Here is a 115,343-nt window from a genome sequence, read left to right as displayed (position 1 = left end):
CTTAGCATCGGTACTAAAACCCGCCGGCCCCTCCAATCCCAACGTTGCCGCGAGTCGCACAGCCTTCGCATTGAGCTCAGCAAGCTCGCCCGCGTTGCCTGTTTGGTATTCCACAAGCAACGCCGCATGGTGTGCAACCTTAAGATCCCGCACAACTGCGGGTACTTGACTCAGTCCCTGCCCCACCCGCAGCGACAGCGCATCCATGAGCTCAACCGTGGCTGCTCCGCTGTGCACCAACGCCGGCAGCGCGGTGTTGGCCGCCTCGAGATCCTTAAAGACCAGCAGCCCGGACGTGGCGTGAGCCAGCCGTGAAACAGTCCTAAAGACGGCCTCAGCCACGAACCCAAGCGTCCCTTCACTACCAACAACAAGGTGCGCCAGGATATCAACGGGATCGGAGAAATCAAGGAGTGAGTTAAGTCCGTAACCCATGGTATTTTTCATGGCGAATTGTCGTTCCACGGTGGCACGCGACTGCGGATTCCTGCGCACCCGTTCCGCCAACTCGCCAAGACCCTTGTAGAGTTTCGGCTCCAGAGACCGGAGCCGGGCAGGTGCGTCGGCGGCGCCCGTGTCGATAACGGTTCCGCTGGGGAGCACCAGTGTCATTGATTCAAGAGTCTGGTAGGCATTATCCGTGGTGCCACAGGCCATCCCCGAGGAGTTATTGGCAATCACTCCCCCCACGGTGCAAGCAACCTCGCTTGCGGGATCAGGTCCAAACTTCCGTCCATAGCGCAACAGCCGGGCATTTAAATCCCGTACCGTAACTCCCGGCTGCACGCGCACACGGGCACCGTCGTCGAGCACTTCAATATCTCTAAAGTTCTTCCGCACATCTACCAGCAGACCGGCGCTGACCGCCTGACCGCTCAGGCTTGTCCCGCCGGAACGCAAGGTTAATGGCAGTCCACGAGCGGCGCTGACCATCATCAGTTTGGCCACTTCAGTAGCATTTTCCGGGACGGCCACTGCCTGTGGGATCAGCAGAAAGTGTGAGGCGTCATGGGCGTTTGCGTGGCGGTCAAGGGCACGTGTGCGAGTTTGCTCCGGCGCCGCCATCGCCGCCGTGACTTCCTTTAGCAGCGGCCCACTTAACGCCGCGTTACCCCCGTTAACCGCACTTCTATGCCCCGGCATGCCTGCCCTTTCCGTCTTCTGTTTCTGTTTCTGTTTCTGTTTCTGTCGATTTCAGAGCTTCACATTCAAAACACAAAGCGGCAGCAACCAATTGGCCCTCTAGCTAGTCTTGTGCGGGGTCTGCCGCAAAGCAAGCAGCTCGCATGAACCGGCTGTCATGAACTAATAGTGGGCCCTCATGCCCCCTATGCTGTTGCTAGCAGCTAACAACCTTTATTTTTGGGAGCCCCATGACCATCTCTACAGCAGATCTTTATGACGAGCGCGGTTCAGAGTTAACCTCGGTGTCACTCCAATTTCGGGATTTCGGTGCTGTCGCCGCGTTTAGCGGCCCGGCCCGCACCGTCAAGTGCTTAGAAGACAATTCCTTGGCGAAGGCAACTTTGGCAACTCCCGGCGAGGGCGCCATTTTGGTTATCGACGGCGGCGGCTCACTGCGTACTGCCCTGATGGGAGACATGATCGCCCAACTCGCTGTGGACAACGGCTGGGCCGGAGTCATTATCCATGGCTGCGTCCGTGACAGCGTGGTGCTTGGAACCATCAATCTAGGCATCAAAGCCCTGGGCACAAATCCTGCCAAGAGCAGTAAAAACGGTATAGGCCGCGTTGATGTCCCAGTCAGCTTGGGTGATGTCATCATTGTTCCCGGAGCGATGCTCTACGCCGACCCCGACGGAATCCTTGTGGCCCCGCCTCTTACATAGCTGAGAGACTCAGGGTTTGAAGTTAGCTGGTCCGCGTAGGGGCTCCAGTTGGTTCTTCTTCTCCGCTGGAAGTCGCACCAAGGTATTGCTAGGTTCATGGAAGAACGCCAGCACAGTTTCAGCTATGACGCATTTACTTTCAGTGACCGGATCAAAAATGGCATAAGCCACTGTGAAACTTGCCCCCTTTATGGCACTGATCCACAACTGCACGCTCGCCGCAACGTTGCGGTAATTCAACTGGGCCAGATATCTAACCCTGTGCTCCACCACTAGTGCCTGCACACCGGCGGCCAGTTCGGAAAAGATGGGCATCTCCACATCAGTTCCAGGGAGCCCGGTTCCCGATGGAGGGCCAAAGGCATGCACCCTGGCCTCCTCGAGGATGCGCAGAACTTCTACGTTGTTGATGTGCCCATAGGCGTCCATGTCTCCCCAGCGCATGGGCACCGCCAGCGTGAGCCGCTGGCCGTCGTCGAACTTTTCCTGCACAACTTTCATTTCAATCCGCCTCTTTCTCCTGGCACATCTTTACTTCGGGCACGATAGCCAGTCATCACGCTGCCGTGCGGCCTCAGTCTGGTTCATGGAAAGGCCATTCACGGCTCAAGATGGCGTAGTGGCGGAGGGTAATCCATTCGCCTTTGCTCCAGTCAGCTTCCACAAATGTGGCCTCCAAGCGCATCCCCAGCCGGGTCATCAGGGATGCTGACTTTTCATTCCTGTCATCGCAAATCCCCTCTACCCGGTGCCATCCAAAGTGGTTGAAGGCAAGGTCCAACGCTGCGGTACATGCAGCGAAGGCCACACCGCGACCTTGGACTGTGGGGCTGAAAACGAAACCGATTTCTCCCCGCCGCCAATTATCGCCATCCCACTTCAGCAGTACCTCTCCCACGATTTCAGGGGAAGATCCCAGCTCAACGGCCAGATCCAACCACTGTCCGGGGGTGGCAAAATCACGTTGGGCAACCATTGCATCAACCGTCAATTCGGTGTCGACCAAGGACTGCGGAGGGTGCGGGAGATATCTTGCCACTTCTGCCAGCGACCTATATGCGTTCACGGCCGGCGCATCCGCCACCGCGATGGGGCGGAGGCGGATGTCTTCCGCCCCGCAGTCTGCTGGCGCCTTGGCAGAGGATTTGGCAGGCGCTTTGGCAGGGACTTGAGCATGGACTTGAGTATGGAACGGATAGATCGGCTGTGCGGGGATGGGGACCTTTGAAGTCTCACAAGACATGTTCAGATCCTAATGGAATTCCCCCGCGTCAGGCCCGAACAGCATCTGCCAATAGATATATTGCGCTCCCCACCCGCGTCCTGCTAGGTGTTCGAGCCGGCTGAACCGTTGGTCAGAGGCCGGTTCAGGCGCTGGTTCAGGCCCTAGTTCAGGCCCTAGTTCAGGAGCCGCCTCAGGCGCTATCTCTCGCGGCAAACAGTCAGACTCGTTCGATAACATGGCTTCATGCCTGCCGCTCCAACAACTCGCCGACGCGTGGAACTCATTCTGGTTCCACTCGTTTCCGCTTTTTGTATGGCCTTCATCATCGGCGCAATAGTACTGGACCGCGACAGCGCCCCGTGCCCCTCTCCCACATGGGATAACAACCTCTCACTGTCATTGGGAAACAGCGGCAGCGTCAAGGCTGCAGCAGTCACTGCTTGTCCGGACGCGGATTGTGTCCCGACCTCTCCCACGTTCGCCAAGAGCTCTCTCGGAGACTCGCGCATCCTCACCCAGCAAAGGGACGGATCGTGGCTGCTGGTCTTGGGTGCGCCACCTCCCACAGCTGTTAGTTTCAGGGTCTACGACCAAGACGGCAAGCTCTTGGCTACCCAATCCACGGCACTGAACTGGACACGCGTGTCAGGCAACGAGCGCTGCGGCGGCAGGATGGCGAACATCAACGTGGCATTCGACGTCCCCTAGAGTTGGCTTTCCCCAGGCGGCTCACTAGCGCGCTTCACCCAGTTGCGCGGCCCGTAAAGACTGTGGCGCACATCTTTTAGCTCACACCTTCTGGCTCACCAATTGTGTGGAGCCGGGTTGCGGGCGCTGGGCAGCGCATTGTTTGCCTGCCATTGGTGCACCCATGCTGGAAGCTGGAGACCCTGCGGCGGCAGCCCAAAGACCTCAAGCAGCTGTTCCATGGGGATGGGTCGTCCCTTACCTACAAAGCGCATCCACACGATGGACTGAGCGTAAATCTCGCCAGTTACCACCATTCGTTGCTCAAAATAGAAGCCCCGCTCATCGGTGCCGATAATCCGCGTCTCCATGGAGTATTTTTGCCACAGTTGCAGCGACTTTCTAAAAGATATAGTTTCCGCCCCTGATACGGGACTCCAGCCCCGGCGCAGCATTTTCTTCCATGCCCCGCTGCGGACTATCAGATCCATACGGCCCAAATCCATCAGGGAGAAGTACATACCGTTGTTCAGGTGACGCGCTACATCTATGTCGCTTGGCCATACACGCATGGGCACGCTCGAGTTGCCCCACAGTGTCGCGGGAGGTCTGCGCCATGAACAGAAAATATGAAAGAGAGTACGCAATAAGAGGTGCATGACTACATGTTACTTGCTAGTAACATAATGCAGCTTGAGCATGTCTACCTGTTTACAAAGTAAATCAAAACCCCTGTGACCCACGTGCCTGCGGCCATGGCCGCAAAGCCAAATTCTGCCAGTATCCCCAGCCCCATGGCCCTCAAAGCTGCAAGCGATGAAGAGATAGCGGGTCCCACTTCTTTCTTTCGAGCAAATTCCGAGAGAAACAGGCCCAGAACAAAGCCCACCAGTAAGCCCACCACTGGAATTACAAAGAAACCTACAACGCCCAAAACCACGCCGATCAACACAGACCGCCCAGGTATGGAGCGTTCCTTCATGACGCGGCCCGTCAGCACAGCACTCGAGACCATGCCCGCCGCAACAAACAGTAAGCCGATACCGAAAATAACCCACCCCAGCGGAGACCCCAACACCAGCGCCCAAACGAACAGGCTGACGGCGATCAATATGCTGCCAGGAAGCACGGGAATGATAATGCCCGCGGCCCCAACCGCTATTGCCAATCCGCAAATAATTGTCCAAATAATCTGAGCGTCCATCCTGCAATGATCCCATTTATTTTCTGCGGCTTACTGCTTTTGTGAAGGTGGCTCCCCCTGCGCCAAATCCCTTTGCGCGCTTTTCCTGCGGACTTCCAATGCTTGGTGCTGTTGGTTGGGGGACGACGGCGGTTCTTGCGTTGTGGGGGTGGGTACGGCTCGGGTTTCGGCTTGTGTAGCTGAGGCGTGGTGGGGTCTGAGTAGATATTGCTTAGAATGTTTCTTCTAGGAACTATAGCGTTTCGGTCACGACGGGCGTAGACTTGTGGTATGAGTATTCCGGTGATGGCCCCCGGGGAACGGGGCGAGGAAGCCACACAGGATGTGGCCGCACTCCTTGGTGCGATAGCCGCTCTTCCTTCTATTGAACCCTTCGGCACTGACAATCCATCCTTGGCAGGATTACCGCCACTGATTGGCTTTCCCCCGCCACAGCCGGAGCCGCCCTCTCAGTTAGGTGTGGTGCGTGGTGTTCATGATGGTGCTATCGCCGCTTTGGCGGTAGTGAAGCGTTTAGAAGACGCTACCGCGGCGTGTAAAGCGGCCCTGTTGGGACGATTAATGGGTGCGGTAGAAGTAGAACGAGTTTTAGTTGATCTAGACCGGAACCAATCATCACTAGCGCAAAGTAGTGCCGTGTTGGAAGCAGCTTTGGTCTTAGGGATCCCTGAACGAACAGCTGCCGCACTCACGCATCACTGCGTGGAGGTTCTAAAACACCCAGTCACGTTCAAGGCTTTACAAGCAGGGGTTTTATCTTGGCGGCACGCATGCACGATCGCTGATGAGATCACCACTGTCAAAGAGAGCAGTGGCATCAGTGCCCCTGAAGTCGCCGCTTTCCAGACCCGATTGCTGGTGCTAGCACCCGGGGCTACCGCATCAGTGTTTGCCTCCAAAGCCCGCCGGGCCCGTGAGTCAACATTCCCAGATACCCTCACCACCGCCACCAAGGAAGCCTTCACACGGCGTAAAATGTTCTGCGAAGAAGGCCGCGACGGGATGTCCTGGCTAAGCCTGCATCTACCCACCCTGGCCGCAGCAGGAATCATGACGCACTGCACCCGCACAGCACGAGCCATCAAAAACCACACCAACACCCACCCCACACCACACCCTAACCCCGGCCCCGACCCCAGCTCCGGTCATGGTTCCGGTTCTGGGAATGGGGTTGGGGGAGATCGTGGGGAATACAGAACTCTGGATCAACTTCGTGTTGACGTTGCTGCACTACTACTGATGGGCCAAGAACTACCCGCCAACAACTACACCAAGACCGGCAGTAACAACACCAGCAAGACCAGCACCAGCACCAACGCTCCTGAGCGCAACAACGACGATCGGAACAACAACGATCGCAGCAACGCTCCTGACAGCAGTTCCAGGCCCGGCACCAGCAAGACCAGCACCAGCAGCAACGCTCCTGACTGGGGTCACCGCGGTGGCAGTGCTGGTACTTCCGGGCACTGTACTAGCGAGAGTAGTTCCGGGGGATTTAGCTCGGGCTTTGGGGTGAGGTTGGTTGATCCGGAGCCTATCTGGACACACACAGATCCTGACCCCAACACTCACGTAACCACAGACCCTGACCCCAAAGACCGTGATGCCACAGGCGGTGGTGCCATAGGTGGTGGTGCCATAGGTGGTGACGTGCGTGAATCCTGCCTTGGACGTGAGGCTGACTCCCTGCATAATCCAGGTAACCCGATTCAGGGGTACCTCCCTGTTCAAGAGCGCCCCGCGGCTGAGAAGGGGGCTGGGAGGGGATTAGGTGGTGAGGGCAGTGCGGTGGATGATGCGCACCCTGCCCTTGCCCAGGACGTCGCTGGCGATAGTGGTGTAGATGCTGGTGTAGATGTTGGGGTGGATGTTCTGGTGGTGGGGGAGTTAGTGGGGGATGGGTCAGGTTTCGTCAATGGGGTCATTGACGGGATCGTGGAAGATCAGCAACAAGAATACTTAGACCAGCTTCACGCACTGGCTCAGGGGAAAGTCATTACGGATCCGCCGCTACCAAAGGCATTGATTCTCCTGAAGGTTCCTTTCCTGGGCTTGTTAGGGATAACTGATGAGCCCGCGGAGCTTGTGGGTATCGGCACCGGTCCGGTACCAGAAGAAATCGCAAGGAAACTCATGGCAGCCTCACACACGTTCCTGCGCGTGCTCACCGATCCGATCAGTGGGGAAGCGTTAGCGTTGAACCCTGACCGGTACACACTTAGCAACGCTGAAAAAGCTGTGCTGCAAGCCCTGACTGGGGGTTGTTACATCCCTAATTGTCCTTATCCAGTAATGGACACTGAGCTGGATCACCTGAACGCGTGGGAACACGGGGGGACCACGGCCATGACTAATCTTCGCCCTGCCTGCGCACGTCACCACCGCCTCAAGCACTTCAAGGACGATAAAGACCGCCACGGTAACTACCGCCGCTATCAAGAACCACACCGGCAAAACATTCGTCTTCGTGGCTGGACCCCTCAACCCACCCCCGACGGACGCATCGGCTGGATCACCCCATCAGGGAACTACCAAAAACCCCAACATCAAGAACCCCAACGCACCCAATACCCCACCTGGCTCAAAAAACACATCAACCACACCCTCAACCCACCAAAAGAAAACACCACCAAACACCACAAAAAACGCCACAAGTAGCCACGTCGGCGTTAACAATGCACGGGAGTGAAGTACCTGCGGCCTAGACTTTCTGTGTGACCACACTGCAAAAGAACATCCCCCCAGCAGGTGCCCGCTCTGCCTCAGCCTTTCTGCGGCGACCTACAGCTTTTGCCCGCTCGGCCACGCACCCCATCATCCTTTCCAGTTTGGTGGGCATACTCTCTCTCACCGTGTATTCAATATTCTCCTGGCTGCAATGGCGGAGCTTCACCATCCGCTCGTGGGATCTGGGTATCTTCACTCAATTGGCCAAGTCCTACGCGAACTTCAGTCCGCCCATCGTGAGCCTCAAGGGCGAGGGTTACAACCTATTAGGCGATCACTTCCACCCCCTCCTCGTCCTTCTCGCACCCGTTTATCGCCTATTCCCCAGCGCCTATACATTGCTCGTGATACAAAACGTATTGCTGGCCCTCTCCGTCCTGATTGTGTGCCACTACGCAATTAAGCGGCTAGGAAAACTCCCCGGCGTGTGCATCGGGATCGGCTACGCGCTGAGCTGGGGACTGGCATCAGCGGTCGATTCCCAGTTCCACGAGGTTGCTTTCGCGGTCCCGTTGCTGGCACTCTCACTAGTTGCCCTACTTGACGAGCGGTGGCGATCTGTATGGATCTGGGCGTCCCTGCTTGTGTTTGTCAAAGAAGATCTGGGTCTGACAGTGTTTGTTATCGGCCTTGTCATGGCATGGCGCGCCCGGACCGCAGCAGGCCTATGGCTCTCCCTCTGGGGTGTTGCTTGGTTTGTGCTCGCAACCAAAGTCATCTTGCCGGCCATGAACCCCGGGGACCAGTGGGCGTATCAAAGCCAGCTGAATATCAATGGGCTACTCCGCGACCCGGGCTCACTTTTCCACCCGGACAAGGTCACAACAGTTCTGCTGCTTCTGCTCATCACAGCCGGACTCGCCCTACTATCTCCCTTGATATTGATCGTCTTACCCACCCTGGCATGGCGCTTCCTCTCGGATCTGCCCGTTTATTGGGGCCAGGAATGGCAGTACAGTGCGGTGCTCATGCCGATTGTTTTCTGCGCTGCCATTGATGCGCTCTCGCGCCGAAAACTACTCAATTCTATTCGGCTAAGACAACTTGCAGGCATAAGTATTCTGCTGGTTTCCATTGTACTGACGAGCCAATACGCGTTTGGGAAACTGGCTCATCCAGATAAGAACTTCCCGCTCACCACAGCGGCATCTTCACAGAGGGCCTTGGCGGCAGTGCCCGACGGCGTGAGCGTCGAGACAGATATCTCACTGATGAGTTACCTGACCGACCGAACCGAAGTTTATTGGATCGGCAATAAGAATCCGGCTCCAGATTACGTACTGATTGATGTCTCCGGGCGCTCCGACATTACTCCTACAACCGCGGCCACTGAGGCCGAACAGCGCTTCCCTGGCACCCGTTTCACCACCGTCTTTGCAGACGCACGTTATCAAGTGGCTCAACGCCAGTAGAGCAGAGCTACCACCTTCGTGGCAGCACCGCTGATTCTCAGATAGTGGCTAGCGTCTTCCGTGCGGTATCAATAAGCTCACCGCAGGAGCGCTTGTAGGTCCCAGGCTCGTAGGTTCCAGCTTCTAGGCCTTGGGGTTGAGAATCTGCTCGAACGAGTGGAAATTCTCTCACTCATCCGCAATTCCGTGCATAGTGCCGTGCCCCTAAGAACCCCATAGACCCCGTCCCAATTTGGAATAGAAACAGCCTCAAACTGAGGGCGGTCCGAATAGGCACTGACCGTCGTTTCCGGGGCCGCAGAGCCCAAAGTTCCACCAACTGGATCGGCGAGGAGCCAGTGCCCTAATCGACGCTCTTTATCTTCACCACGAAAACAGCACCCAAAAGTCCGATGACAGCTGCTACAACATAGAGCGTCACGTAGCCACCGAAAATTGTGACAAGCGGCCAAGCAATAATCGGCGCAATGACCTGTGGCAGAGAATTCGCCACGTTAATCACTCCCATATCTTTGCCCCGACTGGTTGCCGACGGCAGAACTTGCGTAAGAAGTGCGAAGTCAACAGCCAAGTAAACTCCGTAACCAATCCCTAGGACAGCAGCTCCCACGAGCGCACCGGCCCACGTTGGGAAGAACGCCAAGATCAGCGCAGCTAAGGCGATGATGGCTGACGATGCGATGACGAATGGTTTACGTTTGCCCACCCTGTCTGTCCACCGTCCACCAATGACTGCAGTGATTAACGTCAGCACGGCGTAGACACCGGTGAGTATCAAAACACCGAATTCCGGGTTCTCAAAACCCACAGCATCGGTCAGGAAGAAGAGTAAATACAAAGTCACCAAATGATTGCCCACATTGACCAGGAATCTGGTGATCCACGCCCACGCAAAATCAGGGTACCGCTGCGGGGAGATCCAAAAGCCCTTGACAAAATTCGGCCACGTGAAGGGTGGTTTGTCCCGCGCATCAAGCACTTGGTCGTTTGCCAAGAACAAGTAAGGAACCATGCCAACCAACAGGGCCACAGCGCAAATAATGAATCCAAGCGAGAAATTCCCTGCCACTCCTGCAGCAATAGCGGCGCCCACAAGGATTCCCACCACGGTGCCCATCGAAGCGAGCCCGCCAATGGTGCCGCGCTGTCGCACCGGAACTTGGTCTGGAATGGCGGCCGTCGTGGCCGCGAGCGCACCGTTTGCACCCAATTGAACAACGCACCAAAGTAATGTCATGGCGGCAATGCTCGGTGCCCCAGCCAGACCTAACAATCCAATGATTCCCAACAGGGCTCCGATGAACACCCATGGAACCCGCCGGCCAAACCGTGAGGTTGTTCTGTCGCTGAACGTACCAAAAAGTGGGTTGGCAACAAGTGACACAGCAGCCCCGGCACCTGTCACCAGCGCTAGAATGCCTTCCTTGTCAGCTTCGCTGAAATCTGCAGCCTGTTGTCCAAGCAATACCTGGATAGGACCAAAGAATGCTGCATTGATGCCTACATTGACCAGCACTATGGAGGCAGTCCACCGGTGTTTTACATTGCTAGTTGGCTCAGCCAAGGCCGTATTACCGGGCCCCTGTTGAGGGAGACCCTCGGTATGTTTGTACTTCACGGTGACTTCAGCCTTCCCCGCCTGGTGCCTTGTCACACTAGTATCCGCCTCAGCTTACCCGTCAACACGTCCTTGATCGCTGGTGTTTCGAATTTGTTCAATGATGCGCAACGACGCCACGGAATCTGCTGGGTCCACCGGAACATCTCCACCGGAGAGGACGGCCGCAGAAAGTAGCTCATAGAATAAGGCGAAATTACCGCGCACAGTTGGCACGGGCATCGCGACTCCGTCATGGCCAAGCAGGCCCCAACATTCCTGCGGGTCTACTCCATACTCAGGATTTCCTGGCAGGATGCCCGCCATCACTTGATTTTCCTGAATATCGGCAGTCACTTTTACGTACGCAGATTCCGAACCCAGAACACGGAACCTCGGTCCTTTTTGCGCAACATTGAGATTCATCCAGAGGTGTGAAATCACGCCGCTAACGTGCCGAAGTGCCACGAAAACGTCGTCGTCGGCTAATTCCGCTGGTCGCCGCGCAGCAAGTTCTCCATAGACAGCTGCCACGGGGCCAAACAGCTCAAGTGCCTGATCTATGAGGTGTGTGCCGAGATCAAAAAGCAACCCTCCGCCGTCGGCCGCACTCGCCTGCGCTTTCCACGCTTTGGTGATATCCGGTTGCCACCGCTCAAGCCGGGATTCAAATCTGCGCACTTCTCCCAGAGCACCTTCGCCGAGTAGTTTTTGCAGTGTTAAGAACTCCCCGTCCCAGCGACGGTTTTGATAGGTCGTCAAAAGCTGCCCACGCTCCTTGGCCAGCGCAATCAACGCCTCACCTTCTACACTTGTCAGCGTAAAAGGCTTGTCAACAACAACGGCACACCCGGATTCAAGTGCCATGGTGGCAAGAGCAACATGTGTGGCGGGCGGGGTTGCCACCACCACCAAGTCGATGTTCTCCTGGCTTCCCGTGCGATCCCACTCCAGCCGGGTGAGGATTGCAGCATTCGGATACGCGGCCTTGGCAGCCGCCTGGCGTTCCGGATCCGAGGTCACAATCACATCGAGGCTGAACTGCTCCAGTGAGGCCAGCGACGGCGCGTGAAAAACACTGCCTGCCAGCCCAAATCCTAGGAGTGCAGTGCGGATTTTTGGCGTCATGGCTCTTACCTTAGCTCGGGCTACTATTTGTTCCATGACATTACATGCCCCTAAAGTCAGTCCGGCACTGGAACCATCTGAGCAGGCCGCGCTAGCACGGACCCTTACCGGCGAGGGAGACGTGACAGTGTTTGTGGACGGAACTGCACACCGTCTCGGCGGCAACTCTAGGGATGCCGTAGTGGATCTGCTGTCCCGCCTCTCCCGTGGAGATACTGTCAGCGTGGCCAGTATTGCCGACCTACTCACCACCTCACAGGCTGCGGAGTTGGCGGGAATTTCACACACATTCCTGCGCAACCTCACGGATCGAGGGGAAGTAGGCGTGCAATACCGTGGCTCGCACAGGCGCATTCACCGGCAAGACATCATGGCTTGGTTATCCACACAAAAGGGTGTGCCACCAAAAGATCCCTCACAAGATCCGTCACAAACAGCTAACGAGTAGCCTGCCTGGTCCGCGCAGGAGTCCACCCTGCTAGTGTCAGCCCATGGACGCTACCGTGGGGAAATTCATCGCTGACTTCGCTGCCCTTGTGGCGTTGGCTCAAAAAGAATCAACGGCCTTGCCCGATGGCGGACGGTTCCTAGAGGAGCTGAACGATCATCTGGGCATCCCACCTGTCCAGCTCAGCGTTGTCGTGGAAGAAATCCCCTCTCACCGTTTGGTCGATGCTGACATCCTCTTGGCTGAAATGGCTGCTGCCGATCCGAACAGCCAGCTCTTGGGCATAGCCAACGACCAGCGAAACCACTTGTCACTCAGCGACATGATCCAGCACGCAGTTTCTTACAACAACTTTCCACTCTCTCAGCCGGACTACACGAACGTGGCTGTGGGCCCGGTCGAGCAGCGTCAAGTAGTGGCCATGGGACTGTGGCTCTTTAACTATGCAGGCTCTCCTGTGGCCGTGCTTCAGCGTGCAGCCAATCCACAATTTGGCCGCCAATTCGCTTCCCTTGAGGTCCTGGCACTGCACCCTTCAACAGCAGCTGCGTTGTTGGCTGGGGTACGTACTGGCATGGAGAAGCGCAGCGTCTTCAAGGGCCAAGTAATCTCCCTGGTGGGAAGTGACTACGGATCAAGTATTGCTGGCGTAACGTTTAATGTTCGCCCCGACCTGAGCAGCGCAGAGGTAATTTTGCCCGACGGCGTGCTCAACCGGGTGGAGGAACACACGTTGGGAATTGGGCGGGCCGCCGCAGCACTCAACGTCCACAGCCAGCATCTCAAGCGCGGGTTGTTACTTTATGGCCCGCCTGGCACCGGGAAAACCCACACTGTGCGTTATTTGCTCAGCCGCAGTGAGGGGGTCACGGCGGTCCTTTTATCCGGTGGTTCGCTGGCTCGTATCACCGAGGCCACCACGATGGCCCGGGCCCTTGCCCCGTCAATAGTTGTTCTAGAAGATTGTGACCTCATTGCCGAGGACAGGAGCTTTGGCCACGGTCCGCAGCCACTTCTCTTTGAAGTCCTTGACGCCATGGATGGGCTCGACAGCGACTGCGACGTGGCCTTTGTATTGACTACCAACCGTGTAGACATGCTCGAACGTGCTCTTGTGCAACGCCCGGGGCGCGTCGATCTGGCAGTGGAAATACCACTGCCTTCCGAACACGAACGCAAGGCGCTCTTGCAGCTGTATGCTCACGGAATCGGTTTCTCACTGGGATCTTTGCTGGCGGCAGCGGCGCAGTCCGCAGGGACAACGGCGTCGTTCGCAAAAGAACTCATCCGACGCGCGGTCGTGGCCGCATCCTTGGCCGGAGAAGACCCCGCAGATTCTCATCTTAGACAGGCCGTGGCCCAACTAATGGCAGACGACCAGGCCCTCACCCGCAACCTACTGGGCAGCACCGAGTTGGGCAGTCACCCATCTAGCGGCACCAGAAACCCCACCAGCAAGGAAGAGCAATCATGATCATAGGCGTTCCCGAAGAGGTAAAAAATAACGAGTTCCGTGTGGCCCTGACCAATTCAGGGGTCCATGAACTTACCCGGAGCGGTCACACCGTGCTGGTGCAAAATGGCGCAGGAGAGGGTTCTGGTATTACCGACGCCGAATATGCTGATGCGGGTGCGCAGTTGGTGGCATCTGCCGAAGAGTTGTGGGCGCGTTCGGACATGGTGGTGAAGGTCAAGGAGCCCATCAGTAGTGAGTATGCGTATTTCCGCAAAGGCCTGGTGTTGTTTACCTATTTGCATTTGGCCGCGGAGCCGGCATTGACGCGCTCACTGGTGGCCGCCGGAGTTACTGCCATTGCCTACGAGACAGTTCAAATTGGGCGCACCCTGCCTCTGCTGGCACCCATGTCTGCTGTGGCGGGACGGCTTTCAGTCCAGGTGGGCGCCCAATGCCTAACAGCCCCTGCTGGTGGGAAGGGGATGCTCCTAGGCGGAGTACCGGGAGTCCGTCCGGCGAATGTCACAATTTTGGGTGCAGGGGTTTCCGGCACCCACGCCGCTGCCATGGCTATTGGTGCCGGTGCTGACGTGACAATTTTGGACATCAACATTGACCGGCTGCAGGAACTTGACGCTCATTACCGTGGCCGGCTAAAAACTGTGGCCTCAAATTCGCTGGAGATCGAGCGGTCCCTCTTGCAGGCCGATTTGGTGATTGGATCGGTGCTCATTCCCGGTGCCAGGGCACCCAAGCTTGTGAGTAATGACTTGGTTTCGAGAATGAAGCCGGGATCGGTTTTGGTTGACATCGCCGTTGATCAGGGCGGCTGTTTTGCCGACACCCGGCCCACAACCCATGCAGATCCCACCTTCATGGTGCACAACTCAGTCTTTTATTGCGTAGCGAACATGCCAGGCGCAGTGCCGAACACCTCCACCTACGCTCTCACCAACGTGACCCTGCCCTACACCTTGGCGCTGGCCAACCTTGGTGTGGTGCCCGCCCTCACGGCTGATCCGGCCCTACTGGCGGGCCTGAACGTAGCAGGCGGCTCTGTCACCCACCATTCGGTTTCAAGCGCACACGGTCTTGCACTTGAGGAAAACTGGCGAGCGCTGTTGTAGACGCCGGGCACCGGCTCCACGCCAAGGGAGGGCACGTGACCCCAGCGTAACCAGATTGCATTTGAACCTCCTTTCTCTTTGTTGCCTGTTCACTACGAGAAATTCCCTCTAATTTAGGAGCAGGGGATATTGCGGATCTTACGAATCCAACGGGAGGCCGTCATGCGTCGCAGAACAATGTGTTCAGCTTTGGCACTGCTGGCCGGTGCTGCTCTGATTTTGGTTGGCTGCACGGGAACTGTGCCTTCCGACGTAGCATCGGGCAGTTCGCTCTCGTCTTCGGCCGTGGCACCCGGCACACCACTGGCAACTGCCACCGATGGGGCAAGTGCCACGCTTTCAGCGAATCCCCCGGAACCCACTTCGCCGAGCAGTAAACCGGCGCCCTCACCCACCAGCGCCTCACTGACACTGTTTTATATTGCCCAAGACGACGGCGGGACCTCGGGCCCGGTAGTTGGCTGTGGTGACAGTGCCGTTGCCACGACGAGCCCATCAGTGACTTTCTCTGACCCCGTCGAGGGAGCATTGCGGACGCTGTTAGAGAACCATTCAGAGGAGGTGGGACAGTCTGGACTGCACAATGCACTGTGGAACTCGGAGCTCTCAGTGAGTGCGATTGAGCGTTCGGGCGGAACTGTTACGGCACAGTTACGTGGCACTCTAATCCTGGGCGGAGAGTGCGACATCCCTAGGGTTGAGCAGCAGCTTTTGCTGACGGCAGGACAGGCGGAGGGAGCTCCTGTGGCCATTACCATCAACGGGAAAACGTTGAGTGAGGCCCTGAGTTTGAAATAGCCCACGTCTGCGAAAACTTTTGATGCCTATTTAGCAACAAAGGCTATATCCTGAGCTGGTGAACACTCCAAACTCCGGCGCCAATGCAGCCGCCGAAACCCTGTCAGAAGAAACCGTCGACGCTTTGGCCCGGGCTCAAAACGAAGCGGCGTCCACGCCCTCCACCACACCGGCCGCAGCCACTCACAGACATGACGCCCTGTTGTCCGCTCGAGCGGCAAACATCAAGCAGTCGGCGGTGCGTGATGTATTTGAAATTTCAATGCAGCCAGGCCTGGTTTCTCTTGCCGGCGGCAACCCTTACTTGCAGTCTCTGCCGCTGGATCGCCTAGCCGCCACGGCCGCAAACATCATCTCTGAGCATGGCTTGGAAGCACTGCAGTACGGCGGGGGCCAGGGAACCCTTGAATTGCGCACCCAAATTTGTGAAGTTATGGCTGCCGAAGGCATTCTCGACGCCGATCCTGAGAACGTTGTTATCACTTCCGGATCCCAGTCTGCCCAAGATGTTGCCGCCAAGGTCTTTTGCGATCCAGGTGATGTGATCCTGCTTGAGGACCCTACATATGTTGGCGCACTCAACACCTTTGAAGCGTACCAAGTTGATGTTCGCCCGGTGGCTGGGGACGAACAGGGACTCATCCCCGACGCATTGCGCAGCACAATCGCCGCTGTGCAGGCCGAAGGCAAACGCATCAAGCTGCTGTACACGATCCCCAATTTTAACAACCCCTCGGGCGTCATGTTGGCCCCGGAACGTCGGCAGGAAATCGTAGACCTATGCCGTGAGGCGAATATTTTAGTGCTGGAGGACAACCCTTACGGATTGTTGAAGTTCGACGGCGTTCTGCCGCAGCCCATGCGCGCGGCCAACCCCGACGACGTGCTGTATTTGGGCTCATTCTCGAAGATCTTTGCACCAGGGCTACGCATCGGCTGGGCGCTTGTCCCGGCGCACCTGAAACAGCGCTACTACTTGGCAAGCGAAGCTGTCACTCTGTGCCCCCCAGCATTTAACCAACTCTTAGTCAGTGAATACCTGCGCAGCTACGACTGGCAGGGCCAGATCAGCACCTACCGTGCACTGTACTCGGAACGCTGCGCAGCATTGCTGGCGGCCCTGGACGACTTCATGCCAGCGGGTGTCACGTGGACCCGCCCTGAAGGCGGCTTCTTCGTCTGGCTCACGTTGCCCGAGGGAATCGACACGTACCCCTTGCTGTACACGGGGATCGATGCCGGTGTGGTTTTTGTACCTGGCGCGGCATTTTCAACAACGGCGGGTCCCAGCAACAATCTCCGGCTAGCGTTCAGCGCTGTTCCGGCTGAGGCGCTGCGGGAAGGCGTGAAGCGTCTGGCCCCGGTTTTGGCACACGCCCTCGAGAACTACAACCACCCTGAAAGCTGATCGCTGAGACCCAAGTCAGGGCCTGGTAGTAGCCGGAGTTCGGTTACTGCCGGACCCTGACTAGTGCTGCACAGGACAAAGTAAGAACACGCTTAATCAAGGAGCAGTGCGGGCTCTTCCATGATCGCAGCCACGTCGGCCATGAACCGGGCCGAAAGGTCGCCATCAACCACCCTGTGGTCGAACGAGCCTCCCAGGGTTGTGATCCAGCGCGGGATCACTTCCCCATCAACAACCCAAGGCTTTTGTTTGATCGTGCCAAAGGCAACGATCGCCACTTCCCCCGGGTTGATGATGGGAGTTCCTGTGTCTATACCCAGTGCACCAATGTTGGTCACTGTGAGTGAGCCGCCCTGCATGTCCGCCGGCTGAGTCTTGCCGGCCCTGGCAGTTATTGCCAGAGAGTTTAGGGCAATCGCCAACTCTTTCAGTGAGAGATCCTGCGCGTCCTTGATATTTGGCACCATAAGACCTCGCGGAGTGGCCGCGGCAATACCCAAGTTCATGAAGTGTTTAATGATGATCTGCTCCCCGGCCCAGGTTGCATTGACTGACGGGTTCCGAGCGGCTGCCCAAATCACCGCCTTGGCCAGAATCAACAACGGCGAGACTTTTATGCCTTCAAAGTCTCGTGACACTTTCAAGCGCTTCACAAACTCCATTGTGCGCGAGGCATCAACGTCAACAAAAATGCTGACATGCGGTGCAGAAAATGCACTCTCCACCATGGCCTTGGCAGTCGCCTTGCGCACGCCTTTGACCTTGATGCGTTCAACACGCGGATCATCAGCCAATGCGGATCCTGCGGTAGACGCCCAAAACGAACCAGTGACACCTGGATGGTTGTGGTTGTTGTGGCCGTCATGGTTGTTGGCCCCATCCCGCGCTGCGGTGCGCTGATCCTGATAGCCGAGCAGGTCCTTCTTCGTCACTTCACCCCGCAGACCAGTTGCCGGTACAACCGCCAGGTCAATCCCCAAGTCTTTCGCGGCCTTGCGAACTGGCGGCTTCGCCAACACCCGGCTGGACTTCCCAAGCGCAGGGGCTGGCACAGCGGCGGGTGGGTGCGAGATCGTAGCCGTGGCGAGTTTGACGGGTGTCGCGCCCGCCCGTGGACGGCGTTTAACGGCGTCGGCCTTGGGGCCAGATCCTACCAACGGTTTGAGCACATCACCTTCCGCATCCGCCAAAGGAGCCGCAGCAACCGGATCCGGGGGTGCAGCGGAAGTAGCGGAAGCAGGAGCAGAAATCTGGGAACCGATGGCAATAATCGCGGTACCAACGTCCACCGTTTCACCCTCAGCCACCATTAGCTCCGCCACCATCCCCGCATAGGGCGAGGGCAGTTCAACAATGGATTTGGCTGTTTCAATCTCAACCAGGACGTCGTTAATCGCAACAACATCGCCAATCTTGACCTTCCAGGAGACAATTTCAGCTTCAGTCAGGCCTTCGCCTACATCTGGGAGATTGAACAGGTTCGGGGTCGACATAGTGCGGCCTTCCTAGAATGCGAAGGCGCGGTCCAACGCCTCCAACATGCGGTCAATGTCCGGCAGGTAATGTTCTTCAACACTGGCCACCGGGTAAGGCATGTGGAAGCCGCCCACACGAATGGCGGGCGCCTCCAACGAATAAAAACAGCGTTCGCTGATGCGTGAGGCAATCTCGCCACCAATCCCGCCAAAGGTGGGGGCTTCATGAGCCACCACCAGCCGTCCGGTCTTATTCACGGAGGCTTCAACGGCATCAAAGTCGATCGGGGAGATGGAGCGCAGGTCAATCACCTCAACACTGTGCCCATCCTCGGCCGCAGCCGTAGCTGCAGCCAAAGCTACCGGGACCAACGGGCCATAAACCACTAGGGTTGCCTCACTCCCCTCACGAACTACATGGGCTTTGAACGGATCGCCGGGGGAATTCTCCGTGTCCACTTCACCCTTGAGCCAATAGCGGCGCTTGGGTTCAAAATAAATCACTGGATCTTGGCACTGAACGGCCTGTTGAATCATCCAGTAGGCATCATTCGCATTTGACGGGGTGATGATGCGCAGCCCCGCCGTGTGGGCAAATAACGCCTCAGGGGACTCGGAGTGGTGCTCAATGGAACCGATACCGCCACCGTACGGGATACGAATAACCACCGGCGCGCTTAGCTGGCCGTCTGAACGGGTGTGGATTTTTGCCAGCTGCGTGGTGATTTGGTTGAACGCTGGAAACACAAAGCCATCAAACTGGATTTCACAGATCGGGCGGTACCCGCGCAGAGCCATCCCAAGAGCAGTTCCGACAATGCCGGATTCGGCAAGTGGCGTGTCCATAACCCGGTGGGCCCCAAATTCCTTTTTCAGCCCCTCGGTGACACGGTACACACCTCCAAGGGCGCCTATGTCCTCACCCATGAGGAAACTCTTCGGATCATTGGCCAACGTGGCACGCAGCCCCTCATTGATGGCTTTAGCCATGGTCATGGTCTTCATGCTGCACCACCCTGCGTTTCGGAAGTCTGTGTATGAGCATCAGCAAAAGACGCCTCGTAATTTTCAAACCAGGCCAGCTCTTCAGCCACCAAGGGGTGGGCTTGTGCGTAGACAGAGGCAAACTTCTGGCGGATGTCCGCTCCGTCCAGCGCCAGCGTGGCCCTGCGAACATGTGCAGCCAGCTCATCGGCGTCGCTCTTTAGCTGCTCGAAGAATCCGTCATCTGCCAACTTTTCAGCCCGCAGGTACGTCTCTAAACGCTGTAGCGGATCTTTCGTTTTCCAGAGTTCCTCTTCAGCGTTCAGACGATACTTGGTAGGATCGTCGGCAGTTGTGTGCGCACCCACGCGGTAGGTTGAGGCCTCGATCAGCACCGGGCCAAAGCCGTTCCGAGCATGTTCCAGAGCCCATTGAGTCACAGCATAAACCGCCAGAACATCGTTGCCGTCAACACGGATGCCGGGGATGTCGTACCCGCTGGCCCGGTTGACAAGCGGAATTCTTGACTGAACTTCAAACGGCACGGAAATTGCCCAGTGGTTGTTTTGGCAGAAGAACACCACAGGCGCGTCATAGGAGGAGGCAAATACCATCGATTCATGGACATCACCTTCACTGCTTGCTCCATCGCCAAAATAGGCCACTACCGCGGCCGGCTCGGTTGCAGGGTCAGCAGCCAAATCACGGGAGATGCCCATAGCGTAGCCAACAGCGTGCAGCGTCTGAGCAGCGAGGACCAGCGTGTAGAGGTGGAAATTCGTTCCACGCGGATCCCAGCCGCCATTGGAAACACCGCGGAAAAGCTTAAGCAGGTCTGCCAGATCCAACCCGCGTGTCAGCGCCACACCGTGTTCGCGGTAGGTGGGAAAGGCATAGTCAGCCTTGTTCATGGCACGGCCAGAACCAATTTGCGCGGCTTCCTGGCCAACGACCGGAACCCACAACGCCAACTCGCCTTGGCGTTGCAGGGCCGTCGCTTCCGTATCGAAACGTCGCACGAAGGCCATATCGCGATAAAATCCGCGCAGGTCATCCGGGCTCAGCTTGTCAATATAGGGGCTGAAAACCCCATCATGATGGAGCATTCCGTGCTCGTCAAGAAGCTGGACCGAGTCATCTGAACCAACAGTGTTGCTACGCAAAACCCCAGGTGATTCACCTGATTGGGGACGCCCGGCTTGCGAACGTCCTGATTGGGAGCGTGCTGATTCCGAACGTCCTGATTGGGAGCGTGCTGGCGAGTCTGCTCCGGAGGCAGCCGAACCGGCTGAAGTTGCCGGGCCGGCGTCGGCTCTAGATGATCCATTGGCAGCTTGCTGGGCGGCGCCCATGCTGTCTCCTCGTCTGTCGATTCAGGAGGCCTCATGCGACCTGTCCCGACACGTTGATCTCGACATATGCCACTACAGGAATGCATTCGCTGGGGCGCATATATATACGTTTTCGATTTACAACTGTATCGGTACAAACCTCTAAAGCACGTCTTTGTTAACCGCTAGGAACGTCGTGGCTCTTTTGTATAGGAGGTACAGATCTCAAGAAAACGAGTGTTGGCTTCAGCCTCACCGATGGTGACACGAACGCCTTCATCACCAAAGGCACGCAAGGACAATGCGTGACTTTGCGCTAGTCCCGCAAACTCCTGAGAGTTGGTGCCTAGGTTCAACCACACAAAGTTCCCTTGGGCATCCGGAATATCCCATCCCAGGTCCGTCAGACCCGCTACAACACGTGTGCGTTCATCGACAAGACTTTGTACTCTTTCTACAACCTGGTCATAGTTTTCCAGTGAGGCGACAGCGGCTTGCTCGGCAACGCCTGAGACGGCGAACGGTGTCGCCACACTTCGCAGGAATCCTGTGATTGAAGGCTGAGAAATTGAATAGCCCACACGCAATCCGGCAAGTCCATGCGCCTTGGAGAATGTCCTGAGCACCAACACATTGGGGTACTTGCGGTACAGATCAACCCCATTGAGCGCATCTTCGGCGCGGACAAACTCTTGATAAGCCTCGTCAATGACAATCACCACGTCAGAGGGGATGCTTTGGATGAAGCTCTCGCTCTCTTGTGAACCCAACACCGGCCCCGTGGGGTTGTTAGGCGTGCACAAGAGCACCACTTTGGTCTGCTTGGTGACTGCCGCTGCCATGGCATCTAGATCATGACTACCGTCCGCGCGCACAGGCACCTGCACACTCTTAGCACCAGCCAGACCCACACAGATGGGATATGCCTCAAAGGACCGCCAGGCGTACACAACTTCGTCCTGGCTGCCGTCGCTATTTTGGCCTGCGAAAGCGGCCAGAATCTGGTTCAGCGCGCCCAGGCTTCCTGCCCCCGTGACCACGTCGTCAGCGGGTACCTCAAGAAAATTTGAGAGTGCATTGCGCAAGAGCGTACAGCTTGTGTCCGGATAGCGATGAACGTCAAGTGTCCCCCGCAGTACTTCAAGGACCGCTGGCACCGGACCTAGCGGATTTTCGTTGGAGGAGAGCTTGAAACTTTCAAGCCCCGATACAGCCTCCGGTGGTTTGCCTGCAACGTATTTGGGCAGTCGACCCACAACGGGGCGCGGTTGAATGCCGGGATGGACGCCGGGTTGAACGCCGGAATGGACGGTGCCGTTTGTCTCAGTCATGCAACAAGCTTAAGCCAGGGCCCACCGCGCCGGTTCCTTCCCTGTGGAATGTGAAACTATGGACACATGTTTAGAGTCGTTATTCGAGTAGTGATCAATGCCGCCGCACTATGGGTTGCTAGCTGGGTTCTTCCCGGGATGCATATCGCATCGGACTCCATTGTTGGCACCGAAGTTGGCGGTTCTGCAGAGACTGCCAACACCATCAACACTATTTTGGCCTATTTGTTCATAGGCCTCATTTTCGGTGTGGTCAACGCGTTGGTCAAACCAATAGTGAAGATGCTTTCACTTCCCGTCACAATTTTGACCCTTGGATTGTTCACCATTGTTATCAACGCAGCCATGTTGTGGCTGACCGCCTGGGTGAGCACGTTTACACCGGTGCAGTTCTCGATCGATGATTTCTTTTGGACAGCAATTCTGGCTGCATTGATCATCAGCATAATTTCCATGGTCACGGCCAATCTGGGCAAATCTAAGTCACGCAGATAAGCCACCACTGCTGGTCATCGGATGCCGAGCCTGTAGCGGTCTTCCGATCCAGTTTTATTCGACCACACCGGAGCAGACGTAGATTTGGGCTCCGGCTTGGCTTTGGTCCCATTGTTCACGTCACGTCCTTGATAAACCCATTTGGTTCCGCCAATGGCCGCCCCAGCCACACCTACACCGAGGAGATTCCTCAGCGTCTCGCGCGAGCCGGCCACGGCTGGGTTGTTGCTTTGATCAAGCCGCGTGGCATCATTCGTGTAGTTCTTGATTGAATGTGCATCCGCCACAATGCCCGCCAAAGTGCCATCCTCTGCGGCAGCTGGACGGTGAGAGGTTACTGACACCCAGTTTTTGGATGGCGGTGGAGGCCCATAATCTAAAGCCGTGACAATATCGTTCTCGTTTTGTAGGTCCAATACTGAGACTTCATCACCCACTCCAGAGTTCTTGGCCGGAGCTCCCGCAATAACAATCATCCGCACGTTTACGTCAGCGAGGAAAGCCGGATCGGCTGCAGCGGCCGCCGCATGGATCCCGCCCCCACTATGGCCCGTCAGCACCACGTCTTCTCCCGCTACTGCCCCTGAACTTGCAAGTCCCGTTTTGATTAGTTGCTGAACCAGCACCTCCTGCTGCTCAAATTCTTTCTGACTAGCCGCTGTCAGACCCTCGATATTGCCCTCCATATCAAAAGGGTTTGAACTATCCATCGTGGACCAGTCTTCAGTTCCAGGCAGGTGAACCACCCACGCATTCGTCCCGTCCGGGCGTTTCAGCCGCACAACGCCGATAGAACCAGGCGGGTAGTCATAGGCCTCGCTGCTGCCAGCCAACATCCCTTCAATACTCACCTCAACTGTGCACGGTTCCCCGCCCGTGGCATTCGCATGCCCGGCTGGATAAAACTCTGTGCTCTTTGGATCCCATTCCTGTGCAGGTACTTCCCGTACGGCTAAATGTCCGGGCAGGGTCAAGGTTGTTGCATCAAAAAGTTTTCGCAGAAGAAAGGCCTGCCGTTCCCCGGCCGGGCCGTTTCCTTTTCGGCCCATAGCCGAGATTAGAAACATCATGGCAATACCCGGGCCTTGTGCGCCGGCGAGGTATGCACCGCTCTCTCGGAGAACTTGCTCCACAGTGTCCCGCAAGCCCTCATGTTTGGCTCTGGTGAGAACTTTAAACAGGTCGGCACCGAACTTCGCTGGAGCCAAAGCACCCCATGCCCAAACGTCCAAACCCGCACGGGTTTTCGCCACCCGTTCAGTCTCAGTCATGGCTCTGGCGTTGAGCGTTTCAGCCTGGGCATAGTTGATTCCTACTTGCGTTGTTTTCTTGGCCAAGCTCGCAATGCCACATTGCAGGCTTGTGCACTGCCACCATGCTCCTCTCATAAGATCCAGGCACTCGAACGGGTAAGGTGCCGCGCCAGCATCAGCCAACCACGACCATTCCGACCGCAGCCGATCGACCAAGGGATCCAAAAGTTGAGCAATCCTGTTCAGGACAGCCCCGGTTTCAGTTATTTCTGCGCTGGTCCAGCTGATGGAACCAGTACCGCCAGCAAAGCTAAACGTTGTCCCATCCTCTGAATAAACAGTCATGCCCGAATTCCTCCACCCTCCACCCTCGGCACTGCATATTGCCTTACCGCTGGTCCGTCTGTACTAGAACGCGGGCCGCCAACTGCCCAACCCCGAGTTCCCACTCCAGGTTGGAGCGATACCCGGGTTCAGCTGCCAGATCGCATCAGATCCTGCCGGCGAGTCAGCTACTGAACGCAGGTACATTCCGTAGCTTGCTGCCGCCGTTGCAGCAGCCTCTGTCCGTTGGCCCACCGCAACGAAGTCTGCATCCGCTTCAGCCAAAGACTTCCGGAATGCAGTAGCTGCAACCGAATTCCAGTCCACGCTGTCCAGGGCGCACAATTGCAACCGCAACCTTTGAAGTTCTGCAGCTACTCCGGACAACCGTTCGGCCAGTACTAACACCGACTCAGCGGAAGGGCCCGCGATCGCGCTAGGGCCTGCCTTGGAACCAGCAGCCGCGCCCGCACTAAAACCATGTGTCGCCCCGACGCCCCCACCACCTGCATATCTCATTAAGCCCTCCCTTGGCCTTTGGAATGAAACCCCTGCAAAACAGCCTAGAAGTCACCACGCCACTGCGCCACAGGATCCCGGCAGATTGTGAATCTAACCTCAATCAGCCCCGGCTGTGGGGGAATTGGTGGTTCATGGAAGAATTGAGCCATGTCTGAATCCGCAAATGCCTCTGCCCGCATCCCTTCCGGCCGGAAGTCCCTGGCCGCCTCCTCTGAGCACATCGCTTTGGGCCCTCTCGACGGTCGCTACTTCGGTGCAGTAGCGCCATTGGTTGACTACCTTTCCGAAGCCGCCCTGAACCGTGACCGCGTAGGAGTGGAAGTTGAGTGGTTCATCCACCTCAGCAATAGTGCTGCGCTGCCCGGCACGAAGCCGCTTTCGGTTGAGCAGCAGGAAGGCCTTCGCGCTATCGTCACCGAATTCGACACGGCCTCCGTTACAGAGCTGGCTGGTATTGAAAAAGTGACGTTCCACGACGTCAAGGCCGTGGAATATTTCATCGGTAACCGCCTAGAAGCCCTGGGTCTGGAGCGTTTGAAGCCGTTGGTGCATTTTGGTTGCACCAGTGAGGACATCAACAACCTCTCCTACGCAGTGGGTATTAAGGGCGCCGTTGAGGATGTCTGGCTTCCGGCAGCCCACGCACTCGTGGAAAAGATTGCCGCCATGGCAGAAGAAAACCGCGCCGTGCCCATGCTGTCCCGTACGCATGGCCAGCCAGCCACACCCACCACTTTAGGCAAGGAATTAGCCGTCACGGCGTTCCGCCTGACCCGCCAGCTCGATCGCATCACAAAGACCGATTTCCTGGGCAAAATCAATGGCGCCACCGGTACTTACGCCGCCCATTACGCCTCCGTCCCGGAAGCCGACTGGCAGGACATTGCCAAGACTTTCGTCGAGTCCCTCGGCTTAACGTGGAACCCGCTAACCACCCAGATCGAATCCCACGACTGGCAGGCCGAGCTGTACGCTGACATGGCCCGATTCAACCGCATCCTGCACAATCTGTGCACCGATGTGTGGAGCTACATCTCCATCGGGTACTTCGCCCAGGTCCCGGTTCCCGGCGCCACCGGCTCCTCCACCATGCCGCACAAGGTCAACCCGATTCGCTTTGAAAATGCAGAAGCCAACCTAGAGATCTCCAATGCCCTGCTGGACACCTTGGGTGCCACGCTAGTGACCAGCCGGTGGCAGCGGGACCTCACGGATTCCTCCAGTCAGCGCAACATCGGCGTTGCCTTCGGTCATTCCGTGTTGGCTATCAACAATGTTCTGGGCGGATTGGGTCGTTTGGACACCGCCGAGGCGGTGCTGGCCGATGATTTGGACCACAACTGGGAAGTCCTCGCCGAAGCCATCCAGATGGTTATGCGCGCCGAGGCCATTGCCGGCGTTGAAGGCATGCAGGACCCGTATGAACGTCTGAAGGACCTTACCCGGGGCCATCGCGTGGACGGTGCCCGCATGCGTGAGTTCGTCACGGGTCTGGGCCTGTCCGCCGATGCCCAAGGCCGTCTACTGGCGCTGACCCCCGGCAAGTACATCGGCATCGCTGATTCCCTGGTGGACCACTTGAAAAAATAGTTACAAACTAAAGTGCGACGGCGGCACCCACCTTGCGTTCTAGGCGCATCGGGGGTGCCGTTTGCGCTGCGGTGAGTGTTGCTGCCGTGCGTAGAGGTGATGTGGCTTGGCGGAGGAACCACTGTGGTGGGCCTTCATTCAGTGGTAGACCTTCATTCAGCGGTACGCCCAGCGTGACAACGGCATAACCGTGACAAAGTACATGGCTATGCTTTCATCACTTACGACCGCCACCGCAAGCCCAGCACACACCTGCAGTCAGCCGTTTAAGCAACTAGTGTTCCGCAGCGCCGTCGCGCAAGCGGGCCGCCTGGAACGTAACGATTCGCTCTAAACCGTCACGGACGGCGTCGTACCCTGCAGCAAAACTCAACCGCACCGTGCCTCGGCCATTGACGGCGTCAAAGTCTAGCCCGGGCACCACGGCCACCCCAGCAGATTCCAGCAACGCTGAGCAGTACCCGGCTGAGTCCGTGAAGCCGTCCATGGCTGCGCCCAGATCCGCGTACAGATAAAAGGCGCCATCCGCCGGGGCGGCATCCACCCAGCCAAGCCGGTCAAGGTTCTCCAGCAGGTAAGCGCGAGTCTGCGCAAATTCGGCAACAAACGTGTCTGCTTCCATGTATGAGAGCTCCGTGAACGCCGCCACGGCCGCCATTTGGGCCGGGGCTGGCGGACACAGGGCAACGTTGCCGGCCAAAGCATCCACTACTGCAATCAGGTCATCCGGAACCAGCGCCCACCCCAGCCGCCAGCCGGTCATCCCCCAATATTTTGAAAAACTGGAAATGACGACGCCGGACCGGTCAAGTTCCCAGGCGCATACGCCCTTGGGATCGGGGTCGCCGAGCGCGGGATAGGTGATGCCGTGGTAAATTTCATCGCTGACTAGCCGCACCGAATTCTCCGCACACCACACCGTCAGGGCAGCTAGTTCTGTGCGGGAGACCATGGTTCCTGTGGGGTTGGCTGGAGAAGCGAGCACCAGCCCTGTGAGCGGACCATGTTCGGCAACGGCGGCGTCCAGTAGCACCGGTGTGGGCTGGAATCGCACCTCTGGGCCAGCATCGAGTTCGATCACGTCCACGCCTAGGGCGTGCAGAATATTTTTGTAGGCCGGGTAGCCGGGGCGGGCCAGTGCCACTTTGTCGCCCGGATTAAAGGAAGCCAGAAACAAGAGCATGAAAGCACCTGAGGAGCCGGTGGTGACAGCCACGTTGCGGGCTGGCACATCCAGGCCGTACCAGCGGCGGTAGTGAGCGGAGATGGCCTCGCGGAGTTCGGCGATACCCAGTGCTGGCGTGTACGTCAGCGGCGTACCTGTGGAATGGATATCTGCTGCCGCAGCCGAGACCGCAGTGGGAGCACCACTACCGGGTTCTCCGGCACACAAGGAAATTATTGGGCGGCCTTGAGCACGGAGTTCTGCCACTCGCGCCAAGATATCCATGACTTGGAACGGCGGCACCTGGGCGCGGCTGGCTACTGTCAATGGATGGCTCATACTAACTCCCGAAAGATTCTGGCTGTGGAGGGCGGTGCAGGGCAATGGCGCCGGGCTATGGTGGCGACACTCCAGCTTGTCATATGTGCCAGACATCACGGGGGCATTCCTCCACCCGCGGGGTTACGTGGAAAATGCTCAGGTGTTGGGGAACCCCTTAGGCTGGTGAGGTGAAAGAATTTGCACAAGACACTCCCGCGGAACTAATCCAACCCATTATTTTGTTGGTGGACCGGAAGGAACCCGCTGGTGAACTATTTGGAATAGCAGCGGCCGCTCTAGCATCCGTACAAGCCTTCATGCGGGAACCGGAGAACCCGGACTGGCAGCAGTGGGCCGCCGGGGCCTTCGCCAAATCCGTCCGGCGCGCAGATGCCAAGACGTTTGCCAAAGTACTCACAGCGTTTCCCGAACATGCACTTGTCTCTGTTGGCCAGGCGAGCGCCATGGCACTGGCTCCGATGCCCTCAGCGAATCTGCCGAAGTTGCTGGCCAAACTACAGGTTTCATCCACCACGCTGCCTGCTGGGGATCCTTTGCCGCCGCAGACGCTGACGATTGTACTCAATGGATCCTTAGAAATGTCCACAGGGAAAGCTGCGGCTCAGGCTGCGCACGCGCTTTTCGCCTGGGTGCTTCAGGCAAAACCCTTCACGGTGGAGGCGTGGGCTGCCGATGGGTTCCCCCTCGGCATTCAGAAACTCCCTGCCAAGGACTTTCGCAAGGGAGCCCGGAAATCGGCGGGGCCGGTTATTCAGGACGCCGGACGCACCGAAATTGAACCCGGCTCCACCACCGCTTACGTGGCAGTCTCGACGCCCACACCGTAGCCGCAGAAAGACGAAAAGGACACCAACCCGGCTCCGCGCAGGGGGGCCGGGTTGGTGTCTTGGACGGCTTGAACGGGGGTGCGGAAGGACACTGAGCCTGTGGCTTCGCGGGATCAAGGTGGCCGGCCGTCGGCGGAACCCTCATCCAGTCTTTAGGTTTGGTGAACTTTTAGCAGGCCCCGAGGTCTTTCCAGACACCCCACGGGTCACCTCTGCCGGGCTCATCGCCCTGCGTCCACCATTGGGCAGACCAGTTGTGCTCGTTGCGGGAAACAGTGTCTCCTCCGGCGTAAATATTTCCGGGTACCCATGGGATGGACCTGCAGCCTGGCACATTGGCCGTGGGCGTCGCAGTGGCAGTGGCACTGGGCGTCGCGGTGGCAGTAGCAGTGGCAGTGGCACTGGGCGTCGCGGTGGCAGTAGCAGTGGCAGTGGCACTGGGCGTCGTTGCGCCACAGACTCGCTCATAGGCCCAAGCCCCGTTGCTGGTGATGACGCTGGGAGCTTCTCCAAGAGTCCACCATTTGGCGCGCCAGATGCTGCCGCGGTAGCTCACTTGACTACTGGAACTATATGACGAGCCAGCCTTCCATTCGGCTGCCTCGCATACCCCTGCCGGGGGATGGGTGGGCGTTTCGGTGGGTGTGGGAGTCACCGCAGGTTCGGTTGGTGCCGTGCTCGGATCCAGCGACCCATCAGTTTTTACGTTGACATCCAGGCAGCTGTAGAAAGCCATGGGCGTGTCGGCCACATTCCAGCGCGCCAAGATGGTGTGTTGGCCACGGGGTAAATTTGTGAGCCTGTGAGAGAGGACGGCGGTTGGTTTGGCACCGTGAGCATCCACTGTCTTAACCAGCGTGCCATCCAGGAAGTATTCCCAACTTTGTGTTGCGTGCAAAGCGGTTAGGTTCCACTTGATGTCGATGGTGCTAGCAATGTTCTTCCGTGGCCACGGCTTAGTTTCATCATCAAGAACGGTGTACTCCGGCGCTCCGCCACTGCATTTCAGGGAGCCCTTAGGAGCTTCAACGCTTTGGGGCTCATACTTGATTTTGCCGCAATCAAAGCTTGTCGTTCCGGCTGCGCAATTTTCTGCCCGGCTAGGTGGATCGGTCACCCAACCATGTGCAGAGGATCCGGTAGCAGTTGCAAGCGGAACCACCACTGCGGCAGCAACAACAAGCGTGAGCATGCCCCCTCGGAGTTGCATCATCAAAAATTCTCGCTTCATCTGGTGATTAATTACCCGCCCGAAGTGGCGAATACTGCCTGTGCTTCCTTGGCGGCTACGACCACGCTAGCCAGCCTTGTCTTCCAGCAACATTGGGGGAACCCCCTAGCGGGACTACGTAGAAGCACCTGAATCCCTGCCATAATCATCGAATAACCGCGGAATTTGCCAGAATCGAATCCGCAAAAAATTGTGCGGATTCCCTTGAAAGTCCCCTCCACTAGGCAGCTTCGCCCAACGTAAGGCCGCGCTTAACCCACAGAACGACGCCGGGACTCTAGGTCCCGGCGTCGTTCTGTAATGCCGTTTTCAGTAGGATAATCCAGCCGAAGCTCGGCTCCAAAAGAAGTTACTCTGCGGCGGCTAGCTGGCCACAGGCACCGTCAATTTCCTTGCCACGGGTGTCGCGCAGGGTGGTAGGCACGCCGTTTGCAATCAGCGTGTCAATGAATTCGGCCATGACTTCCGGCTCCGAGGACGTCCAGATGGAGCCGGGAGTGGGGTTCAGCGGAATCGGGTTCACATGGACCCAGCCGCGGCCGCGGGCATTGAGCTTTTTCGCCAAGAGTTCGGCTCGCCACGGGTGATCGTTCATGTCCTTGATCAGCGCGTACTCAATGGAGACGCGCCGGCCAGTGACCTTGTAGTAGTTGTAAGCAGCATCCAGCGCCGCATCTACTTTCCACTTGTCATTGACAGGAATCAGCTCATCACGCAGCTCATCATCCGGAGCGTGCAGGGACAAAGCAAAGGTGATCGCCACACCCTCTTCTGCCAGCTTGTTGATGGCCGGAACCAAGCCAACAGTGGAAACGGTGATACCGCGGGCGCTCATGCCCAACCCTTCAGGCGCCTCCGCAACCATCCTGTGGACGGCGTTCATGACCCGTTTATAGTTGGCCAGCGGCTCACCCATACCCATGAAAACAATGTTGGTGACGCGCTCGGCGTCGTGCCCGCCGTCGCGGCGAAGATTACCCAACCCACCTTCAGCAATGACCCTGTTGGCCTGGACAATTTGGTCCAGGATCTCCGCCGTAGACATGTTGCGGGTCAACCCCGCCTGTCCGGTAGCGCAGAACGGGCAGTTCATCCCGCAACCGCACTGGCTGGACACGCACAAAGTAACCCGGCCGGGGTAACGCATGAGCACCGATTCCACGAGCGAACCGTCAAAGAGACGCCACAGGAACTTCACCGTGTCACCATTATCGGTGGAGAGTCGCTTGATCTCAGTGAGCAACTTCGGGAACATTGTCTCGGTGATTTCAGCGCGGCGGTCCTTGGGAAGGTCGCTCATCAATTCAGGATCAGTGGTGTAGTGCTGGAAGTAGTGCACTGAGAGCTGCTTGGCACGGAAAGCCGGCAAGCCCATCTCCTTGAATTTCGCTTCACGCTCAGCCAAGGTCAGGTCCGCCAAATGCACCGGAGGTTGGGAAACTCGCGGGGATTTGAACTGCAGCAGTGGGCGTCCACCCGGATCCTTCGCCTGCTTCCAGCCCTCCGTGGCAGGCATGACCTGAGCCGGACGACGAGGAGCTGGCGTCGTCGAAGTGGTGGCGGTTGAGTCCTTGGGGACTGCGATCGCAGGGCTGGGGTTGCTTTTGTTCGAGGTCATCCTTTCCATTGTCTCCCACTTACCCCAAACTGTCCCGTCTTGGCCGCCAAGATCACATTTTTACTCTTCCCTGCTGTCTCAAGTCTCGGCATTGTGCCCCGCGCACGACGGCGGTTTCCATACTCCCCGGGCGCAGTTCCGCGCCGCGGAAACGACGGCGCAGCCACGACGATTTTTGTTGGACCGGCACTTAGCCGCGCGGGATATTGCGCAGGTTGGACCGGGCCATGCTGACAGCCTCACCAGCACCTTTATTTAGCACGATTTTCGACATTGCCGTGGCGAAACCCAACACCTGGCCGCCCTTGATTTTTGGCGGTATGGACAGCGCATTGGGATCGGTGATCAGTTCCACCAGAGAGGGCCCGTTGTGGGCGAAGGCGGCCTTGTACGCGTCGGCTATCTTGGCCGGGTCGGTGACGCGGATCGCATGGAAGCCAAGGGCCGCAGCAACCCCGGCGTAGTTGGCGTCAGGAACGTCCACACCAAAGTCCTGTAGGCCGTCAACCAGCATTTCCAGTTTCACCATGCCCAAAGTGGAGTTGTTGAACACCACAACATTGACGGGCAATTTATGGGCAGCAACAGTGAGCAATTCACCCAGCAGCATGGACAGCCCTCCGTCACCGGAGACGGAGATGACCTGCCGCTGTGGGTATGCGCTCTGGGCACCGATGGCTTGGGGCAAGGCATTGGCCATGGAGCCGTGCAGATATGAGCCAATCAGTCTGCGCGTGCCCAAGGGGTTGATGTAACGGGCTGTCCACACATTGCACATGCCGGTGTCGGCAGTAAAGATGGCGTCGTCGGCGGCGATTTCATCCAGTAGCGAGGCCGCGTATTCCGGGTGAATTGGCACAAGTTTCTCTGCCTTGCGGGTGTATGCACCAACCGCCTTGTTCATCAGCTTGTCGTGCTTTTTCAACATTTGATCCAAGAACTTGGAATTCTTCTTATTAGTCAAGAGCGGCATCAAGGCTTGGAGCGTGGGCAGCACGTCCCCGTGGACGGCGATGTCAACGTCTGTGCGCCTGCCCAAATGCTCAGGGGCACGGTCAACTTGTGCTGTGCGCGAATCGGGCAGGAACTGATCGTAGGGGAAGTCGGTGCCCAGCAAAATCAGCAGGTCAGCACCTTCAATACCCTCAGCTGCTGCGCCGTAACCCAGCAGGCCTGTCATGCCAATGTCGAAGGGGTTCTGGTACTGAATGAAGTCCTTCCCCCGCAGGCTGTGGGCAACTGGGGCATTGATCAGTTCAGCAAGTGCCATAACCTCCGCGTGCGCACCTTGCACACCGGCGCCAGCAAAGATGGCCACCTTTTCTGCTTGGTTGATAGCGTCCGCAAGCTCCGTGACGCTTTCGGGAGCCGGGACCATGCTTGCCGCTTTGAGCGGACGCCACTGTGGGGTTGGTGCAGTGGCAGGGAGGCTGGCAATGTCACCCGGCAAAGTCACAACGGCCACGCCTCGAAGCCCCACGGCATGTGAGATGGCGTTACGCATAACCCGTGGCGCCTGCTCTGCGGTGCTGATGAGCTCCGAATATACTGAGCATTCCCCGAAGAGTCTGTCCGGATGAGTTTCCTGGAAGAACCCGCTGCCAATTTGCACACTGGGCAGGTGTGAGGCAATGGCCAGGACGGGAGCACCCGTCCGGTTGGCGTCGTACAACCCATTCATGAGGTGCAGGTTACCTGGACCGCACGATCCGGCACACACGGCCAGCTCCCCTGTCAGCTGCGCCTCCGCACCAGCTGCAAATGCGGCTGCTTCCTCGTGCCGGACGTGGATCCAGTCAATACCTCCGTTGGCGGAGCCACCTGTCTTGCGCACGGCATCCACCAGTGGGTTCAAGCTGTCGCCCACAATCCCGTAAATGCGCCGCACTCCGGCAAGCTGCAGTTGTTCAATAAGTTGACTGGCAAGTTCCTTGGCCACGTTGTCCTCCTGCTGAAAATAGTCCTGCGTTAGATACTGGCCAATATAGTCCCCAGAAATGGCCTATGCAGCCCAACCAGTCCAACCTCACATTCCGGCGCAACAACGCGCCATGCTCATTTGAGCAAATCAAAGCGCTCATTTGATACAATGGGTGAACCTCACTTCGCCAAAGGAGCGCCACCATGGTCCAACTCAATGCGCAGAGCCTCGCCGGACTACCGGAATCTGTTGCTGTGCCCACATATGACCGCAGTGCAGTCAGCACCGGGATTGTTCACTTTGGCGTTGGTGGTTTTCATCGGGCCCACCAAGCCATGTATATCGACAGGTTGCTGAACTCCGGGAAAGCCCTTGATTGGGGTATTTGCGGAGTGGGAGTGCTCCCGCATGATGAGAAAATGGCACAGGTCATGGCGGCACAGGACTGCCTGTACACGCTGCTGTTGAAGCACCCAGACGGCCGGCGCGAGGCCCGAGTGATCGGATCAATCACCGAATATCTCTTCGCTCCGGCCAACCCCGAGGCTGTTATTGAGAAAATGGCCACCCCTGACACTCGAATCGTTTCATTGACAGTGACCGAGGGCGGCTACAACTTCCATCACGTCACCGGCGAGTTTGACGCCGAAAATCCTGACATTGTTCATGACCTTGCCCCTAACGCTGCCCCGCGCACCACCTTCGCCCTCGTCACGGAAGCCCTCTCCCGCCGTCGCGCTCGGGGCCTGGCACCATTCACCGTCATGTCTTGCGACAACATTGCTGGCAACGGCGACGTGGCAAAGAAGATGTTTACGGCGTTTGCCGAATTGCGGGACCCAGCTTTGGCGAACTGGATGCGTCAAAATGTACTGTTCCCCAACTCCATGGTGGATCGAATCACCCCTGTCACCACGGATGAGGATCGAAGCGCCATTGCCAAGGAATTCGGCATTGCGGACCAGTGGCCAGTAGTGTGCGAGTCCTTTGAGCAGTGGGTCCTGGAGGATGATTTCACGCTCGGCCGCCCCCCATATGAGGACGCTGGCGTACAGCTAGTTGATGACGTTGAACCCTATGAGCTCATGAAGCTGCGCCTACTCAACGCAAGCCATCAGGCCCTGTGCTATTTCGGCACATTGGCGGGTTACACCTACGCGCACGAGGTCTGCCAGGATCCGCTATTTGTGCAGTTCCTTCTCGATTACATGGACCTTGAGGGCACACCGGCGCTCTCCCCCCTGCCCGGGGTTGACCTGCCGTTGTACAAGCGCACACTCATTGAGCGTTTTGCCAACGAACACGTCCGGGACACCTTGACTCGCCTCTGCGCGGAGAGTTCGGACAGGATTCCCAAATGGCTCGTCCCTGTCATCAACCTCAATCTAGAGAACGACGGCGTGATTGCCCGTTCCGCCGGCATCGTTGCCTCTTGGGCTCGGTATGCCGAAGGGACGGACGAATCCGGGGCTCCCATCACAGTGGTTGACCGCCTGAAGGTGCCCTTGATGGCGGCCGCGGCGCAACAACATGAGGACAAGCTGGCGTTTCTGCGCAACCGCGACGTTTTTGGCGACCTTGTGGACAACACCCGCTTCACCGACGCCTACCTGCGCACCCTTAACACGCTGCACACCCGTGGTGCCCGGGCCGCTGTTGAAGAGCTCGTGGCGCTGGATCGGTAGCCGGCAACTTCCACCCCCTTCGCCCGCCTCCTTCGCCGAGGGCGTGCCAAACCGGTGAGGGCGTATGAAATTTCATACGCCCTCACCGGTTTGGCACGCCCTCGGATGAAACCGTCGGCTCATTGGAGGCCGTTTCGGCGCCGAGCTAACTCCCGTGAGGCCAGAATTCGGCGCTCCAACCATTCCCGTTCGGCTAAATGTTTCCACTCCACCCGCAGAAAGCTCCAGCCCTCCTCCATGAGTTCGCGCTCGCGAAGACGCTCCTCGTAGATAGCATCCTCCGTGCGCTTGTAGGCGAAGTATTTGGTTTTTCCGTCAAACTCCAAGGCTAATTTGATGTCACGCCAGGCACCGCCCACCCGGTAATTGTTTCCCGCAGCCCTCAACCACACCTGGTATTCCGGCTGGGGAACGTCCATCTCCGCCACTGCCAGCCGCAGGCGGGTCTCACCTGCAGACTCCGAACCAATGCTCAGTGCCTCAAGAACTCTCCGTGCTGCACGCACTCCCCGCCGGCCAGTCAGCATGCTCAACAGCTGGTGCATGACCTCGAGGCTGGCCCCATTGTGCAGCCCACAATCGCCGATGATCACGGCCGTGACAAATGACTCCGTACGGGCACAGTCCACAATGGTCTGCTCCAGCCTTGTCACCCTGACAGTTCCGAGCCTGGGGTGCCGGATCTGCTGGTGCGCCCCGGCCTCTAGGGCCCGGCGATGCACCCTCACCCCGGGCACTGCACTTGTTGCTGAGCACGAAGAAGGTGTTGTGACATGGATGATCGCGTCTGCGTTCCATACATAGAGCCCCAACAAACGCGCTGCACTGACGTGACTGTAGAGGGAGTTGCCCCGCGTCGCTTTGAAGTGTGCCGCGATGCGCAGAGCATCTTTTTCTGATGGAAACTTCCCTTGCCACTGTGCCATTTTGGTGTAGGCGCCATGACGGATCCGCAGCAATAACCCCGATTTCACGGCTGCCGCCAGCAAACGTGGGCTCAAACCAACACCGGCAAGCTCTGCACTAGTCACGATGATGGTGCCGGACGGCCAATCATGGTCAATTTTTATGGCAAGTTCTGAGGTTTCCATCCTGTAAGCCTTGACCTGTCATGCGCTGAATTCAATGGCACTCCAACGAACTGTGGATAAGTCCCGCGCCCTTTACCGCCGACGGCGTGCCATGCTGGCGGGGGCGTGTGTAACTTCAGGGGCCCTCGCCACGATGGCACGCCGTCGGCGCGCACCAGTTGTGGAACAGTACCACTACCGCCCGTACACAGCCTTCCGCGCGGCAACGTATCGCTCACGCACCACGGCGCCCCATTCGCCGTGGGGCATAAAGGACTCCTCGATCCGCCGGCCCCACACTGGCAATACCCCGGTTGCCGCCCACGCCGCCTGCCTAGCCGCACCCAGAGCCACGTATTCTCGCGGCTCGGGAACATCCACGGGCACACCGAATACAGTTGCTGCCGCCTCACGCAGCGCCCGGGACTTGGCCCCACCACCAATAAGGAGGACGCGCTTCACAGGAACATTGAAGGAGGCCAGCGAGTCCAGCGCATCCGCCAATGAGTTCAACACGGCCAGCACGGAAGCCCTGGCCATATTTTCGGGGGTCATATTGGCGCGGGTCAGGCCAACCATGGATCCTGTGGCATCGGGCAGATTGGGCGTCCGTTCGCCATCGAGATAGGGCAGCAGCGTCATCCCTCCCGCATCGGGTGCGGCCGCGAGCGCGAGCCGGTCAAACTCGGCCAAGTCCACGTCGAGCATGGCAGCACCTGCCACCATGACACGGGCCGCATTGATGGTCGCCTGGAGCGGCAGGTGCCGTCCCGTAGCGTCCGCAAATCCTGCAAGTTGGCCGGATATATCGCGCACTGGGTCCTCTGAGACGGTAAATACGGTTCCGGAGGTTCCGATCGAAACAACGATCTCCCCCGGCTCCAGTTCCAGACCCAGGGCCGCACCAGCATTGTCCCCCATACCGGCACCTACGACGGCGGCACCTGCCCCCCAGCGCGGCAGCAGCATTCCAGCGGTTGCGTTAGGCGCAAGCACAGTAGGGAGCAGCGGAACCCGGCCAAAGAACCTCTTCAGCAGCTCCGGGTGATATTCATTGCTCAACGCATCAAAATAAGCTGTGCCCGTGGCATCACTTCGATCCGTGCTCCATGCCCCTGACAGTTGGAGGTTCAACCAATCGTGCGGTAAGCCGACGGTTTTTAGACGCGCAGCGGCCTCTGGAGAGTTTTTTGTCAACCACGCCAGTTTGGTCAAGGTAAAGGAAGCTACGGGGAGTAAATTGACCGCCTCCATCCACTCATTGGCGCCCAGCGCAGAAACCATAGCCTCGGCTTCCTCTGCACTGCGCACATCGTTCCACAGCAAGGCATCGTGGACTGGTTCGTTGTCCTCGTCAACACCCACCATTCCGTGCTGCTGGGCGGCAACTGAGACTCCGGCAACCCGCTGTCCCAGAGCTGCAATGCCTGCCTCTTCCCAGGCGACCTCTAGTGCCGATGTCCACAGGTGTGGGTCAATGAACGTCCCATCTGGATGTGCCGCGGCGCCGGTGGCCACTTGGGACCCCGTGGCCAGATCAACTGCCACGACTTTGCAGGACTGCGTAGAGGAATCAACCCCCACCACCAGGTCCCCCACGGGGAGGGCGTCTGCGTTGGCAGCTGATTGAGCGGCGGCGCTCATGCGGACACCACATCATTATCGCCGGCAGCCTGCAGGGCATGAGCCAGTGATTCATCCACTACAAGGGTGTGGATGATCCCAGCCCCCAGACAAGCACGCACAGCCTCGGCACGCACAGCTCCCTGAGCAACGGCAATAACCTTGGGCGTACGCTGAAGCTGCTCTAATGTGACAGAGAGAACCCGGGCATCGAGTTCAGCCGCCACGGCCGTTCCGTCTGCAGCTATGAGCCGGCCGGAACATTCTGCGACCGCACCCTGATCGATCCCGTCTTGGCGCACGGCATTGTCCACACGGTCCCAGACGGTCGAAAGGTTTGGCGCCCAGGCACCGATGGCCACAACCGCAAGGTCCAATGAATCTGCCTTCCGCATGGCATCGGCAATTTCCGGTTGGCGGCGCAGACCTGATGCTGTAGCTGCGCTATCAACCACCAGCGGAGCCCACATGGGCCAGGTCTTCCCCCCACCAACTCGCCCCAAACGCTGAATGAGGTCCAAGGGATTGCCCCCACCAGGAACGGGTAGCGCCCCTGCAAGTTGGACAATGTTGCAGCGGGGTAGCTCCAGCACGTGTCTTGCCGCCAGGTCCAGGGTCCGCGACCACGAGATACCCACGCTCATTCCGGTCCGTGCCTCTCGCATCAACTCCTCAGCCACTGCATGGGCCTGCAGGTCACGCTGTTGAAATTCGTCATCAACTGTCTTAACCACCACTACCCGCCGAAGACCGAGAGTTGCTGCGAGCGCCTCCGTGTCAATTGTTACAGGCGCTCCGGGCATTCGGATTTCGATGTGAACAATCCCAGCCGCACGCGCCTCATCAAGGAAACGTGCCACCTGAAACCGCGAGATTCCGTGCTCATCGGCGATTTCAACCTTGGATTGACTTTCAAGGTAGTAGGCCCGCCCAATACGGGCGAGCAGCTCTTCATGAGAAATGTCGGGCACTGTGCGCCTTCCTGAGAATTACATTTGAGCGATTGCTATTGCTCAAATGAGTATATATGACTAGAGTCACTTAACAAATGAGCAGGATCATGTTCTCAAATGAGCAACGAGATTGAGAGTGACCAATGAAGTTCCCCCCATTCCGCGCCCCGAAGGCATCCCCACGCGTCAGTCACAGCGACAGTCACAATCACCACCGCTCGGGCCACCGGGTAGCGAAATTTTTGGCCGTTGCTGCGGCAGCCGCCCTGGCCTTAGGCGGCTGCGCGCCAAAGGGTTCCGCTCAGGACACCCTTGTTGTTGCCATTGTGGCGAACCCGCAGATGAAGGACGCTGTCTCCTTGCAGGATGACTTCAAATCCAAACATCCCAATGTCAATGTCAAGTTCGTGACCCTGCCCGAGAATGAAGCCAGGGCCAAAATTACAGCATCGGTGGCTACCGGTGGGGGCGAATTCGACGTGGTTATGATCTCCAACTATGAAACCGAAATGTGGGCCAAAAATGGCTGGATCGAGAACCTCCAGCCTCTCGCCGATGCCACCGCAGGCTACGACACTGCCGACTTCATCCCCACCATCAAGGACGCCCTGAGCTATCAGGATGACATGTACTCGGTACCCTTCTATGGGGAATCATCCTTCCTGGTCTACCGTGAGGACCTGTTCAAGGAGGCTGGCATCACCATGCCGGAACACCCCACATGGGACCAGATTGGCGCAATTGCGCGCAAACTCAATGACCCCTCTAAAGACTTCGCCGGCATCTGCCTGCGCGGATTAGCCGGCTGGGGCGAAGTCATGGCACCCCTGGGCACAGTTATCAACACCTACGGCGGCCAGTGGTTCGATAAGGACTGGAACGCCAGGCTGGATTCCCCTGAGGTCAACGCCGCCGTCACAGACTATGTAGACCTACTCCACGATGCCGGCCAGCCCGGCGCAGCAACCAGCGGTTACGGCGACTGCATCACCCGCTACAGCCAAGGCAAGGCCGCCATGTGGTACGACGCCACGGCCATGGTGTCCAGCATTGAAGACCCCGCATCGTCCCTGGTTGCCGGTAAGTCACAGTATGCCCCTGCTCCCGTGAAAAATACGGAATCGGCCGGCTGGCTTTACAGCTGGTCATTGGCTATCCCAACTACCACTAAGCATAAAGACATAGCGTGGGACTTCATCTCTTGGATGACCAACAAGGACTACATCAAGTTAGTGGGCAAGAAGATTGGGTGGGAACGCGTCCCCCCTGGCAGCCGTCAATCTACCTATGAAATCCCAGAATATGCCGCCGTGGCCAAGGCCTACGCCAAGCCCACCCTGGATGCCATGTATGGCGCCAAGCAGGATACCTCCATGGTCAATCCCGTGCCCTATCCGGGGCTGCAATTTGTGGGAATTCCCGAATTCCAAGACCTGGGCACCCGGGTCAGCCAGCAAATCTCTGCCGCCATTGCCGGGCAGAAATCAGTTGATGAAGCACTGAACCAGGCTCAGCAATATGCCCTGCCTGTTGCGCAGTCATACCAAGAAGGAGGAAAGTAGTGGCTACCACTTTGGTTGATCAACACAACCTCAAAGAACACAACCGTAAACAAAATAATCGCAAGAGCGCTAAGGACAGCTCCGGCATGTCCAAGGCGGAGGGCTGGCGCCGTCGCGGTCCACTACTACCGGCTTTGATCTTCACGATTGTCATTACCCAGCTGCCTTTCCTGGTCACCATTTGGTACTCGCTGCGCAACTGGAACCTGTTGCGCCCTGATGGCAACCAGTTCACCGGGCTGCAAAATTATGTGGACATTTTCATGGACTCCACCTTTCGCAGCTCGGCACTGAACAGCATCGTCATCACGTTGGGCTGCGTCTTCTTCGCCATGATTCTTGGGATCATCTTCGCTCTCCTCCTTGACCGCAAGTTTCGAGGCCAGGGCGTGGTACGCACCATGCTCATCACACCCTTTTTGATCATGCCCGTGGCTGGCGCCACTTTGTGGAGTATCTCCATGCTCAACCCAAGCTTCGGTTTGGTGAACTGGGCGATCTCCCTGGTGGGGATTCCGCCGGTCGATTGGACGGCGTCGCACCCCATCATTTCAATCCTGATGGCGTTGGTGTGGCAGTGGACCCCGTTCACCATGCTGCTGGTGCTGGCTGGCTTGCAGTCCCAACCCAAGGATGTACTGGAGGCCGCGCAGATCGATGGTGCCAGCTGGACCAAGACGTTCGTGTGGGTCACGTTGCCCCAACTGCGCCGCTACATTGAGCTGGGTGTGCTGTTGGGCACCATTTATGTTGTCAACACCTTTGACCAGATTTACCTCATGACGGCCGGCGGTCCGGGCACTGCCAGCGCTAACTTGCCGTTCTACATTTATCAGCGGGCATTTTTGGGCTTCGATATTGGCCAGGCAGCTGCGATGGGTGTTGTGGTTGTCATCGCCACGATCATCATCGCCACCTTCGCCCTTCGCCTGATCTTCCGCAGCTTTGACGCAAAGGACTAAGCCGTGACCACTACCCTCATTGACCCTGCCCCCAATTCCTCTAGCGAAAAGTCCGCTGAGCGAAAGTCCCGTGAAGTACGACGGCGTTTCACCGGTTCCGCTATCACTACAGTTACATGGCTGCTTGCGTTTGTTTTCTTCGCACCGGTGATCTGGCTTGTTATGACGGCTTTCAAGCCCGAATCGGCTGCCGCGTCAAACCCGCCAGTTTTCTTTTTTGTCCCCACCTTCGAGCAATTCGAGGCGGTGCTGAGCAACGGGGCGGGAGCGTACTTCCTGAATTCGTTGATCGCCACAGGTGTCTCCACAATTCTTGTTGTGTTGTTGGCCGTCCCGGCCGCCTACGCGGTGAGCATCCGTCCAGTAAAGAAGACCTCAGACGTATTGTTCTTCTTCATCTCAACCAAAATGCTTCCGGTCGTGGCAGTGATCATGCCCATCTATGTGATCGCCGGACAGCTGAAGGTCTTGGACAACATCGGCACGCTGGTGATTTTGTACACGGCTATGAACCTGCCCATCGCCGTGTGGATGATGCGATCCTTCTTCCAGGAAGTACCAGCCGAAGTCCTCGAAGCCGCTTCAATGGACGGTGCCGGGCTCATCAAGACACTGCGCACCATCTTGATCCCCATGGTCACACCAGGGCTTGCTGCCACCGCCCTAATTTGCGTTATTTTTGCGTGGAATGAATTCTTCTTCGCGCTGAACCTCACAGCGGCCAACGCCTCCACAGTGCCTGTTTTCCTTGTCTCCCAAATGACAAGTGAAGGTTTATTCTTGGCTAAACTCTCAGCCGCTTCGGTTCTGGCGTCATTGCCGGTGGTCATTGCAGGCTGGGTGGCACAAAAGCAGCTTGTCCGCGGGCTCTCCATGGGTGCAGTGAAATAAGCTATGAAAAGTCAACAGATATTAGTGGACCATGTGCCTGAAACCATGAGAGCTTGCGTACTAGTTCGCCGTGGGGAATTGCGCACCGAACAGCGCCCGGTTCCAGTTCCCGGCCCGGGTGAGGTGCTAGTGCGGATCACTTCCGTTGGCGTCTGCGGCTCGGACACTCACTACTACACGGATGGGCGGATCGGAGCGTTCGTTGTCCAGGAGCCGCTTGTTCTTGGCCACGAACCCGCTGGGGTCATTGTGGGGCTCGGTCAAGGCGTGCGCGATCTCGCTGCGGGTCAGCGTGTCTCGCTGGAGCCGGGCATTCCGGACCCTTTATCAAAGCAGTCACTTTCAGGCTGCTACAACCTGGACCCGGGGGTCCGGTTCTTTGCTACACCTCCCATTGACGGGGTGTTCTGCGAATATGTGGTACACCCGAGCGCGTTCTGCCACCCGGTACCGGATTCTCTTTCAGATGATGCAGCGGCCCTCCTTGAGCCTCTGAGTGTGGCTTTGGCAGCACGAGTCGCCGGGCAGATTCAGATTGGTGATTCGGTATTGGTGGCTGGAGCCGGCCCCATTGGCTTGCTCATTTCAAAGGTTGCCCAGTTGGCAGGGGCACGTGTCACCCTGACGGACGTGCGGGCCGAACGGCTCAGTGTAGGAGAAACATACGGGGTTCTGCATACTTTTACTGCGGGCGAGCAACCGCCCGTAGAGCCAGAGTTTGACGTTTTCATCGATGCCAGCGGTGCCGAACAGGCCATTTTGGGGGGATTGGCCCGCTTAACTCCTCGCGGACGTTGCGTATTGGTTGGTATGGGGGCGGACACTATTGCACTTCCTGTGCCGTTAGTCCAGGGCAGGGAGCTGCGCATTACGGGCACATTCCGTTATGCGAATACGTGGCCAACGGCCATTGCACTGGCAGCCTCCGGCCAGATTGATCTTGACGGGCTTGTCACCTCTTGCCATAGCCTCGATGACGTCGAGGCGGCACTCACAGCAGGCGCCAACCCCGGCGCATTGAAGGCTATGGTCCACCCCTGATCCGCACTGCTTGTTTGAGGAGGGGAAGGTTTCCTCAGCCACCGGCAACAGACTGGACCACCATGAGTTCGCTGCCCGCTGCCACGCGTGTTTTCAAGCCATCCAAGCGCCGCACCTCGTCGTGGCCAAGGTAAATATTCACGTATCTGCGCAACGCCCCGGTTTCATCTCGGAGCCTGCGGTCAAATACGGGGAACTCCACTTTGATCGCATCCAGCACTTCCTCCACCGTTGCAGACTCCCCAACCTCAAGGCGCAACTCATCAACCCCACCCACAAACGGATGCAGCAGAGTTGGTACCAGCACCTTCACTTCCCCTGTCATATCCGCGCTGTCATATCTGCGCTGTCACAGTCACCGGATCAGCGCCGAACCGAAGCCGCACGGACGCACAAAACGTCAGGCAGCCGGCTAAGTACTTCACTAAATTGGTTTCCCTCGTCAGCACTGGCGTAAACCGACCCTCCGCGGGTGCCAAAGTAAACGCCCGCCGGTTCGGAGGCATCTACGCACGCTGCGTCGCGGAGGACCACGTTGTACTCCGGTTCGTTTAAACCCACGGCTAACCGCTCCCAGGAGGAGCCGCCGTCGTCGGTCCTGTGAACGGCAAGCTGACCATCTGGGGGAATCCGTTCCCCATCAGCCTTAATCGGGATCACCCACGCTGTACCTGAGCGACTCGGGTGGGTGAAGATGGTGAAGCCAAAGTCTGCCGGCAGCCCGTCGGCGATGGAGATCCAGTTATCACCAGCGTCATCCGTGCGATAAACGCCATGATGATTTTGTGCGTAGAGAACATCCGGATTGTTGGCATCACGAGCCACTTTATGCACGCACTGGCCAAACTCTGGGAGCGGATCCGGCATGAAATAGGCGCCTATACCCTTGTTCCGTGGCTCCCAAGTCTCTCCCGCATCGGCGCTGGCATACACGCCTCCGGTACTCATGGCCACATGAATCATGGCCTCATCAGCGGGGCTGGGCAGGACTGTGTGCGCCGCCGCGCCGCCGAATCCTGCTCCCCATTCGGTGCGGTGAGGATGATCCCAGAGTCCACGATTAAGCTCAAAATGCTCTCCACCGTCGGAGGATTTCCATACCGAGATGGGCTCGCAGCCCGCCCACACCACACCCGGTTGGTCCGCGCAGTCCGGTTGAATCTGCCACACACGTTCAAGTGCGGCGTCGGTATCGGCTGGAAAGCTGATGGCACCATTGTCGGGTTCATGCCAGGTAATGCCAAAATCGTCAGAGTGAGCAATGGTGGGTCCCCAATGTTCACTGCGCAATCCCACCAAGATGCGAGTGCGCCCCTCCCTGGTATCAAGGCCGATGCTGGGAATCTCGTGCATAAGGAAATGCGGTCCAGTGAAATCGTAGCTTTTTCGATCCGCACTGGTACCAAGCCAAAGGCCCTTTTTGGTGCCCACAGCGAGTAGGGTCATTTGGCTATCTTGTGGCGTAGCTTCATTGCTCATAGTCTAAAGTCCATCATCGTCCCCGCTTGGCAACAAGGGGTGACTGATCAGTAATATACGCATTCACGGTGGAGCCACATACCCCCTAGGGGTACTTGACCCATACCCCTGCGGGGTATAAGGTGAGGGTATGGATACAGAAGATCAGACTCGGGGTTACTCCGAGGAGAAGCAGGCTTACCTGCGCCGCCTTAAGCGCGCTGAGGGTCAGGTCCGAGGCATCGCGCGCATGGTTGAAGAAGATAAGTATTGCATCGACATTCTCACCCAAATGGCAGCCGTCAACAAAGCACTGCACGCGGTAAGCATCGGGTTATTGGGAGACCACATATCCCACTGCGTAGTCAATGCCGCCAATGAATCCCAAGACACCGGCAACCCGGAGATCGTTTCCGGCAAAGTTTCTGAAGCCACCGCCGCGATTTCCCGCCTATTAAGGAGCTAACACCATGAACACCACCATCAACGTTTCCGGCATGACCTGCAACCATTGCGTCACCTCGGTCACTGAAGAACTGACTGAGCTCAATGGTGTGGAGAATGTGAGTGTTAATCTCAATCCCGGCAGTGTCTCTGAGATCACCATCACTTCAACTCTGCCGCTTGACCCGGCAGAAATCGGCGAAGCCGTGGCCGAGGCCGGCTATCAAGTCGTAGCAAATAACGCATAACAGTACCGTCTTACACACTAAGGAATGCCATGAGCCCCTCAGAAGTTTTGTCTCAAACCAGCACACCCGGTTCACGAATCCTCGAGCTGGACATCGAGGGAATGACTTGTGCGTCGTGCGTCAGCCGGCTTGAACGAAAATTGGGCAAACTCGAGGGCGTCAGCGCTTCCGTCAACCTCCCTTTGGAGTCAGCAGCGGTCACGGTGCCAGCTGGCATGACCGATCAGCGCATCATCGACACCGTCAAGGCAACCGGTTACACGGCTAGTTTGAAAAGCTCGCCAGCTACCCGCAAACCGTCCACGGAGCTCGCCGAAGCTACCCCCGGGGACGAATCGCCTTTGGAGACAGTGCCTGAGCAGACCAACCACATGGCACACGGTGGCACAGCAGCCACGTTGCGGCCCCGGTTGATTCTTGCCGCCATACTGACAGTCCCGGTGTTCCTCGTATCAATGTTCCCTGCCCTCCAGTTTCCTCAATGGGGCTGGGTGGCCGGGATCCTAGCCCTTCCGGTGGTGACGTGGTCGGCATGGCCGTTCCATCGGGCTGCAGCCATCAACGCCCGCCATTTCGCCTCAACTATGGACACGTTGGTCTCAATTGGTGTCTCCGCAGCATTTTTGTTTTCGGCGGTGGAATTGGGGCTTGATCCGCAGATGACAGCTCATGGAAGCGCCATGGGCGGGCATGCGCCTTTGTACTTTGAAGTCTCTGCCGTGGTGGTTACGTTCCTGCTCTTGGGCCGTTATCTAGAAGCAAAAGCGAAGGCGAAAGCCGGCGATGCCCTGAAGGCGCTGCTGAGCCTGGGTGCCCACGAGGCTACGGTGCTACGCAACGGCGTCGAGGTGAAAATACCGGCCGCAGACTTAGCCGTTGATGAAATCTTTGTGGTGCGCCCTGGCGAGAAAATTGCGACAGACGGAGTGGTCACGGATGGCTCCTCTGCCGTAGACACTTCGCTAATCACCGGCGAATCACTGCCAGTCGACGTCACGGTTGAAGACGTAGTTACCGGTGCAACTATCAATACTTCCGGCCGTCTACTGGTTCGCGCTACGCGCGTGGGTAGTGAAACCACGCTGGCACAAATGGGTAAGTTGGTCAGTGCGGCACAGGCGGCCAAGGCCCCCATTGCGCGGTTGGCCGATCGAATCAGTGCCGTCTTTGTACCGGTTGTGCTGGTGATAGCCGTGATTACTTTCGCCCTCTGGTTAATCCTCAGCGGAGATGTCCAAGGAGCCTTTACTTCCGCCGTGGCTGTCCTAATCATCGCCTGCCCCTGCGCCTTAGGACTAGCCACCCCTGTTGGCCTGCTCACTGGAACGGGCCGCGCGGCCCAACTAGGAATCCTGATCAAAGGTCCACAAGTGCTTGAAGATACTCGCACAGTGGACACAATCTTGCTGGATAAGACAGGCACCATTACCGAAGGCAAGTTGAGCGTGGTTGAGATCGAACCACTTTCACAGGTGCCCGCCGAGAAGATCCTGCGTCTGGCCGGTGCCGTGGAATCCCATAGCGAACATCCCATTGCCCACGCCATCACGGCGCATGCCCGCGAACACTCCAGCGAACATGGTGGCAGCGCAGGCACACTCCCCGAGGTTGCGGACTTTTCCTCGGCCCCCGGCGGCGGCGTGCGTGCTGTGATCGAGGGACACACTGTCCTGGCTGGCCGGGCCGGTTGGCTGGAGGAAAATCACGTCCCGTTGACACAGGAAGCCAGAAATGCGTTAGCTACCCAACAACGGCGCGGAACCACCGCGATTTGGGTAGCCATAGACGGTGAAGCTGCTGGACTTATTGCGCTTAAGGACACCATCAAGAGTGGGTCTGTAACCGCCATCGCCAAATTGAAAGAGCTGGGACTGCGCCCCATCCTCCTCACCGGCGACAATGCCGCGGTGGCAGCCCAGGTGGCTGAAATCGTGGGTATCGCTGATGAGGATGTGTACGCTGAGGTGCTTCCTGAGGGGAAGGTAGCTGCCGTAAAGAAACTCCAGGCCGGCGGAGCCACCGTCGCAATGGCGGGGGATGGCGTCAATGATGGCGCAGCCTTGGCCCAGGCGGATCTAGGCATCGCCATGGGGTCCGGCTCCGATGTGGCAATTGCGGCGGCCGATCTGACAGTCATGGGAAACGATTTGGGCCAAGTAGCCACAGCGATAGCCCTCTCCCGCAAGACACTAGGCACCATCAAGACGAACCTTTTTTGGGCGTTCTTCTATAATGCCGTCGGCATCCCCATTGCAGCTCTTGGACTGCTCAACCCCATGATTGCCGGGGCGGCGATGGCCGCAAGCTCTGTGCTGGTGGTAGCCAACTCCCTCCGGTTGCGGCGCTTCGGCCGGTAGCTGCCGCTGTGGCAGCTGCCGCTCCGTTAGCCGCTCGGTGGCGAACTTTTTTCGTCCAAGTCCAAGTCCAAGTCCACCGGATACCCTGGACCCCGCTGGGGGGGAGCCGCGGAGTTCATCCAGCCTGACTAGGACCACCCCGCCCATAATGGCTACCCCGCCCAGCAGCTGGATCATTCGGGGTAGCTCACCCAACAGTATCCACGCCCAGATGACAGCGAAAAGGACCTCAAATAATGCCACAAAGGAGGCCACTTTGGACCCCAGTCCGCGCGTGGAGATGATTCCCACAACGTAGGCGAAAACCGTCGTTATGAGCACCAGGCCCAATACGGGAACCAGCCAGTGCACCTGGGTTCCAGCGAATACCGGGTTGTTGAAGGTGAAAGCCATCGGCAGCACACCCACCACACCCAGAGCCACGATCATGGCAGCACCCACGGCCATTCCGCCACCAGCCATGAGAATCGGCGGCACATTATCTCCCGCTCGAGCCGACATAATGAAGTACACGGCCGAACAGACGGCGGCCGCAAGTCCCCAAAGGATGCCCTCCACACTGACTTCCTGGCTGCCTGCCAAATCCAGCACCAACACCAGTCCTGACATGGCGCAAATAGCGCCCACAATCGTCAGAACTCGTGGTCGCTGCCGGGTCATGACCCACGCCCAGGCCACCAAAAGCACCGGCGAAAGGTACTCCAGCAGCAAGGCCACACCCACAGATAGATGTTGGACTGTATTGAAATAAAACAGCTGGCACAACGCGATCGGCACTATTCCATAAATCGCAATACGCGCCAGCGACCCTTTCACCTGAGCCCAGTTGCGCACCAAGCTAAGAATTACAGGAATCAAAAGTACAACGGCGGCTCCCCCAATGCGAACAGCCACCGCAGCGCCGGGAGACCAGCCAACGTCAAACAAGGACTTCGCAAACGAACCAGACAAGGCAAAAGCTGCGGCGGAGGCAAAGGCCAGCAAAAGAACCGGGGATGCCAGTACCCTGCGCGTGTTGGCGTCAGGAACCGAAGTAAAAGTATTGGGGGAGGTCATGGCAAGTCCGTATGTCAGCAGTCATTAGCGTTAGACTGATGACATTACGCCCATATTATGTCAGGAGTCAATATGGCCTTTAGTCATGACACGGAAATGGCGCTGATGTCCGCGGTCAATCTCATCAACACAGCCCCCATCTCCCTTGATCCCGAAAACCAAACCACGGGAAAGGATTCAATGCTCAGCTTGGCTGACCTGGATGATTTTGTGGCGCGGGAACAATTCACTGGTTCACGGGAAAATTCCGCTGCGGAGGTGACGGCAGTACGGGCGATGCGAACGGAACTGCGCAGTATCTTCACGGCGGATGAAACAACAGCTGTCAGCATGGTTAATGCCTTGTTGGCTCGCGCCGACGCCCTACCGCAGCTGGTCAAGCACGACCAATGGGACTGGCACCTGCACGCGACTGCCCCCGGCGCTGCCTTGTCGCTGCGTATGGGCGTTGAAGCTGCCATGGCCTTGGTTGACGTAATTCGTGGCAGCGAGTTATCACGCTTGAAAATCTGTGCAGCTCCCGACTGCTCCGCTGTCCTGGTTGACCTGTCCAAGAACCGGTCCCGCCGGTATTGCGATACCGGAAACTGTGGCAACCGTGCCCACGTGGCCGCCTACCGCCGTCGTAAGTCGGCCCAGGGGTAAATCGGCCCAGGCGTGCTCTTCCTCGAGACCGCGGCGTGAACAATTCACCGCCATGACGTTAACGCGAAAGTGGCCCGAATCATTCTCAGATGCGGGCCACTTGGGTATTTTTCTGGGACAGATACTACTTCATAGTTCCCGCAGATACGGAGCCCTGAAGCTGGCGCTGGAACAGGATATACATGATCAAAACGGGAACAACCACGATGACGGCGGCCGCAAAGAGCGAACCAAAGTCAACCGCATAACCCTGCTGCCCGGCATAGGCAGCAATGCCCTGAGAAAGCACGTAGTTCTCACGGTTGGTGTTGATGGCTACTGGGATCAAGTACTGGTTCCACAAACCAAGAAAATTGAAAATGGCCACGGACGCCATACCCGGCTTGGCCATAGGCAGCATGACCTGGAAGAAAGTCCGCCATTCGCCGGCCCCGTCAATCTGAGCAGCTTCAGCAATTTCGCTCGGAAGGGCTTTGAAGAAGGAGAATAGGAAGAAGACGGTAAAAGGCAACGCGAACGCAACATAAACAATAATCAAACCTGGCAGCGTGTTCAACAGGCCCATGTTCTTCAGAATGAAAAACAGGGGCACGATTGCCAAGAAGATCGGAAACGTCAGTCCGGCGAGCATCAGATAATAGATGGCTCGCGAGCCCGGGAACACGTAACGGGCCAAAACGTAGGCGCACATGGCACCTAGGACCATCACAATGACAAGTGCGAAGCCCACCACAATGACAGTGTTAAAGAAGTACGTGCCAATGCCGGCTGTGTTCCAGGCATTGACGTAGTTTTCGAACTTCCAGTCGGCCGGAAGGGAAAATGGTGAGGAAAAGATTTCCGTGGTCGTCTTGAAGGACGACATCAAGGTCCAGCCGAGCGGGACAAGTACCAGGAGTGACCACAGGGTCAACATGGTGTGCGATACGCCTGCTACAACCTTATCCCCACTGGTGTCCTGTGGCTTCCGAGCTATGTGCGTCTTGGAAGGGGATTTTTTGGAGAGTTTCAGTGACATTATTCAGACACATCCTGACTGCCGCCGGTCATCCGGTTCACCAGGAATACCAGTGCCGAGAAAATCAATGTAATTACTGCCAAGACCACGCCCATGGCGCAGGCTAGACCGAATTGGTTCTTAGAAAACGCGGTGGTAAAGAGTTTCTGTGACATGACCAAAGTGGAGTTCTCGGGTCCACCCGTGGAGTTCAAAACAGACATATAAACGAAAGCGTCGAGCGCCAAAATTCCCATGTAAACGTACGCTGTCTGGATGTTATCGCGGATGAGCGGAATGGTGATGCTAACGGCTGTACGGAAACGTCCAGCTCCGTCAATACGGGCAGCCTCAAACGTTTCAGCGGGAATGCCCTTGATAGCAGCGACGAACAAGATCATGTAAAAGCCAACGAAGCCCCACACAATAACAAACATCGAGGCGATCATGGCAGTGCGCGAATCGCCAAGCCACGGGTAGTCTTTCAGGCCATCAAAACCAATGCCTGTCAGGATTCCATTCAACAAGCCATTGCTGGGGTTGAAAATCTGCTGCCAAATAATACCAATAACAACCGCAGGGATCACATAGGGAAAGAATGAAACTACCCGGTAGAACCCGGCACCTTTCAGTCCTTTGATCTGGCCGCGGCTGCTGCCACCAATAGTGACCAAAGTAGCCAAAACCAACGCCAAAATAACGGTGATAACCGGAAGAAAGACAGCCAAGGTAACGCTGTTGCGGACGGATAACATGAAAATGTCATCGTTAAAGAGCTTGACATAGTTGCCAAAGCCAATGAACGGCATGTTGTTGTCGAAGCCGCCCCAGCTGGTCATAGAGTAATACACCGCCTGGGCAAAAGGCGAGATTACAAAGACCAGATAGATCACCAAGGGCAGTCCCAAGAAGACTGCCATGAAGCTGACCTTATCGAATGTCAGTTTTTTCCGGCGCCGCCGGGCAGTGGCGACAACGCCACTGCCCGACCGCACTTCTTTTGTTGCTTGTGTCACTTCACTTCAATCTTCTTGACCGAATCGTCCTTGGCCACCTTATCGGTGATCTCCTGCAGTGCCTTGGTCAGACCCGCAGAATCCAATTTGCCGTCAAGGAATGAGTTCCACGGCACCAGCTGATCGGCGTTCATGCCGTAAGTGTCCACGAAGTTCCAGGTGAAAATGTCCTTACCGGCCTTCTCCAACATGGTGGTCTGCGAGACCAGCGCGGTGGAACCGAAGCCGTCGGCCGGGACGGTGCCCTTGACAACTGTCGGAGCCAACTTCTCCTTTGCGAAGTTCGTTGCCGCATCCTTTGAGAGCATGATGCGCAGCAATTCCTTGCCTGCGGCAACGTTCGCGCCCTTGGTGGGAACAATGAAAGGCTCGCCGCCTGCTGAGCGGACGCCGGCATGAGCAATCTTCGGGCTGGCAGATGCAACCGGAACGGGTGCACCCGTCATTTCGAAGCCGGCCTTTGTCTGGTCCTTCATCTCGTTCTCAATCCAAGAACCTGACGGGTAAAGCAGTGCTTCCTGGCCGTTGCTCCACTGTGCCTGAGCTGCAGTGAAGACCGTGCCGGAGCCGCCCGGCTTGAACATACCGGCCTTAACAATCTTTTCCATGCCAGCGAAGACGCTCTGCACCGCGGGCTGTGACCAGCAGTCGGGCTTGAGGTTTTCCAGGGAGAGACGAACTTCATCGCCACCTTCTTTGATAGCTGATTCGATCGCCATGGTCTGGTAATACGTGGCAGCTTCCTTGCCCCAAACAAACAGGTACTTATCTTTCTCCTTGGCCTTGAGGCCGAGCTCGTAAGCTTCATCCCAGGTAGTGGGAACGGTCCAACCGTTTTCCTTGAATAAACTGGCGGAGTACCACCATGCGTAAACCGTCAGTACGTAGTTGATGGCGGCCAGCTTGCCGTCGAAGGTACCCGGTGCCAGCACGCCGTCGAAGAGTGTGTCAGCGATCTTGGTGCCTTCAAGGTTGTTGGCATCAATAACAGATTGCAGGTCCTCAAGCTGATCAAGGATGACGGAGAAACCGATGGCCTTAGCTCCGGAGTTGTCAATCAGGTCAGGAGGGGTGCCGCCGGCAAAGCGCGGCTGCAGTTCCTGAGCAATATCTGTTGAGGGGTTAATGCTGACTTCAACGTCGGGGAAGTTCTTGGCGAAGGCCTTGCCAGCGAATTCAACGTAGTCGATGCCATAGCCACCCTTGAAGATGACTGCGTCAAGCTTGCCACTGCTGGCAACACCAAACGGGTTCTTCACAGGGTCAACCTCTCCACCGGGGGCGGCAGAGGCGTTCGAGGAATCGCCGCCACCTGCACAGGAAGCCAAGGCTCCACCCAGCGGCAAAAGTACGGCGGTGGCTAGGGCTCCGCGGAGGAATCCACGACGCTGCAGCGGTTTGTTCTGGATATTCATTCTGTGTACTGCCTTCCATTGATGGTACGTGTGCTAAATCTGTACGGCTTTGTACTTCTTAGTGCTGCTATTGCATTTGACTGCAATCTCGCGGCTGACCTCACGTGGTACGGGCGTTCCCCACCTCGTTGCATTGGAATCATGCCTCACGCCTGAGCCGGCCAACGTACTGGCCCACCAGTGCGGTGTTGTGTTCGTCTCCGCCCGGAATATTTGCCGAAATATAGATGGGCGGCTCTTTCCCCGCACGGACCAGGCATTGAGCCGTTTCAATCGTGAGCACCTGCGCAATGTATGCGGCAGTGATCGATGAAACAGCACCAACACCTCCTCCGCCGGAAATCTCTAGGGTTGTATCGCCATAAGGAGCCCTGTTATCGATAACAATATCTGCAATCTCACTGAGACGCAGCCCACAAGGATGTTTTGTCTCCACAGCATTAGTGTGCTCAACACTCGTGACCGCAATGACCTTGTGCCCACGTTCCTTTGCGGCCAACGCCAGCCCCACGATTGAACCATTCACACCGGAGTTTGAAGCGATAATGAAGATATCGCGCGGATCGATCAGCGAAAGGTTGAAGAGCTCCTCAGCAACTCCAACATCACGCTCCAAAGTGGAACCTTCAAGTGAGTCAAGCTCTGCAACGTCACGGACCCCATGAAGCACCAAATCGCGCAGAGCAATCTTGCTCGTAGGGATCAATCCCCCTGCTCGCCCTGCGATTTCCATGGCAAACGCCTCGGAATGACCGGTACCAAAGGCTTGGATTACGCCACCATTGGTCAGGGCGTCGGCCATAGCAGTGCCCGCCTCACGGGCACCTCCGGCAGCAGCCCACGCAGTGATGGTCTCTAATCTGTTGGAAACTTCTAGGCTAAAGGCCGCCAGTGCGTCAGGAATGATCCTCACCCCTTCCAAACTTGCCCTGCCCACGGCGCGCGCCAGCTTCCAGACGCGCAGCCCTGGTGGGTCGCCGGTGCGGTGAGACGGCCATTGCTGAGGCCGCCAGCTTTGATGTGGTCTGCGTAAAATTAACCTGGGCTACGAGTAAGTAAAGCAAGTCGATGACAAGTAATTGCACGTGCTTTGCGGAGAGGTCATCCGGCTGGAGGAATTGTTCATGAACTGAGGTGATGATGGATTCATCGGCACTCTCAGCCAAAGGGGATCCCGGGTTATTGCTCAGCGCAATTGTCAGCGCACCAGCCTCACCTGCTTCACGCAACATTTGCAGAGTTTCTTCGGTCCGCCCCGTATTGGAAATGCCAATTGCCACCGTATTGGCGTCCTGGATGGCCGCACTTGTTAGTCCCGCATGAACTTCCGACCAATGGTGGGCATTGATCCCAATTCTGTAAAGACGGGACTGTAGCTCCTTGGCCATGACAGCACTGCCGCCAATGCCGTAAATATCTACATGGGAGCTCATGGCGATGCGACGAGCAATCTTCATCATCAACGCCAAGTCCATGACGGCCGCCGTCTCCTCCAGTGAACGCGTGTGTGCGTTGACAAGGGTACTAAGCACGTCTCGTGGAGAGTCATCGGGCCCAAAAGCTCGCCCAATGTCAGCCTTCCATGACTCCCTGGCGTCGCTTCGTCCAAGCTCTGAGGCAATGCTGACGCGGAAGGGTACATAGCCGGCATAGCCAAGCAGCCGGCAAAAGCGAGTCACTGTGGCCGGTGACGTTTTTGTCTGTTCCGCTAACTCCATAATCGAAAGTTCCAGCGGAGCCTGTGGACGCTCCAGCAGGAAAGCGCCAATTTTCGCCATGGCAGCGGACATATCGGGTAGCTTTGCCTGAATGCGGTTCACGACACCGGCAGCTGTTGCTGCTGCAGGTGGGGACGTGAAGGTTAACATTTGAAAATCCATTTCTTCGAGGTGGCTACATAATGAAAACTATTATCATCCCGCATGTAAGTCAAGTCACATCTAGACACGGAATGATAACGATGCCCAATTTTCTTGCCATTGACGCTGGTGGCACGTCCACACGCGCCGTATTCCTCAACTCTTCCGGGCACTGCCTAGGGTACGGGACGGCAGGGGGTGGAAACCCGGTTTCGCGGGGATTTAGACCCGCTTTGGACGCACTGGAGGAGGCCGCGATCAAAGCCCTTGGCGGAGCCCCGAAGCCATTCGCTAATGCGCTTATTGCCATGGCCGGTGCATCACTTGAACTGCCAACAGATTTGTACCGGGACCGGTTCCTCACACTGGGACTTACGAAAAATGTGATGATCGAATCTGATTTATTGGCTGCTTTTTACTCCGGAACTTTTCATGATGATGGGTGCGCGTTGATAGCAGGCACCGGCGCTGTTGCTGCCCGCATCGCCGAGAGTCGCCTGGCTGCTGTGGCAGATGGGACGGGCTGGCTGCTGGGAGACTCGGGGTCAGGGTTCTGGCTTGGTCGCGAGGTAGCACAAGCCGTCGCATCGGCTCTTGATGGCCGCGGTCCGGCAACAGCGCTTACAGCACTCGTCCTGGGTGAGCTGAACATTCCGCTTGTCATGGACGCTCGCACCCAGGGCCGGCTCCGCGCTCAGCAGCAGCTAATTTCCAAGGTTTACGAGCGCAGCCCCATTGAACTTTCACATTTTGCACCCATGGTATTTGCCGTAACGGACGACCCCGTTGCCCAAGACATCGTTGCGCGCGCAGCGAGAGCCCTGGCCCGCACACTGCTGGCGATCAGCGGGGCTGCTGGTCAAGGGCCTGGAAAAGCCAGCCCACAGCAGTCAGTGGGCAGCCAACCGGCTTCCGTTGGTGCACAGCCGCTAGTTTTTGGTGGGAGCGTACTGACCAGGGCAGAGCCGTTGGCTTCTGCCGTGCTTGACGTTCTAGCTGCTGAATCCGCTGCGGGAGGGGCGGCACAAGATAAGTCAATCGGGCTAACCGCACGAGTGGATGCGTTCGCTCCCGTGCTGGTTCACGACGGCGTAGTGGGCTCCGCTGTTTTGGTGCTCAAACGAAATGGCATTGAGGTGGATGAAACTCTCTTTACCCGCATCAGTGAGAGTTTGGCGGCGCTCAGGTGATGGCAATGACTCCGTGGGGCTTGCGCGATCCCCGCGAGCGTCCGCCTGGTGCTCGCGCGTAGGCGACTCGCTACTTGGAATCGTTGTGAGGAGGAGTGTCTTTAGATTTCTCCGGCGCAGATTGCTCTGGCGCAGCCACTGTCCCGTTGTGGTTTGTGGCGTTGTTTTTTGCCTGCTCCAGGCGGTCCGAGGACTTCCTGTTCACCCCTGAGCCTTCGCTAAGGTGGGGGTCATTTTCCTTGTGTCCCATGACCAACAAGGAAGAAATAAGTAAGGTTGCAACAAAAGCAATGCCGAAAGCAATGCCTGCCAAATCCCAGCGCAATCCGTGGATAAGCCCACCCGCGGAAACTACCAAGGTGACTAGACCGGCAACCCCACCCAGAGCAAAGGAGAAGCTGAGTGGAAACTTAATGGAATTACCCGAGTTCGGGTTCTGCGGCTCGATACTGCCCACAATTAGTCCTTTAGATTGTTTGATGTCTCACGCACCACACGATTCTACGCAAAGTAGAACATACGATATCTAGCTTACTGGCCTTTTGCCCTCCGGCCATCATGGCGCAGTGTGAGCGCAGATAACGTCCACAGTGCACCTGTCATCAGGGCACCTCCTCCGGCCACACCCATCAACGCATGCTCACCTGTTGCGACAAAAAATGGCAGCACCAGACCAGTGCCAACGCCAAGAACGCCGGAGATTATCCAGTCACTTCGAAGCACGGATTTAGCTTCAGTGTTCCCCGCAGGCTTGAACAGAGCCGCAAAGAGCTCGGCCGCACCCATGACGGCAAGCGCTGCGCCACCGAGCCAGGCAGCAACGCTTGCGCTGCCGGCAACCGCCACCAACACGCCACTAACCGCCAATAAACCGGCTGCACCCAAAAGAACCAGCCTCCTTGTGTCCCGCAGAGGCAGGGCCAGGGTGCGCACAAGCAAGGACTGAGCTGCTGCCAACGCAAGAAAGTAGATGGCGAAAATTACGCAAAGGCCAAGGGTTCCAGGTGACTCCCAAAAGACCGTAATGAGACCAATAACTAGGGTGACCACGGCTCGCAGCAGTACGGGGCGCCACAGTGGGCTAGCTCTGCGTGTCTTGGTGTTGGCGTTGATTGACTGGGGAAGGGCGGTTTCACTCACCCCTCAAGTCTAGCCCGGCTAGCGGGAGCCCCTACCTGCATCCAACGGCCGGTGCGCGCACGCAGTCCCAACGTCAAGCCGCGGGCTCCCATATAGCCCACACTAAATGCCGCCCATACCCAGAACATTCCACGGACTGTATCGCCAAAGTGCAGCTGCGAAACCCAGAAAAGTAACGGCAGGTAAATCACTAGGTTGCCCACGCCAACCAAGGCCAAGTAGCGCGCATCACCGGCTCCGATGAGAACGCCGTCGAGCACAAAAACGTAGCCAGCCAGTGGTTGCCCAACCGCCATAACAAGCAAGGCCGCCGTCAGCGCGGCGTGAACGTTCGTATCTGTTGTGAAGATCCATCCAACGACGCCGGATACCGCCCAAAGGCCAAACCCGGTGAGAACACCAAAAGCAAGTCCCCATCTCGTCATTGTTCGTGTCAAAACACGTACTTGAGAAATATTGTCAGCCCCCAGTTCTTTGCCAATCAACGCCTGGGCCGCGATGGCGAGGGCATCAAGAGCGAAGGCTAGGAAGCTGAAGAGCGTCATAGCAAGCTGGTGTGCTGCCAGGTTTGTGGGACCTTGGGCCGTCACCACCAGGACAGTGACCAAAATGGCGGCTCGCAGAGACAGGGTGCGCAGCATAAGCCAGCTGCCCACTCTTGAGACCGCCCGCACTCCGACCCAGTCGGGGCGGATCCCCACACCATAGTGATGTGCTGCACGCACAACGATGACGAGGTATACAGCTGCCATTCCCCACTGTGCGATCACTGTTCCCAGTGCCGCTCCCCCCACGGACATTCCGAAACCATATACGAAAACAAAATTCATCACGATGTTGACGGCGAATCCGAGCGTAGCGACGATCAGCGGGGTCTTGGTGTCTTGGAGACCACGCAAAACACCCATGGCCGCCATGACCAATAGCATCGCTGGAATCCCTGCCAAGCTGGTCCTGAAGTATTCGTTTGCGTACCCCAGAACTTCCCCGCTGGCACCCATAGCGTTCAGCAGGCCACCACTGGCAAACATGCCCACAACCGCAAGGACAATGCCTAGCAGTGCCGCCAGCCAGAGCCCGTCCCGGCCCACTGCCAGTGCCTCAGCGCGTCTCCCAGCTCCTAGCAACCGCGCAACTGCCGGCGTCGTTGAGTATGCCAGGAACACCATGAGTCCAACAACCGTCTGAAGAAGCGTCGCGGCGAGGCCCACTCCAGCCAATTGGGGGACGCCCAAATGGCCAACGATGGCGGAGTCGGCCAATAAAAACAGGGGCTCCGCAATGAGCGCGCCAAAGGCGGGGATAGCTAAGCCGCGAATCGCTTTCGATGTTGAGCGCCGGGTCTGTGCAGAGGCAGCATTGGGCGTTACGGATTTAGGCATGAGTCAACAGTATCGGCAACCTTTGAACCCGCCCGTGCAGTTATCCACGCCTGACGGAGGCTCCCGCAGGGTTCCTGAAGACTTCCCTGATCATATTCACCACGGTGGCGTTAGTAACTTTGGCCGTTGTCGCTAGCCATATTGGCAAACCGTGAATAGTGGCCCTGAAAACCCAACACGATCGTTTTCGTGGGGCCGTTACGGTGTTTGGCAACGATGACATCCGCTTCACCGGCACGGGCTGATTCCTTGTCATAGATGTCCTCACGGTGCAGCAGAATCACCATATCGGCGTCCTGCTCAATCGAGCCTGATTCACGTAGATCGGAGATCATTGGCTTCTTGTCCGTACGTTGCTCAGAACCACGGTTCAACTGTGACAGTGCCACCACAGGAACCTGCAGTTCCTTGGCCAGCAGCTTCAGTGCACGGGAAAACTCCGAGACTTCCTGCTGGCGTGACTCCACACGTTTACCTGAGGACATGAGCTGCAAGTAATCCAGGACTACGAGCTTTAGGTCGTGCTGTTGTTTCAAGCGGCGGCACTTGGCACGAATTTCCATAAGGGACATATTAGGAGAATCATCTATAAACAGCGGAGCCTCGTTCATTCGCCCCATGGTTGTGGCGATCTTGGACCACTGATCATCTTTGACTGTTCCCTTGCGAAGGTCCTGGAGGCTAATGGTTGCTTCCGCCGACAGCAGACGCATGGCAATCTCATTACGACCCATTTCCAAGGAAAACACCACGGTGGCCATGTTGTGATCAATGGCTGCCGAACGCGCCCAGTCAAGCGCGAAAGTACTTTTACCCACAGCGGGTCTTGCGGCTATCACTATCATCTGCCCCGGGTGCAGGCCATTGGTCAGTTCATCAAATTCATAGAAACCGGTAGGCACACCGGTCATCCCTTGCCCCTTGTGTCCGGACGCCTCAATCTCATCCACGGTGGCTTCCATGACGTCTTTGAGCAGCACATAGTCCTCTGTGGTGCGACGTTCAGCTACGGCAAAAATCTCGGCTTGAGCGGCGTTAACGACCTCTTCAACTTCTCCGTCTTGGGAATAACCCATCTGGACAATTTTAGTGCCGGCAGTGACCAGGCGACGCAACACGGCTCGCTCAGCAACGATCTCAGCATAAAATCCAGCGTTTGCTGCGGTGGGAACTGATTGGATCAGTTGATGCAAGTAGGCTGCGCCACCAATTTTAGTGATCTCACCACGCTTGGTGAGCTCATCTGCCACCGTCACGGCATCAGCAGGCTCACCGCGGCCGTAGAGGTCCAGCGCGGCCTCATAGATACTCTCGTGGGAGGGGCGGTAGAAGTCTGTGCCACGCAGAACCTCCACCACATCGGCAATCGCATCCTTGGAGAGCATCATGCCACCCAGGACGCTTTGTTCTGCGACAAGGTCCTGAGGCGGTGTCCTGGCGAAATCAGGTTCGCGGGAGGATGTTCCTGATTCTCTGGTTGGAGCCGACATGTCTGATGCTCTCTTTCTGCCCTGCTGGCCGGGTCTTTGCGCACCCTGCGGTGGCATGTTCTTTGGTATTACTACTCCTTACCAGCTGGTACCGACAAAGGCGTCGTTATGGAGAGCTCAATGGCTACGTTAGACGGTGAAAGAGCATCTACCAACCCCGTTGTCCACCGATGCTGTGGATAACCGGTGCATTAAGTGCCTCAGCTTGTGCACAGCATGGGGACAATAATGTGCACAACTTAATAGAATGGTGCGCAATACTGCCCTGACCTGCACAAACACTGTCCACTGCCTGTGGAAATAAACATTTTTGGGCTACCGTACCAGCCATCCGCAGCCGCTTGACAGTGCGCATAAACACGGGTAGGCGCGATCATATCCACAGATATATGTCCCTCTGTGGATATCCCGACAACTCTCATCAATAGCAGCCCTGACCTTCATACATGCCCGCGCATGTACCCCCGACAACCCCAACAAGCCACCGTGTTCGGCGGCATTTTAGACAAAAAAGATCCGGCAACCATAACTGGGTGCCGGATCTTTCTAAACGATGAAGCGAGTACTAGCTTGCTACAACGTTCAAGGTGATAACAGCTGAAACATCGTCGTGAAGACGAACATTTGCAGTGTGCTTGCCAACCGACTTGATGTGGGCCGGCAGTTCAACCTTGCGCTTGTCAATAGTTCCCAGACCTGCAGCGGCTACAGCCTTTGCAACGTCGTCAGCCTTGACGGTACCGAACAAACGACCTGAGTCGCCAGCCTTTACCTTCAGGACTACAGCGTGTGCCTGCAGAGCGGTTGCCTGCTCCTGAGCAGCTTCAGTTGAAGCGTGCGCGTGGGCGAGGCGGGCAGCCTTGATGGCTTCCACCTGCTTCTCGCCACCCTTGGACCAGGTCAGTGCGAAGCCGCGGGGCAGAAGAAAGTTACGTGCGTAACCGGTCTTCACCTCAACGATGTCACCAGCGGCACCGAGGCCGCTTACTTCGTGGGTCAAAATGATCTTTGCCATGTGTATCTATCTCCCTTAACCGCGGCCAGCGCCGGAGTAGGGCAGCAATGCAACTTCGCGGGCATTCTTGATTGCCTGTGCGATTTTGCGCTGCTCCTGAACGGTGACACCCGTGACGCGGCGCGCACGGATCTTTCCGCGATCAGAAATAAACTTGCGCAGCAATGCTACGTCCTTGTAGTCGATGACTGTGATGTCAGCGGCCTTCAGGGGGTTGGACTTTGGTTTGGGCTTACGGAGTTCAGCCTTAGCCATCGTGGAGCTCCTTAGTATTCGTGGAGCCCGTGGATATTAATCCGCGGGATGGTTTGCGTACGGCGGATGCCGCACATTTCTTGTAAAACAAAAAGCTTGGCGCTCCAGAGTCCTAACGCGGCGGCGAAGCCGAAGCGAAAGGGGACGCGCTGCGCTTTAGAAGGGAGGCTCGGAGTTATCCGGGCCGGCGCCCCAACCGGAGGAGCCACCACCGGGCGTTGCCCAGGGGTCAGCTGCCGGTGCGGATTGCTGCTGCTGGCCGCCATTACCGCCGAAGTTTCCTCCGCCGGAATTGCCGCCAAAGCCGCCTTGTCCCCCGCCGGCGTTTCCGCCGCCGAAGTTTCCGCCCTGGCCGCCCTGGCCGCTGTTACCTCCACCGAAGTTTCCGCCACCCTGACCGCCGGAGCGTTGGGTACGGTTTACTTTGGCATTGGCATAGCGCAGCGAGGGGCCGATCTCGTCGACCTCAAGCTCCATGACGGTGCGCTTTTCGCCTTCTTTGGTGTCGTAGGTCCGCGACTTCAGCCGACCGGAAACAATCACGCGCATGCCCTTTGTGAGGGATTCGGCAACGTTCTCGGCCGCTTCGCGCCAGATCGATGCACGGAGGAACAGCGTTTCGCCGTCTTTCCATTCATTGCTCTGGCGGTCAAAGGTTCGCGGAGTCGACGCAATGGTGAAGTTCGCTACTGCTGAACCGCTCGGGGTAAACCGAAGTTCCGGATCACTGGTGAGATTACCAACAACCGTAATAGTGGTTTCGCCTGCCATCTGCTCCTGCTTCCTGCTTGGTGTTTTCCTACAAAGAAAAAACTAAAAAGAAATTACCGAAATTATTCGGCAACAACCTTCTGCTCTTCCGGACGTGTGATCTTGGTGCGCAGGATGGTCTCATTGATACCAAGCAAGCGATCAAGTTCCTGAGCGGTAGCAGGCGCTGCGGTGAAGTTCACCACGGCGTAGATACCTTCAGACTTCTTCTGGATGTCGTAAGCCAAGCGACGACGGCCCCAGATGTCAACCTTTTCGATGGTTCCACCATCGGTGGTAATGACATTCAGGAACTTCTGAAGCGACGGCTCAACGGTACGCTCATCAACATCGGGGTCGATGATTACCATCAGTTCGTAAGGACGCATATGTGAACCCACCTCCTTTGGTCTAGGCGGTTACGGCATTTCCGTAACAGGAGGTTCATTTGCGGTGCCGCACCGGTACCTATTGCACTACGTGAGTGATCTTGGTACCAGCACAGACTCACCCATCCTACCGTAAGTACGACGCCGGACACTCACCTCTGTGCGTAACTCTCACCACACGCTGTGGATAGTTCCCAGCGGATGTTTTGGATCTACTTTATGCCGCGCACGAGCAGGTCATGAAAGATGTTTCCGGTGTCCTGTTGAGCTAGGAAAACGCCATCGCCAAGCTGGCACTCGATGATGCAATCGCTGTTCTGGGGAGAAGGCAACCACAACCAGGTAGGGAACTTGGCCTGGAGGCACTTTGTGAATGGCGGCAAGTCGAGCCCAGCATGATCTGCCCGTGGCGCGAACGCATCCAAGCAATCGAATCCCCCACCCCGGGTGTGGAGCTGCTCGATCTACTCTGCGACTTCAAACTACTCTGCGACTTCAAAGTACTTGATCGTGACGGTAGCCAAGGGCATGCACGTCCCCGTTGGTGAAATCCTCATCATTCCGCTCTACAACATGCAGGGCTGAAGATCCCCTGCCATTGGTGGACATCTCCCTTCTCCAGCGAGCCGGGCTAGTGGGACCCAACTCTGTTCCACAGAACCGCGCACGGTCAGCGTGGCCGGACCATGTCGTTGCCAACGGAGTTCTCACTACAGATCCCGGTGGCAAGGGGTTCATCATTTCTACGGAGGACGCATAAGTACTACTTCCCGCCACCACTGCGGACTACAAGGAGCTCGTCCAACCTGACGGACGAAGGCGCCTGTGCAGACCTCAAGAAGCTGCACAAACAACTGGATGAGACTGTTCCGCCTTGCTACGGCTGGCCAAAGTCTGTGGCTCAGAACGCTCCGGAGATCGCCATTCGGCTTTCACTGCTGAATAGCAAAATCCTGTTGCCCCAAAGTGCCCCGGACCCACTGGGGGCGTCCCTCCACGCTGGCCGCATGCCTTAAAATGGAATGAACACCGCTCTTTGCCTGCCGAAAGGTCCTGCCATGCGCTTCACTGACAATGCCGTTGCGCAATGGCACGCGCAAAAAGAACTACGGGCCAGCCCCGCCTGGAAACTACTACAAGGGTCCCCTTGGACGGTGGCATTTCTGCGCTCCGTCTTCACGGCGACCAGGCAACGCATGCCGCTGGAGGAATTTCACGGCGATTTAGCGGAATTCATGAAGGAACTGCGCGATGAAAACCTCAGCCTAAATGAGGCTTGGCAGGCTTCCAACTACGCCGATTCTTGGGTGCGAAGCCAGTTTCTTTCCCGGCCCATGGTTGACGGAAAGTTCTTCTATGAACCCACTGCCTCCACGGCCCGGGTCCTGGCATTTACGGATACGCTGACCGGCAGCCGCACCAATTTGAACAGCTCACGACTGAGCACGCTGCTTAACAGTATTGAGGCGCTTTCACGCCAAAGCGATCCCGACCCGAAATCCCGTATTGCCACTCTCGAAGCTGAAATCGCTGAGCGTGAAAATGAAATCACTGCGCTGCGAAATGGCGCCAATCCAGCCGTACTATCCGAGGACTCCGCCGTTGCCGCCACCCGGAGTGTGTTGGATCTTGCGGCTGGTCTGCCGGCAGATTTCAAGCGGATGCGCGACGGCGTCGAGGTCATGCTGCACTCTATCCGGCAAGAAATCATGGACTCCTCAGTCACTAAAGGTGTTGCCGTGGGTCAGGTGCTTGCCGCTGACTTGGCACTACGCGGCACGGCAGAAGGAGAGACGTTCCAAGGTTTCACCGAGTTCCTCAACGATCCGGTACAACAGGGACGTTTCAGGCAATCAATCAACGAGGTGCTTGAGCGGGACTTCACCGGTCAGCTCAGCGCGGAAGAGCGGAGAAATCTGGCCTCCTTGCTGCGCGAGATGCGCCGTCAAGCTGCTGAGGTACACGCCATTTATGGGCGCCTCTCCGAGAGTCTGCACGCCTATGTCCAGTCCGCCGAGTTCAAAGAGTCTGTACTGCTGCGCAAGGCCATCCATTTAGCCGAACAGGCTGTGGCTGCTGCATCGCTTGGTTCCCGTGCAGGGGTGGTTGAACCGCTGTTATACGCACCGAACTTTGAAACTCTCGCGGGTCTTGGCATTTTCAATCCCGAAGACCACGTCCCACCACCTAAGCTTGCCGCTCCCCCGGCGTTGAGCGATGCAGATATCCACCGCACCCCGGCAACAGCGGCACCCGATATGCCACGCTTGCATGCCGCTATCGAGCGGACCAGAGAAACCCGCCATGGATCCGCCACTCTGCATGAGGTGTATGCCTCGTTGCCAGCTGATCTGCAGCACATAAACTCCATCCGGGGTTTGGTTCTTGCTGCCCGGGGGGCAGCAAACACTTTCGTGAACGACATTGACCCAGATCGCACCGAAACACTGACTTTCACCCAAATTGACGGCACAACGCGCACAGCTCGCGTCCCGTTATTCACGTTCGTTAAGGACTCTTCACCATGAGCGGCACTTCACACCCAACGCCGGAGCTGCAAAAAATTAGCAACTCTAGGGGCACCGAGCGAACCCTGTTTGACGGCGACACCGGCTCCTTCCCGCTGGAGTTGCGCCAGGTGCTGGTTCGATTGCTGCGTGGACCGTATGTTGACGGCGGCGCAGAACCCGCCTTGTGGACAACAATCCTGACGCACGACGTGTCTCTGCGTCAGTATCTCAGCGAGATCTTCTTGTTGTTGAGCGTAGATTCTGAACGCAAGATAGCACTGCTAACCCCAGCAGACATTGAGGCCGTTCACACACAGCCGATCGTTGCCCGCAAACCGTTGCGCCGCGAAGAGACCCTGTTGGCTTTGCGCCTTCGTGTACTGCTGGACCGCCATGCCGGCTCCGGCACAGATGTGGGTATCTCTCGCGCCGGGGCCAGGGAAATACTTGCCGAACACCGCCAGCCCGGCATAGTTGATGACAAACGCTTGGATGAACAAACGGACGCAGCACTAGCTCGCCTTCTTAATCTAAAGTTGATTCTGCCCACCGAACTGCTCAACGAATACCGAGTCAGCAACGCCCTGGCATTGGCTCTGCCTTTCGACTCAATCGATCAAATTCCCGCTTATCTCTCCGCCCTGGACAAGAACGAGCCTCACAACTCCTTAGACTCCGACTCCAGCGACGGCCCAGCACAGGAGGGCCTGTTGTGAGTATTGCAACCACCCTGCCCATCGGCGAAGAGATCAATCCCGGTCAATTTCGGCTGAGCCAGATCCAAATCATCAACTGGGGTACTTTCCACGGCCGCCACAGTATGTACGTTGACCGGGCCGGCACATTGCTCACGGGGCATCCCGGTGTTGGAAAGTCGACACTCTTCGACGGTATTCAGCATATTTTCTATGCTTCCCCACGCTTGAATGAATCGGCCCACGAGGCGTCTAACCGCAAAGATCGTCGGACCACTTTTAGTTACATGCGCGGTCGTAAGATCAAGACGGACAACGGCGTGATGTACCAACGGCCCAGCTCTACCTGGTCTGCCACCGCCCTTGTTTTCGAGGACGGACTGGGGAGGCACGTGACGATCTCTGCGCTTTTTGACCTTCCCGCCAACGGGCTCGAAGGCCAGGTGGGCAAGCACTACGTCATCCATGACAGACCGTTGGACACAGCGGCCTTGGAAAACCATGGCAGCCGTCGCTTCTCGCCGTCGTCTTTAAATGCCGCCTTGCCGGGAGCGGAGACTTTCGATGTGCACAGAACCTTTGCGGAACGCTTCCGTCGCAAACTCGGTATTGACAATGACAAGGCTTTTAGTCTGCTGCGTACACTGCAAAACGGAAAGGGTCTAGACAAAGGGGTCAACCGATTCTTCCGTTATGAGGTGCTGGATAAACCGTCCACACTGACGGCCGCAGCGGCCGCTGTTGAGGACTTCAACCACCTCAGCGGTATCTATCGCCAGCTGGAGGATGCCCGCGAGCAGCGCGACGCCCTAGCCCCGGTGCCCGAACTTCATCAGAAACACCACGAACTCAGTGAGTTGCACAACCGCACAGTTGATCTTCAGAAGACCCAACTCCCGCTGTTGCGCCACCAGTTCCAAAACGAACTTCTCACCACAAAAGCGTCTACCCTTAGCGATGCTCGGGCAAACAAAGAAACACAAATCAAGGCCGCAACAACGGCCAAAGAGGCCCTCGCTGCCAGTGTGGCTTCACTGTCGGAGCAGCAGGCCAACCATGGCGGCCGGGCCATAGAAGGCCTGGAAAAGGACATTCGGAGCGGTAAACGAGACCTGCTTGAACGGCAGCGTCTTGAATCCGAAGCACGTGCGGACCTTCACAGTGTCCGCATCGAGTATTTCTGGAGTGCAAAGGGACTGGATGCAGCCCGCACAGCTGCGGCAGCCGGCGTCGAACATCAGCTGGCAGAAACACAAACCGCTCGTACACGCGAGTATGAGGCAGTGGCGGCGAGTGTTAACCTCAAGGCACAGGAAAGAGCGTTGCTGGCCGAAATTGACTCTTACCAACGTCGGGGCTCGAATATTGATCCGCGTAGCGCGTCGGCTCGCCGAGCCATCTGCGCTGCTACTGGTTTGGCCCCCGAGGACCTACCTTTTGCAGGTGAGCTCGTGGACATCGGCACCGAGCACATCGTGTGGCGCCCTGCTGCAGAAAAGGTCCTGCGCTCACTCGCCACCACACTGCTTGTAAGAGGCAGCGATATTGGCGCTGTCACCTCGGCAATCGACGGACTTGACGGCCTGGGCAAACTCCGTTGGATAAACCTTGGCATGTCAGTTCAACCTGCAAAAAGGGAGCAGCCGGGTCAAGACCATTTGGTGAACAAATTAGACTTCCATGACTCAGAGCCTGGGTCATGGCTTCGCGAGAAGATCACCGCAGACTACGCTTTTACCTGCGTACCAGATGATGCCGCCCTGCACCAACATGCCAGGGCCATTTCCCGCGCGGGAACAGTCAAGCTCAGCGCCGCCGTGTTTGAACGCGACACCCGAACCATCAGCGCCTCCGACTATCTCTTGGGCTTCAACAACGTCGCGAAAATTGCCCAACTGCAGCAGCAGGTAACAGGCTTTGCTACCGATCATGCTCAATCAGCGGTAGCCGCAACGCAGAGCAGCCTGGCCAAGGAAGAATCGACAAGAAGACTCGCAGCCATGCAGCGGATTGCCGAAGACGTCCGCACTTTTGACCAGCTGGACTCCGGCGTACTAGTGGCTCGTCAGGCAGAGCTACAAACCACCCTGGATCAAACTATTGCCGGCAGTGCCACGCTAGCCCAACTGCGTGCTTCTCTCGCTGAAGCCACTACAGATCTAGAGGCTGCTGTGGGAAACGTGGCTGTGCTGCACCATGACTTGTCCGGGATCGAGAAGGAACTCAGCAGCGTTCGTGCTGTTTTGTCAGGAGATATGCAGCCGGCCCGGGCGGCTGATTGGGCGCTGGAGGCGTTTTCACCCTATCTGCTCGACGGCGGTCCTACCTCCTTGGATGAGCTGGAGCTTCTGCTGAGCCACGCTACCGTGGACTTGGGTGAGCGCATCACCACAATCAAAGAGCGCCAGTTCCGCGCCGAGGGAGCATTAAGCGAAATATTCAAGAGCTTTGCCCGCCAGTTTGGCCCTCTCATGAGCTCCAGTCATGGAACTGGTGCCGAGGCAGCGCAACACTATGAGGAGTTGTACAGACGCATTGTTTCCGAAGGGCTACCGCAGCGACAGGAACAATTCAGAGAATATTTCAATAACCGCTCCTACGAACGATTCTCAGATCTCCTGCAATTACTGGAAGAGGAACGGCGTTCCATTGAGGAACGAATCCTGCCACTAAACCAGATTCTTGCAGACGTACCTTTTGAGAAAGGCAGCCGGCTGCGCCTCGAAGTGAAGACCACTATTCCCGATGAGGCCAGAGTCTTCAGAGGCGAACTCAAAGAAGCCCTGGGGAATGCTTACACCAAGGCCACCGAGGACACCATGGCGGCCAGCTATCTGCAATTGGAACGACTGGTCAACGCTCTGCAGGATCCCACCATGTCTCATTGGGCGGACACAGTGCTGGACGTACGCCAGCATGTGACTATCAGCTGCAACGAACACCGTCCGAACGGTGAGGTGGAAGTCGGCTTGGAGCCCGGCACACTTTCAGGCGGTGAGGGGCAGCGTTTCACCTCTTTTATTATGGGAGCCGCCCTTGCCTATCAGCTGGGTATTGACACCCAGGGTTACAGTACCTACGGCACCGTCATGATCGATGAAGCATTTATTCAGGCCAACTCGGAATACGCCGGCGCAGGCATCAACGCTCTACAGGAATTCGGTTTCCAACTCTTGCTGGCCGCCCCTGAGGACAAGGTCGACTTGTCAAGGCACCTGGGCTCTATCACAGACATCATCAAGCACCCGCAGGCAAACGTCTCTGGATTCCTTGACACTGGTCGGTCACCGGCCACCGCAACTGACATTGTCCTAGGAGAACCTTCCTAGATTCATGGGGCCCATCCGGGCCGGGACTGTTCATTTCCCGGGCCTGTGGGACTGTGCCGTGCGCATCTTGGGGTGGGGCTGGCCTTTAAACGTGTGTTAAATTGAGGGAGGCCCCGCACCGTGTGGTGTGGGGCCTCGACCTTTTTATGTGTTGTCCGGCGGTGTCCTACTCTCCCACATCCTCACGAATGCAGTACCATCGGCGCTGTGGGTCTTAGCTTCCGGGTTCGGAATGGGACCGGGCGTTTCCCCCACGCTATGACCACCGTAACTCATTCCCCACGGGCCAGCACGACTGTGTTGGTGTGGGTGGTTTGTTGGGTGTTCTTGTGATGAACAACTTCTATTTCTATTTTATTATACATGTAATTACCATTTCTATAAACCTTTGTTTAGGGATTTATAGGTTTTGGTGGTGTCATGTTTTTTTTGTTTCCTGTCCGAACAAACGGGTGGGTTTGTTGGTTGGGAACCACATAGTGAACGCGAGCATACTTGTTTTTATAAAGTGTGTGTGGTGTAAGTTATCGGCCTATTAGTACCGGTCAGCTTCACGAGTCTTTAGTCCTCGCTTCCACGTCCGGCCTATCAACCCAGTAGTCTAGCTGGGGGCCTCTCACACTTTTACGTGTAGGGAAATCTCATCTTGAAGCGGGCTTCCCGCTTAGATGCTTTCAGCGGTTATCCCATCCGAACGTAGCTAATCAGCGATGCACTTGGCAGTACAACTGACACACCAGAGGTTCGTCCGTCCCGGTCCTCTCGTACTAAGGACAGCCCTTCTCAAATTTCCTGCGCGCGCAGCGGATAGGGACCGAACTGTCTCACGACGTTCTAAACCCAGCTCGCGTACCGCTTTAATGGGCGAACAGCCCAACCCTTGGGACCTACTCCAGCCCCAGGATGCGACGAGCCGACATCGAGGTGCCAAACCATGCCGTCGATATGGACTCTTGGGCAAGATCAGCCTGTTATCCCCGAGGTACCTTTTATCCGTTGAGCGACGGCCATTCCACAATGTGCCGCCGGATCACTAGTCCCGACTTTCGTCCCTGCTCGAGGTGTCCCTCTCACAGTCAAGCTCCCTTGTGCACTTACACTCGAAACCTGATTGCCAACCAGGCTGAGGGAACCTTTGGGCGCCTCCGTTACTCTTTAGGAGGCAACCGCCCCAGTTAAACTACCCATCAGGCACTGTCCCTGACCCGGATTACGGGCCGAAGTTAGATGTCCAAAGTGACCAGAGTGGTATTTCAACGATGACTCCATAACAACTAGCGTTGCTACTTCACAGTCTCCCACCTATCCTACACAAGCCACTCCGAACACCAATACCAAACTATAGTAAAGGTCTCGGGGTCTTTCCGTCCTGCTGCGCGTAACGAGCATCTTTACTCGTACTGCAATTTCGCCGAGTTTATGGTTGAGACAGCGGGGAAGTCGTTACTCCATTCGTGCAGGTCGGAACTTACCCGACAAGGAATTTCGCTACCTTAGGATGGTTATAGTTACCACCGCCGTTTACTGGGGCTTAAATTCTCAGCTTCGCACACAAGTGTGCTAACCGGTCCTCTTAACCTTCCAGCACCGGGCAGGAGTCAGTCCGTATACATCGTCTTGCGACTTCGCACGGACCTGTGTTTTTAGTAAACAGTCGCTTCCCCCTGGTCTCTGCGGCCCACACACGCTCACGGACAGCTAGTGTCCTTCACGTGGCAGGCCCCCCTTCTCCCGAAGTTACGGGGGCATTTTGCCGAGTTCCTTAACCATAATTCTCTCGATCGCCTTAGTATTCTCTACCTGATCACCTGTGTCGGTTTGGGGTACGGGCAGTTAGAACCTCACGTCGATGCTTTTCTAGGCAGCATAGGATCACCGAATTCCCCCCTACGGGGGTCCCATCAGATCTCAGAATCGTCATTGAAGACAACACAACGGATTTGCCTATCGTGTTTCCTACGTCCTTAGACCGGGACTACCATCGCCCGGCTCGGCTACCTTCCTGCGTCACACCTGTTAATACGTTTACCTCCCCGGTTCAGTTCCCACGCTCCCCACACATCCTGGTCCCGAAGGACACTCAATGATGGTTTGGGTGGTTAGTATCACCGGTTCAATATTGGCGGTTCTTCACCGGTACGGGAATATCAACCCGTTGTCCATCGACTACGCCTGTCGGCCTCGCCTTAGGTCCCGACTTACCCAGGGCAGATTAGCTTGACCCTGGAACCCTTGATCATTCGGCGGACGGGTTTCTCACCCGTCTTTCGCTACTCATGCCTGCATTCTCACTCGTGTAGGCTCCACCGCTAGTTCACACTGCGACTTCAATGCCCACACGACGCTCCCCTACCACTCCAAACCCCTGAAAAACACTCACGAGGAACATTTTTAGGGTCATGTTTGAAATCCACAACTTCGGCGGTGTACTTGAGCCCCGCTACATTGTCGGCGCGGGATCACTTGACCAGTGAGCTATTACGCACTCTTTTAAGGATGGCTGCTTCTAAGCCAACCTCCTGGTTGTCTAAGCAATCCCACATCCTTTCCCACTTAGCACACGCTTAGGGGCCTTAGTTGGTGGTCTGGGCTGTTTCCCTCTCGACTATGAAGCTTATCCCCCACAGTCTCACTGCTGCGCTCTGACTTACCGGCATTCGGAGTTTGGCTGACGTCAGTAACCTTGTAGGGCCCATTAGCCATCCAGTAGCTCTACCTCCAGTAAGAAACACGCAACGCTGCACCTAAATGCATTTCGGGGAGAACCAGCTATCACGAAGTTTGATTGGCCTTTCACCCCTACCCACAGCTCATCCCCTCCATTTTCAACTGAAGTGGGTTCGGTCCTCCACGCGCTCTTACACGCGCTTCAACCTGGCCATGGGTAGATCACTTCGCTTCGGGTCTAGATCACGCCACTAAACTCGCCCTATTCAGACTCGCTTTCGCTACGGCTTCCCCACACGGGTTAACCTCGCGACGTAACACTAACTCGCAGGCTCATTCTTCAAAAGGCACGCCATCACAAGAACAACTACCCACAAGGGGCACGCTTGCTCTGACGGATTGTAAGCACACGGTTTCAGGTACTATTTCACTCCCCTCCCGGGGTACTTTTCACCTTTCCCTCACGGTACTTGTCCGCTATCGGTCATTAGGTAGTATTTAGGCTTATCAGGTGGTCCTGACAGATTCACACGGGATTTCTCGGGCCCCGTGCTACTTGGGATACTCACCCAAGGGAGTGCACTGCATTTCAGTTACGGGACTCTCACCCTCTACGGTCGGCCATTCAAAACCGTTCACCTATACATGCACCATTCCCCTTCCTGAACCGGCAGATCCAGATCGGTAAGTCCCACAACCCCGCACCATGCAACGCCCGCCGGCTATCACACATGACACGGTTTAGCCTGTTCCGCTTTCGCTCGCCACTACTAACGGAATCACTTTTGTTTTCTCTTCCTGTGGGTACTGAGATGTTTCACTTCCCCACGTTCCCTCCACACATCCTATATATTCAGATGCAGGTCACTACCTCGTCTTGCAACGGGTAGCGGGGTTCCCCCATTCGGACACCCTCGGATCAAAGTTTGGTTATCAACTCCCCGAGGCTTATCGCAGATTCCTACGTCCTTCTTCGGCTCCTAATGCCAAGGCATCCACCGTGCGCCCTTAAAAACTTGACCACACACTCTGGTCACTCTTACTTATCGAGAGAACCATGAAAACCAACACCACCACCCCAAAAGGGTCGTGACATCAGATCCAGGTTCAATTATCTCAAAGAAATTGCTTCTTTATAAAGATGCTCGCGTTCACTATGTAGTTCTCAAACAACAACCCCACCACACACCCCACCAACCACAGCAACACACAAAAGTGTGTCACCGAACAGGCCAGAGAAGTCATGTGCGGGAAACCAGGCACAACACAACCACCAACACCACACCCCCCAACAGGTAAACACCCAACAAACAGGCACTCACCCACAGGAAACACGATAATCAGCGGTCCTTGTTATTCCAGGACCCAACAGTGTGCCAAACACAACAACAACTACCAACAACCCCTAACAGCTCTTTCCTCACACCCACCAAAGGATGCGGTACTCAAACCAAGGCCGCGATACTCATCATCAGCTATCTTATTGATATTCCACCCTTGAGCAACTCACCCAGAAACAGACGTCCTGGCAATGAGTCTTTACTCCTCCTACCACCAACACAACCCATGCGGGCCATACCGTGATACTCGGTGCTCCTTAGAAAGGAGGTGATCCAGCCGCACCTTCCGGTACGGCTACCTTGTTACGACTTAGTCCCAATCGCCAGTCCCACCTTCGACAGCTCCCTCCCCACAAGGGGGTTAGGCCACCGGCTTCGGGTGTTACCAACTTTCGTGACTTGACGGGCGGTGTGTACAAGGCCCGGGAACGTATTCACCGCAGCGTTGCTGATCTGCGATTACTAGCGACTCCGACTTCATGGGGTCGAGTTGCAGACCCCAATCCGAACTGAGACCGGCTTTTTGGGATTAGCTCCACCTCACAGTATCGCAACCCATTGTACCGGCCATTGTAGCATGCGTGAAGCCCAAGACATAAGGGGCATGATGATTTGACGTCGTCCTCACCTTCCTCCGAGTTGACCCCGGCAGTCTCCTATGAGTCCCCACCACTACGTGCTGGCAACATAGAACGAGGGTTGCGCTCGTTGCGGGACTTAACCCAACATCTCACGACACGAGCTGACGACAACCATGCACCACCTGTAAACCGACCGCAAGCGGGGCACTTGTTTCCAAGTGTTTCCAGTTCATGTCAAGCCTTGGTAAGGTTCTTCGCGTTGCATCGAATTAATCCGCATGCTCCGCCGCTTGTGCGGGCCCCCGTCAATTCCTTTGAGTTTTAGCCTTGCGGCCGTACTCCCCAGGCGGGGCACTTAATGCGTTAGCTACGGCGCGGAAAACGTGGAATGTCCCCCACACCTAGTGCCCAACGTTTACGGCATGGACTACCAGGGTATCTAATCCTGTTCGCTCCCCATGCTTTCGCTCCTCAGCGTCAGTTAATGCCCAGAGACCTGCCTTCGCCATCGGTGTTCCTCCTGATATCTGCGCATTTCACCGCTACACCAGGAATTCCAGTCTCCCCTACATCACTCTAGTCTGCCCGTACCCACCGCAGATCCGGGGTTGAGCCCCGGACTTTCACGGCAGACGCGACAAACCGCCTACGAGCTCTTTACGCCCAATAATTCCGGATAACGCTTGCGCCCTACGTATTACCGCGGCTGCTGGCACGTAGTTAGCCGGCGCTTCTTCTGCAAGTACCCTCAACCAGCTAAACACTGGCCTTGTTCCCTACTGAAAGAGGTTTACAACCCGAAGGCCGTCATCCCTCACGCGGCGTCGCTGCATCAGGCTTTCGCCCATTGTGCAATATTCCCCACTGCTGCCTCCCGTAGGAGTCTGGGCCGTGTCTCAGTCCCAGTGTGGCCGGTCACCCTCTCAGGCCGGCTACCCGTCGTCGCCTTGGTGAGCCATTACCTCACCAACAAGCTGATAGGCCGCGAGTCCATCCAAAACCAATAAATCTTTCAACCAAACCCCATGCGAGGTAAAGTCAATATCCAGTATTAGACCCCGTTTCCAAGGCTTATCCCAGAGTTAAGGGCAGGTTACTCACGTGTTACTCACCCGTTCGCCACTAATCCCCCCACAAGTGAGGTTCATCGTTCGACTTGCATGTGTTAAGCACGCCGCCAGCGTTCATCCTGAGCCAGGATCAAACTCTCCGTTAATAACTAAACAGACACACACAAACACACCGGAAAAAGGTCATGAATGCATGCACTAAATTCGAAACCAGCTAAACAACCATTCATCACCACAGGGGCGGCAACAAACAGTCAAATAACCAATTCAATATAAATAAATTGGTATCAATAAAACTTGGCACACTATTGAGTTCTCAAACAACAACCACACCCAGCCAACACACCACAAACAAAACAACTTATTCACGATGATCAGCGCCGAGGCAACTTTCCAACCTTACCCATAAAGCCTCAACAATGCAAATCCCTCAACCAGCAGACCACACCACCAAAACACAGGAAAAGAACCAACAAAACCAGTCCCAAACCCAGGCAAACCATTCCCCCAACAAGCAGGGCAACTCGAAAAACAATACACACAAAAACACCCACACGCAAATCGGCTCCCGGCCTACAAGAACACCCGTGCGCATATGCCTACAATCCGCGGATCTGCCATTCCGGCGGCTTGGGCGATGACAGCTCGGGACCTTCTGCGGCGCGTAGAGAACACAACTGGATCCAGGCGGAGGGGTAACCGCAGAAGACTGCTCTCGTGGGCGCTGGCGTTCCCTAGAGGCAAGGTTCTGAGCCGTGCCAGAGCCCCGCAAGGCCAATACGTCAGATACTCCTGGGCCACTAGTCAAAAGTGATGCCGGCTTATTGTGCCCGGCCTGTGGGACTGCGCCGTGCGCACCTTGGGGTGGTCTTTTGTTGGGGTGGGGCTGGCCTTTAAACGTGTGTTAAATTGAGGGAGGCCCCGCACCGTGTGGTGTGGGGCCTCGACCTTTTTATGTGTTGTCCGGCGGTGTCCTACTCTCCCACATCCTCACGAATGCAGTACCATCGGCGCTGTGGGTCTTAGCTTCCGGGTTCGGAATGGGACCGGGCGTTTCCCCCACGCTATGACCACCGTAACTCATTCCCCACGGGCCAGCACGACTGTGTTGGTGTGGGTGGTTTGTTGGGTGTTCTTGTGATGAACAACTTCTATTTCTATTTTATTATACATGTAATTACCATTTCTATAAACCCAGGTTGAGGGGTTTATAGGTTTTGGTGGTGTCATGTTTTTTTTGTTTCCTGTCCGAACAAACGGGTGGGTTTGTTGGTTGGGAACCACATAGTGAACGCGAGCATACTTGTTTTTATAAAGTGTGTGTGGTGTAAGTTATCGGCCTATTAGTACCGGTCAGCTTCACGAGTCTTTAGTCCTCGCTTCCACGTCCGGCCTATCAACCCAGTAGTCTAGCTGGGGGCCTCTCACACTTTTACGTGTAGGGAAATCTCATCTTGAAGCGGGCTTCCCGCTTAGATGCTTTCAGCGGTTATCCCATCCGAACGTAGCTAATCAGCGATGCACTTGGCAGTACAACTGACACACCAGAGGTTCGTCCGTCCCGGTCCTCTCGTACTAAGGACAGCCCTTCTCAAATTTCCTGCGCGCGCAGCGGATAGGGACCGAACTGTCTCACGACGTTCTAAACCCAGCTCGCGTACCGCTTTAATGGGCGAACAGCCCAACCCTTGGGACCTACTCCAGCCCCAGGATGCGACGAGCCGACATCGAGGTGCCAAACCATGCCGTCGATATGGACTCTTGGGCAAGATCAGCCTGTTATCCCCGAGGTACCTTTTATCCGTTGAGCGACGGCCATTCCACAATGTGCCGCCGGATCACTAGTCCCGACTTTCGTCCCTGCTCGAGGTGTCCCTCTCACAGTCAAGCTCCCTTGTGCACTTACACTCGAAACCTGATTGCCAACCAGGCTGAGGGAACCTTTGGGCGCCTCCGTTACTCTTTAGGAGGCAACCGCCCCAGTTAAACTACCCATCAGGCACTGTCCCTGACCCGGATTACGGGCCGAAGTTAGATGTCCAAAGTGACCAGAGTGGTATTTCAACGATGACTCCATAACAACTAGCGTTGCTACTTCACAGTCTCCCACCTATCCTACACAAGCCACTCCGAACACCAATACCAAACTATAGTAAAGGTCTCGGGGTCTTTCCGTCCTGCTGCGCGTAACGAGCATCTTTACTCGTACTGCAATTTCGCCGAGTTTATGGTTGAGACAGCGGGGAAGTCGTTACTCCATTCGTGCAGGTCGGAACTTACCCGACAAGGAATTTCGCTACCTTAGGATGGTTATAGTTACCACCGCCGTTTACTGGGGCTTAAATTCTCAGCTTCGCACACAAGTGTGCTAACCGGTCCTCTTAACCTTCCAGCACCGGGCAGGAGTCAGTCCGTATACATCGTCTTGCGACTTCGCACGGACCTGTGTTTTTAGTAAACAGTCGCTTCCCCCTGGTCTCTGCGGCCCACACACGCTCACGGACAGCTAGTGTCCTTCACGTGGCAGGCCCCCCTTCTCCCGAAGTTACGGGGGCATTTTGCCGAGTTCCTTAACCATAATTCTCTCGATCGCCTTAGTATTCTCTACCTGATCACCTGTGTCGGTTTGGGGTACGGGCAGTTAGAACCTCACGTCGATGCTTTTCTAGGCAGCATAGGATCACCGAATTCCCCCCTACGGGGGTCCCATCAGATCTCAGAATCGTCATTGAAGACAACACAACGGATTTGCCTATCGTGTTTCCTACGTCCTTAGACCGGGACTACCATCGCCCGGCTCGGCTACCTTCCTGCGTCACACCTGTTAATACGTTTACCTCCCCGGTTCAGTTCCCACGCTCCCCACACATCCTGGTCCCGAAGGACACTCAATGATGGTTTGGGTGGTTAGTATCACCGGTTCAATATTGGCGGTTCTTCACCGGTACGGGAATATCAACCCGTTGTCCATCGACTACGCCTGTCGGCCTCGCCTTAGGTCCCGACTTACCCAGGGCAGATTAGCTTGACCCTGGAACCCTTGATCATTCGGCGGACGGGTTTCTCACCCGTCTTTCGCTACTCATGCCTGCATTCTCACTCGTGTAGGCTCCACCGCTAGTTCACACTGCGACTTCAATGCCCACACGACGCTCCCCTACCACTCCAAACCCCTGAAAAACACTCACGAGGAACATTTTTAGGGTCATGTTTGAAATCCACAACTTCGGCGGTGTACTTGAGCCCCGCTACATTGTCGGCGCGGGATCACTTGACCAGTGAGCTATTACGCACTCTTTTAAGGATGGCTGCTTCTAAGCCAACCTCCTGGTTGTCTAAGCAATCCCACATCCTTTCCCACTTAGCACACGCTTAGGGGCCTTAGTTGGTGGTCTGGGCTGTTTCCCTCTCGACTATGAAGCTTATCCCCCACAGTCTCACTGCTGCGCTCTGACTTACCGGCATTCGGAGTTTGGCTGACGTCAGTAACCTTGTAGGGCCCATTAGCCATCCAGTAGCTCTACCTCCAGTAAGAAACACGCAACGCTGCACCTAAATGCATTTCGGGGAGAACCAGCTATCACGAAGTTTGATTGGCCTTTCACCCCTACCCACAGCTCATCCCCTCCATTTTCAACTGAAGTGGGTTCGGTCCTCCACGCGCTCTTACACGCGCTTCAACCTGGCCATGGGTAGATCACTTCGCTTCGGGTCTAGATCACGCCACTAAACTCGCCCTATTCAGACTCGCTTTCGCTACGGCTTCCCCACACGGGTTAACCTCGCGACGTAACACTAACTCGCAGGCTCATTCTTCAAAAGGCACGCCATCACAAGAACAACTACCCACAAGGGGCACGCTTGCTCTGACGGATTGTAAGCACACGGTTTCAGGTACTATTTCACTCCCCTCCCGGGGTACTTTTCACCTTTCCCTCACGGTACTTGTCCGCTATCGGTCATTAGGTAGTATTTAGGCTTATCAGGTGGTCCTGACAGATTCACACGGGATTTCTCGGGCCCCGTGCTACTTGGGATACTCACCCAAGGGAGTGCACTGCATTTCAGTTACGGGACTCTCACCCTCTACGGTCGGCCATTCAAAACCGTTCACCTATACATGCACCATTCCCCTTCCTGAACCGGCAGATCCAGATCGGTAAGTCCCACAACCCCGCACCATGCAACGCCCGCCGGCTATCACACATGACACGGTTTAGCCTGTTCCGCTTTCGCTCGCCACTACTAACGGAATCACTTTTGTTTTCTCTTCCTGTGGGTACTGAGATGTTTCACTTCCCCACGTTCCCTCCACACATCCTATATATTCAGATGCAGGTCACTACCTCGTCTTGCAACGGGTAGCGGGGTTCCCCCATTCGGACACCCTCGGATCAAAGTTTGGTTATCAACTCCCCGAGGCTTATCGCAGATTCCTACGTCCTTCTTCGGCTCCTAATGCCAAGGCATCCACCGTGCGCCCTTAAAAACTTGACCACACACTCTGGTCACTCTTACTTATCGAGAGAACCATGAAAACCAACACCACCACCCCAAAAGGGTCGTGACATCAGATCCAGGTTCAATTATCTCAAAGAAATTGCTTCTTTATAAAGATGCTCGCGTTCACTATGTAGTTCTCAAACAACAACCCCACCACACACCCCACCAACCACAGCAACACACAAAAGTGTGTCACCGAACAGGCCAGAGAAGTCATGTGCGGGAAACCAGGCACAACACAACCACCAACACCACACCCCCCAACAGGTAAACACCCAACAAACAGGCACTCACCCACAGGAAACACGATAATCAGCGGTCCTTGTTATTCCAGGACCCAACAGTGTGCCAAACACAACAACAACTACCAACAACCCCTAACAGCTCTTTCCTCACACCCACCAAAGGATGCGGTACTCAAACCAAGGCCGCGATACTCATCATCAGCTATCTTATTGATATTCCACCCTTGAGCAACTCACCCAGAAACAGACGTCCTGGCAATGAGTCTTTACTCCTCCTACCACCAACACAACCCATGCGGGCCATACCGTGATACTCGGTGCTCCTTAGAAAGGAGGTGATCCAGCCGCACCTTCCGGTACGGCTACCTTGTTACGACTTAGTCCCAATCGCCAGTCCCACCTTCGACAGCTCCCTCCCCACAAGGGGGTTAGGCCACCGGCTTCGGGTGTTACCAACTTTCGTGACTTGACGGGCGGTGTGTACAAGGCCCGGGAACGTATTCACCGCAGCGTTGCTGATCTGCGATTACTAGCGACTCCGACTTCATGGGGTCGAGTTGCAGACCCCAATCCGAACTGAGACCGGCTTTTTGGGATTAGCTCCACCTCACAGTATCGCAACCCATTGTACCGGCCATTGTAGCATGCGTGAAGCCCAAGACATAAGGGGCATGATGATTTGACGTCGTCCTCACCTTCCTCCGAGTTGACCCCGGCAGTCTCCTATGAGTCCCCACCACTACGTGCTGGCAACATAGAACGAGGGTTGCGCTCGTTGCGGGACTTAACCCAACATCTCACGACACGAGCTGACGACAACCATGCACCACCTGTAAACCGACCGCAAGCGGGGCACTTGTTTCCAAGTGTTTCCAGTTCATGTCAAGCCTTGGTAAGGTTCTTCGCGTTGCATCGAATTAATCCGCATGCTCCGCCGCTTGTGCGGGCCCCCGTCAATTCCTTTGAGTTTTAGCCTTGCGGCCGTACTCCCCAGGCGGGGCACTTAATGCGTTAGCTACGGCGCGGAAAACGTGGAATGTCCCCCACACCTAGTGCCCAACGTTTACGGCATGGACTACCAGGGTATCTAATCCTGTTCGCTCCCCATGCTTTCGCTCCTCAGCGTCAGTTAATGCCCAGAGACCTGCCTTCGCCATCGGTGTTCCTCCTGATATCTGCGCATTTCACCGCTACACCAGGAATTCCAGTCTCCCCTACATCACTCTAGTCTGCCCGTACCCACCGCAGATCCGGGGTTGAGCCCCGGACTTTCACGGCAGACGCGACAAACCGCCTACGAGCTCTTTACGCCCAATAATTCCGGATAACGCTTGCGCCCTACGTATTACCGCGGCTGCTGGCACGTAGTTAGCCGGCGCTTCTTCTGCAAGTACCCTCAACCAGCTAAACACTGGCCTTGTTCCCTACTGAAAGAGGTTTACAACCCGAAGGCCGTCATCCCTCACGCGGCGTCGCTGCATCAGGCTTTCGCCCATTGTGCAATATTCCCCACTGCTGCCTCCCGTAGGAGTCTGGGCCGTGTCTCAGTCCCAGTGTGGCCGGTCACCCTCTCAGGCCGGCTACCCGTCGTCGCCTTGGTGAGCCATTACCTCACCAACAAGCTGATAGGCCGCGAGTCCATCCAAAACCAATAAATCTTTCAACCAAACCCCATGCGAGGTAAAGTCAATATCCAGTATTAGACCCCGTTTCCAAGGCTTATCCCAGAGTTAAGGGCAGGTTACTCACGTGTTACTCACCCGTTCGCCACTAATCCCCCCACAAGTGAGGTTCATCGTTCGACTTGCATGTGTTAAGCACGCCGCCAGCGTTCATCCTGAGCCAGGATCAAACTCTCCGTTAATAACTAAACAGACACACACAAACACACCGGAAAAAGGTCATGAATGCATGCACTAAATTCGAAACCAGCTAAACAACCATTCATCACCACAGGGGCGGCAACAAACAGTCAAATAACCAATTCAATATAAATAAATTGGTATCAATAAAACTTGGCACACTATTGAGTTCTCAAACAACAACCACACCCAGCCAACACACCACAAACAAAACAACTTATTCACGATGATCAGCGCCGAGGCAACTTTTCAATCTTACCCATAAAGCCTCAACAATGCAAATCCCTCAACCAGCAGACCACACCACCAAAACACAGGAAAAGAACCAACAAAACCAGTCCCAAACCCAGGTAAACCATTCCCCCAACAAGCAGGGCAACTCGAAAAACAATACACACAAAAACACCCACACGCAAATCCACGAAGCCTGCCCTCCACAGTCTTTTTCCAAGGGGGGCGTGGGTGAACTCAGGCTGCTGCCATGGCAGCAGCCCAACGCATCCCTACGGTTGTTCAGATCTACGAGATCACCGGAGATACCGAGATAGTTACATGGAGGCTTTATAGCCCTCATATACTGCAAGGCCAAAGAGCGGAGAACCAGTCGAGGCTGGGCGTATACTTTCCAGCGTGTTCTCTTATATGAAATTTCCTGCGCCCTGCGGGTGTCTGGGGGTCGTCGGCGTTGACTTCGCCGGCACTAGATAGCCCTGTTCTCCACCAACGATTGACCTTCCGCGCATTGAGTGCTCCTGCCACACCATTCTGGTGCAGGCAAGCGCACCATTTCCCGGGAACCCATTCATCGGGTTCGGACCCCTTTCCGCACGACTCAATGGTCCGGCAGAACAGATTAGGCAACAACTTCATGCTTCCTTTTACAGAAGAACAAATTCGCACTTCCCTTATAAACGCCTCCGTCAGGGAGCGCAAAAACCTCAACCTGCCGGAGAGCTTCAGCTCCCTTGACTGGAAGAACCTCGATTTTTTGGGCTGGCGAGATCGCAAGTACCCCAGGCTCGGCTACTTAATTGCTTGGGTAGATGGGAATCCGACCGGGCTGATTCTTCGTCATATTGAAGGCCGGCTCAGTAGTCGTGCTCAGTGCGCATGGTGCGAGGACGTGACTCTACCTAACGACGTTGTCTTCTTTAACGCCAAGAGGGGAGGGTTAGCCGGACGAAATGGCGACACCGTGGCGACACTGATGTGCGCCAAATTTGAGTGCTCCGCCAACGTACGAAGGCCAGCGCCACCGGCGTACGTGGGGTTTGATGTTCAGGCTGCACGCCAAGAACGGATCGTCATGCTCCAATCCAACACCCAGGCTTTCTTACGCAACATGGCTGCTGGTGTTGACTAGCGCATCATTCACCGGCCACTCTGAACCGCAAGGAGAGCCTCGATGACCCCTATGTCCAAAAGATCTGTGTAGTGTGAGTCCCAAAAAAACAAAAAGATCCCCGGTAGAACCATTGGTTCTACCGGGGATCTCTTTCCTAACTAAACGTGCGCGAGGGGGGATTTGAACCCCCACGCCCTTTCGGACACTGGCACCTGAAGCCAGCGCGTCTGCCGTTCCGCCACTCGCGCGTTTTTGGATCAGCCGCTTCACTTTCCTGTCAAGATATTCTTCAACATTCAGTGGAACAGCGAAATCAAGCATATAGGACACTTTGCTGATTTACCTAAACGAGGCTCACTCAACACGGTATATGCTTCCATCGTCAGCACTGGTTTAGTCCATAGGGCCGTGATTTGTTGCGGATCTGGTCAACTGCTTATTGTTCCGGGCCGTCCCCTACCTGGGTAGGAAATTTGCCACATCCAAGCAAACTAATAGGTATATTCAAGGACTCCGGCAGTAGTATCGTCTTTGAACAGAGTTGTCCGAGGCCCGGTCAACTGACAGTCGGCGCCCTCCAACGGGCGGCGGGCAAAACCGCTATCGTTGCAGACTTGCACAAGTAATAAGCAACAAGCAGCGGTGAAACTCAAGGAGAGGAGAGCATATGGGATTGTTTGACAACGTTGAAAAGGGCATTGAAAAGGCAGTTCGCGGCGCATTCTCCCTCGGCTCAAAAACCTTACAACCTGTGGAGATGGCCAACGCCCTTCGCAGGGAACTTGACGACAAGGCTATGACCTTGGATGCCGGACGGACATTGGCTCCCAACGTTTTTAACATTGAATTAGGCGACGCAGACTTCGAACGCGCCCGCTCATGGGGTGTGACCTTGGCTGAAGAGTTGTGTGATGTAGTCATCAACCACTCCCGCAGTCAAGGATATGTTTTGCAGGGGCCCGTGCGGGTTGCCTTCAATCACGAAGACGAGCTACGTCCTGGCGCGTTTGAGGTGCTTTCTGCCACCGAGAAAGAAGCCGGTCCACCGGGCCAAGCCTCATCGCCGCTGGCCCCATCACGTCCGCCTGGGCGTCCAGCTATGAGTGCCGACGCACAAGCACCTCCCGCTTTACCTTCACCAGTGTACAAACGCCAGCCCGCGCCGTCGGCCGCAAATACTCCAGCCGGAACCGGCCAGCCAGTGCTGGACATAGATGGCCAGCGCTATTCCTTAAACGCACCATCCATTATCTTGGGGCGCTCTTCAGAAGCCGACATTTTGATCGATGACACTGGTGTCTCACGCAAGCACTTAGAAGTACGTACGGAAAATGGTGCCAGCACAGCAGTTGATCTTGGTTCAACGAACGGCAGCTACGTAGACGGCCACCGGGTTCATGGCACCGCTTCGCTGCACGACGGATCAAGCATCACCATGGGTCGTACCCAGATCACATTCCGCATTTTGCCTTTGCGCGGCGGTGGCAGGCGATGAATGATCTCAGTCTTGTAGTTACGATTTTGCGCTTCGGTTTCCTGGTCCTGATGTGGATCATGGTTTTCAGCGTTGTCGCGGCCATGCGTCGCGACCTCGTCATAGGACGCAAGGCCAAAGTTGGCGCTCCAACCGCCCGCCAGGCACGCAAACACCCTGAGTTGGTTGATGAAACCCCGCCGGCGAAAGTGCAGGCACGTCAACTCGTTGTAACGGAAGGCCCGTTGGCGGGCACGACCTTGGAGCTTGCAGGTACCCCCATCTTGTTGGGACGGGCACAGGAAGCGACTCTTGTCCTTGAGGACGATTACGCATCCGGCCGTCATGCTCGCCTATTCCCTCAGGGCACCCGCTGGTTTATTGAAGATTTGGGCTCCACTAACGGAACATTCCTCGGGGATGCTGCTTTGACGCGGGCCCTCCCTGTGGAGCTTGGGGTTCCTGTGCGGATCGGCAAAACGGTCATCGAATTGAGGCCGTAATCATGGCACATACACCTCTAGTGCTGAGCTACGCCGCTAGATCGCATGTGGGTATGGTGAGAGCCAAAAATGATGACTCCGCATACGCCGGGCGGTATCTGGCCGTTGTTGCCGACGGTATGGGTGGTCATGCTGGGGGGGACGTTGCCAGCGCCTCAACTGTTCTGGATCTCATCCATCTTGACCACAATAAACACGACGACCACGCCGGTGCCCACCTCGCGGATGAAATCCAGAGCGCAAATTCGCTGCTCTCTGAACTTGTGCACGTTAATCCAAAACTGGCTGGCATGGGTACGACGGTGACAGCACTGTTGCTCTCCGGCCAGCGTTTGGCGTTTGCACATATCGGTGATTCCCGAGCGTATCGACTCAAAGACGGCGTCTTTGAGCAGATGAGCACGGACCACACATTTGTCCAGCGAATGATTGACGACGGGCGTATGACCGAGGCAGAGGCTGAGGTTCACCCCCACAAAAACGTCCTGATGCGTGTACTTGGCGACGTAGACGCATCGCCGGAGCTAGATTTAAAGTACTTCGATGCCGCCATTGGTGAGCGTTGGCTGCTGTGCTCTGACGGCTTGAACTTCGTCCGGCACGAAATGATCGAAGAGGTAATCCGGCACACGAAGTCCCTCGCTGTGGCTGCAGATACGCTCGTAGATTTAACGCTAGCCGCAGGTTCACCCGATAACGTCACGGTTGTTGTTTTCGACATCACTGAAGCAGTCCCGGATGATACAGCTACTGCCACCCTTGACACTATTAGCGCAACACCACCTGTCTCTGACGAGCCAGACCTTCCACCATTACTTGCCGAAGATCTCGCCAACGGCTCACCGTCGGGGGAGGATCAGGCGGTTGCAGGTGCCGCTGAAGCCGATGCTCCCAATCGTGATGACCAAGACAGCGCTTCTGTCGGTGATGACGAATTTACAGACGACTCCGAAGCTCTTGACTCACACATTCGTGAGTCCGTGATTCAACAGGAGCTGTCTTCACGCCCCCATGAACTTGTTGGTGCTGCACTGACAGCCAATGCCGAAGGCAAGATTCCCCAGCTGGCCAAACCCTCTACGGTTCGCCGTGCCGCTACTGTTTTAACCCACAAACCAAGTAGTACCAAACCTAGTCTTCAAGAAGACGATGAAGTATCTTTGCCGCGCCTACGCCAACGTCCTTGGGTACTGGCCATCGTAGGCTCCCTAGTAGCTATCGTGATCGTGGCGGGTTCCTGGGCTGCCTATACCTGGACCCAGACACAGTTCTTTGTCGGGGTTTCTCAGGGAAATGTGGCGATTTATAAGGGAGTCTCTCAATCTTTGGGGCCAATTTCCCTTTCGCATGTGTACAGAGAAACTGGCGTTGAAGTTAGTTCTCTGCCTGACTATTCTCAACAACTTGTCGCCAAGACTTTACCGGCATCCACGCTCAGTGACGCGGAAGCGATCATCAGCGACTTGCAGTTGGGTACTGGCAGCAGTTTGCCTCCATGTGACCTCGTGATCAAACCCACCGCCAGCCCCACGCCCACAGGAAATTCCAGCGCCACGGCGAAGGCAACCCCTTCAGTAATACCAACACCGTCTTCTAGTAGTTCAACTTCCGGCAGTTCAACCTCAGGCCCCGCTAGCGGTAAAGCGACACCCACCGCACAGCCTACGTGCATCCCTGGGGGCAAAAAATGAGCCAATTGTTAACCGTGGCAAAGCCACGCCGCAACACTGAGCTGCTCCTGCTACTGCTTGCCCTTGGCATGTCAGCCATGGCAAACGCTCTGGTGAACCTGAATTTGGGGCGCACATTTGACAATGATTTTTACATGCAGCTGGCCATCTTGGCCGGGCTCTCCATCGGTTTTCACGTAGTCCTGCGCCTTAAAGCAAAATATGCCGATCCGGTGATATTACCTGTTGTGGTAGCCCTCAACGGAATCGGCTTGGCCGTCATTCACCGACTGGACATAACCTTCGGTGACAGCGCTGCTCCACGCCAATGGGTCTGGACCAGCTTTGCTGTGATTACCGCCGTCGCCGTCATTTGGTTCCTGCGAGATCACCGCATTTTGCGACGATACACCTATATTTCTCTTCTCGTCTCCGTTATCTTGCTGATCTTGCCGCTGCTTCCATTTATTGGCGCCGGTACTATCAACGGCGCGACGGTTTGGATCTCCCTAGGGCCGTTTACCTTCCAGCCCGGAGAAATAGCAAAGATCACGCTGGCAATATTCTTTGCAGGGTATCTATCATCGAACCGCGACTTGATCTTACTTGCAGGAAAAAAGATCGGCCCGCTGCAACTACCGCGAGCCAGGGATCTGGCACCGATGATAGTGGCATGGCTAGCCAGCGTTGGAGTATTGGTGTTCCAACGCGATCTTGGATCCTCCATTTTGTTCTTTGGTTTGTTCATGGTCATGATCTACGTTGCCACCAGCCGAATCAGCTGGATCCTGATTGGGTTGGCGCTAATGGCGGTTGGTGGAGTAGCTGCCTACCAAATTTTTCCGCACGTTGCCCGGCGTATCGACGTGTGGGTGAATGCCTTTGATCCCGCCTATATCGGCGCCCCTTTCGGCAGCTTTCAAGTTGTGGAGGGCCTCTTTGGCCTAGCGAACGGTGGTCTCATCGGTACAGGACTTGGCCAGGGATCACCCGAAGAACTCCCCGTAGCCAATAGCGACATGATTATTGCCGTTATTGGAGAAGAGATCGGTCTAGTGGGCCTCTTCGCAATCCTGTGCCTCTACGCACTCTTCATAGCGCGCGGTTTCCGCGCAGCACTGGGGACTAGGGATGCCTTCGGCAAGCTCCTGGCAGTAGGACTGTCGTTTGCGGTGGCTCTCCAGTGTTTCGTGATCATTGGCGGAGTCACCCGACTAATCCCGTTGACGGGGCTGACAACACCTTTCCTAGCTGCAGGTGGATCCTCTCTGCTTGCAAACTGGATCATCGTAGCCTTGATATTAAAGATCTCCGACGCAGCACGGCGTCCCCTTAACGTCTCCGGGCCACCTGCCCCAATTGACCCGAACCCTCAAATCGGCAAAGAACAGAAGGAGGTGCCAGCCCTGTGAACCAAGCAATCCGTAATTCTTGGATAGTGGCGATCGCCTTGTTCGCACTGCTCTTTGGTTCCATCTCCTACGTGCAGTTCTTTGCGGTTGATTCCCTCAACGCCAACCCCAACAACAAGCGGCAATTGTTGAAGAGCTTCTGCAGTGAACGTGGACCTATACTGGTTGATGGGCAGGCCATTGCCGAGTCAGTTGGCACCAACACTGATTGCAAGTTCCAGCGTCAGTACAACGACCCTCTGCTCTACTCAGGTCTAACCGGCTTCTTCAGCAAATTTGGTGGACAATACGGTTTGGAATCAACTCTTCGCGAGGAGCTCACCGGGAACTCGGATGACGCCCTGTTCGATCGCATCTCTCAAGCGTTCACAGGAGAGCAGCCGCGGGGCCGTTCGGTGGAACTCACCATCGACTCAACTATTCAGCAGCTTGCCTACGACATGATTCCGGATAATATAGGCGGATCCATAGTCGTGATGAATCCGAAAACCGGTGCCATTATTGCAATGGTTGCCAAGCCTTCCTATGACACCAACTTACTGGCTACCCACGACAAGACAGTTTTCAACGCTTCCATGGCGCAGATCGTCAAAACACCTGGTGTCCACCTGAATGGGTCATCGGCTTACACGCAGCTGTACTCGCCGGGCTCTGTTTTTAAGATCATTGACACCGCAGCCGCTCTTGAATCCGGGAAATACAATAAGGACAGTGTTCTGCCCAACCCTGCCAATCTAGCTTTTCCTGGTATTGGCTATGAGCTCCCAAATTATGCCAACGGGCAGTGCTACACGCAGGATAAAGCAACGTTCAAATTCGCACTGGAAAACTCCTGCAATACCCCCTTCGCCAGTATCGCCTTGGATCTGGGTCAGGATGCTATTACCGCGGAGGCAACGAAGTTCGGTTTCAATGACAACTCGTTGAAGTTCCCTGACTCTGTGGTCACCAGCCGCTTCCCCGGCCGGGAGGGGGTATTGGAGCCTGCACAACTGGCTCAAAGTGCCATCGGCCAGCTTGATGTGCTGGCATCACCGTTGCAGGTGGCCATGATGACAGCTGCTATTGCCAATAAGGGCCAACAAATGACACCAAATCTAGTAAAAGCCGTCCGTACCCCCGATCTCAAGACAGTATCAAGCCTCACTCCTGAGGTCCTCCGCCAGTCAACAACACCCGAAGTAGCAGCTCAAATTACTGATTGGATGGTCAGTGTGGTTGATAACGGCATCGCGTCGGCAGCAGCTGTACCGGGTGTTCAGGTAGCAGGAAAAACAGGAACCTCAGAGCTTGGGGATGGATTGAATAACTCATGGTTTACCGGCTTCGCGCCGGCGAATGACCCGGAAGTGGTGGTCAGCATCGTTATGCCCAATGTTGACGTGGCCACCGGAGCCGAACTGACAAGTCCCAATGCAAGTAAACTCTTCAAGGCGGTGTTGAAAAAGTGAGGCCTAATTCTGGTATCACCTTAGGCGGCAGGTTCCAACTCACATCACGCATTGCCATCGGCGGTATGGGTGAGGTGTGGAGGGCACAGGACTTGGTTCTGGGCCGGATTGTTGCCATCAAAATTCTCAAAGACGAATACACCGGTGATCCCGGCTTTCGGGCCAGGTTCCGGGCGGAAGCAAAACACACGGCCTTGCTCAACCACGAGAGTATTGCCAACGTCTTTGACTACGGCGAGGAGGACGGCTCTGCCTACTTGGTGATGGAACTGGTTCCTGGCGAACCACTTTCAGCCCTGATTGAACGTGAGCACGTACTTTCTGCCGATTGGACGCTCTCAATGATCGCCCAGACCGCGCGAGCATTGGCTGTGGCGCACGCGCAGGGTCTAGTCCACCGAGACGTGAAGCCCGGTAACCTGCTCATCATGCCTGGAGGAAAGGTTAAGATAACCGACTTCGGCATTGCCCGCCTTGCGGACCAGGTGCCGTTGACCCAGACCGGACAGGTCATGGGTACAGCCCAGTATCTGGCACCGGAACAGGCAACAGGTCAGATCGCAACGGGCTCTAGTGATATATATTCTCTTGGCGTTATAGGTTACGAGTGCATCACCGGTCACCGCCCATTCTCCGGCGAATCTCAAATTGCGATTGCTTTGGCTCAGGTCAACGATGCACCACCGCCGCTGCCAGACACCCTGCCAACCCCGGTTCGGGCATTGTTGATGTCCATGCTTGCCAAGGATCCTGCCAACCGGCCGGCAAATGCGTTGAAGTTGGCTGAGGCAGCTGAAGCAATCCGGCGTGGTGATGTCAAGGCTGCTCATGGCGCTGTCCCGGGGATGCTTCTTTTCGAATCAATCACCGGTCCCATCACTGCACCTGTGGACATCAATTCAACCGCCCCGACATCAGTTGTGGGAAGTACGGCTGAGCCCACAACCACGGCGCTGCCAACTGTCATGGACGACGTGCAGCCCACGCGTGCCTCACCAACCCGCGCGGAGATTCTCGGAGCAGAGCGTGCCTGGCAATCCGAGAGCGAGCAGCAGGCGCTATTGTCCGACGACGAGCTGGTTTCGGAGGAGCCTGCCAAGAAGGGCCGCAGTCCGTGGACCTGGCCCATGGTGGGGTTGATCATCCTTCTTGTCTTTGCTGTTGGCGCCTTGATTCTGCAAAGTCAAGGTATTTTCGGTGGCGCACCGTCTTCCACGGCGTCGAGTTCGCCAAATACGTCAGCAAGCCCCACGCCACCACCCACGACTGCATCAGAATCGCCCACACCCTCAGAAACAACCGAGCCCACTACCGAAGCTCCAGTTGAGGTGAAAATCGACCGGGATGCCCTTCGTGGAAAGTCGTTTGCGATCGCCCAGGCAGACCTCGAAGGTAAGGGACTGGTAGTCGATCGTCTCGACGAGTTCAGCGATTCGGTTCCCGAGGGGTTAGTTATCGATGTTTCACCCATTTCTGGTCTTTACGCTGGCGACGCAGTGCAGGTCACTGTCTCCAAAGGCAAGGAGTCTCCGGCAACGACACCCGTACCTTCATCAGTGGGCAAGCAAGGCAACGCCTATGACCAAGCTCTTGTAGCGGCAGGATTCATTCCTGCACGGGTTGAGGAGCCTTCCTCGACAGTTGCCAAGGGCGTGGTAATTCGCACTGATCCGACCGCTGGTACGCCGGCCGAACCAGGATCTGTTGTCACTTATTACGTCTCGACGGGACCACAATCAGATTCCAAACCTAGTAAGTCACCCGATGTTCCAGCTCCTCCGGCGCCGCCGGCCGCGGAAGCACCCTAGGCATCAAAGGCATCGTAGTTGTATTTCCCTTCCCAACCCTCCCACCTTTTGAAAGGACAAACAGGTTCCCATGAGTGTTCCGCGCGTCCTTAACGACAGGTATGAGATCGGGGAGCTGCTGGGTCGTGGTGGTATGGCCGATGTGTACAAGGCCCAGGACATCCGGCTTGGGCGCGCAGTTGCCATCAAGCTACTGCGCGCCGATGTGGCGCAGGATTCACATCTGCAGGCTCGTTTCCGTCGTGAAGCCCAAGCTGTCGCGGGTTTAAACCACCCTTCGATCGTTGCTGTCTATGACACAGGTGAGCACGTCGCAAAAGATCAAATCCGAGATAGTGCGCATTTGCCCTACATCGTCATGGAGTATGTGCATGGCAAAACTCTTCGAGACTTGATCCGCAGTAAGGACATCAGCGTCGAGCAGGCCATCGATTACACTACGGGCGTGTTGTCGGCACTGGATTACAGTCACCGTGCCGGAGTTATCCATCGTGATATCAAACCCGCCAACGTCATGGTCACTGAGGATAAAAATGGCATCTTAGGTCAAATCAAGGTCATGGATTTTGGTATTGCCAGGACCATTTCAGATTCAGCCGCAACTATGACCCAAACACAGACGGTCATGGGCACGGCGCAGTACCTTTCACCCGAGCAGGCTCGCGGGGAAAGTGTTGATGCCCGCAGCGACTTGTACTCGACAGCTTGTCTCCTGTACGAAATGCTGGCAGGTCGTCCACCCTTCATAGGCGACTCTCCCGTGTCTGTGGCCTACCAGCATGTCCGCGAGCTGCCACCTGAACCCAGCACCTACAACCCAGAACTCACCCCAGCCTTAGATGCACTGTTGATGCGCGCCCTGCAAAAGGACAGATTTCACCGTTTTCAGGATGCTTCCTCATTTCGTCGTGCGCTTCGGGCAGCGAGCACCGGGGTCATGCCACCGCCTGGGCCCGGTGTTTCCCGAACACCGGTTCCCACACCCCAGTCTCTGCCGGTTCAGGAGCTTACCGCTGCCAACCCAGTCACCCAATCGCAGATTTCCCCGGACGACGGCGGTCCTTCCACCCGCGCAATGGCGAAAGTCCTTGCTGGGGGAGCCCTCACCACTCATGAGAACGTTGTGGAGGAAGCGGCGGCAGTGCCGCGTGCCCAAAAGCGGCGCCGTGGGGCCTGGATGGTGACCTTATTTGTTCTTTTGGCCATTATTCTCGGTGGTGGCACAGTGCTTGGTTACAACATGGTCAATGCGAAACCTGCTGCGGTTGCGCAGATCTCCATTCCATCCTTGGTCGGAAAGAGCAAGGAGGATGCCATGGCCCAGCTCACGGATTTGAACATGTCACCGCAGAGCAGTGAAGAATTTTCCGCTATGGCTTTGGGAGAAGTCATCCGTACAGACCCACGAGCGGGAACGTCCGTTGACCCTGGCTCTAGAATCGAAGTTTTTGTTTCCAAAGGACCCTCAGAAGTCACGATCCCTGATGATCTGGCGGGTAAGACCGAATCTGAGGTGCGCTTCGATCTCGCCGCATTGAATCTGAAGTTTAAAACAAATGTCATGGTCAACGATGGCTCCATCGCCGCCGGTTCCGTCGTCACAACCGACCCAGCACCGGGGCAGACTGTCCCGGTTCAAACCACGGTTACATTGAAGATCTCCACAGGCCAGGTCCTGATGCCATCTTTGTTTGACTTAACTGACAACCCTGATGCGGTTAAAGAAACGGTTGCTGCCGCGTTGAAAGGCGTTTCACAGTATTTGGACGTGACGTACGAAGAAGCCGAAAATACCGTTGTTCCACCAGGCATGGTGACAAACCAATCTATCTCGCCAGGGACGGCAGTGGAACAGCGGACAACGGTTGTTGTGACTCTGGCCAAGGCGCCTCCTGAGCCTGCGGAGCCCACGCCCAGCAACACACCGACAGCCAAGCCCACAGACGTGGCCACGAAAAAGCCGACTTCAGGATCAGAGAAAAAGAAGTGATTCCTACTCTTATTTAGCCTTTGATAAGCGGACTTAACGCTGCCGCCCGGACGCTGGCACCAACCAATCCAAGGGACTCAAGCCAGTTACCCAACATGGTGTAACCACCTTCAGTGAGAACAGATTCCGGATGGAACTGTACTCCGCACAATGGTGCACTCTTATGTGCCAAACCCATGATCACGCCGTCGGCCGTAACGGCAGTAACTTCTAGTACATCCGGAATGCTGGCAGGCACAGCCGCCAATGAATGATAACGAGTTGCCGTCACCGGACTCGGCAACCCGGCAAACACGCTGTTTCCTTCGTGCAACACTTCACTGGTTTTACCGTGCATGAGCGCCGTGGCATGAGTCACGACCCCACCGTAAGCTTCAGCCAGTGCCTGGTGACCAAGACATACGCCAAGCATCGGCTTGGAATTCTCGCCACACCACTTAATCAGGTCTATGCACACGCCAGCTTCTGCAGGCGTGCCTGGACCGGGGGAAATGAGAACGCCATCTCGTGCAGATGCCAACTCCACCGCCTCAGCGAGGCTCACATCGTCGTTACGCACAACATTTGTTTCGGCACCCAACTGCTCCAGATAACCAACCAAGGTGTAAACGAAGCTGTCGTAGTTATCTACAACAAGAATACGAACTGTCATCTCAGGCTCCTGCGCCAATTGTTGAATCATTCAAGGGACTGAATTGGGAAAGCCACGGAAACACGAACTGCATCAGCACAAGAACCGCTACCACCAGAAAAACTAGCGTCATGACAATACGGACCCACAGTGGCCCCGGGAGGTGCCTAAATATCCAGCCGTACATTGTGCGCGTCAGCCTTTCTGGTTCACTTGAACTTGTTTGGCGATTTCTGCTGGCGGGCCCACACTGGCCGGCTGCCATGCGACAAGGACAGAGTAAGCAATAATCCGTTCTTCAGCACCAAACCGTGGATTACAGCTGGTCATCGTCAAGAAACTCTCGGTGGAAGTGAGACCTTCTTGCGTAGGCACCGGCAATAAAACGTCACCTCGAGTGGGCATGACAATTTGGTTGTTTCGGAACACATACGTGTAGTAACCGTCTATGGTTTGGACATATATCTTGTCCCCAGGCACCAGAGTGTGAATAGCATCCAGAACGGCGCCATGAGTTTGTCTGTGCCCGGCAATAGCAAAGTTTCCTACACCGCCGGGCATCGTTGAGCTGTCATACCGGCCAAGTCCCAGAGTATCCAACTGTTGTCCAGCAACGCCTTCAACGAGCGGACGACTATAGCTGGCACCAAAGCGGGGCACGTAAACAACACCAAACACGGTTCCAGGACCCGGTGGCACGGGCATAACAACGGGAGGGCCAAAGTCCTTACGTCCAGCCGGATTCTGCGGAGTAACTGGTCCTTGAAACTCTTGCGCAAACTGTGAAACTGCAGCGCTTTGTGCCGCATTCGCCTCGATGTTCGTCCACCATAGTTCCCACACAACGAACAATAAAAGGATGACTCCGCCAGTTATGAGCAGTTCACCAATAATCTGAACCAAAGTCCTGAAAAAACCTTGTTTGGGACGTTGTTCACTACGACGTCGGGCCGCACGACCACGCTTGGTTGGCGCGGACGCATTTTCCCCCGGCAGTTCTTCATCAACCGCAGCTGAATCGACATGGCTTGGCGATTGAACCACGCGTGTCTCCTGACTGAAGTTGATCGGCAATGTCATGCAATCCGCGGCTGCAGGAATTACAGCTAGAATTGCCTCAACAATACCGGCAGTTCACAGCCCTGGAACAATTCGCTGAACATCAGCAGAGGTAACGAACCGCCCATCTACCCAACGAGCTGGTCGGATACTCGATCACAACGTTAAGGAGCTCCTGTGCCTGAATCAACACCGCGTCGCCGTCCCACCAAGGGCCCGGCCCAAACGCCTTCCAGCAAAACGCAGCAGCCTAACGCCGTTTGGTTCCTTCCATTGATGGTGACGTTGATGCTACTGGGCCTGGTCTGGATCATCACTTATTACATTTCAGATGGAAAGTTCCCGATCCCCAATATTCACAACTGGAATATCGGCATCGGCTTCGGCATAGCACTGGCAGGTTTTATGATGACTACACGCTGGCGCAGCTAGTTTCCTGCTTCTTTTTCCTCACGAGCATCACTTTGCACATAGCGTCCCGTAGCTTTATCCGCGGCATGGCCGGGCACATCACCGGCTGTGCCGTAATCTGCTTCAACGAACCGTCCAGTCTCGGCTTCCTCGAGGGCTTCCTCGGTGCCCGCTCGACCGTAGTCGCCTTCAACGTAGCGGCCATCAGACTCTCCGGTCTTGTGACCTTCTTCAGCACCTGCCTTGCCATACTGGCCCTCTATATAACGTCCGTGCTCAGCGTTGTCTTCTACCGACATGGTGCTGACCTTCTTTCTTATTTGAGCCAAGGCCCATCAGCCTTTCGGCCAAGAGGCGTTTCCTTACTCTCATTCTAGTGTGCTTATACCGGTCTGGACAGGGCTACCGGAGGCCCTGGATTATCAGGAACGGGAGCAGCCATGAGCGAGGTCAACTGCTCTCTGGATTGAATATCCAGCTTGATGAAAGTCCTGTAAAGATGCCCCTCAATGGTCCGCAGCGAAACGTTAAGTCGGGCAGCAATGGAGCTATTGGACTCACCCTGAGCCACAAGTAAAGCGATCTGGTGCTCGCGGCGAGTCATTTTGGGTTGGTCAATAGTCTGAAAAACAGGAGATACCAATCCAGGCATGTTCTCACGCATCGCCACGACTTTGTTGGCTGCTTTGCGGCTTTTGTGGATTTTGCCGCCGACGCTGAATTTATTAAGTGCATGTGTGGCCAGCTCAACGGCTACCAGCTCAAAACCGTACTGCATGGCAGTTGCGCTAGCCTGTTCAAGGCTTGCAGCGTCTTGGGAACGCATTGCGGCTGACCAGCGTACAAAGAACTCTTTGCTGGATGACTCCAGCCGTTCCGCAACTTCGACCAATCTGAGGATTGCCGCAGCATCACCCACGCGCACCAGAAGCGAAAGGACTGTTAGCTCAATCCCGAGGTAGCCGTGCTCCAGGCACTCCCGCTGTAGACTCCATAACCGCGCCAACCCCAGTTCCGACTGCCCGGTCATGAATTGGGCGGCAGCTGCGTAAGCAGCACCTTCCAACTCATAAAATTTGCCGCTGCGTCGATTCAGTAAAGCTAGCTGCGACAAAATGCCCTGCGAACCCGGTAAGTCTCCGTGCATCACCAAGCAGTACGCTTGCAACCCCATTGCTGTGGGTAGCACCGACCACGGGTCGTAGTCTTTGAGCGTGTGCACGGCTGACTCCGACCCAGCCAACGCCTCTTGCAGGTAACCTCGCCGGACCTGCATCATGGCTGCCGCAAGATCGCGCAATCCGCCTGAATGCAGCATGAGATCAGGATTGGTGAAGATGGCAGGTTCCAGGGCCGCAGTGGCATAGTCCCATGCACCGTCATAAATGAATGCTGCCACTGAACGGGTGTAAGCCAAAATGGCAATATCTGGCCGCGGAAACCCTTCAGGTCTCTCGAGTTCAGCAACAACATCCAACGCCATCGCCACTGCTGTGCTCATCTGTCCGGTAGCGCTAAGAACCTCAACTAAGAGAGATTTCAGCAGGACCCGGTCCGCTACGTTCTCTGTCATGGGGTGAGCTAAGAGCGCTTGGATGCCTTCAGGGAGATTTTCCATCCTGCCAACGGAGACGTTCTTGATGGCCAAAGTTATCAACACATCGATGTCAGCTCTGCTGGAGAAATCGTTGAGGACCACATCGCCAAACCGACCCACAAAGCTGAGGTAAGCCTCATCGAAGCAGACTTCGTAGTCCATCGCTGATGAATGAGAGAGTTGAACAGCGCGCAGAGCGCTTGCACCCGCTTCAGGTGAATGAGCTATTTCAAGAGCGTGCATTGAGAGTTTCCGCGCAGTGACGGCACAGTTTTGGTTTAGATATGCAATCGAGCGCTCGGCCAGTAGAGCTGCCTGGTGTGGCGTGCCTTCATGACTCTTGCTGAACTGTAACGCCTCAAGTGGGCGCATCAGCTGGTTGGCATACACGGTGGCTGCAAGGATCCGCTCATCATTAACCGGCAGTCCGCAATCAAGCGACCACCTCGTGAAATTAATGATCATTTCAGGGTTGGATTGATCGTCAATTGTCACAAATTTTGAGACTTCTCTCAGGAACCGCCTGCTGCGTCCTAACGGAACCATGTCACGAATTGCGGTCGCAGTGGCCGGACGCGCCAACCGCATCGTTAGAACCGCCCCTGGCACTACCTCGACAAGTTCTCTTTGCTGAATGTCATCGACTGCCTCGACGCTGGTCAAATCAAGAATAACCTCAAGCGGAAGTGGCCCGGCCAAGGCAAGCATTTCGATGATCCCCCGAGAATCAGCTAATTGTTTGGTGAGCTCCATCTGCAGAAGTTCCCAAGATTCGGTACCTAAACGATCTTCAGGATGGTCAAGTATCCACACGTTGTTAACCTTGTGCAAAGAGCCTTCTTCACGTGCACCTGCCACTAAGCCGTGCAGCACCAGAGGATTACCAGCCGACCGGCTGGCCAAGTAGTCAATGGCCGGACGTGCAATTTTTCCACCCAGAACACCCTCAAGTAGCATTCGGACTGCTTCAGACTGCAGTGGCGCCACATCAAAACGGGTCAGATGTCCTTCACGCCATAACTCACGCAAATAATTTTTATGCCCCCCGGGATGATCTACCACTATTAATTTGGCCGCAGAAGACATAACCACCTGCAAGATGATGGCAGCACTTTCCCGATCTAGATATTCGGCGTTGTCCACGATCAGCACTAGTGAGTCGGACGTGGTTGAGGCCGCGTGGATTTGCTCTAAGAAAGCGTTGAGTACCTCGTAATAATCATCGCTGCGCACTAGCTTCACGCCGACTCGAGCGTTGACAGCTCCGAAAGGAATAGTCATTAGTGCTTTGCTTGCGGAGAGCCTGATTCTTGCAATTCTCGGGCCCAGGGCATTGAGAATTTCGCCCAACATCCAGGTTTTTCCGGCACCACGAGATCCAACGATGAGTACTCCTCTTGAGGAGCCGTCAGTCAGCTGACTAACAATATCCTCAACAACTGCGCGCCGAGCCATGCCTCCCCATTTCCTGAAACTGCGGCTACAACCGCCGATATTAGACTCAGCGTCATGGCTGGCCCGCCCCTGACCCCTGCCCCCTGCCCTTCAAGGCTCTCAGCTCAGTCCCAGTTCAGTCTCAGTCTCAGTCTCAGTCTATGGATATTGCGAGGGCTGTGTCGATGGAACGGCCAGGTACGCGAAGAAGCTCTGCACATATCCGCAATATCTGTCAATATCCCCACCTTGTCCACACTGTGGATAACTTTTTCCCACAACACACACCTCTGTCCACCGACGTTGATAACTTATTCGAACTGTCCACAGGCCGTCTTCGAAACTGTGGTTATCCATAGTTGTTCACAAAGTTATCCACAGAAGTGGATAACTTTACATCGATTACCGCATAATCCATTGAAAATGCCGCGATGGAGTAATCCACAGCTGTGGAATTACATGTGTGTAACTTATGCCCAGTGTGTATAAGTCTGGGGAAAAGACAGTGTACGACGAACTGACGACTACTAGAACTACAGGCCTGTAAGTTATACCCATATGTGGATAGTGCTGTGGACAAGTGCAGATTCATGCGACGATGAAGTCATGGAATTAGCCGATGCACTTGATATCTCCAGAGTTTCCCCACAGGAACTAACCCAGGAGCAGATCGATGAGTACCGCAGGTTGAGTGCTGAGCAAAGCAGCGGAGTGGCCATCATTAGCACTAGGCTCCGTGACCGAGACTATGCAACTACTGTCAGTGCCTACCTGTCAGTGTCCTATGACCCGCCGACATTGCTGGTAAGTCTCTACGCCGAGTCCAGGATCGCACTAGCTGTGGCGGAGTCGGGTTCGTGGGCGCTGTCGATTCTGACGGCTGAGCAAAAGGCTCAAGCAAATTGGCTCGCCAGCCCTGGCACACCGTTGGAAGGACTGCTCAACCAAATAAGTTTTAGGCGTGGCCCAGTCACTGGCAACGCCATTATTGCAGGAGCTCTCGCGTTTTTTGAGGTCGCCACCACCACCATCCACACAGCAGCCACCCACCTACTGGTGGTGGGGAGTGTGCTTTCTATGGGTGAGGACGCACCATGGAGTAAGGATGCCTCACCCCTGATCCACTACGGTGGCGACTATCGCCGGCTCAAGCCCTAAGACTTGCTGGAGAACCCTAACTACACCTTGCTTTTAACGCAACGAGTACAGCTGCGCTTCTCAGCCTATGAGTCAGCTGGTGACCTAGCTGAAAGGAAGAACCGGGAAAGTTGAGACCTTGTAAAGGGTCAAACCAACCAAGAGCACTGCCACACCTGCAATACCGCTCCACTGGATGAGATTACGGTTCTTAGCTGGTGCGTAGGCAATCGCTGCAGTGCACAGTGCACCGGCCAGCAAACCGCCTAAGTGGGCCTGCCAAGCAATATTGGGGATCACGAACCCAATGGCAGCATTAATCAGCAACAGGACCAGAATTTGGCGCAGGTCGCCACCGCGCTTCTTTTGCACAACAAAAAGTGCGCCGAACAATCCAAAGACGGCGCCCGAAGCTCCCACCACAACCGTGTCCAAGGGAGAGAGCATCAGAACGCCCACTGAGCCGGCGAAAGCGCTGACAAGATAGACGGCCATGAACCGCACGCGACCAAAGGCAGGTTCCAGAGCATTACCCAAAATCCACAGCGCATACATATTGAAAGCTATGTGCATAATGTTGGTGGAATGCAAGAATGCGGAGGAAAGCATGCGCCACGGCTCTGCTTCCGTCAAGAATGGGGCATAGGCAAAGTTCTGAAAGATGAAGCCGTTGGGGATGATCCAGTCCAAACCAAACGCGACAACGCAAATCGCCATCATGGTGATAGTTACAACGGGTCTTCCCGCCCGGGCGATCCCGCCAAAAATACTCCGCCGGGATGGCGTGGCCTTAGTAGCTTCACGAACACAGTCCACACACTGAATTCCCACGGCCGCGCTCCGTTGACATTCCGGGCACGTTGGTCGGCCACACCGCTGACAGCTCACATAGGAGACACGGTCAGTGTGACGTGGGCAGACAGGGGCTCCTGTGGAGGACTCCTGGGTCGGGAAAGCAGAACTCATGGATAGGATCCTCGCGGGATAAATATAAGGAAGGCTTCAGCCGCCGGATCGCAACGGACGCCGGCGGCCAAAGCCATGAAAATCATAACTATCAGTTTTTAGAGCTGCTCAACGCTCACCGAGTTAATGAGCACATCTTCACGCGGCTTGTCGCCTGCGCCAGTTGCCACGCCCTCAATGGCATCCACAACAGCGCGTGAGGCCTCATCAGCGACTTCACCAAAGATGCTGTGCTTGCCTTGGAGCCAGCTGGTGTTCACGGTTGTGATGAAGAACTGTGAACCATTGGTTCCACGGCCACCCTGAATACCGGCGTTGGCCATAGCCAATTTGTAGGGGTCGTTGAAATTCAAGTCAGGGTTGATCTCGTCGTCGAACTGGAAACCGGGGCCGCCAACTCCACGGCCCAAAGGATCGCCAGCTTGAATCATGAAGTCTTTGATGATGCGGTGGAAAATAGTCCCGTTGTACAACGGCTTGTTTGTTTTTTCACCAGTTCCCGGGTGTGTCCATTCAATGGATCCGGTCGCCAGGCCAACAAAGTTGGCCACTGTCTTGGGGGCGTGGTTGCCAAAGAGGTTTACCACGATGTCGCCAAGGCTGGTGCTGATAGTTGCTTTTGCGGTAGGAATAGCAGTCATGGCGATATTCTGCCATGCCAAAGTGAGAATATTCTGATAATGCCGATCATTCCGCGCCCGGCGAACTGTCAAAGATAGCAAGAGTGCTGTTGTGGACGTAGGCTAAAGACGAAACTGCTGACATCTGGAGGAAACGTGAAGAAGGTTGACCGCTTTACCCAAGGTTTGGAAGACTCGCTGAACACCGGCGTTGACAGCGCCAAAGAATGGGCAACTCCACATATGGAAAGTGCCAAAGATTGGACTGCTCCTCGTGTGGAAGCAGCCCTCGGGTGGGCTGTACCCCGCATTGAAAAGGGCATCGAGACGGCATCCCCCCGTGTCCAGGATGGTCTTCGCAAAGCCGCTCAGTACACAGCCGACGGCGTTGCAGCAGTGACGCCGAAACTGCAGGAAGGACTCGAAAAATTGGCACCAAAAATTTCAGATGCCGTTGATGAAGCAACGCCTCATATCCAAGAGGCACTTGGTAAGGCTGGTTCGGGTATCAATTCCGCCAAGGACAGGGTTGTCGATGACTTTATCCCGCGTGTCTCTGGCAAGATCGGGGACGCCGCGCACGCCGTCGAGGTTGCGTTGGAGAAATCCAAGGGTTCCCACCAGTTTGAAATTGCTGCCGCTAAGCTGACGGGCAACAAGAAGGCCCTGGCCAAGGCTGAGAAGGCTGCGGCGAGCTCAGCCAAAAAATTTGCTGCGGAAATGAAAAAGGCCGTCAAGAAGGACAACAAGTCAGGTAAAGGCTGGATTGTTGTAGGCATAGTCGTTGCCGCAACAGCAGCGGGGGTAGCTGTCTGGAAGGCGTCTAAACCTGTTGCTGACCCGTGGAAGACCCCTGCCCCCACAGCTTCGGCTCATGCCTCATCCAGCGTCCCTGCCCCAGTGCCTGCGGACGACAGCGCGAAGAAGACTGCGCAGAAGGTTGCCGACGCTGTTCAGGAAAAGGCGAGGGACATCCAAGGAAAGGCAGAAGAAGCGGTTGAGGCTGTCTCGGACAAGGTCTCCGAAGCTGTTTCCAAGCCCGCTTCCAAACACGTTTCGGATGTGAAGGAAGACCTCTCAGAGGCGGCGACCGATGCCAAGGAAGCTGTAGCGGATGCAAAGGACGCAGCCGCTCACACGGTTAAGGATGCAGCGCCCAAACCCAAGCCCACAGAGCCCAAGAAGTAGTTCACCGCTCAAGATAGCAACGCCGGTGGAATCCCTATCTTGTGGATCTACTGGCCACCCTGCCGCATAAGGGGCCAGGTACCAATGTGAGGGTCGGGATGTAACTTGTCCTGGCCCTCACACTGGTTTAAAGGGCTACTGGTTTAAAGGGTGGCTGGCGGCAATTCCTTGATGCCGCTACGGCTTTGGCGGATGACCACAACGGCTAACCCGACAAGAATCAGGATCAGGCCCGCATACGTTCCGGTCGGAAGAGTTTGGCCCAGGAAGAATCCTGCTAAGAGTGCTGCGCCCGGAATTTCAACCAAGATCATCATGGACACCACCAGCGGCGAAATAGTTGCAAGGAGGTAGTTGAAAATGGTGTGTCCAAAAAGCTGCGCCGCAATTGTCACGGCCAAGATGCCCCACCAAGCTTCCGGAGGAATGTTCACCAACGGTTGCCGGAAAACTAAACACATCGCTAACAGAATGACCGAACAGAGGCTGTAGCAGAGACTTGAGTACACGCTCGTTGAGAGGCTTTTGCGTACTTTTGAGCCTGCAAGAGTATAGATAGCTGCAAGAATACCGCCGGCCACTGCCAGTAGATCCCCCTGCAGCGCTTCGGTTGAAACACCCATGTCGAAACCCGTAATCACCAGGACCCCGGCAAGGGCCGCTGCAAGCCCCAACAGCACGGTCGTGGGAGGCTTGAAGCCCCTAATCCACTGGAACAGCGCGATCCATGCCGCTTGCAGGCATACGAGGGCAGTGGCAGCTGCCACGGTTGTCAGTTTCACGGACGTTACAAAGCAGGCGAAGTGAAGGGCCAGTGCTGAGGCAGCAATGACTATGTACTTGCGCTCATAAGGCGTCAGCGTCAGATATTTCCTCGGAGTTCGAAGGAAAGATGGCAAACCCAGCACGGCCGCCCCAAGGACATTGCGCCATAGAGCAATTGTCAGGGCTGGGGCCATGGTGGCAGCCATAATCGGTCCGGATGCCGAAACACCAAGAATACCCACAACGGCCAGTAGAAAGATCACAATCTAAGCGTAAGACACACGAGGTAATGGTTGAGGAAGCAATCTACCTGTACACCTGCCAGCCATCGACCTAACCACTAACCCTCGGGCTGGGAGACTTTCGCAAAAACAAGAACGATCCTGGTCCTAAGACCAGGATCGTTCTTCATGGTGGAGGCACGGGGACTCGAACCCCGAACCCCCTGCTTGCAAAGCAGGTGCGCTACCAATTGCGCCATGCCCCCATGAGGCCTATCTAGTATATATGAAACACAACTAAAAGACTCAATTTACCGAATCAGTTGCCTTGCTCCATGTTGTCTTCACAACTTTGGATTCCTGCCACTTCTTGTTGAGAAAAACAGCAGCGAATCCTAGCGTAGCCAATATAAGCAACTTCTTCACTGCATACCATCCTTCAACGAGAACCTTCGGTTCCGTGGGCGTACCTGGACTTGAACCAGGGACCTCTTCGTTATCAGCGAAGCGCTCTAACCGCCTGAGCTATACGCCCTCATTGACCTTCATCGGGCCGAGATAAAACTTTACCCCACACATTCCCAAAGTCCAAAATCGGCGGGCTTACAAACAGTTTAGGCCCGCCGATTCAGGAGTTTTAGGAAAATTTTCCTACTTTGGAATCCTAGTCATCGGTCAAAGTAACACCGATGCCACCCACCAAAGTGGCAGAGATGTTGTACAACCAGGCCGAAAGAACAGAAAGTGTTGTTAGCAAGACCACATTCACGACGGCGACAATAGTGGAGAATGAGGCAACCTGTCCCAGGGAGGCAATACTCAAGACATCGAAGGGACTACCGCCCTCCTGACCCTGAATGTCGTTGACAAAAGCATTCACCGTGTCAAACAAACCAATAGTGTCTAAGACTGTCCATAAGACTATGGAAGCCACAACTGTGACGATTCCTAATGCAACAGAGAGCAAAAATGCCATCTTCAACACAGACCAGGGATCGACCTTGCTCACCAGAAGGCGGGCACGGCGAGCTTTAGCCTTAGGAGCGGGCTTAACCAATGTCGGAGGCGTCTGCGGTTTGGCTACAGGACGCTGCTTTGCAGCAGATGCTCCTGTTGATTTGGCTGCCCCTGTTGACTTGGCTGGCCCTGTTGGGCTGTTTGGGCGCTGCGTTGGGCGGGCCGGAGTACCTACCCTTGGCGCGGAACCAGGCCGCGGTATTGGTTTATTGGTGCTCAATCGGTACCTCCAGTTGTTCCGTCATTACGCTTTAACGGTACTTCATCAATCTGTGGGGTTTCCTCAATCACGGCATCAACTGCTACCGCAGGGGCTGCCATGGTCTCGCCAGCCCCTGCTTCAGCAGCTTCAATTTCTTCAACAAGGCCCCGCTCGCTATTGCGGGCAATGCCTATAATGCGGTCATTCTTGTCGGGCTTGGCAAAAATAACACCCATGGTGTCACGTCCCTTGGCCGGAACCTCGGACACGTCTGAACGGACGACTTTACCGCCGCTCATTACCACCAAAACCTCATCATCTTCCTGAACAATCAAAGCCCCAATGAGGTCTCCGCGGTCTTCAACCAGCTTGGCGACCTTGATTCCTAAACCGCCGCGGCCCTGCAATCGATATTCCTGAACGGCCGTGCGCTTCGCGTATCCGCCCTCCGTGACAATAAACACATAAGATTCATCCGTAACTACTGCTGCTGAAAGCAACTCATCGAAGTTACGGAACTTCATTCCCGTTACACCAGAGGTTGCGCGCCCCATCGGACGCAGTGCCTCGTTCGTTGCGGTAAAACGGATGGACTGTCCCTTGCGGGATACCAACAAGAGGTCGTCGGTATCGGAGACCAATTGCGCCGAGACAAGTTCATCGCCGTCACGTAGGTTGATGGCAATGACACCGGCGGAACGATTGGTGTCGTAGTCCTCTAGCGAGGTCTTCTTAACCAAACCATTCTTCGTTGCAAGAACTAGGTATGGAGACTGCTGATAATCCTTGAGCTCCATAACCTGGGCGATCTTTTCATCCGGTTGGAACGCCAAAAGGTTCGCCACATGCTGACCCTTGGCATCACGGCCAGCTTCAACAAGCTCGTAGGCTTTAGCTCTGTAAACGCGACCAAGGTTTGTGAAAAATAACAGCCAATGATGCGTGGTTGTCACGAAGAAGTGCTCCACAACGTCGTCTCCACGCAACTGTGCACCCTTGACACCCTTACCCCCACGATGCTGGGTACGGTAATTATCGCTGCGCGTACGCTTGACGTAGCCGCCGCGGGTGATGGTTACTACCATTTCTTCTTCGGGGATCAGGTCTTCCATGCTCATGTTAGGGTCGTAGCCCATCATGATCTCGGTTCTGCGATCATCACCGTAGCGGGTAGTGATGTCTGTCAATTCATCACTGACAATCCCGCGTTGCACCACTGGGTCAGCCAAAATCCGGTTGAACTCGGTAATCATGGTTTGGAGTACGTCATGACGATCTTGGATCTTCTGGTGTTCCAGTGCGGCCAACCGGCGCAACTGCATATCCAGAATAGCTTTGGCCTGGATTTCATCAATATCTAGCAACCCGATCAAGCCGTCACGGGCTTCCTCGGTGGTACTTGAGCGCCTGATAAGGGCGATGACAGCATCGAGTGCTTCCAAAGCCTTCAGAAGTGCACGCTGTATGTGTGCTTCTTCCTCGGCCTTGCGTAACCGGAACCGTGTGCGCCGAACAATCACATCCATCTGGTGGTTAACCCAGTGACGAATGAAGGCATCCAGTGGCAGAGTGCGAGGAACACCGTCAACAATTGCCAACATGTTGGCGCTAAAGTTCTCCTGCAACTGCGTATGTTTGTACAAATTGTTTAGGACAACCTTGGCAACTGCATCACGCTTAAGTACAACAACGAGACGCTGGCCTGTGCGCCCGGAAGTCTCATCACGAAGGTCCGCGATACCCGCAATTTTGCCGTCCTTGACAAGGTCGGCAATCTTAATGGCAAGGTTGTCGGGATTCGCTTGGTAAGGCAACTCAGTAACAACTAAGCACGTGCGTCCCTGAATTTCTTCAACATTGACCACAGCACGCATCGTGATGGAGCCTCGGCCAGTGCGGTAGGCATCTTCAATACCCTTGCGTCCCAGAATCTGTGCCCCAGTGGGGAAATCAGGTCCCTTGACGCGTTCGATAAGAGCTTCAAGAAGTTCTTCACGTCCCACTCCCGGGTTGGCCAGGTACCACTGGACACCTTCGGCAACTTCACGCAGATTGTGTGGCGGGATATTTGTTGCCATACCCACAGCAATGCCTGAAGAACCATTGACCAACAGGTTGGGGAACCTGGAGGGAAGAATGGTGGGTTCTTGGTTCTTGCCATCATAGTTATCTTGGAAATCGACGGTTTCTTCGTCAATGTCCCTGACCATTTCCATGGCAAGCGGTGCCATTTTCGTCTCGGTATAACGGGGTGCAGCAGCACCATCGTTACCGGGGGAACCAAAGTTGCCCTGGCCAAGTGCCAAGGGATAACGCATGGTCCAGTCTTGGATTAGTCGTACCAGGGCATCGTAGATGGCTGTGTCACCGTGAGGGTGATACTGGCCCATGACCTCACCAACAACGCGTGCACATTTGTTGAATGACCGCTCAGGTCGGTATCCACCATCAAACATGGCGTAGAGAACTCGGCGGTGCACAGGTTTGAGACCATCACGAACGTCAGGAAGCGCACGGCCCACAATAACGGCCATGGCATAGTCCAGATAAGAGCGCTTCATCTCCTCCTGGAGATCGATCTGCTCAACTTTGTCATGCATTAGGTTTCCTTCGAGAATTTCACCACCCGTGGCATCCGCACTGGGTTCTTCGGGGTTCTGCGGTGTTTCGTCACTCATAATCTTTAATATTCCATTCCCAATATATGTCCGATTCGCACTATAACCAGGGGCTCATGCTGGCCCAACCTAGATGTCGAGGAACCTTACATCCTTGGCATTTTGTTGGATGAAGTTACGTCGTGATTCAACGTCTTCACCCATGAGGATGGAAAAGATCTGGTCGGCTTCTGCAGCATCATCCATAGTCACTTGGAGAAGAGTGCGGTGTGCCGGATCCATGGTGGTGTCCCATAGCTCCGTGTAGTCCATTTCGCCCAGACCCTTGTAACGTTGGATCCCGTTATCCTTAGGGATTCTTCGGCCAGAAGCCGCCCCTGCTGCCAACGTCGCGTCCCGCTCTTTGTCGCTGAAAACATAGTCGTGGGGTGCATTTGACCACTTGATCCTGTACAAGGGGGGCTGTGCCAGGTACACGTAGCCGTTCTCGATCAGGGGACGCATGTAGCGGAACAGGAGAGTCAACAACAGAGTTGTGATGTGTTGTCCGTCAACGTCAGCGTCGGCCATCAATACGATCTTGTGATATCTGGCCTTTGTTACATCAAAGTCTTCACCAATACCTGCACCAAACGCAGTAATCATGGCCTGAACTTCAGCATTTCCCAATGCGCGATCCAGGCGCGCACGTTCAACATTTAGAATTTTCCCGCGAAGAGGAAGAATAGCCTGAGTAGTTGGGTTTCTTCCGCGCACGGCGGAGCCGCCGGCCGAGTCACCCTCCACAATATAAATCTCCGACAACGCCGGATCTTTAGATTGGCAGTCTTTTAGTTTTCCGGGCATACCGCCTGATTCAAGCAAGCCCTTCCTGCGTGTATTTTCACGGGCCTTACGAGCGGCCAAACGCGCCATGGAAGCTTGGATCGATTTCCGAATGACATCTCTTGCCGGACCAGGGTTGCGTTCAAGCCAATCGCCAAGTCCATCCGTGACAACACGCTGAACAAACCCCTTAACTTCTGAGTTACCAAGTTTAGTTTTGGTTTGTCCCTCAAACTGAGGTTCAGAAAGCTTGACGGAAATGACGGCTGTGAGACCTTCACGGATGTCATCCCCTGTCAGATTGTCATCCTTTTCCTTGATGATGTTCTTTTCACGCGCATATCGGTTGATCAATGAGGTCATGGCGGCACGGAAGCCTTCCTCGTGTGTACCACCCTCATGAGTGTTGATGGTGTTTGCATACGTGTGAACACTCTCGGAGAAGGAAGTTGTCCACTGCATAGCAATTTCAACAGCCATGCTTCGGCTTGAATCCTCAGTTTCGAAGGCTATGACGTCCTCGTGAACCGGCTCATACTTCTTTGACGTGTTGAGGTGTTTAACGTAATCAAGCAGGCCATCTTTGTACTCGTAGATGACAACTCGTTTGCCAGTGGTGGTGTCTTTCCCCTCGGGGATGGCGTCCAAATCCGGGTCTTCATCCGGTGCTGTTAATACAGTGCGCTCGTCAGAGAGCGTGATCTTCAAGCCCTTATTCAAGAAGGCCATCTGCTGGAAGCGTGCCCGCAGAGTTTCGAAATCGAAATCTATCGAATCAAAAATGGTTGCGTCAGGGTAAAACGTCTGTGTTGTTCCCGTCTCAGCGGTCACTTCGCCTTTGACGAGGGTGCCCTGTGGTTTTCCACCGTCGGCAAAACTCATCCGCCAAACAAAACCTTTGCGGTGGATTTCAGTTTCAACTCTGCTGGAAAGCGCATTGACAACGGAAATGCCAACACCGTGCAGACCACCTGAAACCGCGTAACCGCTGCCGCCAAATTTTCCGCCAGCGTGCAGGATGGTCATAACAACTTCGACGGTGGGCTTTCCCTCTGTCGGGTGGATATCAACCGGAATTCCACGGCCGTTGTCCACCACCTTTACACCGCCGTCAGCGGTCAGGGTGATTTCGATGTGGTCACAGTAGCCAGCCAACGCTTCATCTACGGAGTTATCGACCACTTCATAGACCAAGTGATGCAAGCCGCGAGGACCTGTGGAGCCAATATACATACCAGGACGCTTCCGGACGGCTTCCAAGCCTTCCAAAACAGTGATGTCACTGGCATCGTAGTGACCAGGATTTTTCACTGGCACGGAAGATGCTTCGGTTTCTGCCGCCGCGCTTGGCTGCGTGTTTTCCGGCTCTGGATTTACGGCACTATCCGGATTATTCGTCGTCACAGGCGCGTTCGACCCCTCTTGTTTTTAGCTCGATTGCCAACGTCGGGACGGCAGACAACTCTCACTCGTCTGTGCGTCGATTCCTCTTGGAAGGCAGATAAATACCGCTCTCAACTTAACCAAAAATACTGCCACAGCGCCGCGGAGAGACGGTTATTGAATAATTCTACCTTGTGGCAGGCGCATATGGGGTCTCATCGTGTCCTAAAACGCCAGAAAACGTACTCAGGAGGCCATTGCTGTTCCTTCTTTAAGGAGATGTACGCCCAAGAGGGTTTGAAAGCCTCTGCCCTGCACGGACCGGGTTTGCACCAACCGGCACATTACTACCCGTACGTGTCCCGCGGTCCACGGCCTTTGACGTTTCGGAAACCTTTACGCCAACTAGGGGCAGCCGGCCCAAGAACCAAAATATTTGTTACTACCCCCCTCCCCAAATCTGTATCAAATTTGGCCAACAGCGACGCCGAAAGTAATCGCAATTGTGTTGCCCAACTGGTTGAATCACATCTGACATGCAAAGTTGTAGTTTCAAAACTCTCTGGCTGACAGTGGGCTGCGATCTCCGGTCCAACCAAAGTATCCCAATGGGCCATAACTGATCCAACCGCCAACGGAGAGCTCCACCCGCGGTCGGAGACTAGGCGGCTCACCACATTCCCTAATCCCAGTGGATCTCTTCCACCACCATATTTGACGTCAAGAAATGGTTTCTTTTTACTCCTTGGAACAGATTTCTCGCCCAATCTGCTGCGCGGAATTCGCAACTCCCCCCGGCTCTTGGCAATCCGGCGCATCCGGTTCAGCGCAGCCTGAGCCGCATCAATTTCGGTGTCATGGTCCTTGGCCGCGGCTTGGGCACTGCGCTTTTGACCTATTGGATCAACAGAGGCGGAACCAACAGGCTGATCACTCATTGGGAGCAACGCCGCCGGGGATGACCTGGATCGTTGAACCCGATAACTCGTCGGGGATGTCTCCACCAACGGCCGCTGTCACAAGTACTTGCTCAGCCGCGGCCACCATTAAAGCCAATTTCCGACGTCGTTGGGAATCCAGTTCGGCAAAAACATCATCAAGGATCAAAATTGGTTGGTTCCCCGCCACATGTTTGTCCTCATCTAAAACATGGAATGAGGCAAGCCTCAATGCCAGGGCAATTGACCAAGACTCACCGTGCGATGCATAGCCACGAGCTGGTGCCTGTCCCAAAAGCAGTTCCAGTTCGTCCCGGTGGGGACCAACCAAAGACATACCCCGCTCTAACTCGCGGCTTCTGGACCGCACCAGCTCCTCACGGTACTTTTGTACAAGCTCATCCAAAGTGCACAGCGAGAAGTCCGCTGCCTCTACCTGTACGGGACTATTAGCAATCCCAGGTTCTGCAAACGTGTTGGGGGAGGCGCCGTCGTACTCCTCTGACGCATCCAGAGAACTACGATACAGCGCCCGTAGCAGCTTGGTTCCGTCGGTCAGCTGTGCGTAGGCCTCGGCCATATGGGGGCGCAGACGATTAAGTAAATCGAGTCTTGCTGCCAATAAACTAGCTGCAGCCACAGCCAGATGCTCATCCCAAACATCAAGAGTGGACAATTGAACTTCCGAGATGCCTGCTCTGGAAAAATGCTGGGCTCGTGCTGATTTCAGCAGAGCGTTGCGCTGTTTCAGAACCCTGTCGTAATCGCTGCGAGTACCCGCGTGTTTGGGTAACAAAACAACCAAAAGGTCGTCTAAAAACCGACGACGATTTCCAGGATCACCCTTGACTAAAGCTAAATCTTCAGGAGCAAACAAAACCGTTCTGCACAGCCCCAAAATATCCCGGGAGCGAACAGGATTAGCACGATTAATACGGGCACGATTAGCTCTGGAAGCATTGATCTCAACCTCAACCATGACCTTTTGTTCGCCCCTGACCAGTTGGGCTCTCACTAGTGCCCGTTCTGTTCCAAAGCGCAATAGCGGGGCATCCGCACTCACCCGATGTGAGGAAAGCGTCGACAAATAGCCAATAGCTTCCACAAGGTTAGTTTTACCCAGTCCGTTAGCTCCTACAAGCACTGTGACACCCGGGGTGAGTGTCAGGTCAACTTGGGCATAGCTACGGAAATCTGTCAGGGAAAGGTGTTCAAGATACATGAAGCTGAATTTTATCCACTGCTAGGAACCGGCAGGTTTTGTGGCATGCCCACCAAATTGGTTGCGCAACGCCGAGACCATTTTCATTGCTGGGGAGTTATCTTCGCGGGAGGAGAACCTGGCAAAGAGGGCTGCTGTAATCGCCGGAGCCGGCACCGCATTGGCAATGGCTTCTTCCACAGTCCAGCGCCCTTCCCCTGAATCTTCAACGTAATCGTCAATGGACTCCAAACCGGGGTCCTCATCTAATGCCTTGACCATCAAGTCAAGCAGCCAAGAGCGAACAACCGTCCCCTTTTGCCATGCACGAAAAGTGCCTGGTAGATCCTGGATTATTTCCTTCTTGGCCAGTAGTTCATACCCCTCGGCATAGGCCTGCATCAATCCATATTCAATACCATTGTGAACCATTTTTGCGTAGTGGCCGGCACCTACCTCGCCCACGTGTACAAAACTGTCAGCGCGTTCACCTTCAGGGCGAAGAGCATCCAAAACTGGCAGGGCCCGCTCAATGTCTGCATCCGATCCACCAGCCATCAGCCCATACCCGTTTTTCAGTCCCCATACTCCACCAGACACTCCAACATCCATGAAGTGAATTTCTTTGGCTGCAAGCATCTCACCGTGTTTTTGATCTTCGGTGAACCTGGAGTTTCCACCATCTACAAGCAAATCACCGGGTTCAAGCACTTCCGATAAAGCTGTAATCACTGAGGACGTGATAGCACCTGAAGGAACCATTACCCAGATCAACCGTGGAGCGGGAACAGCAGCCACCAAATCAGCCAACGAAGCCACATCAGTGAGTTCGGGGTTCTGGTCAAACCCAGTCACCTCTATTTGTGCGGCACGAAGACGGGCCCTCATGTTGAAGCCCATTTTTCCAAGTCCGATGAGTCCAATATGCACTTTAGTGCCTCTTTTCCATTGGTGGGTGCTGCGGTTGCATAGCAAGAAATGGTGATGTGCCGGAACCGGCAAAGAACTACTGGTTGGGAAGTCTCACAGGCATCACAAGGTAGCGGTATTCATCTCGACGTTCGCCGTCAATGTCATCTTGAGCGCTGAGCATTGCCGGTTTGGGTGCGGAGGTGAAAGAGAACCTTACATACTTGCTGTCGAAAGCGTTTAGACCTTCACTGAGGTAGTGGGGGTTGAAGGCTACTGTAATTTCATCGCCAACAAGTGTTGCTTCAAGATTTTCCGAAGCCTGGGCATCCTCCCCGGTTCCTGCATCCAATGTGAGTTGCCCATCAGTGAAAATCAAACGGACAGGAGTGTTGCGTTCTGCAACAAGGGAAACACGGCGGACGGCCTCAGCCAAGGCATGTGTCTCAACTATTGCGTGAATGGGGGTTGTGTCCGGGAACAATGAACGGATTTTTGGGTAATCACCATCAACAAGTAACGAGGTTGTCCGGCGTCCACCACTTTCAAAGCCGATGAGTTCCTTGTTCTGCGACAAAGCAATGTTGATATTGCCGGCACTACCCAATGTCTTGGCAACCTCGCTAAGAGTTTTAGCCTTGACCAAAGCACCTGTGGAGATATTTGGAGAAGTTGGGTTCCACCGGATTTCACGTAGTGCTAAGCGGTACCTGTCCGTAGCCAGCAGAGTGATGAGGTCACCTTCAATTTCCATTTTCACACCGGTGAGAATGGGCAAGGTGTCATCTTTGCTGGAGGCAATAATGACCTGGGCAACTGCTTGAGAAAACGCCTCCCCATCAACAGTTCCACTTACATCTGGCAGTGCCGGAAGTTCGGGGTAGTCGCTGACCGGCATAGTGGCTAAATGGAAACGACTACTGCGGCACGTGAGGGTGACTTTGCTGCCATCTGTTTCCACTTCAACTGGAGCTGCGGGCAGGCTGCGACAAATATCAGCTAGCAGGCGCCCTGAAACCAAGATGGATCCTTCTTCTGAAATGTCAGCAGGTATTTGCAGCCGGGCTGAGATTTCATAGTCAAAACTTGCCAAGCTCAAAGTGCCAGCTTCAGCTTTAAGTAGAAGGCCTGAAAGTACTGGAACTGGCGGACGCGGTGACAAGGATCGTGCGGCCCAGCTGACTGCTTCGGTCAGAACATCCCGTTCGACTCGGAACTTCACGGAAGGGTGCCGCCTTTCATGGTGCGAAAAATTTCATTTGCGATCAGGGTACTTCTCCGGTGAGGACAAATAACCATAGAAAGAATTACATGCTTGGAATCAGCTTAGCCCCTAGACCTGCCCAGTTGGGCATTGGTCTGTGCTTCGTGAGGGATGAAAGATGGAGCATAGGTAAATGTTGTTTGAAACGAATAATTCTTGTAGTTAGTAGTGTTAATAAGTCCTGTGGATACTGTGGATAACCGGCCCTGAGTACGCCGTCATACCGAAGTTGCCTGTGTACAGGTTGTGAGGTGCTCCCGCTTACCGCTGTGGGGAAGCGGGGAAAACTTTCTTGCCAGTTTTGGTGATCCACAGATGGCCTGCAGGTTATCCGCAGCTATAACAACTTGTGCACTTAGTTATCCCCAGATGTATCCACACCAAAAATTAGCCAAATTATTTTGTGTTGTGGGAACTAACCCTCGCGTTGCTGCTGTTTGATCTTGTTTGTGAGCTCTGTGACCTGGTTATAGATGGCACGACGTTCAGCCATTAGTTCCCGGATTTTTCGATCAGCGTGCATCACGGTCGTGTGGTCGCGGCCACCGAATTCCTGACCAATTTTGGGTAGTGACATGTCTGTTAGCTCACGGCACAGATACATTGCGATCTGGCGGGCGGTCACTAAGGAACGCGTGCGGGATTTGCTGCATAGCTCCTCTAAGGAGATGTTAAAGTAGGCAGCAGTTTGACCCAAAATAGCCGCCGATGTGACTTCCTGGGCACCATCGTCAGTGATGAGATCTTTGAGGACGAGCTCCGCAAGACCCACATCAACGGGCTGCCGGTTCAAGCTGGCAAACGCCGTGACGCGGATTAGTGCGCCTTCCAGCTCACGAATATTGGTTGAGATTTTAGAAGCAATGTATTCCAACGCGTCATCAGGTGCAGAGAGACCCTCACCGATTGCCTTTTTACGCAGGATAGCGATCCTAGTTTCAAGTTCCGGAGGCTGGACATCCGTCAACAAACCCCACTCGAAGCGAGAACGCATCCGCTCCTCGAATCCCTGCAGACGCTTTGGTGGCAGATCCGAAGTGATGACAACCTGCTTGTTGTGGTTATGAAGAGCATTGAAAGTGTGGAAGAACTCTTCTTGGGTTGCGTCTTTATTTGCCAGGAACTGAATATCGTCGATGAGCAGGATGTCTACATTGCGGTAGAGCTGCTTGAAGCTTGCCCCTTCGTCATCGCGGATGGAGTTGATGAAATCATTGGTGAACTCCTCAGAGTTCACATAGCGTACTCGTATCCCCGTATATAGCCGCCGGGCGTAGTGTCCGATGGCGTGAAGGAGATGTGTTTTGCCTAGACCCGAATCTCCGTAGATGAACAAAGGGTTGTAGGCCTTTGCTGGGGCTTCAGCAACAGCTACTGCTGCTGCATGGGCGAACCGATTGGATGAACCAATCACAAAAGAGTCGAAAACATACTTGGGATTGAGCCGGCCAAACTCGTGCGAATTGCTGGGCAAAGTTGGTGCAGGCTTGGATACATGTTCTGTGCGGTCTGAACGCTGATTATGTGAGGTGAGCTCACTGCGCTCATGGCGCTCTTTAACGTCATGTCGATCCGTGCGATCGTTGCGGTCCGGAGATGGTAAAGCAACAGGCTCTTCCTCTTTTACGTGCGGAACCAGGTCGGCGTTGACACTGAACGCACAACTTATGTCTTCGGAGAATACCTGTGAAAGGGCCTCGTTGAGAGCGGTGCTGAGCTGATTCTGCAACACTTCGCGAGTTAGCTCGTTGGGTACAGCCACCAAAAGAGTGTTGCCGATCAGTCCTTGGGGTTGTGTAAGGACTACAAAACCACGCTGTCGCGGAGAGACCCTTTCATCGCGTTCCAAAATCCTAATGACTCGCCGCCAGGAACTTCCAACGTCATTGATGTCCTCAGTGCTCATTGACTGTTCCGTCCTCACTTCCGGGCGTTGTACCGGAATGTTGGTATTTATGTGCCCATCGCACGTGACTTCTACTACACGTATTGAACTGTGTTTCGGAGGTGTAGAGAATCCTTGATGTGCGGTAATCCACAGAGTTATGCACATACGTGGATAACTTGTTCAGGGCCAAGCCTAGAGTATGAAAACCTCAGAAGATAGCGAGAGAAAGAGCTTGTGGATAGATA

87 protein-coding genes, 3 tRNA genes, 6 rRNA genes and 1 pseudogene (1 of these 97 running past the window's edge) are annotated in these 115,343 nt (G+C 55.8%); 36 read left to right on the top strand and 61 right to left on the bottom strand.

Annotation, left to right across the window (positions count from 1 at the left end; all coding sequences use genetic code 11):
* A protein-coding gene (locus tag AAFM46_RS00485; protein ID WP_343320300.1) for an FAD-binding and (Fe-S)-binding domain-containing protein crosses the window boundary here: on the bottom strand, positions 1 to 1,065 show its 5' end (the start). Its footprint begins 1,728 nt before the window's first position; 1,065 of the gene's 2,793 nt are visible here — the first part of the coding sequence; its start codon is at positions 1,063 to 1,065; its stop codon lies beyond the left edge, outside the window.
* A gap of 308 nt (positions 1,066 to 1,373) precedes the next feature.
* Between AAFM46_RS00485 and rraA the strand changes: the two genes are divergently transcribed.
* Positions 1,374 to 1,850: a ribonuclease E activity regulator RraA gene (rraA, locus tag AAFM46_RS00480; protein ID WP_343318919.1), complete on the top strand. Its 477-nt coding sequence runs from the start codon at positions 1,374 to 1,376 to the stop codon at positions 1,848 to 1,850.
* Positions 1,851 to 1,859: 9 nt separating this feature from the next.
* Here the strand turns inward: rraA and AAFM46_RS00475 are convergent, their stop codons facing one another.
* Entirely contained in the window at positions 1,860 to 2,351 is a 492-nt protein-coding gene (locus tag AAFM46_RS00475; RefSeq protein WP_343318918.1) for an acyl-CoA thioesterase, read from the bottom strand.
* Positions 2,352 to 2,424: 73 nt separating this feature from the next.
* The gene (locus tag AAFM46_RS00470; protein ID WP_343318917.1) at positions 2,425 to 3,093 is read right to left on the bottom strand and encodes a GNAT family protein; all 669 of its coding nucleotides are present in this window, start codon (positions 3,091 to 3,093) and stop codon (positions 2,425 to 2,427) included.
* A gap of 225 nt (positions 3,094 to 3,318) precedes the next feature.
* On the opposite strand from AAFM46_RS00470, the gene AAFM46_RS00465 reads away from it, so the two are divergent.
* Positions 3,319 to 3,783 carry a hypothetical protein gene (locus tag AAFM46_RS00465; protein ID WP_343318915.1) on the top strand — a complete coding sequence of 155 codons (465 nt, stop codon included), beginning with the start codon at positions 3,319 to 3,321 and terminating at the stop codon, positions 3,781 to 3,783.
* 95 nt (positions 3,784 to 3,878) lie between these two features.
* Here the strand turns inward: AAFM46_RS00465 and AAFM46_RS00460 are convergent, their stop codons facing one another.
* Both AAFM46_RS00460 and AAFM46_RS00455 read right to left on the bottom strand, forming a co-directional pair.
* Positions 3,879 to 4,421 (bottom strand): thioesterase family protein, encoded by a 543-nt coding sequence (locus AAFM46_RS00460; RefSeq protein WP_343318913.1) that lies wholly within the window; start codon positions 4,419 to 4,421, stop codon positions 3,879 to 3,881.
* Between the two features lie 44 nt (positions 4,422 to 4,465).
* A complete protein-coding gene (locus AAFM46_RS00455) occupies positions 4,466 to 4,966 on the bottom strand; it encodes a DUF456 domain-containing protein (protein ID WP_343318911.1) in 501 nt (166 codons plus the stop codon).
* 270 nt (positions 4,967 to 5,236) lie between these two features.
* On the opposite strand from AAFM46_RS00455, the gene AAFM46_RS00450 reads away from it, so the two are divergent.
* Positions 5,237 to 7,624, top strand: a complete 2,388-nt coding sequence (locus AAFM46_RS00450) for a DUF222 domain-containing protein (RefSeq protein WP_343318910.1) — start codon at positions 5,237 to 5,239, stop codon at positions 7,622 to 7,624.
* A gap of 56 nt (positions 7,625 to 7,680) precedes the next feature.
* A complete protein-coding gene (locus tag AAFM46_RS00445) occupies positions 7,681 to 9,105 on the top strand; it encodes a DUF2079 domain-containing protein (RefSeq protein WP_343318909.1) in 1,425 nt (474 codons plus the stop codon).
* A 343-nt stretch (positions 9,106 to 9,448) separates the two neighbouring features.
* On the opposite strand, the gene AAFM46_RS00440 is transcribed toward AAFM46_RS00445, so the two are convergent.
* The gene (locus AAFM46_RS00440; RefSeq protein ID WP_343320298.1) at positions 9,449 to 10,723 is read right to left on the bottom strand and encodes an MFS transporter; all 1,275 of its coding nucleotides are present in this window, start codon (positions 10,721 to 10,723) and stop codon (positions 9,449 to 9,451) included.
* A 54-nt stretch (positions 10,724 to 10,777) separates the two neighbouring features.
* Positions 10,778 to 11,830 carry a Gfo/Idh/MocA family oxidoreductase gene (locus tag AAFM46_RS00435; protein WP_343318907.1) on the bottom strand — a complete coding sequence of 351 codons (1,053 nt, stop codon included), beginning with the start codon at positions 11,828 to 11,830 and terminating at the stop codon, positions 10,778 to 10,780.
* A 34-nt stretch (positions 11,831 to 11,864) separates the two neighbouring features.
* Between AAFM46_RS00435 and AAFM46_RS00430 the strand changes: the two genes are divergently transcribed.
* The 5 genes from AAFM46_RS00430 to AAFM46_RS00410 all read left to right on the top strand — a co-directional run bounded on the left by AAFM46_RS00430 (position 11,865) and on the right by AAFM46_RS00410 (position 17,067).
* Entirely contained in the window at positions 11,865 to 12,278 is a 414-nt protein-coding gene (locus AAFM46_RS00430; protein WP_283531943.1) for a helix-turn-helix domain-containing protein, read from the top strand.
* Positions 12,279 to 12,321: 43 nt separating this feature from the next.
* On the top strand, positions 12,322 to 13,752 hold the full coding sequence (locus tag AAFM46_RS00425) for an ATP-binding protein (RefSeq protein WP_343318905.1): 1,431 nt from the start codon (positions 12,322 to 12,324) through the stop codon (positions 13,750 to 13,752).
* Complete coding sequence (gene ald / locus AAFM46_RS00420; RefSeq protein ID WP_283531945.1) at positions 13,749 to 14,861, top strand: alanine dehydrogenase; 1,113 nt, start codon at positions 13,749 to 13,751, stop codon at positions 14,859 to 14,861. Before AAFM46_RS00425 ends, ald begins: the two co-directional genes overlap by 4 nt.
* Positions 14,862 to 15,023: 162 nt before the next feature.
* Positions 15,024 to 15,659, top strand: coding sequence for a hypothetical protein (locus AAFM46_RS00415; RefSeq protein ID WP_343318904.1), 636 nt, complete (start codon positions 15,024 to 15,026; stop codon positions 15,657 to 15,659).
* 58 nt (positions 15,660 to 15,717) lie between these two features.
* The gene (locus tag AAFM46_RS00410) at positions 15,718 to 17,067 is read left to right on the top strand and encodes a PLP-dependent aminotransferase family protein (RefSeq protein ID WP_343318902.1); all 1,350 of its coding nucleotides are present in this window, start codon (positions 15,718 to 15,720) and stop codon (positions 17,065 to 17,067) included.
* Positions 17,068 to 17,159: 92 nt separating this feature from the next.
* Here the strand turns inward: AAFM46_RS00410 and AAFM46_RS00405 are convergent, their stop codons facing one another.
* The 4 genes from AAFM46_RS00405 to AAFM46_RS00390 form a co-directional block, all read right to left on the bottom strand.
* Positions 17,160 to 18,560 carry a dihydrolipoamide acetyltransferase family protein gene (locus AAFM46_RS00405; RefSeq protein ID WP_283531948.1) on the bottom strand — a complete coding sequence of 467 codons (1,401 nt, stop codon included), beginning with the start codon at positions 18,558 to 18,560 and terminating at the stop codon, positions 17,160 to 17,162.
* 12 nt (positions 18,561 to 18,572) lie between these two features.
* Positions 18,573 to 19,547 (bottom strand): alpha-ketoacid dehydrogenase subunit beta, encoded by a 975-nt coding sequence (locus AAFM46_RS00400; RefSeq protein ID WP_343318901.1) that lies wholly within the window; start codon positions 19,545 to 19,547, stop codon positions 18,573 to 18,575.
* Entirely contained in the window at positions 19,544 to 20,878 is a 1,335-nt protein-coding gene (gene pdhA, locus AAFM46_RS00395) for a pyruvate dehydrogenase (acetyl-transferring) E1 component subunit alpha (RefSeq protein WP_343318900.1), read from the bottom strand. The genes AAFM46_RS00400 and pdhA overlap by 4 nt, the downstream gene beginning before the upstream one ends.
* 164 nt (positions 20,879 to 21,042) lie before the next feature.
* The gene (locus AAFM46_RS00390) at positions 21,043 to 22,188 is read right to left on the bottom strand and encodes a histidinol-phosphate transaminase (RefSeq protein ID WP_343318899.1); all 1,146 of its coding nucleotides are present in this window, start codon (positions 22,186 to 22,188) and stop codon (positions 21,043 to 21,045) included.
* A gap of 66 nt (positions 22,189 to 22,254) precedes the next feature.
* On the opposite strand from AAFM46_RS00390, the gene AAFM46_RS00385 reads away from it, so the two are divergent.
* A complete protein-coding gene (locus AAFM46_RS00385) occupies positions 22,255 to 22,683 on the top strand; it encodes a phage holin family protein (protein WP_283531952.1) in 429 nt (142 codons plus the stop codon).
* A gap of 14 nt (positions 22,684 to 22,697) precedes the next feature.
* On the opposite strand, the gene AAFM46_RS00380 is transcribed toward AAFM46_RS00385, so the two are convergent.
* On the bottom strand, positions 22,698 to 24,281 hold the full coding sequence (locus tag AAFM46_RS00380; RefSeq protein ID WP_343318897.1) for a hypothetical protein: 1,584 nt from the start codon (positions 24,279 to 24,281) through the stop codon (positions 22,698 to 22,700).
* 63 nt (positions 24,282 to 24,344) lie between these two features.
* Complete coding sequence (locus AAFM46_RS00375) at positions 24,345 to 24,779, bottom strand: hypothetical protein (RefSeq protein ID WP_343318896.1); 435 nt, start codon at positions 24,777 to 24,779, stop codon at positions 24,345 to 24,347.
* Positions 24,780 to 24,929: 150 nt separating this feature from the next.
* On the opposite strand from AAFM46_RS00375, the gene purB reads away from it, so the two are divergent.
* A complete protein-coding gene (gene purB, locus AAFM46_RS00370) occupies positions 24,930 to 26,372 on the top strand; it encodes an adenylosuccinate lyase (RefSeq protein WP_343318895.1) in 1,443 nt (480 codons plus the stop codon).
* A gap of 274 nt (positions 26,373 to 26,646) precedes the next feature.
* Here purB and AAFM46_RS00365 read toward each other — a convergent pair whose 3' ends face one another.
* The gene (locus AAFM46_RS00365) at positions 26,647 to 27,876 is read right to left on the bottom strand and encodes an aminotransferase class I/II-fold pyridoxal phosphate-dependent enzyme (protein ID WP_343318894.1); all 1,230 of its coding nucleotides are present in this window, start codon (positions 27,874 to 27,876) and stop codon (positions 26,647 to 26,649) included.
* A 170-nt stretch (positions 27,877 to 28,046) separates the two neighbouring features.
* Between AAFM46_RS00365 and AAFM46_RS00360 the strand changes: the two genes are divergently transcribed.
* The gene (locus tag AAFM46_RS00360; RefSeq protein WP_343318893.1) at positions 28,047 to 28,706 is read left to right on the top strand and encodes a peptidyl-tRNA hydrolase; all 660 of its coding nucleotides are present in this window, start codon (positions 28,047 to 28,049) and stop codon (positions 28,704 to 28,706) included.
* A gap of 169 nt (positions 28,707 to 28,875) precedes the next feature.
* Here AAFM46_RS00360 and AAFM46_RS00355 read toward each other — a convergent pair whose 3' ends face one another.
* From AAFM46_RS00355 to AAFM46_RS00345, 3 genes are all read right to left on the bottom strand, one after another.
* Complete coding sequence (locus tag AAFM46_RS00355; RefSeq protein WP_343318892.1) at positions 28,876 to 29,919, bottom strand: lytic polysaccharide monooxygenase; 1,044 nt, start codon at positions 29,917 to 29,919, stop codon at positions 28,876 to 28,878.
* 367 nt (positions 29,920 to 30,286) lie between these two features.
* The gene (gene rlmN, locus AAFM46_RS00350) at positions 30,287 to 31,453 is read right to left on the bottom strand and encodes a 23S rRNA (adenine(2503)-C(2))-methyltransferase RlmN (protein WP_343320297.1); all 1,167 of its coding nucleotides are present in this window, start codon (positions 31,451 to 31,453) and stop codon (positions 30,287 to 30,289) included.
* 292 nt (positions 31,454 to 31,745) lie between these two features.
* A complete protein-coding gene (locus tag AAFM46_RS00345) occupies positions 31,746 to 33,494 on the bottom strand; it encodes a pyruvate dehydrogenase (RefSeq protein WP_343318891.1) in 1,749 nt (582 codons plus the stop codon).
* A gap of 185 nt (positions 33,495 to 33,679) precedes the next feature.
* Between AAFM46_RS00345 and AAFM46_RS00340 the strand changes: the two genes are divergently transcribed.
* Entirely contained in the window at positions 33,680 to 35,161 is a 1,482-nt protein-coding gene (locus AAFM46_RS00340; RefSeq protein ID WP_343318890.1) for a mannitol dehydrogenase family protein, read from the top strand.
* A 119-nt stretch (positions 35,162 to 35,280) separates the two neighbouring features.
* Here AAFM46_RS00340 and AAFM46_RS00335 read toward each other — a convergent pair whose 3' ends face one another.
* The 3 genes from AAFM46_RS00335 to AAFM46_RS00325 form a co-directional block, all read right to left on the bottom strand.
* Positions 35,281 to 36,252 carry a type IV toxin-antitoxin system AbiEi family antitoxin domain-containing protein gene (locus AAFM46_RS00335; protein ID WP_343318889.1) on the bottom strand — a complete coding sequence of 324 codons (972 nt, stop codon included), beginning with the start codon at positions 36,250 to 36,252 and terminating at the stop codon, positions 35,281 to 35,283.
* 174 nt (positions 36,253 to 36,426) lie between these two features.
* Entirely contained in the window at positions 36,427 to 37,875 is a 1,449-nt protein-coding gene (xylB, locus tag AAFM46_RS00330; protein WP_343318887.1) for a xylulokinase, read from the bottom strand.
* The gene (locus AAFM46_RS00325) at positions 37,872 to 38,825 is read right to left on the bottom strand and encodes a sugar-binding domain-containing protein (RefSeq protein WP_343318886.1); all 954 of its coding nucleotides are present in this window, start codon (positions 38,823 to 38,825) and stop codon (positions 37,872 to 37,874) included. The genes xylB and AAFM46_RS00325 overlap by 4 nt, the downstream gene beginning before the upstream one ends.
* Before the next feature lie 125 nt (positions 38,826 to 38,950).
* Here AAFM46_RS00325 and AAFM46_RS00320 point away from each other — a divergent pair, with 125 nt between their 5' ends.
* The 4 genes from AAFM46_RS00320 (at position 38,951) to AAFM46_RS00305 (ending at position 43,263) form a co-directional block, all read left to right on the top strand.
* Positions 38,951 to 40,369: a sugar ABC transporter substrate-binding protein gene (locus tag AAFM46_RS00320; protein WP_343318885.1), complete on the top strand. Its 1,419-nt coding sequence runs from the start codon at positions 38,951 to 38,953 to the stop codon at positions 40,367 to 40,369.
* Positions 40,370 to 40,455: 86 nt separating this feature from the next.
* Complete coding sequence (locus AAFM46_RS00315; protein WP_343320295.1) at positions 40,456 to 41,331, top strand: sugar ABC transporter permease; 876 nt, start codon at positions 40,456 to 40,458, stop codon at positions 41,329 to 41,331.
* 102 nt (positions 41,332 to 41,433) lie between these two features.
* The gene (locus AAFM46_RS00310; RefSeq protein WP_343320294.1) at positions 41,434 to 42,222 is read left to right on the top strand and encodes a carbohydrate ABC transporter permease; all 789 of its coding nucleotides are present in this window, start codon (positions 41,434 to 41,436) and stop codon (positions 42,220 to 42,222) included.
* 3 nt (positions 42,223 to 42,225) lie between these two features.
* Positions 42,226 to 43,263, top strand: a complete 1,038-nt coding sequence (locus AAFM46_RS00305) for an NAD(P)-dependent alcohol dehydrogenase (protein ID WP_343318884.1) — start codon at positions 42,226 to 42,228, stop codon at positions 43,261 to 43,263.
* Positions 43,264 to 43,297: 34 nt separating this feature from the next.
* Here the strand turns inward: AAFM46_RS00305 and AAFM46_RS00300 are convergent, their stop codons facing one another.
* A complete protein-coding gene (locus AAFM46_RS00300) occupies positions 43,298 to 43,588 on the bottom strand; it encodes a MoaD/ThiS family protein (protein WP_343318883.1) in 291 nt (96 codons plus the stop codon).
* Between the two features lie 38 nt (positions 43,589 to 43,626).
* On the bottom strand, positions 43,627 to 44,709 hold the full coding sequence (locus AAFM46_RS00295; protein ID WP_343318882.1) for an exo-alpha-sialidase: 1,083 nt from the start codon (positions 44,707 to 44,709) through the stop codon (positions 43,627 to 43,629).
* A gap of 163 nt (positions 44,710 to 44,872) precedes the next feature.
* Between AAFM46_RS00295 and AAFM46_RS00290 the strand changes: the two genes are divergently transcribed.
* The 3 genes from AAFM46_RS00290 to AAFM46_RS00280 are packed head-to-tail and all read left to right on the top strand — an operon-like array spanning position 44,873 to position 47,770.
* The gene (locus tag AAFM46_RS00290) at positions 44,873 to 45,187 is read left to right on the top strand and encodes a metal-sensitive transcriptional regulator (protein WP_343318881.1); all 315 of its coding nucleotides are present in this window, start codon (positions 44,873 to 44,875) and stop codon (positions 45,185 to 45,187) included.
* A 4-nt stretch (positions 45,188 to 45,191) separates the two neighbouring features.
* The gene (locus tag AAFM46_RS00285; protein ID WP_283531970.1) at positions 45,192 to 45,413 is read left to right on the top strand and encodes a cation transporter; all 222 of its coding nucleotides are present in this window, start codon (positions 45,192 to 45,194) and stop codon (positions 45,411 to 45,413) included.
* Positions 45,414 to 45,442: 29 nt separating this feature from the next.
* Positions 45,443 to 47,770, top strand: a complete 2,328-nt coding sequence (locus AAFM46_RS00280) for a heavy metal translocating P-type ATPase (protein ID WP_343318880.1) — start codon at positions 45,443 to 45,445, stop codon at positions 47,768 to 47,770.
* Between the two features lie 138 nt (positions 47,771 to 47,908).
* Here the strand turns inward: AAFM46_RS00280 and AAFM46_RS00275 are convergent.
* Positions 47,909 to 48,826: pseudogene (locus AAFM46_RS00275) on the bottom strand (EamA family transporter); the annotation flags it as partial.
* 72 nt (positions 48,827 to 48,898) lie between these two features.
* On the opposite strand from AAFM46_RS00275, the gene AAFM46_RS00270 reads away from it, so the two are divergent.
* On the top strand, positions 48,899 to 49,471 hold the full coding sequence (locus AAFM46_RS00270) for a CGNR zinc finger domain-containing protein (RefSeq protein ID WP_283532006.1): 573 nt from the start codon (positions 48,899 to 48,901) through the stop codon (positions 49,469 to 49,471).
* Positions 49,472 to 49,595: 124 nt separating this feature from the next.
* Here the strand turns inward: AAFM46_RS00270 and AAFM46_RS00265 are convergent, their stop codons facing one another.
* The 5 genes from AAFM46_RS00265 to AAFM46_RS00245 form a co-directional block, all read right to left on the bottom strand.
* Positions 49,596 to 50,387, bottom strand: coding sequence for a carbohydrate ABC transporter permease (locus tag AAFM46_RS00265; RefSeq protein ID WP_283532007.1), 792 nt, complete (start codon positions 50,385 to 50,387; stop codon positions 49,596 to 49,598).
* Positions 50,388 to 50,488: 101 nt separating this feature from the next.
* Positions 50,489 to 51,484, bottom strand: coding sequence for a sugar ABC transporter permease (locus AAFM46_RS00260; RefSeq protein ID WP_283531973.1), 996 nt, complete (start codon positions 51,482 to 51,484; stop codon positions 50,489 to 50,491).
* A complete protein-coding gene (gene ngcE / locus AAFM46_RS00255) occupies positions 51,481 to 52,899 on the bottom strand; it encodes an N-acetylglucosamine/diacetylchitobiose ABC transporter substrate-binding protein (protein WP_343318878.1) in 1,419 nt (472 codons plus the stop codon). The genes AAFM46_RS00260 and ngcE overlap by 4 nt, the downstream gene beginning before the upstream one ends.
* A gap of 139 nt (positions 52,900 to 53,038) precedes the next feature.
* Positions 53,039 to 53,812, bottom strand: coding sequence for an SIS domain-containing protein (locus AAFM46_RS00250; RefSeq protein WP_283531975.1), 774 nt, complete (start codon positions 53,810 to 53,812; stop codon positions 53,039 to 53,041).
* On the bottom strand, positions 53,796 to 54,767 hold the full coding sequence (locus tag AAFM46_RS00245; protein ID WP_283531976.1) for a MurR/RpiR family transcriptional regulator: 972 nt from the start codon (positions 54,765 to 54,767) through the stop codon (positions 53,796 to 53,798). Before AAFM46_RS00245 ends, AAFM46_RS00250 begins: the two co-directional genes overlap by 17 nt.
* Positions 54,768 to 54,859: 92 nt before the next feature.
* Between AAFM46_RS00245 and AAFM46_RS00240 the strand changes: the two genes are divergently transcribed.
* Positions 54,860 to 55,948: a BadF/BadG/BcrA/BcrD ATPase family protein gene (locus AAFM46_RS00240; protein WP_343318877.1), complete on the top strand. Its 1,089-nt coding sequence runs from the start codon at positions 54,860 to 54,862 to the stop codon at positions 55,946 to 55,948.
* Between the two features lie 70 nt (positions 55,949 to 56,018).
* On the opposite strand, the gene AAFM46_RS00235 is transcribed toward AAFM46_RS00240, so the two are convergent.
* From AAFM46_RS00235 to rpsF, 8 genes are all read right to left on the bottom strand, one after another.
* Complete coding sequence (locus AAFM46_RS00235) at positions 56,019 to 56,405, bottom strand: hypothetical protein (protein WP_343318876.1); 387 nt, start codon at positions 56,403 to 56,405, stop codon at positions 56,019 to 56,021.
* 74 nt (positions 56,406 to 56,479) lie between these two features.
* Complete coding sequence (locus AAFM46_RS00230; RefSeq protein WP_343318875.1) at positions 56,480 to 57,088, bottom strand: hypothetical protein; 609 nt, start codon at positions 57,086 to 57,088, stop codon at positions 56,480 to 56,482.
* Positions 57,085 to 58,470 carry an MATE family efflux transporter gene (locus AAFM46_RS00225; protein ID WP_343318874.1) on the bottom strand — a complete coding sequence of 462 codons (1,386 nt, stop codon included), beginning with the start codon at positions 58,468 to 58,470 and terminating at the stop codon, positions 57,085 to 57,087. The genes AAFM46_RS00230 and AAFM46_RS00225 overlap by 4 nt, the downstream gene beginning before the upstream one ends.
* Before the next feature lie 110 nt (positions 58,471 to 58,580).
* Entirely contained in the window at positions 58,581 to 59,960 is a 1,380-nt protein-coding gene (gene dnaB / locus AAFM46_RS00220) for a replicative DNA helicase (RefSeq protein WP_283531981.1), read from the bottom strand.
* A 565-nt stretch (positions 59,961 to 60,525) separates the two neighbouring features.
* Positions 60,526 to 60,975 (bottom strand): 50S ribosomal protein L9, encoded by a 450-nt coding sequence (gene rplI / locus AAFM46_RS00215; protein WP_283531982.1) that lies wholly within the window; start codon positions 60,973 to 60,975, stop codon positions 60,526 to 60,528.
* A gap of 15 nt (positions 60,976 to 60,990) precedes the next feature.
* The gene (gene rpsR / locus AAFM46_RS00210) at positions 60,991 to 61,230 is read right to left on the bottom strand and encodes a 30S ribosomal protein S18 (protein WP_003800144.1); all 240 of its coding nucleotides are present in this window, start codon (positions 61,228 to 61,230) and stop codon (positions 60,991 to 60,993) included.
* Between the two features lie 156 nt (positions 61,231 to 61,386).
* A complete protein-coding gene (locus tag AAFM46_RS00205) occupies positions 61,387 to 62,001 on the bottom strand; it encodes a single-stranded DNA-binding protein (protein ID WP_283531983.1) in 615 nt (204 codons plus the stop codon).
* A 62-nt stretch (positions 62,002 to 62,063) separates the two neighbouring features.
* Positions 62,064 to 62,369 carry a 30S ribosomal protein S6 gene (gene rpsF, locus AAFM46_RS00200; RefSeq protein WP_283531984.1) on the bottom strand — a complete coding sequence of 102 codons (306 nt, stop codon included), beginning with the start codon at positions 62,367 to 62,369 and terminating at the stop codon, positions 62,064 to 62,066.
* A gap of 1,058 nt (positions 62,370 to 63,427) precedes the next feature.
* Between rpsF and AAFM46_RS00195 the strand changes: the two genes are divergently transcribed.
* Genes AAFM46_RS00195 through AAFM46_RS00185 form a run of 3 tightly spaced genes read left to right on the top strand, consistent with a single transcriptional unit; the run spans position 63,428 to position 68,903 of the window.
* Positions 63,428 to 64,897, top strand: a complete 1,470-nt coding sequence (locus AAFM46_RS00195; RefSeq protein WP_343318873.1) for a DUF3375 domain-containing protein — start codon at positions 63,428 to 63,430, stop codon at positions 64,895 to 64,897.
* Positions 64,894 to 65,595, top strand: coding sequence for a DUF4194 domain-containing protein (locus AAFM46_RS00190; protein ID WP_343318871.1), 702 nt, complete (start codon positions 64,894 to 64,896; stop codon positions 65,593 to 65,595). The genes AAFM46_RS00195 and AAFM46_RS00190 overlap by 4 nt, the downstream gene beginning before the upstream one ends.
* A complete protein-coding gene (locus AAFM46_RS00185; RefSeq protein WP_343318870.1) occupies positions 65,592 to 68,903 on the top strand; it encodes an ATP-binding protein in 3,312 nt (1,103 codons plus the stop codon). The genes AAFM46_RS00190 and AAFM46_RS00185 overlap by 4 nt, the downstream gene beginning before the upstream one ends.
* A gap of 153 nt (positions 68,904 to 69,056) precedes the next feature.
* On the opposite strand, the gene rrf (AAFM46_RS00180) is transcribed toward AAFM46_RS00185, so the two are convergent.
* The 6 genes from rrf (AAFM46_RS00180) to AAFM46_RS00155 form a co-directional block, all read right to left on the bottom strand.
* Positions 69,057 to 69,173, bottom strand: a 5S ribosomal RNA gene (rrf, locus tag AAFM46_RS00180).
* Positions 69,174 to 69,417: 244 nt separating this feature from the next.
* Positions 69,418 to 72,592: ribosomal RNA gene (locus AAFM46_RS00175) — 23S ribosomal RNA — on the bottom strand.
* Between the two features lie 579 nt (positions 72,593 to 73,171).
* Positions 73,172 to 74,707, bottom strand: a 16S ribosomal RNA gene (locus tag AAFM46_RS00170).
* A gap of 815 nt (positions 74,708 to 75,522) precedes the next feature.
* A 5S ribosomal RNA gene (gene rrf / locus AAFM46_RS00165) occupies positions 75,523 to 75,639 on the bottom strand.
* A gap of 244 nt (positions 75,640 to 75,883) precedes the next feature.
* Positions 75,884 to 79,058, bottom strand: a 23S ribosomal RNA gene (locus tag AAFM46_RS00160).
* A gap of 579 nt (positions 79,059 to 79,637) precedes the next feature.
* Positions 79,638 to 81,173 (bottom strand): 16S ribosomal RNA (locus AAFM46_RS00155).
* Together the 16S, 23S and 5S rRNA genes form the textbook arrangement of a ribosomal RNA operon.
* An 866-nt stretch (positions 81,174 to 82,039) precedes the next feature.
* On the opposite strand from AAFM46_RS00155, the gene AAFM46_RS00150 reads away from it, so the two are divergent.
* Positions 82,040 to 82,534 carry an FBP domain-containing protein gene (locus AAFM46_RS00150; RefSeq protein ID WP_343318869.1) on the top strand — a complete coding sequence of 165 codons (495 nt, stop codon included), beginning with the start codon at positions 82,040 to 82,042 and terminating at the stop codon, positions 82,532 to 82,534.
* Between the two features lie 147 nt (positions 82,535 to 82,681).
* Here AAFM46_RS00150 and AAFM46_RS00145 read toward each other — a convergent pair.
* Positions 82,682 to 82,764 (bottom strand) — tRNA-Leu (locus AAFM46_RS00145).
* A gap of 419 nt (positions 82,765 to 83,183) precedes the next feature.
* Between AAFM46_RS00145 and AAFM46_RS00140 the strand changes: the two genes are divergently transcribed.
* The 7 genes from AAFM46_RS00140 (at position 83,184) to pknB (ending at position 92,824) form a co-directional block, all read left to right on the top strand.
* Positions 83,184 to 84,011 (top strand): FhaA domain-containing protein, encoded by an 828-nt coding sequence (locus AAFM46_RS00140; RefSeq protein WP_283528674.1) that lies wholly within the window; start codon positions 83,184 to 83,186, stop codon positions 84,009 to 84,011.
* Complete coding sequence (locus AAFM46_RS00135) at positions 84,008 to 84,493, top strand: FHA domain-containing protein (RefSeq protein ID WP_283528676.1); 486 nt, start codon at positions 84,008 to 84,010, stop codon at positions 84,491 to 84,493. Before AAFM46_RS00140 ends, AAFM46_RS00135 begins: the two co-directional genes overlap by 4 nt.
* A 2-nt stretch (positions 84,494 to 84,495) precedes the next feature.
* Positions 84,496 to 86,184, top strand: a complete 1,689-nt coding sequence (locus tag AAFM46_RS00130) for a PP2C family serine/threonine-protein phosphatase (RefSeq protein ID WP_343318868.1) — start codon at positions 84,496 to 84,498, stop codon at positions 86,182 to 86,184.
* Positions 86,181 to 87,575, top strand: coding sequence for an FtsW/RodA/SpoVE family cell cycle protein (locus AAFM46_RS00125; protein ID WP_283528680.1), 1,395 nt, complete (start codon positions 86,181 to 86,183; stop codon positions 87,573 to 87,575). Before AAFM46_RS00130 ends, AAFM46_RS00125 begins: the two co-directional genes overlap by 4 nt.
* Positions 87,572 to 89,026, top strand: a complete 1,455-nt coding sequence (locus AAFM46_RS00120) for a penicillin-binding transpeptidase domain-containing protein (RefSeq protein WP_343318866.1) — start codon at positions 87,572 to 87,574, stop codon at positions 89,024 to 89,026. Before AAFM46_RS00125 ends, AAFM46_RS00120 begins: the two co-directional genes overlap by 4 nt.
* Complete coding sequence (locus AAFM46_RS00115) at positions 89,023 to 90,834, top strand: protein kinase (protein ID WP_343318865.1); 1,812 nt, start codon at positions 89,023 to 89,025, stop codon at positions 90,832 to 90,834. The genes AAFM46_RS00120 and AAFM46_RS00115 overlap by 4 nt, the downstream gene beginning before the upstream one ends.
* Before the next feature lie 70 nt (positions 90,835 to 90,904).
* Positions 90,905 to 92,824: a Stk1 family PASTA domain-containing Ser/Thr kinase gene (gene pknB, locus AAFM46_RS00110; RefSeq protein ID WP_343318864.1), complete on the top strand. Its 1,920-nt coding sequence runs from the start codon at positions 90,905 to 90,907 to the stop codon at positions 92,822 to 92,824.
* A gap of 13 nt (positions 92,825 to 92,837) precedes the next feature.
* Here the strand turns inward: pknB and AAFM46_RS00105 are convergent, their stop codons facing one another.
* On the bottom strand, positions 92,838 to 93,476 hold the full coding sequence (locus tag AAFM46_RS00105; RefSeq protein WP_283528687.1) for a gamma-glutamyl-gamma-aminobutyrate hydrolase family protein: 639 nt from the start codon (positions 93,474 to 93,476) through the stop codon (positions 92,838 to 92,840).
* Positions 93,477 to 93,650: 174 nt separating this feature from the next.
* On the bottom strand, positions 93,651 to 94,358 hold the full coding sequence (locus tag AAFM46_RS00100) for a class E sortase (RefSeq protein ID WP_343320484.1): 708 nt from the start codon (positions 94,356 to 94,358) through the stop codon (positions 93,651 to 93,653).
* A 333-nt stretch (positions 94,359 to 94,691) separates the two neighbouring features.
* Here AAFM46_RS00100 and AAFM46_RS00095 point away from each other — a divergent pair, with 333 nt between their 5' ends.
* A complete protein-coding gene (locus tag AAFM46_RS00095; protein ID WP_283528689.1) occupies positions 94,692 to 94,946 on the top strand; it encodes a cell division protein CrgA in 255 nt (84 codons plus the stop codon).
* Here AAFM46_RS00095 and AAFM46_RS00090 read toward each other — a convergent pair.
* Positions 94,943 to 95,224: a hypothetical protein gene (locus tag AAFM46_RS00090; RefSeq protein WP_343318862.1), complete on the bottom strand. Its 282-nt coding sequence runs from the start codon at positions 95,222 to 95,224 to the stop codon at positions 94,943 to 94,945. The genes AAFM46_RS00095 and AAFM46_RS00090 overlap by 4 nt on opposite strands.
* 83 nt (positions 95,225 to 95,307) lie before the next feature.
* On the bottom strand, positions 95,308 to 97,977 hold the full coding sequence (locus AAFM46_RS00085) for a LuxR C-terminal-related transcriptional regulator (RefSeq protein ID WP_343318861.1): 2,670 nt from the start codon (positions 97,975 to 97,977) through the stop codon (positions 95,308 to 95,310).
* A 585-nt stretch (positions 97,978 to 98,562) separates the two neighbouring features.
* On the opposite strand from AAFM46_RS00085, the gene AAFM46_RS00080 reads away from it, so the two are divergent.
* Complete coding sequence (locus AAFM46_RS00080) at positions 98,563 to 99,114, top strand: flavin reductase family protein (RefSeq protein ID WP_283528695.1); 552 nt, start codon at positions 98,563 to 98,565, stop codon at positions 99,112 to 99,114.
* A gap of 84 nt (positions 99,115 to 99,198) precedes the next feature.
* Here AAFM46_RS00080 and AAFM46_RS00075 read toward each other — a convergent pair whose 3' ends face one another.
* Entirely contained in the window at positions 99,199 to 99,813 is a 615-nt protein-coding gene (locus AAFM46_RS00075; protein ID WP_343318860.1) for a rhomboid family intramembrane serine protease, read from the bottom strand.
* A gap of 344 nt (positions 99,814 to 100,157) precedes the next feature.
* The gene (locus AAFM46_RS00070) at positions 100,158 to 100,700 is read right to left on the bottom strand and encodes a peptidylprolyl isomerase (protein ID WP_283528699.1); all 543 of its coding nucleotides are present in this window, start codon (positions 100,698 to 100,700) and stop codon (positions 100,158 to 100,160) included.
* 135 nt (positions 100,701 to 100,835) lie between these two features.
* Here AAFM46_RS00070 and AAFM46_RS00065 point away from each other — a divergent pair, with 135 nt between their 5' ends.
* Complete coding sequence (locus tag AAFM46_RS00065; RefSeq protein ID WP_343318859.1) at positions 100,836 to 101,867, top strand: hypothetical protein; 1,032 nt, start codon at positions 100,836 to 100,838, stop codon at positions 101,865 to 101,867.
* Between the two features lie 143 nt (positions 101,868 to 102,010).
* Here the strand turns inward: AAFM46_RS00065 and AAFM46_RS00060 are convergent, their stop codons facing one another.
* The 12 genes from AAFM46_RS00060 to dnaA all read right to left on the bottom strand — a co-directional run bounded on the left by AAFM46_RS00060 (position 102,011) and on the right by dnaA (position 115,116).
* Positions 102,011 to 102,895, bottom strand: a complete 885-nt coding sequence (locus tag AAFM46_RS00060; RefSeq protein ID WP_283528703.1) for a DMT family transporter — start codon at positions 102,893 to 102,895, stop codon at positions 102,011 to 102,013.
* Positions 102,896 to 103,043: 148 nt separating this feature from the next.
* Positions 103,044 to 103,119 (bottom strand) — tRNA-Ala (locus AAFM46_RS00055).
* A 40-nt stretch (positions 103,120 to 103,159) separates the two neighbouring features.
* A complete protein-coding gene (locus AAFM46_RS00050) occupies positions 103,160 to 103,279 on the bottom strand; it encodes a DLW-39 family protein (RefSeq protein ID WP_343318858.1) in 120 nt (39 codons plus the stop codon).
* Between the two features lie 35 nt (positions 103,280 to 103,314).
* A tRNA-Ile gene (locus AAFM46_RS00045) sits at positions 103,315 to 103,388 on the bottom strand.
* A gap of 129 nt (positions 103,389 to 103,517) precedes the next feature.
* Positions 103,518 to 104,090 (bottom strand): DUF3566 domain-containing protein, encoded by a 573-nt coding sequence (locus AAFM46_RS00040; RefSeq protein WP_343318857.1) that lies wholly within the window; start codon positions 104,088 to 104,090, stop codon positions 103,518 to 103,520.
* Entirely contained in the window at positions 104,087 to 106,750 is a 2,664-nt protein-coding gene (gyrA, locus tag AAFM46_RS00035) for a DNA gyrase subunit A (RefSeq protein ID WP_343318856.1), read from the bottom strand. The genes AAFM46_RS00040 and gyrA overlap by 4 nt, the downstream gene beginning before the upstream one ends.
* 69 nt (positions 106,751 to 106,819) lie before the next feature.
* Positions 106,820 to 108,919 (bottom strand): DNA topoisomerase (ATP-hydrolyzing) subunit B, encoded by a 2,100-nt coding sequence (gene gyrB / locus AAFM46_RS00030; RefSeq protein WP_343318855.1) that lies wholly within the window; start codon positions 108,917 to 108,919, stop codon positions 106,820 to 106,822.
* A gap of 326 nt (positions 108,920 to 109,245) precedes the next feature.
* Positions 109,246 to 109,836 carry a DciA family protein gene (locus AAFM46_RS00025; RefSeq protein WP_283528713.1) on the bottom strand — a complete coding sequence of 197 codons (591 nt, stop codon included), beginning with the start codon at positions 109,834 to 109,836 and terminating at the stop codon, positions 109,246 to 109,248.
* On the bottom strand, positions 109,829 to 111,058 hold the full coding sequence (gene recF / locus AAFM46_RS00020; protein ID WP_343318854.1) for a DNA replication/repair protein RecF: 1,230 nt from the start codon (positions 111,056 to 111,058) through the stop codon (positions 109,829 to 109,831). The genes AAFM46_RS00025 and recF overlap by 8 nt, the downstream gene beginning before the upstream one ends.
* 21 nt (positions 111,059 to 111,079) lie before the next feature.
* Positions 111,080 to 111,967, bottom strand: a complete 888-nt coding sequence (gene gnd / locus AAFM46_RS00015) for a phosphogluconate dehydrogenase (NAD(+)-dependent, decarboxylating) (RefSeq protein WP_343318853.1) — start codon at positions 111,965 to 111,967, stop codon at positions 111,080 to 111,082.
* A gap of 76 nt (positions 111,968 to 112,043) precedes the next feature.
* The gene (gene dnaN / locus AAFM46_RS00010) at positions 112,044 to 113,168 is read right to left on the bottom strand and encodes a DNA polymerase III subunit beta (protein ID WP_343318852.1); all 1,125 of its coding nucleotides are present in this window, start codon (positions 113,166 to 113,168) and stop codon (positions 112,044 to 112,046) included.
* Positions 113,169 to 113,625: 457 nt separating this feature from the next.
* Complete coding sequence (dnaA, locus tag AAFM46_RS00005) at positions 113,626 to 115,116, bottom strand: chromosomal replication initiator protein DnaA (protein WP_283528722.1); 1,491 nt, start codon at positions 115,114 to 115,116, stop codon at positions 113,626 to 113,628.
* Positions 115,117 to 115,343 lie beyond the last annotated feature (227 nt).

The organism is Arthrobacter sp. TMP15, from assembly GCF_039529835.1.
Taxonomy (GTDB): Bacteria; Actinomycetota; Actinomycetes; order Actinomycetales; family Micrococcaceae; genus Specibacter.
Note: the sequence above shows the minus strand (reverse complement) of the source record. Positions and strands in the feature narration are given on the sequence as shown.

Excerpts from the sequence above, each read along its gene's own strand:
- ngcE (WP_343318878.1), bottom strand. The coding sequence starts at position 52,899 with ATGAATATCCAGAACAAACCGCTGCAGCGTCGTGGATTCCTCCGCGGA.
- pknB (WP_343318864.1), top strand. The coding sequence starts at position 90,905 with ATGAGTGTTCCGCGCGTCCTTAACGACAGGTATGAGATCGGGGAGCTG.
- AAFM46_RS00295 (WP_343318882.1), bottom strand. The coding sequence starts at position 44,709 with ATGACCCTACTCGCTGTGGGCACCAAAAAGGGCCTTTGGCTTGGTACC.
- AAFM46_RS00385 (WP_283531952.1), top strand. The coding sequence starts at position 22,255 with ATGTTTAGAGTCGTTATTCGAGTAGTGATCAATGCCGCCGCACTATGG.
- AAFM46_RS00080 (WP_283528695.1), top strand. The coding sequence starts at position 98,563 with ATGGAATTAGCCGATGCACTTGATATCTCCAGAGTTTCCCCACAGGAA.
- gyrA (WP_343318856.1), bottom strand. The coding sequence starts at position 106,750 with ATGAGTGACGAAACACCGCAGAACCCCGAAGAACCCAGTGCGGATGCC.
- AAFM46_RS00405 (WP_283531948.1), bottom strand. The coding sequence starts at position 18,560 with ATGTCGACCCCGAACCTGTTCAATCTCCCAGATGTAGGCGAAGGCCTG.
- AAFM46_RS00375 (WP_343318896.1), bottom strand. The coding sequence starts at position 24,779 with ATGAGATATGCAGGTGGTGGGGGCGTCGGGGCGACACATGGTTTTAGT.
- AAFM46_RS00265 (WP_283532007.1), bottom strand. The coding sequence starts at position 50,387 with ATGTTGACCCTGTGGTCACTCCTGGTACTTGTCCCGCTCGGCTGGACC.
- AAFM46_RS00125 (WP_283528680.1), top strand. The coding sequence starts at position 86,181 with ATGAGCCAATTGTTAACCGTGGCAAAGCCACGCCGCAACACTGAGCTG.
- AAFM46_RS00415 (WP_343318904.1), top strand. The coding sequence starts at position 15,024 with ATGCGTCGCAGAACAATGTGTTCAGCTTTGGCACTGCTGGCCGGTGCT.
- AAFM46_RS00455 (WP_343318911.1), bottom strand. The coding sequence starts at position 4,966 with ATGGACGCTCAGATTATTTGGACAATTATTTGCGGATTGGCAATAGCG.
- AAFM46_RS00205 (WP_283531983.1), bottom strand. The coding sequence starts at position 62,001 with ATGGCAGGCGAAACCACTATTACGGTTGTTGGTAATCTCACCAGTGAT.
- AAFM46_RS00150 (WP_343318869.1), top strand. The coding sequence starts at position 82,040 with ATGCTTCCTTTTACAGAAGAACAAATTCGCACTTCCCTTATAAACGCC.
- xylB (WP_343318887.1), bottom strand. The coding sequence starts at position 37,875 with ATGAGCGCCGCCGCTCAATCAGCTGCCAACGCAGACGCCCTCCCCGTG.
- AAFM46_RS00105 (WP_283528687.1), bottom strand. The coding sequence starts at position 93,476 with ATGACAGTTCGTATTCTTGTTGTAGATAACTACGACAGCTTCGTTTAC.
- AAFM46_RS00465 (WP_343318915.1), top strand. The coding sequence starts at position 3,319 with ATGCCTGCCGCTCCAACAACTCGCCGACGCGTGGAACTCATTCTGGTT.
- pdhA (WP_343318900.1), bottom strand. The coding sequence starts at position 20,878 with ATGGGCGCCGCCCAGCAAGCTGCCAATGGATCATCTAGAGCCGACGCC.
- AAFM46_RS00320 (WP_343318885.1), top strand. The coding sequence starts at position 38,951 with ATGAAGTTCCCCCCATTCCGCGCCCCGAAGGCATCCCCACGCGTCAGT.
- AAFM46_RS00390 (WP_343318899.1), bottom strand. The coding sequence starts at position 22,188 with ATGACTGAGACAAACGGCACCGTCCATTCCGGCGTTCAACCCGGCGTC.
- recF (WP_343318854.1), bottom strand. The coding sequence starts at position 111,058 with ATGTATCTTGAACACCTTTCCCTGACAGATTTCCGTAGCTATGCCCAA.
- rpsF (WP_283531984.1), bottom strand. The coding sequence starts at position 62,369 with ATGCGTCCTTACGAACTGATGGTAATCATCGACCCCGATGTTGATGAG.
- AAFM46_RS00340 (WP_343318890.1), top strand. The coding sequence starts at position 33,680 with ATGGTCCAACTCAATGCGCAGAGCCTCGCCGGACTACCGGAATCTGTT.
- AAFM46_RS00025 (WP_283528713.1), bottom strand. The coding sequence starts at position 109,836 with ATGAGTGATCAGCCTGTTGGTTCCGCCTCTGTTGATCCAATAGGTCAA.
- dnaB (WP_283531981.1), bottom strand. The coding sequence starts at position 59,960 with ATGTCGGCTCCAACCAGAGAATCAGGAACATCCTCCCGCGAACCTGAT.
- AAFM46_RS00090 (WP_343318862.1), bottom strand. The coding sequence starts at position 95,224 with ATGTCGGTAGAAGACAACGCTGAGCACGGACGTTATATAGAGGGCCAG.
- AAFM46_RS00315 (WP_343320295.1), top strand. The coding sequence starts at position 40,456 with ATGTCCAAGGCGGAGGGCTGGCGCCGTCGCGGTCCACTACTACCGGCT.
- AAFM46_RS00430 (WP_283531943.1), top strand. The coding sequence starts at position 11,865 with ATGACATTACATGCCCCTAAAGTCAGTCCGGCACTGGAACCATCTGAG.
- AAFM46_RS00270 (WP_283532006.1), top strand. The coding sequence starts at position 48,899 with ATGGCCTTTAGTCATGACACGGAAATGGCGCTGATGTCCGCGGTCAAT.
- rplI (WP_283531982.1), bottom strand. The coding sequence starts at position 60,975 with ATGGCAAAGATCATTTTGACCCACGAAGTAAGCGGCCTCGGTGCCGCT.
- AAFM46_RS00075 (WP_343318860.1), bottom strand. The coding sequence starts at position 99,813 with ATGATGGCGATTTGCGTTGTCGCGTTTGGTTTGGACTGGATCATCCCC.
- AAFM46_RS00355 (WP_343318892.1), bottom strand. The coding sequence starts at position 29,919 with ATGATGCAACTCCGAGGGGGCATGCTCACGCTTGTTGTTGCTGCCGCA.
- AAFM46_RS00305 (WP_343318884.1), top strand. The coding sequence starts at position 42,226 with ATGAAAAGTCAACAGATATTAGTGGACCATGTGCCTGAAACCATGAGA.
- dnaA (WP_283528722.1), bottom strand. The coding sequence starts at position 115,116 with ATGAGCACTGAGGACATCAATGACGTTGGAAGTTCCTGGCGGCGAGTC.
- AAFM46_RS00460 (WP_343318913.1), bottom strand. The coding sequence starts at position 4,421 with ATGCACCTCTTATTGCGTACTCTCTTTCATATTTTCTGTTCATGGCGC.
- AAFM46_RS00335 (WP_343318889.1), bottom strand. The coding sequence starts at position 36,252 with ATGGAAACCTCAGAACTTGCCATAAAAATTGACCATGATTGGCCGTCC.
- AAFM46_RS00425 (WP_343318905.1), top strand. The coding sequence starts at position 12,322 with ATGGACGCTACCGTGGGGAAATTCATCGCTGACTTCGCTGCCCTTGTG.
- AAFM46_RS00380 (WP_343318897.1), bottom strand. The coding sequence starts at position 24,281 with ATGACTGTTTATTCAGAGGATGGGACAACGTTTAGCTTTGCTGGCGGT.
- AAFM46_RS00290 (WP_343318881.1), top strand. The coding sequence starts at position 44,873 with ATGGATACAGAAGATCAGACTCGGGGTTACTCCGAGGAGAAGCAGGCT.
- AAFM46_RS00450 (WP_343318910.1), top strand. The coding sequence starts at position 5,237 with ATGAGTATTCCGGTGATGGCCCCCGGGGAACGGGGCGAGGAAGCCACA.
- rlmN (WP_343320297.1), bottom strand. The coding sequence starts at position 31,453 with ATGCCTGCCACGGAGGGCTGGAAGCAGGCGAAGGATCCGGGTGGACGC.
- AAFM46_RS00190 (WP_343318871.1), top strand. The coding sequence starts at position 64,894 with ATGAGCGGCACTTCACACCCAACGCCGGAGCTGCAAAAAATTAGCAAC.
- AAFM46_RS00240 (WP_343318877.1), top strand. The coding sequence starts at position 54,860 with ATGCCCAATTTTCTTGCCATTGACGCTGGTGGCACGTCCACACGCGCC.
- AAFM46_RS00245 (WP_283531976.1), bottom strand. The coding sequence starts at position 54,767 with ATGTTAACCTTCACGTCCCCACCTGCAGCAGCAACAGCTGCCGGTGTC.
- AAFM46_RS00140 (WP_283528674.1), top strand. The coding sequence starts at position 83,184 with ATGGGATTGTTTGACAACGTTGAAAAGGGCATTGAAAAGGCAGTTCGC.
- AAFM46_RS00285 (WP_283531970.1), top strand. The coding sequence starts at position 45,192 with ATGAACACCACCATCAACGTTTCCGGCATGACCTGCAACCATTGCGTC.
- AAFM46_RS00085 (WP_343318861.1), bottom strand. The coding sequence starts at position 97,977 with ATGGCTCGGCGCGCAGTTGTTGAGGATATTGTTAGTCAGCTGACTGAC.
- AAFM46_RS00225 (WP_343318874.1), bottom strand. The coding sequence starts at position 58,470 with ATGCCTAAATCCGTAACGCCCAATGCTGCCTCTGCACAGACCCGGCGC.
- purB (WP_343318895.1), top strand. The coding sequence starts at position 24,930 with ATGTCTGAATCCGCAAATGCCTCTGCCCGCATCCCTTCCGGCCGGAAG.
- AAFM46_RS00365 (WP_343318894.1), bottom strand. The coding sequence starts at position 27,876 with ATGAGCCATCCATTGACAGTAGCCAGCCGCGCCCAGGTGCCGCCGTTC.
- ald (WP_283531945.1), top strand. The coding sequence starts at position 13,749 with ATGATCATAGGCGTTCCCGAAGAGGTAAAAAATAACGAGTTCCGTGTG.
- rraA (WP_343318919.1), top strand. The coding sequence starts at position 1,374 with ATGACCATCTCTACAGCAGATCTTTATGACGAGCGCGGTTCAGAGTTA.
- AAFM46_RS00435 (WP_343318907.1), bottom strand. The coding sequence starts at position 11,830 with ATGACGCCAAAAATCCGCACTGCACTCCTAGGATTTGGGCTGGCAGGC.
- rpsR (WP_003800144.1), bottom strand. The coding sequence starts at position 61,230 with ATGGCTAAGGCTGAACTCCGTAAGCCCAAACCAAAGTCCAACCCCCTG.
- AAFM46_RS00475 (WP_343318918.1), bottom strand. The coding sequence starts at position 2,351 with ATGAAAGTTGTGCAGGAAAAGTTCGACGACGGCCAGCGGCTCACGCTG.
- AAFM46_RS00400 (WP_343318901.1), bottom strand. The coding sequence starts at position 19,547 with ATGAAGACCATGACCATGGCTAAAGCCATCAATGAGGGGCTGCGTGCC.
- AAFM46_RS00300 (WP_343318883.1), bottom strand. The coding sequence starts at position 43,588 with ATGACAGGGGAAGTGAAGGTGCTGGTACCAACTCTGCTGCATCCGTTT.
- AAFM46_RS00470 (WP_343318917.1), bottom strand. The coding sequence starts at position 3,093 with ATGTCTTGTGAGACTTCAAAGGTCCCCATCCCCGCACAGCCGATCTAT.
- AAFM46_RS00130 (WP_343318868.1), top strand. The coding sequence starts at position 84,496 with ATGGCACATACACCTCTAGTGCTGAGCTACGCCGCTAGATCGCATGTG.
- AAFM46_RS00280 (WP_343318880.1), top strand. The coding sequence starts at position 45,443 with ATGAGCCCCTCAGAAGTTTTGTCTCAAACCAGCACACCCGGTTCACGA.
- AAFM46_RS00070 (WP_283528699.1), bottom strand. The coding sequence starts at position 100,700 with ATGACTGCTATTCCTACCGCAAAAGCAACTATCAGCACCAGCCTTGGC.
- AAFM46_RS00195 (WP_343318873.1), top strand. The coding sequence starts at position 63,428 with ATGCGCTTCACTGACAATGCCGTTGCGCAATGGCACGCGCAAAAAGAA.
- AAFM46_RS00135 (WP_283528676.1), top strand. The coding sequence starts at position 84,008 with ATGAATGATCTCAGTCTTGTAGTTACGATTTTGCGCTTCGGTTTCCTG.